The 111,577-nt window shown below is 67.2% G+C and carries 109 protein-coding genes (1 of these 109 cut by a window edge); 60 read left to right on the plus strand and 49 right to left on the minus strand.

Annotated elements, in window-relative coordinates; all coding sequences use genetic code 11:
• Positions 1-275: 275 nt before the first annotated feature.
• Both gyrA and BMZ69_RS12250 read right to left on the minus strand, forming a co-directional pair.
• Entirely contained in the window at positions 276-3,062 is a 2,787-nt protein-coding gene (gene gyrA, locus BMZ69_RS12245; protein ID WP_280142087.1) for a DNA gyrase subunit A, read from the minus strand.
• Between the two features lie 234 nt (positions 3,063-3,296).
• Complete coding sequence (locus BMZ69_RS12250; RefSeq protein ID WP_092156923.1) at positions 3,297-4,280, minus strand: Bug family tripartite tricarboxylate transporter substrate binding protein; 984 nt, start codon at positions 4,278-4,280, stop codon at positions 3,297-3,299.
• 260 nt (positions 4,281-4,540) lie between these two features.
• On the opposite strand from BMZ69_RS12250, the gene BMZ69_RS12255 reads away from it, so the two are divergent.
• Complete coding sequence (locus BMZ69_RS12255) at positions 4,541-5,173, plus strand: MarC family protein (RefSeq protein WP_092156924.1); 633 nt, start codon at positions 4,541-4,543, stop codon at positions 5,171-5,173.
• 23 nt (positions 5,174-5,196) lie between these two features.
• Here the strand turns inward: BMZ69_RS12255 and BMZ69_RS12260 are convergent, their stop codons facing one another.
• From BMZ69_RS12260 to BMZ69_RS12275, 4 genes are all read right to left on the minus strand, one after another.
• Positions 5,197-6,582 (minus strand): PepSY-associated TM helix domain-containing protein, encoded by a 1,386-nt coding sequence (locus BMZ69_RS12260; RefSeq protein ID WP_092156925.1) that lies wholly within the window; start codon positions 6,580-6,582, stop codon positions 5,197-5,199.
• 102 nt (positions 6,583-6,684) lie between these two features.
• The gene (locus tag BMZ69_RS12265) at positions 6,685-7,074 is read right to left on the minus strand and encodes a hypothetical protein (protein WP_092156926.1); all 390 of its coding nucleotides are present in this window, start codon (positions 7,072-7,074) and stop codon (positions 6,685-6,687) included.
• A 72-nt stretch (positions 7,075-7,146) separates the two neighbouring features.
• On the minus strand, positions 7,147-7,494 hold the full coding sequence (locus BMZ69_RS12270; protein WP_092156927.1) for a gamma-glutamylcyclotransferase family protein: 348 nt from the start codon (positions 7,492-7,494) through the stop codon (positions 7,147-7,149).
• Between the two features lie 22 nt (positions 7,495-7,516).
• Positions 7,517-8,182: a DJ-1/PfpI family protein gene (locus BMZ69_RS12275; RefSeq protein WP_092156928.1), complete on the minus strand. Its 666-nt coding sequence runs from the start codon at positions 8,180-8,182 to the stop codon at positions 7,517-7,519.
• An 84-nt stretch (positions 8,183-8,266) separates the two neighbouring features.
• On the opposite strand from BMZ69_RS12275, the gene BMZ69_RS12280 reads away from it, so the two are divergent.
• Positions 8,267-9,220 carry a GlxA family transcriptional regulator gene (locus BMZ69_RS12280; protein ID WP_092156929.1) on the plus strand — a complete coding sequence of 318 codons (954 nt, stop codon included), beginning with the start codon at positions 8,267-8,269 and terminating at the stop codon, positions 9,218-9,220.
• A gap of 14 nt (positions 9,221-9,234) precedes the next feature.
• Here BMZ69_RS12280 and BMZ69_RS12285 read toward each other — a convergent pair whose 3' ends face one another.
• From BMZ69_RS12285 to BMZ69_RS12295, 3 genes are all read right to left on the minus strand, one after another.
• Complete coding sequence (locus BMZ69_RS12285; RefSeq protein WP_092156930.1) at positions 9,235-9,681, minus strand: GNAT family N-acetyltransferase; 447 nt, start codon at positions 9,679-9,681, stop codon at positions 9,235-9,237.
• 10 nt (positions 9,682-9,691) lie between these two features.
• Complete coding sequence (locus BMZ69_RS12290) at positions 9,692-10,870, minus strand: E22 family MetX-like putative esterase (protein WP_092156931.1); 1,179 nt, start codon at positions 10,868-10,870, stop codon at positions 9,692-9,694.
• Between the two features lie 184 nt (positions 10,871-11,054).
• Entirely contained in the window at positions 11,055-12,170 is a 1,116-nt protein-coding gene (locus tag BMZ69_RS12295) for a M20 family metallopeptidase (RefSeq protein WP_092157117.1), read from the minus strand.
• A 180-nt stretch (positions 12,171-12,350) separates the two neighbouring features.
• On the opposite strand from BMZ69_RS12295, the gene BMZ69_RS12300 reads away from it, so the two are divergent.
• Positions 12,351-12,614 carry a hypothetical protein gene (locus BMZ69_RS12300; RefSeq protein ID WP_139219043.1) on the plus strand — a complete coding sequence of 88 codons (264 nt, stop codon included), beginning with the start codon at positions 12,351-12,353 and terminating at the stop codon, positions 12,612-12,614.
• On the opposite strand, the gene BMZ69_RS12305 is transcribed toward BMZ69_RS12300, so the two are convergent.
• The 3 genes from BMZ69_RS12305 to BMZ69_RS12315 form a co-directional block, all read right to left on the minus strand.
• Complete coding sequence (locus BMZ69_RS12305) at positions 12,601-14,187, minus strand: ABC transporter substrate-binding protein (protein WP_092156933.1); 1,587 nt, start codon at positions 14,185-14,187, stop codon at positions 12,601-12,603. The genes BMZ69_RS12300 and BMZ69_RS12305 overlap by 14 nt on opposite strands.
• A 119-nt stretch (positions 14,188-14,306) precedes the next feature.
• Entirely contained in the window at positions 14,307-15,518 is a 1,212-nt protein-coding gene (locus BMZ69_RS12310; RefSeq protein ID WP_092156934.1) for a DUF2336 domain-containing protein, read from the minus strand.
• On the minus strand, positions 15,515-16,657 hold the full coding sequence (locus tag BMZ69_RS12315) for a transglycosylase SLT domain-containing protein (RefSeq protein ID WP_092156935.1): 1,143 nt from the start codon (positions 16,655-16,657) through the stop codon (positions 15,515-15,517). Before BMZ69_RS12315 ends, BMZ69_RS12310 begins: the two co-directional genes overlap by 4 nt.
• A 137-nt stretch (positions 16,658-16,794) precedes the next feature.
• Between BMZ69_RS12315 and BMZ69_RS12320 the strand changes: the two genes are divergently transcribed.
• Complete coding sequence (locus tag BMZ69_RS12320) at positions 16,795-17,286, plus strand: MaoC family dehydratase (RefSeq protein ID WP_092156936.1); 492 nt, start codon at positions 16,795-16,797, stop codon at positions 17,284-17,286.
• Positions 17,286-18,161, plus strand: coding sequence for an HpcH/HpaI aldolase/citrate lyase family protein (locus tag BMZ69_RS12325; RefSeq protein WP_092156937.1), 876 nt, complete (start codon positions 17,286-17,288; stop codon positions 18,159-18,161). The genes BMZ69_RS12320 and BMZ69_RS12325 overlap by 1 nt, the downstream gene beginning before the upstream one ends.
• 8 nt (positions 18,162-18,169) lie before the next feature.
• On the opposite strand, the gene BMZ69_RS12330 is transcribed toward BMZ69_RS12325, so the two are convergent.
• On the minus strand, positions 18,170-19,729 hold the full coding sequence (locus tag BMZ69_RS12330) for an MFS transporter (RefSeq protein WP_092156938.1): 1,560 nt from the start codon (positions 19,727-19,729) through the stop codon (positions 18,170-18,172).
• A 129-nt stretch (positions 19,730-19,858) separates the two neighbouring features.
• Here BMZ69_RS12330 and BMZ69_RS12335 point away from each other — a divergent pair, with 129 nt between their 5' ends.
• On the plus strand, positions 19,859-20,827 hold the full coding sequence (locus BMZ69_RS12335; RefSeq protein ID WP_092156939.1) for a LysR family transcriptional regulator: 969 nt from the start codon (positions 19,859-19,861) through the stop codon (positions 20,825-20,827).
• Positions 20,828-20,849: 22 nt separating this feature from the next.
• Here the strand turns inward: BMZ69_RS12335 and BMZ69_RS12340 are convergent, their stop codons facing one another.
• From BMZ69_RS12340 to BMZ69_RS12350, 3 genes are read right to left on the minus strand one after another with little or no spacing between them, the layout of a single operon-like run.
• The gene (locus BMZ69_RS12340) at positions 20,850-21,035 is read right to left on the minus strand and encodes a hypothetical protein (RefSeq protein WP_092156940.1); all 186 of its coding nucleotides are present in this window, start codon (positions 21,033-21,035) and stop codon (positions 20,850-20,852) included.
• A 5-nt stretch (positions 21,036-21,040) separates the two neighbouring features.
• Positions 21,041-21,646, minus strand: coding sequence for a flavin reductase family protein (locus BMZ69_RS12345; RefSeq protein ID WP_092156941.1), 606 nt, complete (start codon positions 21,644-21,646; stop codon positions 21,041-21,043).
• Positions 21,647-21,651: 5 nt separating this feature from the next.
• Positions 21,652-22,221 (minus strand): nitroreductase family protein, encoded by a 570-nt coding sequence (locus BMZ69_RS12350; RefSeq protein WP_092156942.1) that lies wholly within the window; start codon positions 22,219-22,221, stop codon positions 21,652-21,654.
• A gap of 176 nt (positions 22,222-22,397) precedes the next feature.
• Between BMZ69_RS12350 and BMZ69_RS12355 the strand changes: the two genes are divergently transcribed.
• On the plus strand, positions 22,398-23,279 hold the full coding sequence (locus BMZ69_RS12355) for a hypothetical protein (protein ID WP_244543351.1): 882 nt from the start codon (positions 22,398-22,400) through the stop codon (positions 23,277-23,279).
• A 97-nt stretch (positions 23,280-23,376) separates the two neighbouring features.
• On the opposite strand, the gene BMZ69_RS12360 is transcribed toward BMZ69_RS12355, so the two are convergent.
• The 13 genes from BMZ69_RS12360 to gatB all read right to left on the minus strand — a co-directional run bounded on the left by BMZ69_RS12360 (position 23,377) and on the right by gatB (position 34,558).
• Positions 23,377-24,078, minus strand: a complete 702-nt coding sequence (locus BMZ69_RS12360) for an SGNH/GDSL hydrolase family protein (protein WP_092156943.1) — start codon at positions 24,076-24,078, stop codon at positions 23,377-23,379.
• Between the two features lie 65 nt (positions 24,079-24,143).
• On the minus strand, positions 24,144-25,328 hold the full coding sequence (locus BMZ69_RS12365; RefSeq protein ID WP_175506776.1) for an OpgC family protein: 1,185 nt from the start codon (positions 25,326-25,328) through the stop codon (positions 24,144-24,146).
• 258 nt (positions 25,329-25,586) lie between these two features.
• Positions 25,587-26,414 (minus strand): twin-arginine translocase subunit TatC, encoded by an 828-nt coding sequence (tatC, locus tag BMZ69_RS12370; protein WP_092156945.1) that lies wholly within the window; start codon positions 26,412-26,414, stop codon positions 25,587-25,589.
• Positions 26,411-26,965: a Sec-independent protein translocase protein TatB gene (tatB, locus tag BMZ69_RS12375; RefSeq protein ID WP_092156946.1), complete on the minus strand. Its 555-nt coding sequence runs from the start codon at positions 26,963-26,965 to the stop codon at positions 26,411-26,413. Before tatB ends, tatC begins: the two co-directional genes overlap by 4 nt.
• Before the next feature lie 99 nt (positions 26,966-27,064).
• Positions 27,065-27,307, minus strand: a complete 243-nt coding sequence (locus tag BMZ69_RS12380) for a twin-arginine translocase TatA/TatE family subunit (protein ID WP_092156947.1) — start codon at positions 27,305-27,307, stop codon at positions 27,065-27,067.
• Positions 27,308-27,376: 69 nt separating this feature from the next.
• A complete protein-coding gene (locus tag BMZ69_RS12385) occupies positions 27,377-28,417 on the minus strand; it encodes an ABC transporter ATP-binding protein (protein ID WP_092157119.1) in 1,041 nt (346 codons plus the stop codon).
• A gap of 117 nt (positions 28,418-28,534) precedes the next feature.
• A complete protein-coding gene (gene scpB, locus BMZ69_RS12390; protein ID WP_092157120.1) occupies positions 28,535-29,221 on the minus strand; it encodes an SMC-Scp complex subunit ScpB in 687 nt (228 codons plus the stop codon).
• Positions 29,222-29,228: 7 nt separating this feature from the next.
• Positions 29,229-30,047 carry a segregation and condensation protein A gene (locus tag BMZ69_RS12395; RefSeq protein WP_092156948.1) on the minus strand — a complete coding sequence of 273 codons (819 nt, stop codon included), beginning with the start codon at positions 30,045-30,047 and terminating at the stop codon, positions 29,229-29,231.
• A 68-nt stretch (positions 30,048-30,115) separates the two neighbouring features.
• Complete coding sequence (gene nagZ / locus BMZ69_RS12400) at positions 30,116-31,129, minus strand: beta-N-acetylhexosaminidase (protein WP_092156949.1); 1,014 nt, start codon at positions 31,127-31,129, stop codon at positions 30,116-30,118.
• Positions 31,130-31,245: 116 nt separating this feature from the next.
• On the minus strand, positions 31,246-31,953 hold the full coding sequence (locus BMZ69_RS12405) for a glutathione S-transferase N-terminal domain-containing protein (RefSeq protein ID WP_092156950.1): 708 nt from the start codon (positions 31,951-31,953) through the stop codon (positions 31,246-31,248).
• Positions 31,954-32,067: 114 nt separating this feature from the next.
• Complete coding sequence (locus BMZ69_RS12410; protein ID WP_175506777.1) at positions 32,068-32,553, minus strand: GNAT family N-acetyltransferase; 486 nt, start codon at positions 32,551-32,553, stop codon at positions 32,068-32,070.
• A 20-nt stretch (positions 32,554-32,573) separates the two neighbouring features.
• The gene (locus tag BMZ69_RS12415; protein WP_175506778.1) at positions 32,574-33,080 is read right to left on the minus strand and encodes a GNAT family N-acetyltransferase; all 507 of its coding nucleotides are present in this window, start codon (positions 33,078-33,080) and stop codon (positions 32,574-32,576) included.
• Positions 33,077-34,558 carry an Asp-tRNA(Asn)/Glu-tRNA(Gln) amidotransferase subunit GatB gene (gene gatB / locus BMZ69_RS12420; RefSeq protein ID WP_092156953.1) on the minus strand — a complete coding sequence of 494 codons (1,482 nt, stop codon included), beginning with the start codon at positions 34,556-34,558 and terminating at the stop codon, positions 33,077-33,079. The genes BMZ69_RS12415 and gatB overlap by 4 nt, the downstream gene beginning before the upstream one ends.
• 251 nt (positions 34,559-34,809) lie before the next feature.
• On the opposite strand from gatB, the gene BMZ69_RS12425 reads away from it, so the two are divergent.
• The 3 genes from BMZ69_RS12425 (at position 34,810) to BMZ69_RS12435 (ending at position 39,974) form a co-directional block, all read left to right on the plus strand.
• On the plus strand, positions 34,810-35,943 hold the full coding sequence (locus BMZ69_RS12425) for an efflux RND transporter periplasmic adaptor subunit (protein ID WP_092156954.1): 1,134 nt from the start codon (positions 34,810-34,812) through the stop codon (positions 35,941-35,943).
• A 128-nt stretch (positions 35,944-36,071) separates the two neighbouring features.
• Positions 36,072-39,257 (plus strand): efflux RND transporter permease subunit, encoded by a 3,186-nt coding sequence (locus BMZ69_RS12430; RefSeq protein WP_092156955.1) that lies wholly within the window; start codon positions 36,072-36,074, stop codon positions 39,255-39,257.
• 12 nt (positions 39,258-39,269) lie between these two features.
• Entirely contained in the window at positions 39,270-39,974 is a 705-nt protein-coding gene (locus BMZ69_RS12435; protein WP_244543339.1) for a glycine-rich domain-containing protein, read from the plus strand.
• A gap of 8 nt (positions 39,975-39,982) precedes the next feature.
• Here the strand turns inward: BMZ69_RS12435 and BMZ69_RS12440 are convergent, their stop codons facing one another.
• Positions 39,983-40,573, minus strand: coding sequence for a DUF2345 domain-containing protein (locus BMZ69_RS12440; RefSeq protein WP_092156956.1), 591 nt, complete (start codon positions 40,571-40,573; stop codon positions 39,983-39,985).
• 143 nt (positions 40,574-40,716) lie between these two features.
• Between BMZ69_RS12440 and BMZ69_RS12445 the strand changes: the two genes are divergently transcribed.
• Positions 40,717-42,174: a cryptochrome/photolyase family protein gene (locus BMZ69_RS12445; RefSeq protein ID WP_092156957.1), complete on the plus strand. Its 1,458-nt coding sequence runs from the start codon at positions 40,717-40,719 to the stop codon at positions 42,172-42,174.
• A 9-nt stretch (positions 42,175-42,183) separates the two neighbouring features.
• Positions 42,184-43,008 carry an aminoglycoside 3-N-acetyltransferase gene (gene aac(3), locus BMZ69_RS12450; RefSeq protein ID WP_092156958.1) on the plus strand — a complete coding sequence of 275 codons (825 nt, stop codon included), beginning with the start codon at positions 42,184-42,186 and terminating at the stop codon, positions 43,006-43,008.
• A 45-nt stretch (positions 43,009-43,053) separates the two neighbouring features.
• On the opposite strand, the gene BMZ69_RS12455 is transcribed toward aac(3), so the two are convergent.
• Positions 43,054-43,863, minus strand: coding sequence for an SDR family NAD(P)-dependent oxidoreductase (locus BMZ69_RS12455; RefSeq protein ID WP_092156959.1), 810 nt, complete (start codon positions 43,861-43,863; stop codon positions 43,054-43,056).
• Positions 43,864-44,021: 158 nt separating this feature from the next.
• Between BMZ69_RS12455 and BMZ69_RS12460 the strand changes: the two genes are divergently transcribed.
• From BMZ69_RS12460 to BMZ69_RS12470, 3 genes are all read left to right on the plus strand, one after another.
• Positions 44,022-44,738 carry an alanyl-tRNA editing protein gene (locus tag BMZ69_RS12460; protein WP_092157133.1) on the plus strand — a complete coding sequence of 239 codons (717 nt, stop codon included), beginning with the start codon at positions 44,022-44,024 and terminating at the stop codon, positions 44,736-44,738.
• 48 nt (positions 44,739-44,786) lie between these two features.
• Complete coding sequence (gene sseA / locus BMZ69_RS12465) at positions 44,787-45,647, plus strand: 3-mercaptopyruvate sulfurtransferase (RefSeq protein WP_092156960.1); 861 nt, start codon at positions 44,787-44,789, stop codon at positions 45,645-45,647.
• A 209-nt stretch (positions 45,648-45,856) separates the two neighbouring features.
• Positions 45,857-46,606, plus strand: a complete 750-nt coding sequence (locus BMZ69_RS12470) for a proteasome-type protease (RefSeq protein WP_092156961.1) — start codon at positions 45,857-45,859, stop codon at positions 46,604-46,606.
• Here the strand turns inward: BMZ69_RS12470 and BMZ69_RS12475 are convergent, their stop codons facing one another.
• Entirely contained in the window at positions 46,607-47,254 is a 648-nt protein-coding gene (locus BMZ69_RS12475; protein WP_244543340.1) for an ankyrin repeat domain-containing protein, read from the minus strand.
• 304 nt (positions 47,255-47,558) lie between these two features.
• Positions 47,559-47,765, minus strand: coding sequence for a TOBE domain-containing protein (locus tag BMZ69_RS12480; RefSeq protein WP_092156963.1), 207 nt, complete (start codon positions 47,763-47,765; stop codon positions 47,559-47,561).
• Positions 47,766-47,881: 116 nt separating this feature from the next.
• On the opposite strand from BMZ69_RS12480, the gene modA reads away from it, so the two are divergent.
• The 3 genes from modA (at position 47,882) to modC (ending at position 50,707) form a co-directional block, all read left to right on the plus strand.
• Positions 47,882-48,688, plus strand: coding sequence for a molybdate ABC transporter substrate-binding protein (gene modA, locus BMZ69_RS12485; RefSeq protein ID WP_092156964.1), 807 nt, complete (start codon positions 47,882-47,884; stop codon positions 48,686-48,688).
• Between the two features lie 226 nt (positions 48,689-48,914).
• Positions 48,915-49,619 carry a molybdate ABC transporter permease subunit gene (gene modB / locus BMZ69_RS12490; protein ID WP_092156965.1) on the plus strand — a complete coding sequence of 235 codons (705 nt, stop codon included), beginning with the start codon at positions 48,915-48,917 and terminating at the stop codon, positions 49,617-49,619.
• Positions 49,616-50,707, plus strand: a complete 1,092-nt coding sequence (gene modC / locus BMZ69_RS12495) for a molybdenum ABC transporter ATP-binding protein (RefSeq protein WP_092156966.1) — start codon at positions 49,616-49,618, stop codon at positions 50,705-50,707. Before modB ends, modC begins: the two co-directional genes overlap by 4 nt.
• A gap of 4 nt (positions 50,708-50,711) precedes the next feature.
• Here the strand turns inward: modC and BMZ69_RS12500 are convergent, their stop codons facing one another.
• The 3 genes from BMZ69_RS12500 to BMZ69_RS12510 form a co-directional block, all read right to left on the minus strand.
• A complete protein-coding gene (locus BMZ69_RS12500) occupies positions 50,712-51,110 on the minus strand; it encodes a winged helix-turn-helix domain-containing protein (RefSeq protein WP_175506779.1) in 399 nt (132 codons plus the stop codon).
• A gap of 27 nt (positions 51,111-51,137) precedes the next feature.
• Positions 51,138-51,770, minus strand: a complete 633-nt coding sequence (locus BMZ69_RS12505) for a pyridoxamine 5'-phosphate oxidase family protein (protein ID WP_092156968.1) — start codon at positions 51,768-51,770, stop codon at positions 51,138-51,140.
• A gap of 196 nt (positions 51,771-51,966) precedes the next feature.
• Positions 51,967-52,794 carry a phosphogluconate dehydrogenase C-terminal domain-containing protein gene (locus tag BMZ69_RS12510; protein ID WP_092156969.1) on the minus strand — a complete coding sequence of 276 codons (828 nt, stop codon included), beginning with the start codon at positions 52,792-52,794 and terminating at the stop codon, positions 51,967-51,969.
• A 221-nt stretch (positions 52,795-53,015) separates the two neighbouring features.
• Here BMZ69_RS12510 and BMZ69_RS12515 point away from each other — a divergent pair, with 221 nt between their 5' ends.
• From BMZ69_RS12515 to BMZ69_RS12525, 3 genes are read left to right on the plus strand one after another with little or no spacing between them, the layout of a single operon-like run.
• Positions 53,016-54,209, plus strand: a complete 1,194-nt coding sequence (locus BMZ69_RS12515; RefSeq protein WP_092156970.1) for a CaiB/BaiF CoA transferase family protein — start codon at positions 53,016-53,018, stop codon at positions 54,207-54,209.
• A gap of 10 nt (positions 54,210-54,219) precedes the next feature.
• Positions 54,220-55,002, plus strand: a complete 783-nt coding sequence (locus BMZ69_RS12520) for an enoyl-CoA hydratase/isomerase family protein (protein ID WP_092156971.1) — start codon at positions 54,220-54,222, stop codon at positions 55,000-55,002.
• On the plus strand, positions 54,999-55,883 hold the full coding sequence (locus tag BMZ69_RS12525; RefSeq protein ID WP_092156972.1) for an NAD(P)-dependent oxidoreductase: 885 nt from the start codon (positions 54,999-55,001) through the stop codon (positions 55,881-55,883). The genes BMZ69_RS12520 and BMZ69_RS12525 overlap by 4 nt, the downstream gene beginning before the upstream one ends.
• 7 nt (positions 55,884-55,890) lie before the next feature.
• Here the strand turns inward: BMZ69_RS12525 and BMZ69_RS12530 are convergent, their stop codons facing one another.
• Positions 55,891-56,625: a GntR family transcriptional regulator gene (locus BMZ69_RS12530; RefSeq protein ID WP_092156973.1), complete on the minus strand. Its 735-nt coding sequence runs from the start codon at positions 56,623-56,625 to the stop codon at positions 55,891-55,893.
• A 119-nt stretch (positions 56,626-56,744) separates the two neighbouring features.
• On the opposite strand from BMZ69_RS12530, the gene BMZ69_RS12535 reads away from it, so the two are divergent.
• The 8 genes from BMZ69_RS12535 to BMZ69_RS12570 all read left to right on the plus strand — a co-directional run bounded on the left by BMZ69_RS12535 (position 56,745) and on the right by BMZ69_RS12570 (position 65,323).
• Positions 56,745-57,416, plus strand: a complete 672-nt coding sequence (locus BMZ69_RS12535; protein WP_092156974.1) for a cyclase family protein — start codon at positions 56,745-56,747, stop codon at positions 57,414-57,416.
• A gap of 39 nt (positions 57,417-57,455) precedes the next feature.
• Positions 57,456-58,853 (plus strand): flagellar biosynthesis protein FlgA, encoded by a 1,398-nt coding sequence (locus BMZ69_RS12540; protein ID WP_244543341.1) that lies wholly within the window; start codon positions 57,456-57,458, stop codon positions 58,851-58,853.
• A gap of 165 nt (positions 58,854-59,018) precedes the next feature.
• The gene (locus tag BMZ69_RS12545; RefSeq protein ID WP_092156975.1) at positions 59,019-59,987 is read left to right on the plus strand and encodes an amidohydrolase family protein; all 969 of its coding nucleotides are present in this window, start codon (positions 59,019-59,021) and stop codon (positions 59,985-59,987) included.
• A complete protein-coding gene (locus BMZ69_RS12550; RefSeq protein ID WP_092156976.1) occupies positions 59,984-60,529 on the plus strand; it encodes a TRAP transporter small permease in 546 nt (181 codons plus the stop codon). Before BMZ69_RS12545 ends, BMZ69_RS12550 begins: the two co-directional genes overlap by 4 nt.
• The gene (locus BMZ69_RS12555) at positions 60,526-61,809 is read left to right on the plus strand and encodes a TRAP transporter large permease subunit (RefSeq protein ID WP_092156977.1); all 1,284 of its coding nucleotides are present in this window, start codon (positions 60,526-60,528) and stop codon (positions 61,807-61,809) included. Before BMZ69_RS12550 ends, BMZ69_RS12555 begins: the two co-directional genes overlap by 4 nt.
• A 38-nt stretch (positions 61,810-61,847) precedes the next feature.
• Complete coding sequence (locus BMZ69_RS12560; RefSeq protein WP_092156978.1) at positions 61,848-62,843, plus strand: TRAP transporter substrate-binding protein; 996 nt, start codon at positions 61,848-61,850, stop codon at positions 62,841-62,843.
• Positions 62,844-63,130: 287 nt separating this feature from the next.
• Positions 63,131-64,456 (plus strand): LLM class flavin-dependent oxidoreductase, encoded by a 1,326-nt coding sequence (locus BMZ69_RS12565; RefSeq protein WP_092156979.1) that lies wholly within the window; start codon positions 63,131-63,133, stop codon positions 64,454-64,456.
• Between the two features lie 375 nt (positions 64,457-64,831).
• Positions 64,832-65,323, plus strand: a complete 492-nt coding sequence (locus BMZ69_RS12570) for a GAF domain-containing protein (protein WP_092157142.1) — start codon at positions 64,832-64,834, stop codon at positions 65,321-65,323.
• A gap of 4 nt (positions 65,324-65,327) precedes the next feature.
• Here the strand turns inward: BMZ69_RS12570 and BMZ69_RS12575 are convergent, their stop codons facing one another.
• Together BMZ69_RS12575 and BMZ69_RS12580 are read right to left on the minus strand one after the other, a co-directional pair.
• Complete coding sequence (locus BMZ69_RS12575; RefSeq protein ID WP_092156980.1) at positions 65,328-66,374, minus strand: aldo/keto reductase; 1,047 nt, start codon at positions 66,372-66,374, stop codon at positions 65,328-65,330.
• A 140-nt stretch (positions 66,375-66,514) separates the two neighbouring features.
• The gene (locus BMZ69_RS12580; RefSeq protein WP_092156981.1) at positions 66,515-67,285 is read right to left on the minus strand and encodes a DeoR/GlpR family DNA-binding transcription regulator; all 771 of its coding nucleotides are present in this window, start codon (positions 67,283-67,285) and stop codon (positions 66,515-66,517) included.
• A 486-nt stretch (positions 67,286-67,771) separates the two neighbouring features.
• Here BMZ69_RS12580 and BMZ69_RS12585 point away from each other — a divergent pair, with 486 nt between their 5' ends.
• From BMZ69_RS12585 to BMZ69_RS12605, 5 genes are all read left to right on the plus strand, one after another.
• Positions 67,772-68,686 carry a PfkB family carbohydrate kinase gene (locus tag BMZ69_RS12585; RefSeq protein WP_092156982.1) on the plus strand — a complete coding sequence of 305 codons (915 nt, stop codon included), beginning with the start codon at positions 67,772-67,774 and terminating at the stop codon, positions 68,684-68,686.
• Between the two features lie 190 nt (positions 68,687-68,876).
• Entirely contained in the window at positions 68,877-70,283 is a 1,407-nt protein-coding gene (locus BMZ69_RS12590; RefSeq protein ID WP_092156983.1) for a beta/alpha barrel domain-containing protein, read from the plus strand.
• An 89-nt stretch (positions 70,284-70,372) separates the two neighbouring features.
• Positions 70,373-71,653, plus strand: a complete 1,281-nt coding sequence (locus BMZ69_RS12595) for an ABC transporter substrate-binding protein (protein ID WP_092156984.1) — start codon at positions 70,373-70,375, stop codon at positions 71,651-71,653.
• Between the two features lie 113 nt (positions 71,654-71,766).
• The gene (locus BMZ69_RS12600) at positions 71,767-72,660 is read left to right on the plus strand and encodes a carbohydrate ABC transporter permease (protein ID WP_092156985.1); all 894 of its coding nucleotides are present in this window, start codon (positions 71,767-71,769) and stop codon (positions 72,658-72,660) included.
• Positions 72,657-73,550: a carbohydrate ABC transporter permease gene (locus BMZ69_RS12605; protein ID WP_092156986.1), complete on the plus strand. Its 894-nt coding sequence runs from the start codon at positions 72,657-72,659 to the stop codon at positions 73,548-73,550. The genes BMZ69_RS12600 and BMZ69_RS12605 overlap by 4 nt, the downstream gene beginning before the upstream one ends.
• 131 nt (positions 73,551-73,681) lie before the next feature.
• On the opposite strand, the gene BMZ69_RS12610 is transcribed toward BMZ69_RS12605, so the two are convergent.
• Positions 73,682-74,161, minus strand: coding sequence for an Lrp/AsnC family transcriptional regulator (locus BMZ69_RS12610; RefSeq protein WP_244543342.1), 480 nt, complete (start codon positions 74,159-74,161; stop codon positions 73,682-73,684).
• A 104-nt stretch (positions 74,162-74,265) separates the two neighbouring features.
• Between BMZ69_RS12610 and BMZ69_RS12615 the strand changes: the two genes are divergently transcribed.
• From BMZ69_RS12615 to BMZ69_RS32455, 3 genes are read left to right on the plus strand one after another with little or no spacing between them, the layout of a single operon-like run.
• The gene (locus BMZ69_RS12615) at positions 74,266-75,462 is read left to right on the plus strand and encodes a diaminopropionate ammonia-lyase (protein ID WP_092156988.1); all 1,197 of its coding nucleotides are present in this window, start codon (positions 74,266-74,268) and stop codon (positions 75,460-75,462) included.
• Positions 75,462-75,896, plus strand: a complete 435-nt coding sequence (locus BMZ69_RS12620) for a glutathione S-transferase N-terminal domain-containing protein (protein ID WP_348272465.1) — start codon at positions 75,462-75,464, stop codon at positions 75,894-75,896. Before BMZ69_RS12615 ends, BMZ69_RS12620 begins: the two co-directional genes overlap by 1 nt.
• Before the next feature lie 30 nt (positions 75,897-75,926).
• Complete coding sequence (locus tag BMZ69_RS32455; RefSeq protein WP_348272466.1) at positions 75,927-76,091, plus strand: glutathione S-transferase family protein; 165 nt, start codon at positions 75,927-75,929, stop codon at positions 76,089-76,091.
• A 3-nt stretch (positions 76,092-76,094) separates the two neighbouring features.
• Here the strand turns inward: BMZ69_RS32455 and BMZ69_RS12625 are convergent, their stop codons facing one another.
• Positions 76,095-76,724 carry an FMN-binding negative transcriptional regulator gene (locus BMZ69_RS12625; protein ID WP_092156989.1) on the minus strand — a complete coding sequence of 210 codons (630 nt, stop codon included), beginning with the start codon at positions 76,722-76,724 and terminating at the stop codon, positions 76,095-76,097.
• Between the two features lie 50 nt (positions 76,725-76,774).
• Between BMZ69_RS12625 and BMZ69_RS12630 the strand changes: the two genes are divergently transcribed.
• On the plus strand, positions 76,775-78,241 hold the full coding sequence (locus BMZ69_RS12630) for a MocR-like pyridoxine biosynthesis transcription factor PdxR (protein ID WP_092156990.1): 1,467 nt from the start codon (positions 76,775-76,777) through the stop codon (positions 78,239-78,241).
• A 3-nt stretch (positions 78,242-78,244) separates the two neighbouring features.
• Here the strand turns inward: BMZ69_RS12630 and BMZ69_RS12635 are convergent, their stop codons facing one another.
• Positions 78,245-79,045 carry an aldolase gene (locus BMZ69_RS12635; protein WP_092156991.1) on the minus strand — a complete coding sequence of 267 codons (801 nt, stop codon included), beginning with the start codon at positions 79,043-79,045 and terminating at the stop codon, positions 78,245-78,247.
• 122 nt (positions 79,046-79,167) lie between these two features.
• A complete protein-coding gene (locus BMZ69_RS12640) occupies positions 79,168-80,211 on the minus strand; it encodes a LacI family DNA-binding transcriptional regulator (protein WP_175506780.1) in 1,044 nt (347 codons plus the stop codon).
• Between the two features lie 127 nt (positions 80,212-80,338).
• On the opposite strand from BMZ69_RS12640, the gene BMZ69_RS12645 reads away from it, so the two are divergent.
• The 6 genes from BMZ69_RS12645 to BMZ69_RS12670 are packed head-to-tail and all read left to right on the plus strand — an operon-like array spanning position 80,339 to position 87,058.
• On the plus strand, positions 80,339-81,622 hold the full coding sequence (locus tag BMZ69_RS12645) for a M20/M25/M40 family metallo-hydrolase (RefSeq protein WP_092156993.1): 1,284 nt from the start codon (positions 80,339-80,341) through the stop codon (positions 81,620-81,622).
• The gene (locus tag BMZ69_RS12650; protein WP_175506781.1) at positions 81,622-83,211 is read left to right on the plus strand and encodes an ABC transporter substrate-binding protein; all 1,590 of its coding nucleotides are present in this window, start codon (positions 81,622-81,624) and stop codon (positions 83,209-83,211) included. Before BMZ69_RS12645 ends, BMZ69_RS12650 begins: the two co-directional genes overlap by 1 nt.
• The gene (locus BMZ69_RS12655; RefSeq protein WP_175506782.1) at positions 83,208-84,515 is read left to right on the plus strand and encodes an NAD(P)/FAD-dependent oxidoreductase; all 1,308 of its coding nucleotides are present in this window, start codon (positions 83,208-83,210) and stop codon (positions 84,513-84,515) included. Before BMZ69_RS12650 ends, BMZ69_RS12655 begins: the two co-directional genes overlap by 4 nt.
• Positions 84,516-84,547: 32 nt before the next feature.
• Entirely contained in the window at positions 84,548-85,228 is a 681-nt protein-coding gene (locus tag BMZ69_RS12660; RefSeq protein WP_092156996.1) for a DUF1028 domain-containing protein, read from the plus strand.
• Positions 85,229-85,253: 25 nt separating this feature from the next.
• Entirely contained in the window at positions 85,254-86,195 is a 942-nt protein-coding gene (locus BMZ69_RS12665) for an ABC transporter permease (protein ID WP_092156997.1), read from the plus strand.
• Positions 86,192-87,058, plus strand: a complete 867-nt coding sequence (locus tag BMZ69_RS12670) for an ABC transporter permease (RefSeq protein WP_092156998.1) — start codon at positions 86,192-86,194, stop codon at positions 87,056-87,058. The genes BMZ69_RS12665 and BMZ69_RS12670 overlap by 4 nt, the downstream gene beginning before the upstream one ends.
• Positions 87,059-87,068: 10 nt before the next feature.
• Here BMZ69_RS12670 and BMZ69_RS12675 read toward each other — a convergent pair whose 3' ends face one another.
• Positions 87,069-88,088, minus strand: a complete 1,020-nt coding sequence (locus tag BMZ69_RS12675) for a LacI family DNA-binding transcriptional regulator (protein ID WP_244543343.1) — start codon at positions 88,086-88,088, stop codon at positions 87,069-87,071.
• Positions 88,089-88,293: 205 nt separating this feature from the next.
• Here BMZ69_RS12675 and BMZ69_RS12680 point away from each other — a divergent pair, with 205 nt between their 5' ends.
• From BMZ69_RS12680 to BMZ69_RS12715, 8 genes are all read left to right on the plus strand, one after another.
• Positions 88,294-89,394 (plus strand): ABC transporter ATP-binding protein, encoded by a 1,101-nt coding sequence (locus BMZ69_RS12680; RefSeq protein ID WP_092157000.1) that lies wholly within the window; start codon positions 88,294-88,296, stop codon positions 89,392-89,394.
• Between the two features lie 6 nt (positions 89,395-89,400).
• Complete coding sequence (locus tag BMZ69_RS12685; RefSeq protein WP_092157001.1) at positions 89,401-91,467, plus strand: hydantoinase/oxoprolinase family protein; 2,067 nt, start codon at positions 89,401-89,403, stop codon at positions 91,465-91,467.
• A complete protein-coding gene (locus BMZ69_RS12690) occupies positions 91,464-93,434 on the plus strand; it encodes a hydantoinase B/oxoprolinase family protein (RefSeq protein WP_092157002.1) in 1,971 nt (656 codons plus the stop codon). Before BMZ69_RS12685 ends, BMZ69_RS12690 begins: the two co-directional genes overlap by 4 nt.
• 42 nt (positions 93,435-93,476) lie before the next feature.
• Positions 93,477-94,520, plus strand: a complete 1,044-nt coding sequence (locus tag BMZ69_RS12695) for an extracellular solute-binding protein (protein WP_092157003.1) — start codon at positions 93,477-93,479, stop codon at positions 94,518-94,520.
• Positions 94,521-94,629: 109 nt separating this feature from the next.
• Positions 94,630-95,439: an ABC transporter permease gene (locus BMZ69_RS12700; protein WP_244543344.1), complete on the plus strand. Its 810-nt coding sequence runs from the start codon at positions 94,630-94,632 to the stop codon at positions 95,437-95,439.
• Positions 95,440-95,442: 3 nt separating this feature from the next.
• A complete protein-coding gene (locus BMZ69_RS12705; RefSeq protein ID WP_092157004.1) occupies positions 95,443-96,249 on the plus strand; it encodes an ABC transporter permease in 807 nt (268 codons plus the stop codon).
• Positions 96,246-96,896, plus strand: coding sequence for a VOC family protein (locus tag BMZ69_RS12710; RefSeq protein ID WP_092157005.1), 651 nt, complete (start codon positions 96,246-96,248; stop codon positions 96,894-96,896). The genes BMZ69_RS12705 and BMZ69_RS12710 overlap by 4 nt, the downstream gene beginning before the upstream one ends.
• On the plus strand, positions 96,893-98,182 hold the full coding sequence (locus tag BMZ69_RS12715; RefSeq protein ID WP_092157006.1) for an NAD(P)/FAD-dependent oxidoreductase: 1,290 nt from the start codon (positions 96,893-96,895) through the stop codon (positions 98,180-98,182). Before BMZ69_RS12710 ends, BMZ69_RS12715 begins: the two co-directional genes overlap by 4 nt.
• 39 nt (positions 98,183-98,221) lie before the next feature.
• On the opposite strand, the gene BMZ69_RS12720 is transcribed toward BMZ69_RS12715, so the two are convergent.
• Positions 98,222-99,547, minus strand: a complete 1,326-nt coding sequence (locus BMZ69_RS12720) for an MFS transporter (protein ID WP_092157007.1) — start codon at positions 99,545-99,547, stop codon at positions 98,222-98,224.
• Positions 99,548-99,731: 184 nt separating this feature from the next.
• Between BMZ69_RS12720 and cyoA the strand changes: the two genes are divergently transcribed.
• The 5 genes from cyoA to BMZ69_RS12745 are packed head-to-tail and all read left to right on the plus strand — an operon-like array spanning position 99,732 to position 104,614.
• Entirely contained in the window at positions 99,732-100,814 is a 1,083-nt protein-coding gene (cyoA, locus tag BMZ69_RS12725) for a ubiquinol oxidase subunit II (protein WP_092157008.1), read from the plus strand.
• A gap of 19 nt (positions 100,815-100,833) precedes the next feature.
• Positions 100,834-102,834 (plus strand): cytochrome o ubiquinol oxidase subunit I, encoded by a 2,001-nt coding sequence (cyoB, locus tag BMZ69_RS12730; protein ID WP_092157009.1) that lies wholly within the window; start codon positions 100,834-100,836, stop codon positions 102,832-102,834.
• A gap of 10 nt (positions 102,835-102,844) precedes the next feature.
• Positions 102,845-103,474, plus strand: coding sequence for a cytochrome o ubiquinol oxidase subunit III (gene cyoC, locus BMZ69_RS12735; RefSeq protein WP_092157144.1), 630 nt, complete (start codon positions 102,845-102,847; stop codon positions 103,472-103,474).
• Positions 103,471-103,860 carry a cytochrome o ubiquinol oxidase subunit IV gene (gene cyoD / locus BMZ69_RS12740; protein WP_092157010.1) on the plus strand — a complete coding sequence of 130 codons (390 nt, stop codon included), beginning with the start codon at positions 103,471-103,473 and terminating at the stop codon, positions 103,858-103,860. The genes cyoC and cyoD overlap by 4 nt, the downstream gene beginning before the upstream one ends.
• A 52-nt stretch (positions 103,861-103,912) precedes the next feature.
• On the plus strand, positions 103,913-104,614 hold the full coding sequence (locus tag BMZ69_RS12745; protein WP_280142093.1) for an SURF1 family protein: 702 nt from the start codon (positions 103,913-103,915) through the stop codon (positions 104,612-104,614).
• A gap of 25 nt (positions 104,615-104,639) precedes the next feature.
• On the opposite strand, the gene BMZ69_RS12750 is transcribed toward BMZ69_RS12745, so the two are convergent.
• Positions 104,640-104,834 carry a hypothetical protein gene (locus BMZ69_RS12750; RefSeq protein WP_139219044.1) on the minus strand — a complete coding sequence of 65 codons (195 nt, stop codon included), beginning with the start codon at positions 104,832-104,834 and terminating at the stop codon, positions 104,640-104,642.
• A gap of 295 nt (positions 104,835-105,129) precedes the next feature.
• Between BMZ69_RS12750 and BMZ69_RS12755 the strand changes: the two genes are divergently transcribed.
• Positions 105,130-105,300 (plus strand): hemin uptake protein HemP, encoded by a 171-nt coding sequence (locus BMZ69_RS12755; RefSeq protein WP_244543345.1) that lies wholly within the window; start codon positions 105,130-105,132, stop codon positions 105,298-105,300.
• Positions 105,301-105,442: 142 nt separating this feature from the next.
• Here the strand turns inward: BMZ69_RS12755 and BMZ69_RS12760 are convergent, their stop codons facing one another.
• Positions 105,443-107,524, minus strand: a complete 2,082-nt coding sequence (locus tag BMZ69_RS12760) for a TonB-dependent receptor (protein WP_092157013.1) — start codon at positions 107,522-107,524, stop codon at positions 105,443-105,445.
• 285 nt (positions 107,525-107,809) lie between these two features.
• On the opposite strand from BMZ69_RS12760, the gene BMZ69_RS12765 reads away from it, so the two are divergent.
• Positions 107,810-108,565 carry an IclR family transcriptional regulator gene (locus BMZ69_RS12765; protein WP_244543346.1) on the plus strand — a complete coding sequence of 252 codons (756 nt, stop codon included), beginning with the start codon at positions 107,810-107,812 and terminating at the stop codon, positions 108,563-108,565.
• Positions 108,566-108,570: 5 nt separating this feature from the next.
• Here the strand turns inward: BMZ69_RS12765 and BMZ69_RS12770 are convergent, their stop codons facing one another.
• Positions 108,571-109,848 (minus strand): NtaA/DmoA family FMN-dependent monooxygenase, encoded by a 1,278-nt coding sequence (locus tag BMZ69_RS12770; RefSeq protein ID WP_092157015.1) that lies wholly within the window; start codon positions 109,846-109,848, stop codon positions 108,571-108,573.
• Entirely contained in the window at positions 109,841-110,635 is a 795-nt protein-coding gene (locus tag BMZ69_RS12775; RefSeq protein ID WP_092157016.1) for an ABC transporter ATP-binding protein, read from the minus strand. The genes BMZ69_RS12770 and BMZ69_RS12775 overlap by 8 nt, the downstream gene beginning before the upstream one ends.
• Positions 110,636-110,893: 258 nt before the next feature.
• On the opposite strand from BMZ69_RS12775, the gene fepB reads away from it, so the two are divergent.
• A protein-coding gene (fepB, locus tag BMZ69_RS12780) for a Fe2+-enterobactin ABC transporter substrate-binding protein (protein WP_092157017.1) crosses the window boundary here: on the plus strand, positions 110,894-111,577 show its 5' portion. Its footprint extends 282 nt past the window's final position; the window shows 684 of its 966 coding nt (coding positions 1-684); it begins with the start codon at positions 110,894-110,896; the stop codon falls past the right edge of the window.

Consider the following 111,577-nt stretch of genomic DNA (forward strand, 5'->3'; position numbering starts at 1 on the left):
TCGTCATTCAACCAAAACAAGCGGCTCATGGAACTTACCTCTCCCATGACCTGCTTGAATCACAAACTGGCCGTTGAGTTTAGACCCTAGAGCATGTCCGCGTTTCTCCGAGTCGCGAAAATGCTCCAGCTTCTTGTTTTATCGCATTTTCTTCACGCGAACCGGTGCCCACTTCGCTCGAAAATGCTCGAGCCGGAGCCTCCGCCAGCCTGAGATGCTCGGGTCAAGCCCGAGCCTGACGCCGGCTGCCGAGCTGGAGCCAACAGCGGCGAGGCTCACGCCTCCCCGGCCGTTTCCTCGCCCTCGCCGGCCTCGCCCTCGTCCTCGGACTCCTCGCCGATCCGCTCGACCGAGACGACCTTCTCGCCATCGGCCGTATTGAACACGGTGACGCCCTGGGTCGAGCGCCCGGCGATGCGGATGCGGTTGTTCGGGCCGGCATCGACCGGCACGCGGATCACCTGCCCGCCATCGGTGACGAGCATGATCTGCTCCTTCTCCTCGGCCGGGAAGGAGGCGACGAGCTTGCCGTTGCGCTCGTTGACGACCATGGCGACGATGCCCTTGCCGCCGCGCCCGGTGACCCGGTACTCGAAGGACGACGAGCGCTTGCCGTAGCCGTTCTCCGAGATCGTCAGGATGAACTGCTCGGCAGCGCCCATCTCGGCGTATTTCTCCTGACCGAGCTCGATGTCGCTGCCGGCCTCCTCGGCATCGCCGTTCGCGGGCATCTCCCCGGCCTCCTCGCCCTCGCCGGTCAGTGCCTTGCGGGCGGCGGCGGCGCGCTTGAGATAGGCGGCGCGCTCATCCGGCGTCGCGTCGAGATGGTGCAGGATCGCGAGCGAGATCACCTCGTCGCCCTCGGCGAGGTTGATGCCGCGCACGCCGGTCGAGTCGCGGCCCTTAAAGACGCGCACCTCCGGCACGGCGAAACGGATGCACTGGCCGCCGGCGGTGGTCAGCAGCACGTCGTCATGCTCGGAGCAGATCTGCACGTCGACGATGGAATCACCCTCGTCGAGCTTCATCGCGATCTTGCCGTTGCGATTGACCTGGACGAAGTCGGAGAGCTTGTTGCGCCGGACATTGCCACTCTTGGTGGCGAACATCACGTCGAGCCGGCTCCAGCTCTCCTCGTCCTCCGGCAGCGGCATCACGGTGGTGATGCGCTCGTCCTTGTCCAGCGGCAGCATGTTGTTGAGGAACTTGCCGCGCGCATTCGGCGCCGAGAGCGGCAGCCGCCAGACCTTCTCCTTGTAGGCCTGGCCCAGCGAGGAGAAGAAAATGATCGGCGTATGCGTGTCGGCGACGAAGAGCCGGGTGACGAAATCCTCGTCGCGGGTCGACATGCCCGAGCGACCCTTGCCGCCGCGCTTCTGCGAGCGATAGGTCGAGAGCGGCACGCGCTTGATGTAGCCGGCATGGGAGACGGTGACGACCATGTCCTCGCGGGCGATCAGGTCCTCGTCGTCTAGATCAGAGCCCCAATCGTGGATCTCGGTGCGGCGCGGCGTGGCGAAGGCGGTCTTCACCTCCAGGAGCTCGGTCTTGACGATCTCCTGGATGCGCACGCGCGAACGCAGGATGTCGAGATAGTTGGCGATCTCCTTGGCAAGCTTTTCCAGCTCGTCGCCGATCTCGTCGCGGCCGAGAGCTGTGAGGCGCGACAGGCGCAACTCAAGGATCGCCTTGGCCTGGGCATCGGAGAGCCGATAGGTGCCGTCGGCGTTCATCGGATGGCGCGGATCGTCGACCAGCGCGATCAGCGGCGCGATGTCCTCGGCCGGCCAGTCGCGCGCCATCAAGGCTTCATGCGCGGCCGACGGCGTCGGCGCGGTGCGGATCAGCCGGATGACCTCGTCGATATTGGCGACGGCGGTGGCAAGGCCGCACAGGACATGGGCGCGCTCGCGCGCCTTGTTGAGCAGATAGCGCGTGCGCCGCGAGACCACTTCCTCACGGAACTCGACGAAGGCCGAGATGAAGTCCTTGAGGTTCAGCACCTCCGGGCGCCCGCCGGTCAGCGCCACCATGTTGGCGCCGAACGAGGTCTGCAGCGGGGTAAAGCGGTAGAGCTGGTTCAGCACCACATCGGCGACGGCGTCGCGCTTGATCTCGATGACGACGCGCACACCTTCGCGGTTCGATTCGTCGCGCAGGTCGGAGATGCCCTCGATCCGCTTCTCGCGGACGAGATCGGCGATCTTTTCGACCATGGTGGCCTTGTTCACCTGATAGGGAACCTCGGTGACGATGATCGCCTCGCGCTCCTTGCGCAGCTCCTCGATATGCGTCTTGGCCCGCATCACGATCGAGCCGCGGCCGGTGTGATAGGCCGAATGGATGCCGCTGCGGCCCATGATCTGGGCGCCGGTCGGGAAATCCGGGCCGGGCACGATCGCGATCAGGTCGTCGATCGAAAGCTCGGGATCGTCGATCAGCGCGATACAGGCGTCGATCACCTCGCCGAGATTGTGCGGCGGGATATTGGTCGCCATGCCGACCGCGATGCCGCCGGCGCCGTTGACCAGAAGATTTGGATAACGCGCCGGCAGGACCGTCGGCTCGTGTTCCTTGCCGTCATAGTTCGGCTGGAAGTTGACCGTGTCGAGGTCGAGATCCTCGAGCAGCGGCATCGCCGCCTTGTCGAGGCGCGCCTCGGTGTAGCGATCGGCCGCCGGGCTGTCGCCGTCCATCGAGCCGAAATTGCCCTGGCCGTCGATCAAAGGCAGACGCAGCGAGAAGTCCTGCGCCATGCGCACCAGCGCGTCATAGACCGCGAGATTGCCGTGCGGGTGGTATTTACCCATCGTGTCGCCGACGATGCGGGCGCATTTCGTATAAGGCCGGTCGGGCAGGTTCTTGTTCTCGTGCATCGAGAACAGGATGCGCCGGTGCACGGGCTTGAGGCCGTCGCGGACGTCAGGCAGAGCGCGGCTCACGATCACGCTCATGGCGTAGTCGAGATAGCTCTTCTTCATCTCGTCGGTGATCGCGATCGGCTTGATGTCGCCGCCCGGCTGCGGGCCGTCGTCGCGCTTGTCGTCGTTGTCTTCGCTCAAGGGAAAAAGTCCCGTTTACCGCTGGTTTTTCAACGCTCTGGCTACCCGATTCCGGCGAGCGAAGCCAGCGAAACGCGATTCTATTCAGAGAAAATAAAACCGTTTCATTGCAGCGGGTTAAAGGACGTTTTTGATTCGCTTTCGCGCCTCTTCCGCAATCTCGCCACGTTTGACACTGGAAGGACGCACAGCGCCCTCCCAACATCACCCTTCCCGCGCCGCCAAGTCGCCAGGCTATTCGATCGTGATCTTGGCCTCGCGCGCGATCTTGCCGAACTTCTCGTACTCGGATGCCGTCAGCGCCGCGAGCTCTGCCGCACTCGATGCCTTCGGGTTGAAGCCGGCCTGGGACAGCTTGTCCTTGACCTCCGGCGCTCCCAAGGCCTCGACGAAGGCCGCGTTGAGCGCCTCGACGATCGCCGGCGGCAGGCCGCCCGGCCCGTAGACGCCGAACCAGGGCTCGACCGCATAGCCCGGCAAGCCGGCCTCCGCGATCGTCGGCACATCTGGCAGCGCCGGCGAGCGCGTCGCGCTCGCGACCGCCAGAGCGGTGAGCTTGCCGGCCTGGATATGCGGCAGCGAGGCCGGGAGATTGTCGAACATTGCGCCGAGATGCCCGCCGAGGAGATCGTTGATGCCGGGCGCGCTGCCGCGATAGGCGACATGGGTCAGTTGCGTGCCGGTCATCTGCCCGAACAGCACCGCCGCCAGATGCATCGAGGTGCCGTTGCCGGCCGTGCCGTACTGCAAGCCGGGCTCGGCCTTCGCTCGGGCAATGAATTCGGCGACGGTCTTCACCGGCAGCTTCGGCCCGACCTCGAGCACGATCGTCGAGGTGCCGAGCAGGCTGATCGCGGTGAAATCCTTGCGCGGGTCGAACGGGACGCTCTTGTAGATGTGCGGATTGAGCGCATTGGTCGAGATCGCACCGAAGCCGATGGTGTAGCCGTCGGGCGCCGCCTTCGCGACCGCGTCCATGCCGATATTGCCGCCGGCGCCGGGCCGGCTCTCGATCACGACCGGCTGGCCGAGGCGCGCGCCTACCTTCTCGCCGACGACACGGGCGACCAGATCGGTGGTACCACCGGCGACATAGGGCACGATGAAGCGGATCGGCTTGCCGGGATAGGCCTGCGCCTGCGCCCGGCCGGCAATGGCGATCAGCGGAGCCGCTGCAAGGGCGGCGGCGAGCTGGCGGCGGGACAAGGCATGGTCCATCTCGATACTCCGGCTTGGCGGCCCGCGGCCGCGCGGGTCGGATGCTGGCGAATCCCGGTGCGTAGCGCAACTGACAGCTGGGAGGCTGGACGAGGAACGGGCTGCCTCAGCGACCATTCGCTCTTATCGGGCTGGACAACCCCCGCCAGCGGTGCAAACCCGGGTTTCCATCGCGACGCGTTGGGCTCTACGATGGAATCAGGCGCCCGCCGACACGGCAAGGGCGCGGCAAGAGCAGCGCAATAAGCTCGGAGCGAGACATGTTCGCCGAATATCTCTCCTCCGCCCTCGTCACGCTGCTGGTGACCCTCGACCCGCCCGGGCTGGCGCCGATCTTCCTGTCGCTGACGCGCGGCATGTCGGCGAGCGAGCGGCGGCAGGTCGCGGTCCGCGCCTGCATCATCGCCTTCTGCATCATGGCCTTCTTCGGCCTCGCGGGAGACATCGTGCTGAAGGCGCTCGGCGTCTCGCTGCCGGCCTTCCGCATCGCCGGCGGCTTGCTGCTGTTCTGGATCTCGTTCGAAATGGTGTTCGAGCGCCGCAACGACCGCAAGCAGGCGACGGCCGACACCGCCATCACCAAGGACCATATCCGCAACGTCGCCGCCTTCCCGCTGGCGATCCCGCTGATGGCCGGCCCCGGCGCCCTGACCGCGATGATGCTGCTCGCCGGCCGCGCCAACGGCGACATCGCCATGCTGTCCTCGCTCGCGGCGATCTGCGGGCTGGTGATCCTCTCCTGCCTCGTCGTTTTCTTCCTGGCGGTGCCGATCGCGCGCCTGCTCGGCGTCACCGGCAATGTCGTGCTGACCCGCCTGCTCGGCGTCATCCTCGCCGCGCTGGCGGTGCAGTTCGTCATCGACGGCATCAGGGCGGTGATCCGGAGCGGCTGAGCCGCCCCGGATCGAGCCTGGGCTCAGGCCGTTCGCGCCAGCCGCCAGCGGGCGATATCGACGAGCAGGAAGGCCACGAGGCTCATGCCGACCAGCGGCAGCGCCCAGCCCAAGCCCGCGGCAACGACGGCCGCAATTGCCCCGCCCGCCCAGCCAAGCCGCAGCCAAGCCTGGACCAGCGTGCGCGGTAGCGAGCCCGGGGCCGGCCGCTGGCGCCACCAGATCCGGTAGCCGAGCAATGTCGTCACGACGAGCGCGAGGCCGAGCCCCGCCATCAGCAATTGGTTCGGCCAGCCGAACAGGATGCCCATATGGGCGTCGATGCCCCAGCGGATCAGCTTGGCGATCAGCGGGAAGGTCTCGAAATCGGCGCGGCTGACCACCGAGAGGTTGCGCGGATCGAGCGCGATCGTGTCGACCTGCGTCGGCCAGCTCCGGTCGTATTCCCGCACCAGCCAGCCCTGGCCCTCAGCCCGGGGCGGGCGTATCTCGACATGCGGGGAATCGATCCCGGCCGACTTCGCAGCGCCGAGCACGGCGTCGAGCTGCTGGACGCTACCAGGGGCCGCTGCTCCCACCGTCTGACCATGGTCGCCATGATGGGCATGCTCATTCACGGCAGGCGCGGCGCCGAGCTTGAGCGAGACCGAGGGCGTGACCCAGCCGAGATTGGCCCGCAACGCATCGATCCGGTCGCCGGCGTATTTCGACCAGGTCAGTCCGGTGACCGACAGGAAGACGAGGCCGAGCGAAAGCGTCAGCCCGATCAGCCCGTGCCAACGCCGGTCCCGCAACGCCGGATTGGCGCGCGCCCGCTCGGCGGCCTTGGGGTTGCGTCGCCAGAACCACATCAGCACCCCGCCGAGCACTACCGCCCAGAGCCAGGACGCAGCAAGCTCACTGTAATTGCGGCCGAACTCGCCGAGCAGCAGATTGCGGTGAAGATAATCGAGCTGCGTCCGGAACGGCAGGATCCCGCTGGTGCCATAGACGACGAGATCGCCCTTGATCGCCAGCGAGACCGAATCGACGAAGATCGCCCGGCTCTCGGACTCGCCGAGGCCAGCTTGAGCGAACATCACGCGCGTGGTCCGGCCTGCGGCTGGCGCGGGGCGGATGGCGAAGAAGCGCGGCCCGTCGCCGATATGCTTGCGGGCAGCCTCGGCCTGGGCGGCGAGCGAGGCGGGCTCGCCCGTCGTCGTTGCCGTCAATTGCTCGCGATAGATCAGGCTCTCGATCTGCGGCGTCAGCACATAGAGCGTGCCGGTCAGCGCCGCGATCAGGATGAACGGGCCGACGAACAGCCCGGCATAGAAGTGCAGCCTTGCGATGAAGGCCTTGAGTTCGGACGATACGAAAAAGGCGCGGCCGGCATCGGCGCGCGTAGTTATATCCGCGTGAGCGGTCATGGCTGGATTTCCCGAAATGGACCTGCCGAGATGCCGCCGGCGCGCTGAGCTGGCGGGACATTCGGTCATTGCACGGAAAGCGGCCCGAAGGCCGCTGCGGCGTCAGGTCCGGACGGGAGGCCCTCTCGGGCGGGCGGCGAGCCGTTCCTGTCCCGGTAGCGGTCGCCCGGTCAGGTCGTCGAAGCCGACGATCGTGGCGCCGGGCTCGACATCTTCGAGGAGTGCGAGCCGGTCGGGTGGGGCATAGGCGGCGCCGATCCAGGCGCAGCCGAGCAGGCAGCAGGCCGGCAGATGCGGGGCAGGCTCCTCGCCCGGCAGCGGGACGCTCTCGGAGCCGGGCGCGCACAGTGTGAGATGCGTAGCGCGATCGAGCAGCGCCGGTGCAAGGCTCTGCCCGGAGACGACCGCGCCGAACAGTCCCTGCAGCACGAGCACATAGGCCGCGATGATCGCGACCCAGGATCTCGCTCTGATAGACTTGGCTGCGTTCAAGGACAGGCTCCCCCGCACCGTCGATAACGACGTGCCTGGTCCCTGTCCATCAGCCGAAGCGCCGCAGCGGCTTCACGCCTTGACGTAGACCCACGCCTCCTTGCCGGAGGCGAGCTTGACGCTGATCCGCTTGTAGTCGGCGACCTCGTAGCGGTCAGCGGCCGCGAGCTCCTCGGCGCTGATGCTGAACACCTTGCCGGGCACGCTGTCGCTGGGATCATCGCTCGGCGCCACCACTGGGTGGAAGCGCTTTCCACTGGTCCGGATCACCTCGGGATCGGTGATCTCCAGCATGGTCTGGGAAAAGCCCGGCATGGCGTCGTCATGGCCGTCGAGCAGACGTCCGAACGACGACAGCTGGACATTCTCCTGCTGCAGCGTGCCGTAGGAGAACAGGAGAATGCTGCGTTCCTCGGCCATGCTGCGGCTCCTGCCCTGGCGGCTAGAGCGCCGCCAGCAGCTTTTCGCGCGCCGCGCGCGAGCCGGCAAGGCGCTGCCTTGCCGCAGCCAGTATCGCCTCCGGCGCCTCCTGCGGCGTGCCCGCCCGGAAGGGCGGCTGCGGCGCATATTCGAGCGAGAGCTGGATCAGTTGCGCCTCCTCCTCGCCGAGCAGTTCGGCGATCACCGTCAGCCCGAAATCGATGCCGGAGGTGACGCCGCCGGCGGTGATCAGATTGCCGTCGCGCACGACGCGTCCTTCCGTCGGAATCGCGCCGAACCGCGCCAGCAGGTCATGCGCGTTCCAGTGGCTGGTCGCGCGCTTGCCCTTCAGCAGACCGGCCATCCCCAGCACCAGTGATCCCGTGCAGACCGAGGTGAGATAGCGCACCTGCCCCGCCCGCTCGCGCAGGAAAGCGAGGACCCCCTCGTCCTGCAGCAACGGGTTGACCCCGGCCCCGCCCGGCACACAGAGCACATCGAGCGGCGGGCACTCGGCGAAGGTCGTGGTCGGCGTCAGCGTCAGCCCGGTCGCGGCTTTCAGCGGCGCCGTATCCTTCCAGATCAGATGCACCTGCGCATCCCTCGCCGAGGCGAAGACCTCATAGGGGCCGGTGAGGTCGAGCTGCTGGACCTGCGGAAAGACAAGAATGCCGAAGCTGAGGGACATGGCGCGGTTCTCCTGATTGACGATCCAAGCCTAGCGCGCAAAGCTCTGGCCGAACTGCCAAGCACCCCTCGCTTCATGCCAAACATGCGCCGCATCGAGATCCTGACCTTCGCCGGCGGACAGTTGCTCGACATCGCCGGGCCCTTGCAGGTCTTCGCCACCGCAAACGATCTGGCTCATCTTGCCGGCCGGCCCCTGCCCTATCAGACCGCGGTCGTCGCCGCGGAAGACCGCGTCGTCACCAGCGCAAGGCTCGAACTCGGCACGGTGCCGCTTCCTGAGCCGGCCACGCCGCTCCACACGCTGGTCGTCGCCGGCGGCTACGGCGTCAACGCCGCCTGTCGCGATGGGGCGCTGGTCGACTGGGTCCGGCAGCGCGCCGCGGCGGCGCAGCGTGTTGCTTCCGTATGCAGCGGTGCCTTCCTGCTGGCGTCGGCGGGGCTCCTCGACGGCAAGCGCGCGGTGACGCATTGGGGCCGCTGCGCCGAATTCCGCGCGATGTTCCCGGCGGTGCGGCTCGAGCCCGACCCGATCTATGTCCGCGACGGCGAGGTCTGGACCTCGGCCGGCGTCACCGCCGGGATCGATCTTGCCCTCGCTTTGGTCGAGACCGATCTCGGCCGCGAGCCGGCCCTCGCCATCGCCCGCCAGCTCGTCGTCTTCCTCAAGCGCCCCGGCGGCCAGGCCCAGTTCAGCGCCGCGCTCACCCTGCAGGAGAAGGACGAGCGCTTCGACCGGCTGCATGGCTGGATCGTCGAGAACCTGCGCGGCGATCTCTCGCTGGAGCGGCTGGCCGGAGAGGCCAATATGAGCCTGCGCAGCTTCGCCCGGCATTATCGCCAGGCGACCGGCCGCACGCCGGCCCGCGCCGTCGAGGAGATCAGGATCGAGACGGCGCGCCGCCTGCTCGAACAAGGCCTCTCCGTCGCCCAGGCCGGCCGCCGCTGCGGATTCGGCTCGGAGGAAACACTGCGCCGCGCCTTCCTGCGCCGGCTCGGCGCCAGCCCGCAGGCCTATCGCGACAGGTTCGCGGGGTAGCGGACTGTCTGCCTCTACAGCAGCCGCTCCATGACCCGCTCGCTATTGGCACGCTGTTCGCCCGTATCCTTGAACCCTTGCGCCCGATAGAAGCTATGCGGCCCGGCCGCGCCGGGCACATAGCTCAGCCTGGCGATCCTGTACCCAAGCGCGGGCAGGCCCTTCAGCCAGAGCGCGATCGCTTCGCGCCCATAGCCTTTGCCCTGGTGGCGACGATCGATCATGAAGCGCCAGAGGAAGCAGTTCGCGCCGTCGTCCTCGGGCCGCCACATGATGAAGCCGACCGGCTCCTCGTCGGCATAGATCGCCCGAAACACTGCAGCCGGATTGAAATGGGCCTGCGCAATCGAGACCGCATTGGGCGCGACGAAGCCGCTCTGCGCCTGATGCGGCTCGAGCTCGCAGATCGCCCGCACGGTCTCGGCCGTGATCTCGCGCAGTGTGACGACAGGCCCGGTCAAGCGGTCGGCCTCACTTCTCCAAGAAAGCCTTCACAGTTCCTTCCGCCTGCTTCATCGAGATCACGCCGTCGAGATGGCCCCGCGTGCCCTGGATGGTGGCATGGCTGACGCCGCGCCCGGCCTTCTTCGCCTCGGCGACGGTGCGCTGGATCATCTCGTCCGGGAAGACCAGGTCCTTCGGCTGGCTGATGATCAGCAGCGGCGCCTTGATCCGGCTCATCGCATCGGCGAGCGACTTGCCGCCGGCGGCGTAGAGCTGGTTGGCCTTGACCAGGTAGAGGAAGTGGTTGGCGTCCGAGACCTTGGCGCGCGCCTCGCCGGCATTGTCCAGAATGCTCTGGACCTGGAACTTGTTGGCGAGCGCCTTGGCCGGGTCCTCGCCCTCCTTGGCCGGGCGGCGGCCGAAGGTGCCGTTGGTCCAGTCGCCATGATTGGCCTGCAGGGTGACGACTGTCAGCGCCTTGGCGAGGCCGGCATTGGGCGGCGTCTTGCCGTAATAGTCGCCCTTGTTCCAGTTCGGATCGATCAGGATCGGCGCCGCCCAAACGTCGAGCCAGGCGATCAGCTGCGCATCGGCCTCGGCTGCGCCGATCACGGCCATCGCCTTGCCGACCATGTCGGGATAGCTCGCCGCCCATTCATAGGTCTGCAGCGCGCCCATCGAGGGACCGGCGACCATGACGAGTTTCCTGATGCCGAGGCTCTCGACCAGAGCCTTCTGGACATTGACGAAATCGCCGATGGTCACGACCGGGAAATCGAGCGCGTAGGGCTTGCCGGTATCGGGATCGATCGAGGCCGGTCCGGTGGTGGTGGTCTTGGGGTCGCCGGTGTTGAGGTTCACCAGCGTGTCGGAGGCGATGACGAAATACTTGTTGGTGTCGATCGCCTTGCCCGGGCCGATGATCGCGTCCCAGTAGCCGGGCGCCGCATCGGCGGCCGCATATTTGCCGGCGGCGTGCGAATTGCCCGAGAAGAAATGGCAGATCAGGATCGCGTTGGATTTGTCGGCGTTGAGCGTGCCGTAGCTCTCCCAGCCGACCTTGACGTTCTTCAGCGTGCGCCCGCCTTGCGTGGTGTAGCTCGGCAGCTCGAAGACCTTCTTCTCGACGATCAGACCCTGCGCCTGCGCCATTCCCGTCACCATCATGCCTGCAACAGCGAGCGCACCCGCGATCCAGCCCTTCATGCCGCACTCCTCCGCTCCGGCCGGGTTCTCGGCCTTGAGGGAGATCAGAGCGGATTTGTCCGGCTAACGGAAGGGGGTTGCACTCCGTCATGCTCACCCTTGTGGCGAGCATCCACGTCTTGAACTCCGTCCTCGACGAACGAAGACGTGGATGGTCGGGACAAGCCCGACCATGACGAGAAACTCACAGCGTCTCGAGCAGCCCCTTGATCAGCGCCCGGCGGGGCGCGATCGAGGAGATCAGAGCGTATTCCTGCAAGGTATGGGCGCCGTCACCGTCGATGCCGAGCCCGTCCAGCGTCGGGATGCCGAGCGCTGCGGTGAAATTGCCGTCAGAGCCACCGCCAGTCATCGGGCAGTCCTGAAGGTCGAAGCCGACCTTCGCCGCCACCGCCCGCGCCTGTTCGTAGAGCGCCGCGACCTCCGCCGACTTCTCATAGGGCGGCCGGTTCATGCCGCCGGTGATGCTGAGCTTCACGTCCGGGTCATGCGCCTTCAGCCCGAGGATGCGCTCTTCCATGACTTTGCCGTCAGCCACCGTGGTGACGCGGCAATCGACGCTGAACCAGGCGTGCTGCGGGATGACGTTCGCCGCCGTGCCGCCACCGACCAGCGCCACCGTCGTGGTGATGCCGCGCGAATAGTCCGTCATGCCTTCGATCGCGAGAATCTGGTGGGCCGCCTCGCGGATGGCGTTGCGGCCATCGGCATGGCGCGAACCGGAATGGGCCGGGCGCCCTTCCAGCTTGACCTCGAAACGGCCGACGCCCTTGCGCGCCGTGACGATCTTGCCGCCCTCGCGTGCCGGCTCGGTCACCAGCACCGCCATCGCCTCGCGGCCGACCGCCTCGATCAGCTCCCGCGAGGTCGGCGAGCCGATCTCCTCGTCCGGCGTGAACAGGAAGACCAGCGGGCGCTGCACCGAGCCGGATTTCGCGGCGTCCTTGAAGGCCTGCAGCGCCAGCCAGGCGCCGCCCTTCATGTCGTAGACGCCAGGACCGTAGAGCCGGTCGCCCTCCACGCGCACCGGCAGGTCCTTGGCGCTGGTGCCGACAGGGTGGACCGTGTCGAGATGCGACATCAGTGCGATCGCCTTCTCGCCGTTCCGGACGCCGGCGCGCAGGATCAGGTTGTCGCCGAGCCCGTCGCGGCCGGGGATGCGCTCGACGGCGATCGGCAGGCCTTCGACCTCCTTGGCGACGAGATCCATCATGCCGTTGACGCCGGGCACGTGATGGGTGGGGCTCTCCAGCGCAACCCAGACGGAGAGCGCGGGGACGGCGGGATCGTGAATGGTCATGATGGGGAGGTTTTTCGCAGGAAAGCGTGGCGATAACAGGACATTGGCCAATTCGCCGGCATTGTCCATGTCGAAACGCGCCTAGCTGCCCTGCGGAGAGCGCTTTAGAAAATTTTCGAAGCGATGTCGGCAACGCCGATCCTCGCCCGTCCTCGCAGCAGACCCGCCGAGGACCAGACGATGCGCCCGCCCGCCGCCCCCACCATTGCCATAGTGCCGGCCTTGTATCGGCTGCGCAGCCTCATGGCAGCGCTGGCCGGCTTCGTCGCGGTCCTCGCGCTCGCCCTCCTCGCCGACCAGCTCCTGCGCTCGCTCGGCCTGCCGCCGCCGGCGGCCCAGCTCACACCGGAACTCGGCCGCCAGGCGCTGGCCGCCTGGCTGAGGGCAGGTTGCCTGCTGCTCGGCGGCCTCGTCGCGAGGGCCGCGATCGCTAGACGCGCTTGACGTTCCAGAAGGTCGGGAAGCTCGGCAGCACGCCTTCCAGCTTGCGGCTGAACGCCGTCGGCTGAAAATACTGGCCGAGCGGCGCGTAGGGCACGTCCTCGAAGGCCTGCTTCTGGAGTTCGGCCGCGATTTTCTGCTTCCCAGCAAGGTCTGTCGCCTCCATCCAGGCCTCGCGCAGCGCTTCGATCTTCGGCGCCACCGGCCAGCCCGGCCAGGCGGCCATGCCATTGCCGCGCAGTGAGATGTGGCCGACCGGATCGAGGATGTCGATGCCGTTCCAGCCGGTGAAGAAGCAGTTCCAGCCGCCATTGCCGGGCGGCTCCTTGTTGGCCCGGCGCGTCACGACCGCACCCCAGTCCATCACCTGATAGTCGACATTCATACCGATGCGCTTCAGCATCTCGGCGCCAACCTCGCATTCGGCCTTGAGATTGGCGAGATCGGTGACGCCGAGCAGCACGACCTTCTCGCCCTTGTAGCCGGCCGCCGCCAGCGCCTGCTTGACCTTGGCGATGTCGCGCGGCCCGTTCAGCACCTCCATGCCGGCATCGTTCGCCATCGGGGTGCCCGGCGGGAACAGGCCGACGCCGGTGCGCCACAGCGTCTTGTCGGGGCCGCCCACCGCCTCCATGAACTCGGCCTGGTCGATCGCCATCAGCACGGCGCGGCGGATCGCCGGATTGTCGAAGGGCGGATGCAGATGGTTCATCCGCATGATCGCGATCGAGCCGGTCGTCTCCTTGATCGCGACCTCGAGCTTCGGGTCCTTGGCCAGTAGCGGCAGGATGTCCGGCAAGGGCTGCTCGACCCAGTCGATCTCGCCGCTCTGCAGCGCCGCCGCCGCGGTCGCCGGGTCCGGCAGGGTGTGCCATTCGATCCGCTCGACATGGACGATCTTCGGCCCGGCGGTACGACCCGGCTTGCCGTCGCTGCGCGGGACATAGCCCGCGAACTTCTCATAAACCGACCGGTTGCCGGGCTGGCGCTCGCTCGCAACGAAGCGGAACGGCCCGCTGCCGATCACCTCGGTGATCTGCGTCGTCGCCTCGGTCCTGGCCAGGCGCTCCGGCATGATCACCGGCACCGAGGCCGTCATCTTGGCGAGCGCGTCGGGCAGCAGCGGAAACGGCTTCTTCAGGCGGAAGCGCAGGGTCCTGTCGTCGACAGCGGCGAGCTCATCGGTCTGCGCCATCAGCGTCTGCCCGAACGCATCGCGCTTGCCCCAGCGGTTCAGGCTGGCGACGCAATCCCTGGCCAGCACCGGCGTGCCGTCATGGAATGTGAGGCCTTCGCGCAGCTTGATCGTCCAGCTCTTGCCATCGGCCTCGGCGAGCGCGCCCTCAGCCATCTGCGGCTGCGCCTTGTAGCTCTCGTCCTGCCCGAACAGCGTGTCATAGGCGAGGAAGGCGTGATTGCGGGTGACGGTCGCCGTCGTCCAGATCGGATCGACGACGGCAAGATCGCCCTGCGGCACGAACTTGATCACGTTCTTGTCGGCCCCGCGGCCGATATTGGGTTTGCTGACCGCAAAGGCGGCAGCCGTGCCTGCGATGAAAGCGCGACGTGTCGGCATTTCAAGCTCCCTGGCAACAGGGCGTCGATCCGGGATGGTGAGGCCCTGGCGATACGGCGGCGTCAGGCAACCAGCATGCCAGCAGCCGGTCAAGCCGGCTGCCTGCTCTCCCGGATCGTTCAGGCCGCGTCGCGCAGATCGCCGAGATCGAGCTCGATCAGGAAGTTCGGATCGGCCTCGACCAGCAGCGCCAGGGCTGCATCGTCGGCGAGCGAATCCGCCAGCAGCCGCGCCTCGTCGCGGGCCGCCTCCGCGTCGAGCCGGCGTAGCAGAGCCATCAACGCATTGGCCTGCGGTCCTTCCAGGCCCTCGCAAGCGATCAGCACTTCCGCCAGCAGCGTCCGGTCGATGCCGCCTCCCCGCTTTTCGCTGGGGCCCGCCTGCTTCAGCGCCTCCACGGCTGCGGCGAAGGCCGGCAGCAGGGCCTCGGGCATCGCTGCCTTGCGATAGAGCGCCTTGAGGCCGGCACCGCGCCGGTCCCAGAGCAAGGCGTGCACACGCTTCAGCGGCAAGCCGGCAAGCGCCGCGAAGGCAGCCTCGGCCAAAGCCGGTTCACCGCTCAGCAGCGAACGCAGGATCACGCCCGGCGTCAGTCGGCCGTTCTCGCGCAGGCAATCGACGATCGCCGGGGCATCGCTCACTTCGCCGCCGGCCGCGAGCGCGACCGCCACCCGCTCTGTCGATTCGCGGGCAAGCCGGGCGCTTCGTTCCTCGGTGAGCCAGCCGCAGCCGGAGACGAAGGCGGCAAGCGCGTCGGAAACCTTGGCCGCGATCGCCTGGCGCAAGCCCGCCGGCAGATCGTCGCGCGCCAGCATCGCCTCGCGCACGGCGCCGGAGCGGCCTTCGCGCTCGAAGATGCGCTCCAGCGAGAAATCCGGAATCTCCGCCGTCGGATTGGCGAGCAAGGCGACCAGCGCCTCCTCGACGCCGACCTCGGCGAGCGCGGCGCAGATGCCGGGCGACAGCCAGGGCCGCTGCGCGATCGCGCGCTGGGCGAGGTCATCGCCGATCGCCGCGGCATCGACCAGATCGGCCTCGGTCAGCACCGGCGACTGCGCCAGCAGCAGCGCCGCAATATCGCTCTGCTCGGCGATCAGCCCAAGCACGAGATTGCGCGGCGCCTGCGGCGCGGCCGCGAGCTCTTCGGCGAGCGCCCGGCGCACCAGGGGCGAAGGATCCTCCACCAGTGCGATCAGCGCCGTCTCGGCTTCTCGCCTGTCCTCCGGCGACATCGCCGAGCGCAGATAGGCCCCCGCCAGCGCGGCGGCGCCTTGCGCCCGCGCCTCGGCCGGGGCGGTGCGGGCCCAGAGCAGGAAGCGTCGTACGATCATCCGCGCCTCCCATGGGTCATGAACTGGCTGAGATCGAGTGGTCCGCGCCGCGCCTTGCGCGTGGCGACCGTCTCGCCGGAGGCCGTCTGCGTATCCGTGATCGAAAGATCGCGCGGCCGCGACGGCGGCAGCGGCGCGTTGACGGTCGCAGCGGCGGCGCTGGTCGAGCCGCCCGTGCTTTCGGTCTTGGCGGTCTTGCCGGAGGACGACGCCTCGCTTTCGCTCGCCGACGAGCCGACACGCGGGAAATAGCGTGTCGCCGGGTCATCGTCCGCATTGCGGGAGGCACCGCCGCTGCGCGGCGTGGTCCAGAGATTGGCGACTGCCTTCGAGACCGGCGCGCGCGGCCCTTCGGTCGAGAACAGGCCGATCAGCCCCTTGGCCCGGCCTGGCGCCAGCGCGGCGGCGATCGGCACGGCCGCCGGCTCTGCCGCATAGGCCGCAGCGGTCGTCGTCGCCCCGGTTGGCCGGGCCTGCGCCAGCATGGCGCCGGTCGTTGCGGCCACCTGCGTATTGGCGTGGCTCGCGGCGAGCAGGTCATAGACCTCCTGGGCGCTGCGGGCCCGGCCGGCCTTGTCGTAGAAGATCGAGCGGTTCGCGGCGGCGGCATCCGGGAAATCGCGGGCGGCAGCGCGGGTCGGATCGTTCGCGGCGGTGCGGATCAGGTCGGACGCACCACGCGCGCCCAGCACATGCGCCATATAGAGCTCGCCGGCCTGCGGCTGGCGCCCGAGCGCCTGGCCGAGCTGCTCGGCATTCTTCTGCGTCAGCGCGCCGGCCATCACAGTCGCGACATGTGGATCGGTCCGCAATTGCAGGATCTTCTCGCGCAGCGCCGGGTCAGCCACCGTGAGTCGCCCGCTACCGTCCTCGCTGATGGCGCCGGCATAGTTCGCCAGACCCTGTTTCGGCCCCTCCTGGCGCATCATCGACAACCAGGTCTGCTCGATGAACTGGAACAGCCCGGTCGCGCTGGAGGTGCGCGCCTTCGCATCCGGTTCGAGCGCGGATTCGCGTTGCGCCGTCTTGAGGAGATAGTCGAAGCCGATGCCGGTCTTGTCCGCGCCTTCCTTGATCGCGCTGACGACAGGATTGGCGGGCGTTGTCTCACGGGTGCTCGGCGTGCTGAAAAGAAACATTGGGTCACTCGGGCCGCTGCCGTTCCAGGCGGACCGGAGCACCCGCAGAGACTGGACCGGTTATGGTAAGCGAACCGTTAAAACGGCCGTTTGCCGGACCCGACCCGAAACCGAAAAAGAGCCACAGGAGCAAGACGATGGCGGAAGCGGCGCGGCATAAGCGGGGCGGGCTCTACTTCGAGGATTTCGAGATCGGCTCCTCGATCGAACATCGGCTGACCCGCACGGTGACGCAGATGGACAACATGCTGTTCTCCAACATGACGCTGAATCCGCAGCCCCTGCACATCGACGCGCATTTCTGCGCGACCGAGACCGAATGGGGCAAGCCGCTGATGAACTCGCTGTTCACGCTCGGGCTGATGATCGGCATCTCCGTCAACGACACCACGGTCGGCACCACCATCGGCAATCTCGGCATGACCGACGTTACCTTCCCCGCCCCCCTCTTCGAGGGCGACACGGTGAACTGCGTCACCGAGATCGTCGCCAAGCGCGAATCGAAGTCGCGGCCGGATGCCGGCATCGTCGACTTCCATCACCGCGCCTTTAAGCAGGACGGCACCTTGGTGGCGCAGTGCCGCCGCCAGGCCTTCATGAAGAAGCGCCCGGTCGGAGGGCAGGCCTGATGCGCTCGCTCCTCTTCGTTCCCGGCGACAACCAGAAGAAGCTGCAGAAGGGCCTGGAGAGCGGCGCCGACGCGCTGATCCTCGACCTCGAGGACTCCGTCGCGCTCGACGCCAAGCCGGCGGCGCGCGAGCTCGCCCGCGATTTCCTCACGGACGTCACCGCCCGCGCAAAGCGCCCGCGCCTGATCGTGCGCGTCAACGCGCTGACCACCGGCATGACCGAGGCTGACCTCGACGTCGTCATGCAGGGCGGTCCCGACGCGATCATGCTGCCGAAATCCGAAGGCGGCCCGGATCTCAGCCATCTCGCCGCCCATATCGCCGTGCGAGAAGCTGAATGCGATCTGCCCGACGGCGCGACCAAGATCATCGCCATCGCCACCGAGACCGGCAAGGGCATCTTCGGCCTCGGGAGCTATGCCGGTGCCAGCCACCGCCTCTCCGGTCTCACCTGGGGGGCGGAGGACCTCTCGGCCGATCTCGGCGCCGAGACCAACCGGCTGGAGAGCGGCAGCTACACCGATCCCTACAGGATAGCCCGCTCGCTCCTGCTTTTTGCAGCTTCAGCCGCGCAGGTCGACGCGATCGACACCGTCTTCACCGCCTTCCGCGACGAATCGGCCTTGCGCGCCGAATGCCTCGCCGCGCGCCGCGACGGCTTCACCGGCAAGATGGCGATCCACCCGGCGCAGGTGCCTGTCATCAACGAGGTCTTCTCGCCCTCGCCCGAATCGCTCGCCCGGGCCGAGGCGATCATCAAGCTCTTCGACGAGAACCCCGGCCTCGGCGTGATCGGACTCGACGGCGAAATGCTCGACCGCCCGCATCTGATGCGCGCCCGCCGCTTGAAGGCACGCGCGCAGAAGCCTGGCTGACCTCGGCCTCAGGCATCGGACTCGGCGCAGGCGGCCACGGTGCCGGCCTGCGCCGGGCGCTTGATGCCCCCGAAGATCAGGAAACTGATCGCGGCTAGGATACCGGCGCTGATGCCGCCATAGAGCATCACCCAGCCGAAGCCCTGCACCAGCGCCGCATGCACGCCAGCACCGGACGGATCGTGCTGCGCCAGCGCCGGATAGGTCTCGCGCAGCGAACCGAGATTCCCCGCGGCGATCGAGGAGGCCAGTGCTTGAAGCTGCAGTCGATCGAAGGCGGTCGCAATGTCGCCCGGCAACGACCATATGATGCCTTCGACCAAAATCAGCCCCATCACCGCGATGTTGATCGCAAGCGCGATCAGCCGCGCACTGATGTCGATGCCTGAGGCCATGCCCGCGCGATCGCTCGGAACCGATCCCGTGGTCGTATTGGTCACGGCCGGATTGGTCAGGCCAAGGCCGATCCCGGACAGCAACGCGCCGGGCAGCAGCGTCATCCAGCTCGCCTCGGCAAGGCTGCTGCCGAACCACATCGCGATGAAGCCGGCGCCCATTGCAAGCATGCCCATGGGAATGGCGACCTGCGGGCCATGACGCCGCAGCAAATGGTCGGACACGGGCGGCATCAACATGAACGGCACTGTGTAGGCCAGCAGCAGCAGCCCGGCTGCCTCGCTCCCAAGGCCGAGCCCGCTCTGAAAGTAGATCGGCAGATAGATGATGAACGGCCAGTAGCTGAAATTCATGCCGATGCAGCCGATGATCGCGCCGCTGAAGCGGCGGATCCGGAACACCGAGAAGTCGAACATCGGCTGCGCCGCGCGCTTCTCCACTATGAGGAAGGCAACGAAGCTGGCGAAAGCCAGGCCGGCAAGGCCGAGCGCCCTGGCAGCGCCGAGCTCGGCCCCCTGCGTGATCACATAGGCAAAGCCGAAGACCGCCAGGGTCAGGGTGACGATGCCGGCGACGTCGAGCGTCTTGGCCTGCGGATCCCGCGATTCGCAGATACCGATCGCAGCCGGCGCCAGTGCCAGGACGGTCAGCGGGACATGGACCAGGAAGACCCATTGCCAGCCTGCCAGGCTCGCGATCAGGCCGCCGATCACCGGGCCGAAGCCGAGCCCGACCCCGGTGACGACGCCCCAGATGGTGAAGGCCCTGCCCCGCTCGCGCCCCTCCGGGAACTGATGAGAGATGATGGCGACGGCGCAGGTGAGCATGGCGCCGCCGGCCATGCCCTGCAGGAACCGGCCGGCGATCAGGATCGCGGCGTTCGGCGCCAGCCCGCAGATCAGCGACGTCACGCCGAAGGACGCGGTCGTCGCGACGAAGAGGCGCTTGCGGCCATAGCGGTCCGCCAGCGTTCCCGTCGCCATCAGCACCGCCGTGCAGGCGATGGTGTAGGCGTTCATGATCCATTGCAGTGCCTTGAAATCGGCCGGCAGCACCGCTTCCAGCGTTGGCAGGATGACCGGCACGCTGGAGATTTCGAGGCCGAACATCAACGTCGCCAGACAGGCGCCGGCCAAAGCCAAGGCATTTCGTGAGGATGGAGAGATCGCCATGACGAGACCTTTCGGGTTCGATCCGCATCGCTCGGGATCGAGGAAGGCCTCTCGTCTAGGGAGAGCTTCGGCATGATAGAAATGATTTAATTTCGCAGTTTTCAGTTCCTATGATAATAAATCTGGATCATGGATTTTGCTCCCGAGCTGTTGCGCGCGCTCGTCGCCGTCGCCGAGGCCGGCGGGTTCACCCGCGCGGCGGAGCGCTTGCACCTGACGCAATCGGCGGTCAGCCATCAAATCCGCCGGCTGGAGGACCAGATCGGTACGCCGCTCTTCGTCCGGACTACGCGCAAGCTGGCGCTGACCGAGGACGGCGAGGAGTTCCTGCACCATGCCAGGCAGATCTTGCAGGCCCATGCCGCCCTGAGCCGGCGCTTCCAGGCGTCCTCGCTCGCAGGCTCGGTTCGTTTCGGCGTGCCGGAGAACTTCCTCGGCGATGAGCTCCCGCATTTGCTGAGCCGCTTCGCCCGCACCTTCTCGGCCGTGCGCCTGGAGGCCTCGGTCAGCGTCTGCCAGGATTTCAGCGCCAGGATCGAGAGCGGCGAGCTCGACCTCGCCGTGGCGATGCGCCGGGCCGGCGAAACCGGCGGGGCCGTGCTGCGCCGATCGCGCTATGTCTGGGCCGCGGCCGAGGACTTTGCGGTTCCGCCGGGCTCGTCGCTGCCGCTGGCGCTGTCAAACCCGCCCTGCCTCTGCCGTACGGTCGCCGTCGAGGCGCTGGCCGGCTCCAACGTCGAATGGCATATCGGCTTCACCTCGGCCAATCTGCACGGGCTGCGGGCGGCGATGCTAGCAGGGCTCGGCGCCTCGATCATCGCCGATGACGAGGTCGAGCCGGGCATGAAGGTTCTTGCGCCGAGCTATGGCATGCCGCCGCTGCCCGATCTGGAGTTCGCGCTGATCTGGTCCGCCGGCGGCAAGACGCCATGCGCGCGCGAGCTCGGCCGGCTGATCGCCGACGCGGCGAGGAGCTTTGGCGGGCCCGTGATCCATAGGTCGACACGGCTCAAGGCGATCACTGACAATCCGGTTCAGCCGAAGGGGCACTCACCGATTCTGCCGATTCAGTTTTTCCCGCCCCTTGATGGGACGTGACGAGCGACCTCAGGAACAGCCCTCACCTGATCTGCCGGCAGTGATGCCGCGCCGCGCTCGCCAGGCACTCCTGCGCCTTCCTGGCGGCGTCGAGTTCGCGCAGCAGCCAGAACCCTGCCCCGACCATCACCAGCACGGCGATGATCGCGAGCAGGTTCACGGTCATGCGCCATTGCTCGTCCGGCTCCTCGTCCCGGGGCCGGACCATGGCCTTCAGCCTCCGGCCGGACGGGTGATCGAGAACAACTCCGTGACCTCGGCGTAATCGCTATAGCCGCAACGTGCGATCGGGTTGGCCTTGGCCGTATCGAACCTACCGTCATGGACGAAGGTTTCGTCGATATAAGTCGCGACGACCTGACCGATGACCATCCAGCGCGGCACGTCGTTGCCGTCGAGGTCCCGAAGCTGCTGGATCGAGAGCAGCTTGCATTCGAGTGCGGCGGGACTTGCTGCCACCCGCGGCGGCTTGACGATGCGGGACGGCGCCATCTCCAGCCCGGCATGAGCGTATTCGCTTGTCCCCCGCGGCAGCGGCGCCGAGGTCAGGTTCATCTGCTGGTCGAGCGCCTTGGTGACCAGGCTGCAGGTGAACTCGCCGGTCTCCTCGATGAAGGCGACGGCATCCTTCTTGTTCTCGGAGGAAAACATCACGATGTTCGGCCGCGACGAGATCGCGTTGAAGAAGCTGTAGGGCGAGAGATTGACCTCGCCCTTGGCGTTGACCGCGCTGATCCAGCCGATCGGCCGGGGCGTCACGATCGCCTTGAACGGATCGTGCCGGAAGTCGAGATCGCGCCCCTCATCGGTGTAATACATCGCGCTCACCCCTCGAACCGGCTGACGATGGCGGAAAGGTCGGGCCGCTCGCGGTCGGCCGGGCGGCCATCGGCCTTGCCGAGATGGACGAAGCCGGCGATGCGCTCGTCCGGCGCCAGCCCGAAGGCATCGAGCACCTTGCGATCGAAGGCGAACCAGTTGGTCAGCCAGGAGCCGTTGAAGCCGAGCGCCTCGGCCGCGATCAGCATGTTCATGCAGACCGCACCGGCCGAGAGCTCCTGCTCCCATTCCGGGATCTTCTCGTGCTTGCGGGCGCGCGAGACGACGGCGATCACCAGCGGAGCGTGGAGCAGACGCTTGCGCTCGAACGCGACCTTCTCCTCGTCGGCCTGCGGGTTGCGCTCCTTGAAGACGGCTTCGACGATCTGCGCCGCCCTCTCCTTGGCCGCCCCGGAGAAGACGACGAAGCGCCAGGGTGCGAGCTTGCCATGATCAGGGACGCGCGCCGCCACGGTCAGAATCTCGCGCAGTTGCGCGTCGTCAGGGCCAGGGGCGGAGAGAAATTGCGGTGGTACCGAGCGACGGAGCTTGAGCAGGGAGAGCGTGTCGGTCATGAACGATCCGGAAGATGGCGCGGCCGCGGGATGATGTTCCCCAGTTAAGGTTTCGCCATGATGAGGACAAGCGAACCTGCTCCTTCCCCGGTGCAAGGACGATGACGGCGCAGCGCATGTTTCAACGCGACGAGTTCAAGGTTTCGATGGCGCTTCCCGTCACGGCAGCGCGCGCGATGGTGGCAGCACTGTTTATGTCCTTGTCGGTCTCGGGCCTCGCCATCGCCCAGACACCCGGTGCGGCGCCGTCGTCGACGACGCCCGGCCCCCTCCTGCCACCCCTCGCAGCGCCGACGGCACGCCCCGGCCAAGCCATGCTCTCGCTGAGCGCCCAGTTTTCTGGCAACCGCAAGCCGATTCGCTCCGGACTGGTCTGGCGCGTGCTGACCGAATCCGCCGACGGCTCGCCGCCCAAGATCGTCGCGCGCTCGAACGAGGCCGAGCCCAGCTTCGTGCTCGATCCCGGCGTCTACCTGCTGCACGCCGCCTATGGCTTCGCCAGCGCGACCAAGCGCGTCACGCTCGGCGCGCAGGGGCTGAGCGACCGGCTCAGCGTCAGCGCCGGCGCACTCTCGCTCGCCGGCTCGATCGGCGAGACGCCGATCGCACCGGCCCAGCTCAACTTCTCGATCTTCGTGCCGCTGCAGGGCAATTCGGAGGGGCGCCTCGTCGCCTCCAACGTCAAGTCCGGCGAGTTGATCCGGTTGCCCGAGGGAACCTATCACATCGTCTCGACCTATGGTGATTCGAACGCCATCCAGCGCTCCGACGTCCGGGTCGAATCCGGCCAGGTCACCCAGGCGACGCTGCATCACCGCGCCGCGCAGGTGACCTTGAAGCTGGTCGCCGGACCGGGCGGCGAGGCTTTCGCCGGCACCGCCTTCAGCGTGCTCACACCGGGCGGCGACGTCATCCGCGAGGCGATCGGCGCCTTCCCGCAAGTGATCCTGGCAGAGGGCGACTATGTGTTGATCGCCCGACAGGAAGGCCAGGTCTTCTCGCGCGACTTCAAGGTCGAAGCCGGACGCGACCGCGACATCGAAGTGATCGCGCGCTGAGACGATCGTCGTCGCGAGCGCAGCGAAGCGATCCAGAAGGGCTCGCTCGAGGTCCCTCTGGATTTCGCCGCTACGCTCCTTGCAATGTCGGCAAGTCTCAATTCGTCGGCTTGCCGGGCTCGCGCCCCTCGCCGAGCTCCGCGACGATGCCGTCGGCAAGACGAATGCCGAGGCAGCGATAGCCGGCTTCGACCACCTGGAGCCCGTCCATGCCGACGATCTCCTCCTCGCTGAACTGCTTCGAGCCCGACCAGCTCTTCATCATGCCATAGCGCGGGAAGATCGGAACTCCGCTCTCGCTCGCCGTCTTCGCCAGCACCGCGCGGTAATCGTCGTATTTGGGGTAGCGCCCTTCGCGCGGCAGCCAGGGCATGTCCATCAAGACGAGATCGATCCCGGCCTCGTGCAGCTTGTGGGTGCCCTTGCGCAGGATCTTCGCCAGCTTCTCTTCGCCGATGTCGCGAATGGCGTCGTTCACCCCCGTCTGCCAAATCACCAGAGACGGCTTCTCGGGGATGACCTCGGCCTCGAGCCGCAGATACATCTCATAGGCCGATTGGCCGCCGACGCCGAGATTGAGCACCTTGATCTCACGCCCAGGCAGGCGCCGGCGCAATTCGGCTTCGAGAACGGCAGGGTAGCTGCGGTCGGGATCGCTCGCACCGGTTCCGGCAGTGCTCGATGAACCGAGCGCGACAATGGTGAGCCGGTTGGTTTCGGTCAGGGCACGTTTCGATGCCGGCAGCGGCGGCTTGAAGGGATGCTGGGCCGAGCTGACGCGGCAGCGTCCCTCGTTCATCGGCGCAAGCGATCGTGGCCCCGCCTCAGCCGGCAAGGCCGACGCCAGAAGCAAGAGAGCAGCGCTCAGACCGTAGCGGCCTGCTCGCGCGGGGCGCTGGCGGCGCGTGCCGTGAGCGTCTTGTACCACGAGAGAAATGTTCCTAGCCCGAGCAGGATGGTAATCCCGCCCAACGTCACGAGCAACTGGACCCAAAGGGTGAAGGAGGTCTCCGCAAGGATGATCTGCCCGGCGATCGCCAGGACGATACCCGCGCAGAACACTTCGAGCGAATGCCGCCCTAGCGCAGCGAGCCGCCGGCCGGCCAGTCCGCTCAGCATGGCCGCATCGGACCGCACGAAGCGCAGCACCAGCCAGGCCAGCGCCGCCAGATGCGCGACGCGCGGCCAGGCAAGATTGGTCTTGTCGGTGCCGATCTGCAGGCTGTCGATCCAGTCGTTCATAAAGGCGATGCCGAACGGATTGCCCGAGGACAGCTTCACCATCGCGGCGAACAGCAAGACGGCCCCCGCCGCGATATCGAGCAGGCGCAGCTTCGGCATGCTCGCCCCGACGAGACCGAGGCGGCCGATGACGACGCCGAGCGTGAACAGCAACTGCCAGGCGAAGGGGTTGAAGAACCAGCCCCCCTCGCCCGGATGGTTGGGCAGGTTAAGGCCGAGATGGGTCGCGCCCTGCCAGATCGCGACCGAGATCGCGAGCGCCGCGAGCGGGCTCGTCCGGGCGGTGACGTAGATCAGTGGAAAGGCCGCCAACAGCACGATGTAGAGCGGCAGGACGTCGAGATAATAGGGCTGGTAGATCAGTCCCAGCGCATTGACGATCGCCGCCGGCGTGTCGCTGAAGAAGGGCTGGATGTTGATCGCCTCGACATAGAGCGCGTTCTGGGTGCGCACCACCGCCGTCGCGACGATGCCGCAGACCAACACGAACAGCGCCAGATGCGCGATGTAGAGCGTCCAGATCCGAGCGCCGACCTTGAGCGAGCCGACGAAGAGCCCGCGCTGGTCGATCAGCCTGCCATAGGCGAAGGCGGCCGAGATGCCGGCCAGCAGCACGAAGACGTCGGCGGCGTCGGAGAAGCCGTAATTGTGCGGCATCGCGGCCGAGACGATGTTGCCCGGCATGTGGTTGACGAAGATGACGAGCAGGATCAGGCCGCGGATCACGTCGATGCGCAGGTCGCGGCCGGGCGAAGCCGCTTCGCGGGGCCCCTTTCCGAACAGCATCAGGCGCCAGAATCCGCTCACGTCACCACCGCATCCACCTGCACGGCCTGTGAGGCGGCCGCACATTCGTTCATCTACCGTTCATCTTAACATTGTGTTGCGAGCAAGGCTCCGCAGCAGCGGATCACAAGCCTGTGCGCCAACGTGAAGGACGAGCTTGGGTTCGGCGGTAGCGGGCGCCCGCAGCGCCGCGATCCGTCATTGGCTTCAACGGCCTTTAGCGGATCGCATCACTATTGAACGGGCGATGGCATGTCCTGGGCGAGCGGCGGAGCTGCGCTAGGCGCTTGCATCCTCGGCCGCCTTCGCGGCGTCGCGCTTCTTCTCGACCCGGCGCACTGAGAACACCGAAAGCTCGTAGAGCAGCAGCATCGGGATCGCGAGCATGAGCTGCGAGATCACGTCGGGCGGGGTCAGCACCGCAGCGACGACGAAGACGAAGACGATGGCGTAGCGGCGCTTGTCCCTCAGGAACTGGGCATCGATGATTCCCGCCTGGCCGAGCAGGGTCAGGATCACCGGCAGCTGGAAGGAGATGCCGAAGGCGAAGATCAGCGTCATGATCAGCGAGAGATACTCGCTGACCTTGGGCAGGAGGGCGATGCCGGCCTGCCCGTCCGTCGCCGCCTGCTGCATGCCGATCGAGAACTTCATCAGCACCGGCATGGCGAAAAAGAACACCATCGCCGCACCGAGCAGGAAGAAGATCGGCGTCGCCGCCAAATACGGCGCGAAGGCCTGGCGCTCGTTCTTATAGAGACCGGGCGCGACGAATTTGTAGATCTGCGTCGCGATCACCGGGAAGGCAAAGAAGCCGGCGCCGAAAGCCGCGATCTTGATCTGGGTGAAGAGGTACTCCAGCGGCGCGGTGTAGATGAGCTGAACGTTTGCGCCCGGGCCCGCGGCCCAGATATAGGGCTGGACCAAGATGTTGTAGATCTGCGTCGCGAAAGCAAAGCAGATGAAGAACATGATCAGGAAGGCGATGAGCGACTTGATCAGCCGCGAACGCAATTCGATCAGGTGGTCGATCAGCGGCGCGCGTGAGGCCTCGATCTCGTCCTCGCCATCGCGCTTCGGCTCGGTGTTCGCTTCGACGACGCTCATGCCGTCTCTCCGCCCTCGACCTCGGCCGCCTTGGCCTTGCGCTTGCGGACGGGCTTGGCCGGCGGCTCCTCGGCGGGAACAGCCTCAGCGGCCACGACAGGCTCTTCGGTCGCGACGGTCTTGCGGCGACGCTTCGGCTTTGTGTCCGCATCAGGCTCGGCGACAGGCGCCGGCTCGATGCTGACGGGGGCCGGCAACTCGGGTGCCGGCAGCGCAGCGAGCGTCGCCTCGACGTCCCTGATCGCCTTGTCGTCGGCCGCGGCCGGCTTCGAGGCGTCGGCGGCGCCGAAATCCTTCATCGGCTCGATCGGATCGAAATTGGTCGAGGCCTGGATCGAGTTACCGATGTCGTCGACCTGCTTCTTCAGGTCGGTGAGTTCGGCCTCGCGCATCGCGTCGTTGAACTGGCCCTGGAACTCGGAGGCCATGCGGCGAATCTTGCCGATCGCCTGCCCAGCCGTGCGCAGCGCCCCGGGCAAGTCCTTGGGGCCGATCACGATGAGCGCGACGCCCCCGATCAGCAGCATTTCGCTCCAGGCGATGTCGAACATCGACGGCCGGTCCTTTAGGAAATCCTGTGCGGCGCCCGGAAGGCGCCGGAAACGGAGCCGATCAGGCTTCTCCCGATCAGCAAATCCGCTCCTGTGAGATCAGGCCTTGGTCTCGGCCTTGGCCGGCTGCGGGTTCGCGGTCTGGGCCACCCCGTCGATCACTTTGGGATCAGCCGGCTGCTGGGCGGCCGGCGGCGGGGTCTCGTCCTCGGCCATGCCCTTCTTGAACGACTTGATGCCCTTGGCGACGTCGCCCATCAGTTCGGACACCTTGCCGCGGCCGAACAGCAGCATGACGATGACGCCGACGACGATCCAGTGCCAGATGCTGACGCCACCCATGGCGGTACTCCTCCGAAATTGAACGCGCGGCCCGACTTGTCCCGAGGGGCCAGATGCTTGTGCCGGAAACTAGGTGTCCCCTACAGGGAACACAAGGACTTCGTCCATCGTAATATCGATACCGACATCCTCGCCCTCGGCGACGAAATCCCGCCGCGTCGGCAAGCGCGCCATCAGCGGCTTGTCGATGCCATCGACCGCGAGCTCGATATGGTCGACCTCGCCGAGGAAACGCCGCGTCACCACCCGCGCCGGCAGGCAGAACCCTTTCGGAACCAGCCTGATCGCCTGGGGGCGGATAGCGAGCACCGCGGCTCCGTCCGGCAGGCCCGGCGCCGGAAAGCGGCCAAGCGGCGTATCGACCTCGCCGTTGCGCACGACCGTCTCGATCTCGGTAAGATCGCAAAAAAATCGGGCGGCAAAGAGGCTGGCGGGCTTGCGGTAGAGCTCCTCGCCCGTTCCGGCCTGGACGATCCGTCCCTGCCGCATCAGCACGATCCGGTCGGCGACGCGCATCGCATCCTCAGGATCATGCGTCACGATGATCGAAGTCGCGCCGATCTCCTGCAGCAGCGCCATCGTCTCGTCGCGCACTGCGTCGCGCAGGCGGCGATCGAGATTGGAGAAGGGCTCGTCCATCAGGAGCACGCCTGGACGCGGCGCCACTGCGCGCGCCAGGGCCACACGCTGCTGCTCGCCGCCGGAAAGCATGTGCGGATAGGCCTCGGCGAGGTCGGCGAGGCCGACGCGGGCGATGGCGCGCAGCGCCGTCGCGTCGGCTTCGGCATTGCCATAGCCGCGCAGGCCAAAGCGGACATTCTCGCGCACCGAAAGATGCGGGAAGAGCGCGTAATCCTGGAAGACGAGGCCGACCCCCCTCGCCTCCGGCTCGACGAAGTGAGCCGGCGAGGAGACGTCGCGCCCTTCGAGCAGGACATGCCCGGAACTCGGCCGCTCAACCCCGGCGGCAAGGCGTAGCAGCGTCGTCTTGCCGCAGCCGGAATGGCCGAGCAAAGCGACGATCTCGCCCGGCGCGACGCTGAGCGAGACATTGTCGAGTGCCGTCACCGCACCGAATCGCTGGGTGACGCCGTCGAAGCCGAGCGCCATCGGGATCGCGGCGCCGGCTGTGCCGCGCCGTCCCCACCCCAGCCAGCGCATCCTGCTTTCGGTCCGAGCCAAGTCGTTCTCCTGCCGGCCCGCCGGGCTCAATCTCCCTGCGCTGTGCTAGCTGGCGTCGCCGTCGTCAAGCGGCGTGAACAGGTCGCCGAGCGGGTCCTCGTCGTCCCGCAGGCCCGGATCGTCGTCGGGCACCGGCACGGTGAGGTCCTTGGCGAGGCGCCCCTCGATGAAACCGGCGCCCTTCAATTCCTCCAGCCCCGGCAGATCGTCGATGCGGTCGAGCCCGAAATGGTCGAGGAAGGCCGGCGTCGTGCCGAAGGTCACCGGCCGCCCCGGCGAGCGTCGCCGGCCGCGCAAGCGCACCCAGCCCGCTTCGAGCAGGATGTCGAGCGTGCCCTTGGCAGTGGCGACGCCGCGGATCTCCTCGATCTCGGCCCGCGTCACCGGCTGGTGATAGGCGATGATGGCGAGCGTCTCCAGCGCGGCGCGCGAGAGCTTGCGCGGCGGCTCGGCTTCGGGCGCGAGCAAATAGGCCAGATCAGGCGCGGTGCGGAAGGCATAGCCGCCGGCGACGCGCTGCAGCGTCACCCCGCGCAGGGCGTAGGTCTGCTGCAATTCGGCGATGACCCGCTCGATCGGCACATTCGCGGGGACCGATTTCGCGAGGTCCTCGGCCAAAAGCGGCTGCACCGAGGCAAACAGCAACGCCTCGACGATGCGGCAGGCGCGCGCCAGCGCCTCGTCGGTATCCCAATCCTCCTCGTCCTCGCGTTCGGCTTCAGCGACGGCCATCAGCGCCTCACAGGCCGAGCGTCGGCGGCCGCGCCGAGCGGCGCCGGACATAAAGCGGCGAGAAGGCACCATCCTGGCGCAGGTCGAGCAGGCCCTCGCGCACCATCTCCAGCATGGCCGAGAGCGAGGAGGCCCGGACCGTTGCGCTCATCGTCTCGACGGGCAGGCCATGGCTGCTCATATAGCGGGTGAGATAGCCGTCGATCGCGGTCCATTCGCCGGCCTCCCCGACCAGCCGCGCCAAAGCCTCGCGCGCCTCGGCCAGCGACAGCACCTGGCGCTGGCCGACGCTCATCGGCTGGCGGATGCGCTTCTGGCGCTGCTGCGCATAGGCGGCCAGGAGGTCATAGAGTTCGGCCTCCCAGACCGGCCGCGCCTCGGAAGCGATCACCTCCGGTTCGCCGCGGGCGAAGACGTCGCGGCCGAGCCGTTCACGGGTGGCGAGCCTCTGTGCCGCCGCGCGGATCGTCTCCAGCCGCTTCAGGCGCAGCGCCAGCGCGGTGGCGAGATCGGCCGCACTCGGCTCCTCGCCCTTGGGCGGCTCCGGCAGCAGCATGCGCGACTTGAGGTAGGCAAGCCACGCCGCCATCACCAGATAGTCGGCGGCGAGTTCGAGCCGCAGCGCCCGCGCCGTTTCGATGAAGGAGAGATATTGCTCGGCCAGCGCCAGGATCGAGATGCGGGCGAGATCGACCTTCTGGCGCCGCGCGAGATCGAGCAGCAGATCGAGCGGCCCTTCATAACCGTCGACGTCGATCACGAGCGAGGGTTCGCCGGACGCGCGTTCCGGCGTGCCGTCCTCCTGGAATGGCAGCTCAGCGGCCATCGATGGCCAATTCCCCATGACGTGCCCCGCCGGATCGGCGGAGCCACAACCCCGGGCAGAGAATCAGCCTAACCGCCGCCCAAAGCAAGGGCGCTGGCAAGCTGCGCGCGGGTGCTGTCCACATCGAGCGGCTCGGGCTCATGCCGGATCCGCGCCAGCGCCATCGCGGCGCGGCGGGCGCGCTGGCCGGTCATCTCCGGAACGGTGCCGGCGATCGCGACCATCTCCTCCATGACGCCATGGCAGTGCAGCACCACGTCGACGCCGGCGCGGACCGCCGCCTTGGCCTTCTCCTCGAACGAACCTGAGAGCGCCTTCATGGAGATGTCGTCGGTCATGATCAGCCCGTCATAGCCGAGCTCGCCACGCATGATCTCTCTGACAATCTTCCGCGAGATCGTCGCCGGCCGGCGCTTGTCGAGCGCGGTGAAGACGACATGCGCCGTCATCGCCAGCGGCATGTCGGCGAGATGCCGGAACGGACGGAAATCATGGGCGCGCAACTCGTCGAGGCTGGCTTCGACCACCGGCAGGTCGTGATGGCTGTCGGCCTTGGCGCGCCCATGACCAGGCATGTGCTTGATCACCGGCAGCACACCGCCGGCCAAGAGCCCCTCGGCCGCCGCGCGGCCGAGCGTCGCCACCATGGCGGGATCGCGGGCATAGGCGCGGTTGCCGATCACGTCATGGCTGCCGGCGACGGGAACGTCGAGCACCGGCAGGCAGTCGACATCGATGCCGACGCTTTTGAGATCATGCGCCATCAGGCGCGCCGAGAGCCGGACGATCTCGCGCTGCTGCACGGGGTCGTTGATGGCGAGGAAGGCGAGCGCCGGCGGATAGGGCGGCCAGTGCGGCGGGCCCATGCGCTGCACCCGCCCGCCCTCCTGGTCGATCAGGATCGGCGCCTGCCAGCCGACACAATCGCGCATCTGCGCCGTCAGCGCAGCCACTTGCGCCGGATCCTGCGTATTCCGCTTGAACAGGATGAAGCCCCAGGGCCGCGCGTCGCGGAAGAAGGCCCGCTCGTCGGGGGAGAGGCTCGTGCCGAGGCAACCGGCGATGAAGGCGCGCGAGATCATGCGGTGGTTATCGCCGATTCGGCGGCGATGAGCATTGCTTACCCGTCATTGCGGGCTCGCCCTCTCCGCCATGCAAGCCCTTGTGAGGAGAATGACCGCAGCGCTCGTTCAGCCGCTCAACGCGCCTTCTGGCCGAACAGGACTGCCTTTTCCTCCGGCGTCGAGATGCCGGCCGGGTTGCGCAGCTCCTCGGCAACCTTGAGGCCGCGCTGCACGGCGGGCCGCGCCAGCATCGTCTCGAGCCAGCGCCCGACATTGGGAAACTGCTTGATGTCCTGGCCCTGGCGCTCCCAGCCGCGGGCCCAGCCGACGCAGGCCATGTCGGCGATCGAATAGTCGTCGCAGATATAGTCGCGGCCTTCGAGGCGCCGGTTCAGCACGCCGTAGAGGCGGTTCGCCTCGTTGGTGTAGCGGTCGATCGCGTAGGGCACCTTCTCGGGCGCATAGATGCGGAAGTGATGGGTCTGGCCGAGCATCGGGCCGAAGCCGCCCATCTGCCAGAACAGCCATTCATCGACGGCGACACGGCCGCGCTCGTCCTTCGGGTAGAACTTTCCGGTCTTGCGGCCGAGGTATTGCAGGATCGCGCCGGATTCGAAGACCGAGATCGGCTTGCCGTCCGGCCCCTCGGGATCGACGATCGCCGGCATGCGGTTGTTCGGCGAGATCGCCAGGAACTCCGGCTTGAACTGGTCGCCCTTGCCGATGTTCACGGGAATCACATTGTAGGGCAGCCCGGTTTCCTCGAGCATGATGGTGATCTTCCAGCCGTTCGGCGTCGGCCAGTAATGGAGATCGATCGGCTTGCCCTGCACTGCTGCCATTGTCCCAGTCCTCGCGGGTTGTTGCGGGTCGCCCGGACATCTAGGTCTCGACCGGCGCTCCTGTAAGAACCTGGCCTGCGCGCCCGGCGCGGGCGCGGCATGCGGGCCGCGCCGTCACAGCTCGAGCTTGAAGCCCTCATGGCTCTGGTCGAAGCCGAGGCGGCGATAGAAGCGATGCGCCGCCTCGCGCGCCTTGTTCGAGGTGAGCTCGACCAGACCGGCGCCGTTCTTTCGGGCGAAGTCGACCGCATGGGCGACCATTGCTTCGCCAATGCGCCGGCCGCGCAGGGCCGGATCGACATGGACGCTTTCGAGCTTGGCACGCTTGCGGCCGCGATTGATCAGGCCAGGGATCAACGTGACCTGCAGCGTGCCGACCACCTCACCGTCGAGCTCGGCGACAAAGAGCGTGTTGTATGGGCTGGCAGCGACCTCGTCGAAGGCATCGAGATAGGACGGATGAGCTGCCTCCTGCGCGATCTCGGCATCGCTGCGGGTCTGCGTGGCGGATCCCTGCATGATCAGCCAGGCGATGCGTGCGGCATCGTCGCGGCGAGCCTCGCGCATGGTGACGCCGGAAAGAGCGGCGGTCTTGGTCATCGTCATCTCCGTGGAAGCTGTCAGATCATCACCAGGCGCTTGGCCATGATCAGCGTATTAGGCGTGTCCTCGCGCCCGTCGAAGCGGGCCTGGCGCTGCAGGAAGAAGCCCATGCGCTCGTAGAAGGCGATCGCGAGCTCGTTCTGACTCTCGACCTCCAGCCGCGCCACCGGAGCGTCCGGAAAGCAGGCGAGCGCGACCTGCAGGAGCGTGCGCCCGATGCCCGCGCCCTGCCGGGCCGGCGAGACATAGAGCCGCGTCAGCATCGCTGCCCGGTCGGGCTCGCGGCGGGCCGAGGCGGTGCCGACGATCTCCTCGCCCAACAGAGCGATCAGAAACACGCCGCTGTCGCGGCCGAGCTGGGCATTCAGCGCGTCGAGCGAATGCCAGGCATTGGTGATCTCGGCGACGCGGCGCCAGCCATAGATGCCGTCATAGGTGTCGTGCCAGGTCTCGACCAAAAGCGAGCGGACCGCCGGCAAATCGGCGGCGAGCGCATCGCGGATAATCAAGTCCTTCTGCGTCACTCGATGCCTAATTTCTTCTTCAGGATCTCGTTCAGCGCCTGCGGGTTGGCCTTGCCGCCCGAGGCCTTCATCGCCTGGCCGACGAACCAGCCCAGCATGGTCGGCTTCGCCTTGACCTGCTCGACCTTGTCCGGGTTGGCGGCGATGATCTCGTCGACCGCCTTCTCGATCGCGCCGGTGTCGGTGACCTGCTTCATGCCGCGGGCCTCGACGATCTCGCGCGGATCGCCACCCTCGGACCAGAGGATCTCGAACAGGTCCTTGGCGATCTTGCCGGAGATCACGCCCTCGCCGATCAGGTCGACGAGGCCACCGAGCTGCGCCGCCGAGACCGGCGAGGCCGAGACGTCCTTGCCTTCCTTGTTCAGGCGGCCGAAGAGCTCGTTGATCACCCAGTTGGCAGCAGCCTTGCCGTCGCGGCCTTTCGCCACGGCCTCGAAGTAGTCGGCCTGGTCGCGCTCGGCGACGAGCACCGAGGCGTCATAGGGCGAGAGCCCGTATTCGGCGATGAAGCGAGCCTTCTTGGCGTCGGGCAGCTCGGGCAGATGCGCCTTCAGCTCGGCGATGAAGGCGTCGTCGAATTCGAGCGGCAGCAGGTCCGGATCGGGGAAATAGCGATAGTCGTGCGCTTCTTCCTTGGAGCGCAGCGATCGGGTCTCGCCCTTGCCGGGATCGTAGAGCCGGGTTTCCTGGTCGATCGTGCCGCCATCCTCGAGGATGCCGATCTGGCGGCGGGCCTCGACCTCGATCGCCTGGCCGATGAAGCGGATCGAGTTGACGTTCTTGATCTCGCAGCGCGTACCGAAGGGCGCGCCCGGCTTGCGCACGGAGACGTTGACGTCGGCGCGCAGATTGCCCTTCTCCATGTCGCCGTCGCAGGAGCCGATATAGCGCAGGATGGTGCGCAGCTTGGAGACATAGGCCTTGGCCTCGTCGGCCGAGCGCAGATCCGGCTTGGAGACGATCTCCATCAGCGCCACACCAGAGCGGTTGAGGTCGACGAAGCTCATGGTCGGATGCTGGTCGTGCATCGACTTGCCCGCATCCTGCTCCAGATGCAGACGCTCGATGCCGACGGTGATCTGCTCGGTCGGCGACAGGTCGACCGCGATCTCGCCCTCGCCGACGACGGGGTGCTTGTACTGGCTGATCTGGTAGCCCTGCGGCAGGTCGGGATAGAAATAGTTCTTGCGGTCGAAGACCGAGCGCTTGTTGATCTGGGCGTTGAGGCCGAGCCCGGTGCGGACCGCCTGGCGAACGCATTCCTCGTTGATCACCGGCAGCATGCCCGGCATCGCCGCGTCGACAAGGCTGACATGGGCGTTCGGCTCGCCGCCGAAAGCGGTCGATGAGCCCGAGAACAGCTTGGCGTTCGAGGTGACCTGCGCATGGATCTCGAGGCCGATCACGATTTCCCAGTCGCCGGTCGCACCCTTGATCAACTTCTTCGGGTCGGCGGGACGGACATGCGCATTCATGAGACGACTTCCATGCGGTGTTGGCTGCTGACGCTTGCGCGCGCGTCCCTCAGGTAGAGCTTCGGCCCGCCGCCAGCAAGCACCTGTTCACGGTCGGCTCACGTGGTCTTGCGGCGACAATGAGCCGCCAGCGTGAAAATTACGCCGAAATGTCGAGTGAAGAAACTTGACAATCGTCAGTCTGATGGAGTTGTTGCGCTTTGGCCGGAAACCGTGAAGGTTGCGCCGCGCCCGCTTTTTCGGAGTTTCACATGATCCGCCGCTCCAGCCGGGCCCTCGCAGCCCTGGCGGTCCTGCTTCCGGCCCTGTCCGCCGAGGCTCTTGCGCAAGGTGCGCCGCCGGCCCCGCCGGTCACCGTCGCGACCCCGCTCGCCAAGCGCGTCACCAACTGGGACGAGTTCACCGGCCGCTTCGAGGCCAGCGACCAGGTCGAGGTCCGCGCCCGCGTCTCCGGCTTCCTCGATTCGGTGCATTTCCGCGACGGCGACCTGGTCAAGTCGGGCGACTTGCTGTTCACCATCGACCAGCGGCCCTACAAGCTCGCCGTCGATGCCGCGCGGGCCGAGGTGGCGCGCGCCAAGGCGCAGGTCGACCTCAACCAGAACGAGGTCGAGCGCGCCGAGGCGCTGACGCAGAACCGCACCATCACCGCCCGCGACATCGACCAGCGCCGCGCCAACCTCAACGGTGCGATCGCCAGCCAGCAGGCGGCCGAGGCCAATCTGAAGACAGCCGAGCTCAACCTCGAATGGACGCAGGTACGCGCGCCGCTGGCCGGCCGCGTCTCGAACCGACGCGTCGACCAGGGCAACCTGATCGCCGGCGGCCAGTCTGGCGCGACGCTGCTGACCACCATCGTGGCGGTCGATCCGATCAAGTTCGTCTTCGACGCTTCCGAGGCCGACTATCTTCGCTATTCGCAGTCGCAGGATCTGCGCAAGCCCGGCACGCCGGTTCGCGTGCGGCTTTCGAGCGAAACCAAATGGGACCGCGAAGGCAAGATCGACTTCGTCGACAACGCGCTGAACGCCCGCTCGGCAACGATCCGCACTCGCGCCGTCTTCCCGAATCCGGACGGCCTGTTGACGCCTGGCACCTTCGGGCGGCTGCGGCTGTTCGCCGGCGAAGCCGATGCCCTGCTGGTGCCGGACTCGGTGATCGTCTCCGACCAGGCCAACAAGATCGTGCTCACGGTCGGCGCTGAGAACAAGGTCGTGCCGAAGCCGGTTCAGCTCGGCGCGATCAGCGACGGGCTGCGTGTCATCACCAAGGGGCTCGAGCCGGGCGACAAGGTGATCGTGACGGGCATCGCCAACCCGATGGTGCGCCCGGGCGTCGCGGTGACGCCGCAGCCGACCGAGATCAAGGCCGCCGCCGCCAACTGACGGCCTGACGGCCGCATCGAGAGCGGACGGCATCCTCTGTCCGCCCTGCCCAGCCTTCGTGTTCGCCGCAACTCCAGGAAAACGGGTCCTCCACTTTTCCTGGAATTGCTTACGGCCAGGACCATCGCATGTTCCGCTTCGCCCATTTCTTCATCGACCGGCCGATCTTCGCGACCGTGCTCTCGGTGCTGCTGACGATCGCCGGCGCCATCACGCTGCGCACGCTGCCGATCGCTGAGTATCCCGAGATCGCCCCGCCGACCGTCACGATCACCGCGAACTATCCGGGCGCCTCGGCCGAGGTCGTCGCCTCGACGGTGGCGGCGCCGATCGAGCAGGAGGTCAACGGCGTCGACGACATGCTCTACATCTCGTCGCAGTCGACCGGCGACGGGCGCGTGACGATCAACGTGGTCTTCAAGGCCGGCACCGATGTCGACCAGGCCCAGGTGCTGGTGCAGAACCGCGTCTCGGCCGCCGAGCCGCGCCTGCCGCAGGAGGTGCGCGCGCTCGGCCTGCAGGTCCGCAAGGCCTCGCCGGACTTCCTGATGGTCATCCACATGCTGTCGCCGGACGGCTCGCGCGACCAGCAATACGTCTCGAACTACACGACACTCAACGTCAAGGACGTGCTGACCCGCGTCGAGGGCGTCGGCGACGTGCAGGTCTTCGGCGCGCGCGACTATTCGATGCGTGTCTGGCTCGATCCGGCCAAGGTCGCGGCCCGCAACCTGACCGCCGGCGACGTCGTCGCTGCGATCCGCGCCGCCAACATCCAGGTCGCAGCGGGCGCGATCAACCAGCCGCCGGCGACGTCGGACGGCGCCTTCCAGCTCTCGGTCAACACGCTCGGCCGCCTGACCAGCATCGACGAATTCTACAACATCGTCGTCCGCTCCGACGCCGATGGCGGCACGATCCGCGTGCGTGACATCGCCCGCGTCGAGCTCGGCGCGCAGGACTATCTCTCGAACTCCTATCTCGACAACAAGGAAGCCGTCGCGATCGGCGTGTTCCAGCGCCCCGGCACGAATGCGCTCGCGGCCTCCGACGCACTCATCCGGACGATGAAGACGCTGTCGGCAAACTTCCCGGCCGGCGTCGAATACACCATCGTCTACAACCCGACCGAGTTCATCCGGGAATCGGTCTCGGCCGTGGTGACGACGCTGTTCGAGGCGGTGGTGCTCGTCGTGATCGTCGTGATCCTGTTCCTGCAGACCTGGCGCGCCGCGATCATCCCGATCATCGCGATCCCGGTCTCGCTGGTCGGCACCTTCCTGGTGATGAGCGCGGTCGGCATCTCCTTCAACACGATCTCGCTGCTGGCGCTGGTGCTGGCGATCGGCATCGTCGTCGACGACGCGATCGTCGTTGTCGAGAACGTCGAGCGCTATCTGGCGCAAGGCATGAGCGCCGTGGACGCGGCCCACAAGACCATGGACGAGGTCGGCGGCGCCCTGCTCGCGATCGCGCTGGTCCTCTGCGCCGTGTTCATCCCGACCGCCTTCATCACCGGCCTGCAAGGCACGTTCTACCAGCAGTTCGCGGTGACGATCGCAGCCTCCACGGCGATCTCCTGCTTCGTCTCGCTGACGCTGTCGCCGGCCCTTGCCGCGATCCTGCTGAAGCCGCATAGCCATGATGAGCCGAAAGGCTTTCTTGCGGTTCTGAGCGCGCCGCTGCGCTGGTTCTTCAAGTATTTCAACAAGGGCTTCGACTGGCTCTCGCGCGCCTACGGCGCTGTGACCTCGCGCCTGATCCGCTTCGGCGTCATCATGCTGCTGGTCTATGCCGCGCTGATCGCCGTTGCTGGCCAGCGCCTCGCCGCCATCCCGACCGGCCTCGTCCCGCAGCTCGACCGCGGCTACTTCATCGCCGTGTTCCAGCTGCCGCCGGGCTCGTCGCTGCCGCGAACCGACGCGGTCATCCGCAAGGCGACCGATATCCTGCTGTCGCGGCCGGGCGTCGCCCATGCCGTCGCCTTCGCCGGCCTCGACGGCGCGACCTTCACGCTCGCGCCCAATGCCGGCGTCGCCTTCGTCACGCTCTCCGACTTCCGGGAGCGCGCCAAGGCCGGTCTCACCACCCAGGCCATCCTGAACGATCTGCGCACCCAGCTGTTCGGGATCGGCGAGGCGTTCGCGCTGATCATCGAGCCGCCAGCGGTTCCGGGCATCGGCAGCGGCGGCGGTCTCAAGGGCTATGTCCAGGATCGTGGCGGACGCGGGCTGCCCGCACTGGAAGCCGCGACCTGGGCGGTGGCCGGAACGGCCGGCCAGACAGCGGGCATCCAGCAGCCCTTCACGCTGTTCTCGACCAGGACGCCGCAGGTCTACGCCGATATCGACCGGACCAAGGCCGAAATGCTCGGTGTGCCCGTGACCCGCATTTTCGAGACGCTGTCGGTCTATATGGGCTCGGCCTATGTCAACGACTTCAACATCCTCGGCCGCACCTTCCGCGTCACGGCCCAGGCCGACAACCCCAACCGGCTCGACATCCGCGACGTCGCCGATCTGAAGACGCGCAATGCCGACGGCGAGATGGTGCCGATCGGCTCGGTCGCGACCTTCTCCGACACGACCGGCGCCTATCGCGTGCCGCGCTACAATCTCTATCCGGCGGCCGAAGTGCAGCTGTCGATGGCGCGCGGCTACTCGACCGGCCAGGGCATCGCGGCGGTGGAGAAGATCGCGAGCCAGGTCCTGCCGGCCGGGTTCGGCTTCGAATGGACCGAGATCGCGCTGCAGGAAAAGCTCGCCGGCAATACCGCGATCATCGCCTTCGGCCTCGCCGTCGTCTTCGTCTTCCTGCTGCTGGCGGCGCTGTACGAAAGCTGGACCCTGCCGCTGGCGGTCATCCTGATCGTGCCGATGTGTATCCTCGCGGCCATGGTCGGCGTCGACTACCAGAACTTCGACCGCAACGTGCTGGTCGACATCGGCCTGGTCGTGCTCGTCGGCCTCGCAGCGAAGAACGCGATCCTGATCGTCGAATTCGCCAAGCAGGCCGAGGACGAGGGTATGAGCCGGCGCGATGCGGCGATCGCCGCGGCCAGGACCCGGCTGCGGCCGATCCTGATGACCTCGCTCGCCTTCATCCTCGGCGTGCTGCCGCTGACGATCTCGATCGGCGCCGGCGCCGAGATGCGCCAGGTGCTCGGCGTTGCGGTGTTCTCCGGCATGATCGGCGTGACCTTGTTCGGCTTGCTGTTCACACCGGTGTTCTACGTCGTGGTGCGCTGGCTCGCCTCGCTCGGCAGCAAGAAGAAGCCGGCCGAGCCGAAGCAGGCGACGCCGCAGGCACACTGACGGGGCAGAGCAATGAGCGCCGCCGCCATCATCATCCGCATGATGGTGGCGGTCGTTCTCCTGCTCGTCGCGGGCAATGCGCTCGCCTCTTACAAGCGTTTGCGCCGGGCCGAGTTCATCCGCCGCTACCCCTGGCCAAGCGGACTGCTCGACAAGCTGGGCGCCCACCATCCCGGCTTCACCCGCAAGGAGACGGCGCTGGTCTCCGAAGGCCTGCGGCAGTTCTTCCTGGCCTATCTCAACTCCGGGCGACGCGAGGTCGCGATGCCCTCGCAGGTCGCGGACGATCTCTGGCACGAGTTCATCCTCTACACCCGCGACTATGGCCGCTTCTGCAACCAGGCCTTCGGACGCTTCCTGCACCACACGCCGGCGGTCGCCTTGCGAGAGGGCGCGCCCAGCGACAATTCTGCGCTGCGCCGCGTCTGGTGGCATTGCTGCCGCGACGAAAACATCGACCCGATCCGCCCGACGCGCCTTCCGCTGCTGTTTGCGCTCGACACCAAGCTCAAGATCGCGAACGGCTTCGTCTACACGCCCGATTGCGAGGCGCTCAGGCGCAATGGCGACCGCGGCACGCAATGCGGCGGCGACTTCTCCAGCTCGTCATTCGACGGCGGCACCAGCGGCTTCGGCGACAGCGGCAGCTCCGATGGTGGAGGCGGCGATAGCGGCGGAGGCGATGGTGGCGGCTGCGGCGGTGGCGGCGGCGACTGAGCCGAGCCTCAGTTCTGCTTGATCTTCGAGCCTTTGATCACGACGTCAGAGCTCGCCGTGACGTTGATCTTGCCGCTCGCCCGGATGCTCACGTCCTTGCCCTTGAGATCGACAGAACCGTCCTTCTTCAGGTCGAGCTCGGCCGAGCCTGCGTCGAGCAGAATGGCGTCGGCAGCCTTGACCGCGAGCGACTTGCCGCTGGCGATCTCGAAATCCTTGCTGCTGTCGAGATCGATGCTGACGGCGGCTGCGACCTCGAAGGCCCGCGTCGCCAGGCTGATCTCGCGATTGGCGTTCATGGTCAGCGCAGTGCCGGCGAAAACGCCGATGCTGGTTCCCGCGGTAGTCCGCATGGCGGCGCCGACATTGACGACATAGGCCGAGCCGACCGCCGTGCGAAAATTGCTGCCGACCGTGAGCGCCAGCTCGGCACCGACATTGATGGTGCAGGTGCCGCCGACCGTGATCGAGAGCCCGGCCGGGGCGGTGATCGCGACAGTGCCGCCACGCCCGACATTGACCGCCTGCATCAGGGCTGCGAGTTGCGCTTCGAGCACGGCGATCCGCCGGCTCAACGCCTCGATTTCCGGCGTCGCCATGAGCCCGCTCCCCTTCTTTTGCGCGCGACCGATCCAATCTATCACGAACCGGCGCGGCCCGCGGCGGCCCTATCCCTTTGCGCCACGCAACCAAACCGCCTCCTTCGGCGTATCAGAGCACCGCAGCGAGAAGGCCCGATCGAGTGACAGCACGCCCTGCCCTGCTCTGGTTCCGCGACGATCTGCGCCTGTCCGACAATCCAGCCCTGAGAGCGGCGATCGAGCGCGGTCCGCTGATCTGCCTCTACATGGTCGACACATCGCCCGATCGCCGGCCGCTCGGCGGGGCAGCGCGCTGGTGGCTGTCGCGCTCGCTGACTGCGCTGTCGGAGGCCATCGCGGCGAAGGGTGGCGAGCTGCTCATCCTGCGCGGCGATCCGGCGGAGCTGTTGCCGCGCGTCGCTCGCGAGACGGGTGCCGGCTACGTCGCCTGGAATCGGCGGTACGACGAAGCTGCGATCGAGCTCGATAAATCGCTGAAGGCCACGCTCATCGAGAGCAGCATCGAGGTCGAGAGCTTCAACGCCAATCTGCTCAACGAGCCTTGGCAGGTCACGACCAAGGCGGATGGGCCGTTCAAGGTGTTCACACCCTATTGGCGCGCCGTGCGCGAACGCGGCGAACCATCGGCGCCGCTTCCGACACCACGCCAGCTCAGCAAGGCCGGACTGCCGGCCGCGCTACGCCAGCAGGCTCTCGCGGTCTCGGATCTTGCCCTCGAACCGACGGCGCCCGACTGGGCCGGTGGGCTGCGTGAAGCCTGGACGCCCGGAGAAGATGGAGCCCGGCAGCGTCTCGACACTTTCCTGGGCGAGGCGATCGCCGGATATCGCGAAGGGCGAGATCGGCCGGACAAACTCTCGACTTCCCGGCTGTCGCCACATCTGCGCTTCGGCGAGATCAGCCCGCGCCAGATCTGGCATGCGACCAGGGCGGCACGGGAGTCAGGCGATACGCCGGGTTCGGCTGGCGACATCGAAAAATTCTTCAGCGAGATCGGCTGGCGCGAGTTCTCCTACCATCTGCTCTTCCACAATCCGGGCCTCGCCAGCGTCAACTATGACCGCCGCTTCGACGCGATGTCCTGGGAGACGGACGAAGCCGGGCTGAGAGCCTGGCAGAAGGGCCTGACCGGCTATCCGATCGTCGATGCCGGCTTGCGCGAGCTCTGGCAGACCGGATGGATGCATAATCGCGTCCGGATGATCACCGCGTCCTTCCTGATCAAGCATCTGCTGACCGATTGGCGCGCCGGCGAAGCCTGGTTCTGGGATACGCTGGTCGATGCCGATCCCGCCAACAATCCGGCGAGCTGGCAATGGGTCGCCGGCTCCGGCGCCGATGCCGCCCCCTATTTCCGTGTCTTCAATCCGGTGACACAGGGCGAGAAATTCGATCCGAAGGGCGCCTATGTCCGGCGCTTCATTCCGGAGCTGGCGGAACTCGACGACAAGTTCATCCACCGCCCCTGGGAAGCGCCGGCGGGCGAACTGAACAAGGCGGGGATCGTTCTCGGCCAGGACTATCCAAAGCCGATCATCGCGCTGGACTTCGGCCGCCAACGCGCCCTCGACGCCTTTGCGGCCCTTCGTTCGGAATAGCCCACCACCATGACGCCGCCTCCCGCCTCCTTCGTTACGCGCGCTTCGCTGGCCGTTGATCTCACCAAGCTCGGCCTTGCTCCTGGCGATGCCGTGATGGTCCACGCGGCCGTGAGCAAGGTCGGCCGCCTGCTCGACGGCCCTGACACCATCATCGCCGCGCTCTGCGATGTCGTTGGCCAGGAGGGCACCGTCCTCGCCTATGCCGATTGGGAAGCGCGCTATGAAGATCTGTGCGACGAGGACGGCCGCGTGCCGCCGGAATGGCGCGACCACATCCCACCCTTCGATCCGCAGCGCTCACGCGCGATCCGCGACAACGGCGTGCTGCCGGAGTTCCTGCGGACGACGCCCGGGGCATTGCGCAGTAGCAATCCTGGCGCCTCCATCGTCGCGCTCGGAGCGAAGGCGGAATGGTTCACCGCCGATCATCCGCTCGACTACGGCTATGGCGAGGGCTCGCCGCTCGCCAAGCTCGTCGCCGCCGGCGGCAAGGTGCTGATGCTCGGCGCTCCGCTCGACACGCTGACGCTGCTGCACCATGCCGAGCATCTGGCCGACATCCCCGGCAAGCGCATCAAGCGGGTCGAGGTGCCGCTGGCGACGCCGGCCGGCAGGCAATGGCGCATGATCGAGGAATTCGATACCGGCGATCCGATCGTCGACGGGCTGGCCGAGGACTATTTCGCGGAGATCGTGACCCAATTTCTCGCCAGCGGCCAAGGCCGACAGGGTTTGATCGGTAGCGCTTCTTCCGTGCTGGTCGGTGCGGCGGCGATCACCGCCTTTGGCGTGAGCTGGCTCGAAACGCGGTTCGGCTCAGGCTCGCCCTGATTCTGAACGCCACCGCCCAAGCAGTTGGGCACAGAATCTTCTCCGCTACACCGCCCCGTCGCGCCTGCCGCCGCGATGCTCGCCGGCCAGTTTTCGGATCGCCCAGAAATAGGCCGGGTAAGGCAGCAACCGCATCCCCTTCATCAGCCAGGCGAGACGACGGGGGAAGACGATCTCGAAGCCGCCTCGGGCAAAGCCCTCGACGATGCGCGCGGCCGCCGCCTCCAGCGACACCATGAACGGCATCGGAAAGCTGTTGCGCTTGGTCATCGGAGTTTCGACGAAACCCGGATTGACCAATTGCAGCCGGATGCCGTGCCGTTCGCAATCGAACCGCAGCGCCTCGCAGAGATGGATCGCAGCCGCCTTGGAGGCTCCGTAGGCGGCCGCGCCCGGCAGGCCGCGATAGCCCGCCAGCGAGGCGTTGACCGCGATCTGGCCCTTGCCGCGCGAGGCCATGCGCTCGGCGACGGCGGCGGCGCCTCGCACGACACCGATGAGATTGACCGCGAAGACCTGCTCAAAGGCGGCGACGTCGATCAGGCCCGGTCCGTTGCGCGGGGCGATGCCGGCATTGAGGAAGGCGAGCGCGATCGGCCCGTGCACGCTCTCGATGCCCTCGACCACTGCGGCCATGGCGGCGGGATCGGCGACGTCGCCGACATGGGCGACGATCCGCCCCGGCAGCCCCCCGGCGCTGAGCGCCAGCGCCTCGAGCTTGTCGAGCCGGCGCGCCGTCGCGGCGACCGTCCAGCCGCGCCGCGCCAGTTCCAACGCCACAGCCGCGCCGATGCCGGAGCTCGCCCCGGTCACCCAGGCGACGCCATCCTGCGGTTCGATGCGCGGCGGGGTCATGTCTCGATCGGGCCTCCATGCCGCGGCAGTCTTGTGCCGGACCCTAGTGATGACAGGCCCGCAGCGGAAGCCCTGCCGATGACGTGGCCACTTGGCCTCCACCGGCTTTTCCAGCCCGGCCTCGCCTGCGATAAACCGAGCGACCCATGGAGATCGCGATGCCGACCGAATTGCTGTTCCGAGACGATGCCTACCTGACCGAAACGCAAGCGACCGTCGTCGCGATCAATGAGCGCGGCGGCATCGAGCTCGATCGGACCGTATTCTACGCCACCGGCGGCGGCCAGCCGGGCGATGCCGGCGTGCTCGTCCGCGGCGACGGCTCCGAAATCGCGATCGGCACCGCGATCTACAATCCCGAGGACAAGAGCCGCGTCCTGCATGTCCCGCTCGAAGGCCAGGCGGCGCCCGCCATCGGCGATATCTTGACGGCGAAGCTCGACTGGGAACGCCGGCTGAAGCGCATGCGCATCCATACAGCCTTGCACCTGCTCAGCGTCGTCCTGCCCTATCCGGTCACCGGCGGCGCGATCGGCGACGGCGACGGAAGGCTCGACTTCGACATCCCCGAAGGCGGGCTCGACAAGGCCGATCTGACCGAGAAGCTCAACGCCCTGGTGGCGAAGAACGCAGCGATCAGCGAGCGCTGGATCACCGACGAAGAGCTCGATGCCAATCCCGGCCTGGTCAAGACGATGTCGGTCAAGCCGCCACGCGGCTCAGGCCGGGTCCGGCTGGTCTCGATCGAGGGCATCGACCTGCAGCCCTGCGGCGGCACGCATGTGCGCAACACCTCGGAGATCGGTGCGGTCGCAGTCACCGATGTCGAGAAGAAGGGCAAGCAGAATCGGCGCGTGCGCATCGCACTCGCGTGAAGTTTCCATCATAACATCCTGAGAACAGACTCTTTCAAGGAACCGCGCATGGCCCGCAACGACATCTTCGTTTCCACGCAATGGCTGGCAGAGCGGCTCGACGCGCCGGATATCGTCATCGTCGATGGCTCCTTCTACCTCCCTGCCCAGAACCGCGATGCCGATGCCGAATATTTGCAGCAGCGCATTCCCGGCGCGGTGCGTTTCGACATCGACGCGATCAAGGACGAGAATTCCAGCCTGCCGCACATGCTGCCGCGGCCGGACGCGTTTGCCGCCGCGGTCGGTGCCATGGGCATCGGCGACGGCATGCGCATCGTCGTCTATGACGGGCTTGGCCTGTTCTCGGCGCCGCGCGTGCGCTGGACCTTCCAGACTTTCGGCGCCAAGGACGTGGTCATCCTCGAAGGCGGTCTGCCGCAATGGCTGGCCGAAGGCCGGCCCGTGAGGGAAGGCGCGCCACGTATCCGTGCGCCGCGCACGTTCACCGCCAGGCTCGACCATTCCGCCGTCGCCGACATCGACGACGTGGCGCGGGCGCTTGAGAGCGGCGCGATCCAGGTGGTCGATGCCCGCCCGGCCGATCGCTTCCACGGCGAAGCGCCGGAGCCGCGCCCGGGCCTGCGCTCCGGCCATATGCCCGGCGCGCTCAACCTGCCCTCCTCGACGCTGGTGGCCGATGGCAAGCTCAAGGAACCGGAAGCCCTCGCCGCTGCCTTCCGCGAGGCCGGCGTCGACATCGACAAGCCGCTGCTGACCAGCTGCGGCTCGGGTGTCTCGGCGGTGATCCTGTCGACGGCTCTGGAGCTGCTCGGCAAGCCGGCGCGCGCAGTCTATGACGGCTCCTGGGCCGAATGGGGCGCGAGCGAGCGCCCGGTCGCGACCGGGCCGGCGAAACAGAAGGACTGAAGCGCACGATCTCGTCATGGCGAGGAGCGCAGCGAGGAAGCATGTCGAGCGAGCCCTGCTGGATTGCTTCGCGGAGCTGTCCTCGGGCTTGCCGAAGGCAAGACCCCGGGAGTTCGCAATGATGGAGAGATCAGCGCCAAAATTGCATGAGCCTCCCTTGGCAGAGGCGGCAACCCTGCGCATGCTGCATCCGTTCTGGGGAGCCGCTCATGACCTATTGCCTCGGGATCCTGCTGCCGTCGGGGCTGATCCTCGCCTCAGATTCCCGCTCCAGCGCCGGTGTCGACCAGATCGCCGTGGTCAAGAAGCTTGCTCTGTTCGAGGTACCGGGCGAGCGGGTGATCGCGATCCTCTCCGCCGGGAACCTCGCGACGACTCAGGCCGTGATCACCATGATCCGCCAGTACACCAAGCATAAGCAGGACAGCGCCGCCGGCGGCGAGAACCGCGACATCCTGGCGGCGCGCACCATGTTCGACGTGGCGCAGATCGTCGGCGGCGTGCTGCGCGAGGTGCTGCGGCTCAACCGCAGCTTCGTCGAGCCCTATGGCGACCCCAATGGCTCCTTTATCATCGCCGGCCAGATCGCCGGCGAGCCGCATCGGCTCTTCCAGGTCTATTCGGCCGGCAACTTCGTCGAGGCCTCCGGGCGGACCCAGTTCCTTCAGCTCGGCGAGACCAAATACGGCAAGCCGATCCTCGACCGGGCCCTGCAGGAAGCGAGCGGCCTCGACGAGGCAGCCAAGCTGGCGCTGCTCTCCTTCGATGCGACGGTGCGCTCGAATCTCTCGGTCGCGCCACCGATCGACCTCTTGCGCTACGAAGCCGACAGCTTCTCGACCCGGCATCTCGCCAAATACGACAGCAACCACCCCTATTGGGCCGATCTGCGCCAGCGCTACAGCGACGGGCTCTCGGCGCTGGTGGCGAGCCTGCCGGCGCCCGACTTCCAGAGCTGATTACTGCAGCAGCGTGATCATCGCCGCATAGCCACGGCGACGGGCATGCTCGAGCGGCGTGGTGCCCTCGCGATCGGCGAGGTCGCGGCGCGCGCCGGCGGCGACCAGCGCCTTCACCGTCTCGACATGGCGCGGGCCGCCATTGCCGAGGATCACGGCCTCGATCAAGGCGGTCCAGCCGAGATTGTTGACATGGTCGAGCGGCGCGCCAGCGGCGATCAGGTCGCGGACCACGCCATCATGGCCGAGATGGGCGGCCGCAATCAACGCCGTGCCGAGATAGGGGCTGGTGATGGCGCGCGGATCGCCGCCGATGGCGAGCGCGGTGCGCATGGTCTCGAGATCATCGGCGACGGCCGCGATGGTGATCGCGTCATAGGCGCGGCCGTCGAGCGCACGCGGATCAGCGCCCGCCGTGGCGAGCTCGCGCATCGCCTCGCGCTGGCGGGCATGGGCAGCAGTCAGCAATGCGGTGCGGCCCTCGCCGTCGCGGGTTTCGAGGTTGCGGCCGGCCGCTATCGCTTGCCGCAGCGCCGAAAGATCCCCGCGATAGGCTGCCAGATGCAGCCCCTCATAGGCCGACACCTCGGCTGGAGACGGAGGAAGCTGGGCGCCGGCCGTCCCGCCCAAGCCCAAGATCGCCACCATGAGCAGTGCCGAAAATCCATTTCGGCAAACGTTCGCCCCGCGTCGTTTCGTCTCAGGCATCTGCTTGCGCCCCCCATTTTCGCGCGATTGGTGCGAAAAATCGCATTTTGCACAAATTAAGGTCAGCCTTGCTGTCCCTTCCCTCTTGCGGGCTGAGCCGGAGCACCCTATTTCCGGTGCACCGCAGCAGAGATGTTGCGGCGCCCTCCTTGGGCGTTTCCTCCCTAGACTTGGGCCTGCGCTCCGGCGTGGGCCTTTTTCTTTGCTGAGAAGGCTAGCGCGGCCAGGATCAGCCGCGCAACGATCAGTCGATCGCGATCATCATGTCGGAGGCCTTGACCACGGCGTAGGCCTGCTGCCCGACCGGGAGCTTAAGCTCGACGTCGGCGGCATTGGTGATCGCCGAGGTGACGATGGCGCCGCCGACGTCGAGCTTAACATGAGCGGTGGTCGCGCCCTTCACGATTTCCACGATGGCTCCCTTGAGCTGGTTGCTGGCGGAAATCTTCATGCTGGCCTTCTTGATCTGACAAGCTCGCGAGCCCGCACCGAGCGGACTCGACCTTTGGTCACTCGCCGTTATATTCGGCTGCACATAGCGACAGCGACCGCAGCGAGGACCGCCTCATGCCATCCACCCGCCGAACCGTCCTGGGTTTTACCGCTGCGCTGCTGATCGGCGCCGCTTCCTTCACCGGCCCTGCCTTCGCCCAGAGCAAGGAACTGGTGATCTTCGCTGCCGCGAGCCTGAAGAACGCGCTCGACGAGGCCGCGGCCAACTGGGTCAAGGAAAGCGGCAAGCCGGCGCCGAAGATCTCCTATGCGGCGAGCAACGCGCTGGCGAAGCAGCTCGAACAGGGCGCGCCGGCCGACCTCTTCCTTTCGGCCGATCTCGACTGGATGGACTACGCCCAGCAGAAGAACCTGATCGTTAGGGAGAGCCGGGTCAGCCTGCTCGCCAACCGGATCGCGCTGATCGCCCCCGCCGACGCCAAGGCCATGGCGACGCTCGCGCCGGGCGTCGACCTCTCCGCCGCGCTCGGCCAGGGCCGGCTCGCCATGGGCAATGTCGATTCGGTGCCGGCCGGCAAATACGGCAAGGCGGCGCTGGAGAAGCTCGGCGGCTGGGACAAGATCAAGGACAAGATCGCGCAGAGCGACAATGTCCGCGCCGCGCTGCTCCTGGTCTCGCGCGGGGAGGCGCCGCTCGGCATCGTCTACACCACCGACGCGGCCGCCGATCCGAAGGTCAAGGTAATCGCGACCTTCCCGGAGGATACGCACCCGCCAATTATCTACCCGGTCGCCATCACCAAGGCATCGGCCAATCCCGACGCACAGGCCTTTCTGACCTGGCTGCGCGGCAACGGCGCCAAGGCCAGCTTCGAGAAGCAGGGCTTCACGGTGCTGAACAAGCCCGCTTCCTCATCGTGAAGCTTTCTCTGCGAAAGGCCGATCGCCTGCGCTCCTCCCTTCCCCCTTGTGGGGAAGGGTTGGGGATGGGGGGCGAACGACCGGGTGAGCGGTTGATTGTAGAGGCCGCTCGGCCCGATATCCGGCGAAGTCATTCCAACTTTGCGCCCCCCACCCCTACCCCTCCCCGCAAGGGGGAGGGGTTTCCCGCGCCTTCGTTCAGGTTCGCAGAGCAATCCGAAAGGGATTGCTCGTGAGCGACTGGCTGTCCCCGGAGGAGTGGACGGCTGTCCGCCTCAGCCTGATCGTCGCCACCACAGCCATGCTGGCGAGCCTGCCCCTGGGGCTCGCCGTCGCCTGGCTGCTGGCGCGTGGACGTTTCTGGGGCAAGTCGCTGCTCGACGCCGTCATCCATCTGCCGCTGATCCTGCCGCCGGTGGTCACCGGCTATCTCCTCTTGATCGGCTTCGGCCGGCGCGGGCCGATCGGCCAGTTCCTGCATGACTGGTTCGGCATCGTCCTCTCCTTCCGCTGGACCGGGGCGGCCCTCGCCTGCGCGGTGATGGGCTTTCCGCTGATGGTCCGGGCGATCCGGCTCTCGATCGAGGCGATCGACCGCAAGCTCGAAGATGCCGCGGGCACGCTCGGCGCCGGGCCGTTCTGGGTGTTCCTGACGGTGACGCTGCCGCTCGCTCTGCCCGGCATCCTCGCCGGCATGATCCTGTGCTTCGCCAAGGCGATGGGCGAGTTCGGCGCGACCATCACCTTCGTCTCCAATATCCCCGGCGAGACGCAGACCCTGCCCTCGGCAATCTACACCTTCACCCAGGTGCCCAATGGCGATGCCGGCGCGATGCGACTGACCCTGATCTCGATCGCGATCTCGGTTGCCGCGCTGTTCGCCTCGGAATTCCTGGCGCGGATGGTCGGCCGGCGGATCGCCGTCGAATGAGCGCGGTCATCGAGGTTTCCGTGGCGCATCGGCTGGGCGCCTTTTCGCTCGATGCAGGTTTTGCCTCCGACGGGCGCCTGACGGCGCTGTTCGGCCGCTCCGGCTCGGGCAAGACCTCGCTGGTCAATGTGATCTCCGGCCTGATCCGGCCGCAGGCAGGACGCGTCGTCATCGACGGTCGGGTGATGGTCGACAGCGCCGCCGGCGTCTTCGTGCCCAAGCACAGGCGCCGCATCGGCTATGTCTTCCAGGAGGCGCGGCTCTTCCCGCATCTCTCCGTCAAGCAGAACCTGCTCTATGGCCGCTGGTTTGCGCCGAAGGCCGAGGATGGCGGCAGCAGGCTGGACGACGTGCTCGACCTGCTCGGCATCGGCCATCTGCTGCAGCGGCAGCCAGGCGCGCTCTCCGGCGGCGAGAAGCAGCGCGTCGCGATCGGCCGCGCCTTGCTGGCCAAGCCGCGGCTGCTGCTGATGGACGAGCCGCTCGCTTCGCTGGACGAGCAGCGCAAGGCCGAGATCCTTCCTTACATCGAGCGCCTGCGCGACGGCTTCGGCATCCCGATCGTCTATGTCTCGCATTCGATCGCCGAGGTGGCGCGGCTCGCCACCCATCTCGTCATCCTCGACCAGGGCAAGGTCTCGATGAGCGGGCCGACCGCCGAGTTGATGTCCCGGCCCGACGTGCCGATCCTCTCCGCCGCCGCGGAAGCCGGCGCGATCCTCGAAGCGCGCGTGCTGCGGCATGAGCCGGAACACGGCCTGACGATCCTGGAGACTGCGGCCGGGCCGTTGCAGATTGCCCGGCGCAAGGTGTCGGAGGGGACCGCCCTGCGCGTGCGCATCCTCGCCAGCGACGTAATGCTCAGCCTGAAGCCGCTCGGCGGGATCAGCGCCCTCAACGTCCTACCGGGACAGATCTCGGCGATCGGGGCTCCTCACGGCGATGGTGGCGCGCTGGAGGTCAGGCTCGACTGCAGCGGCGCCGGCCTGCTCGCCCGCCTCACCGTGAAATCGGCCGAGCAGTTGCGGCTCAAGCCCGGCAGCAAGGTCTATGCTGTGATCAAGAGCGTCTCGATCGACACGCCGTGAATTTTCAGACCTTCTTGCCGGGGTCACGCACCGGTGCAGTCGGCGAGACCGCCGCGCACAGCGCCGCGATCTCCGCCGCTCCCGCTTCCAGCGTCTTCGCCTCGATCGCGCGATAATTCGCGACGATCTCGCGGCCGAGCGCGGTCAGGTGAGCACCGCCGCCCCTGGCACCACCGGGCTGCGCCTCGACCAAGGGCGCGCGGAAGATGCGATTGAGATCGTCGACCAGCAGCCAGGCCCGGCGGTAGGACATCTTCATCGAGCGGCCGGCGGCGGAGATCGAGCCGGTCTGCCCGATCGCCTCCAGCAATTGCACCTTGCCGGGGCCTAGACGCCCGCCCGGCGTGAAGTCGAGCCGGAAGCTGAAGCGCACTTGGGGCAAGGACTGGTCAGCCTTCGACAAAGCCCGGCCCTCCGCGGCCGCGCGCGCTCAATAGAGCCGCGAGCGGTAGGCCTCTTCGAGATTGGCATCGGCCTCGGCGGCATCGACCGCCCTGGTCTGCTCGGCGACGATGCGGCCGAGCGTCGGGAAGCTCGAACGCGCGACCTGCGATTCCTGAGCCCAGAGCTTCGAGCGGAGCAGCGCCTTGCCGCAATGGAAATAGGCCTCGTCGACCTCGACGATTAGGCCGAGCTTCGGCGCTTTTTCCTGCATGGCCATGGGCTCCAGCAGCGCCGCATCCGTGGTCATTCGTCCCCTGCCGTTGACGCGCAGGGTCTCGGTGATCCCCGGCACGAAAAAGACCAGGCCGACGCCCGGCGAGCTCAGCACATTGCGGAAGGAATCGACCCGGTTATTGCCGCGCCGATCCGGGATCAGCAGCGTCCGCTCGTCGAGGACCTCGACAAAGCCCGGCCCGTCGCCGCGCGGGCTGGCATCCACACCGCCCTCCCGGTCGGCGGTGGCCAGCACCAGAAAAGGCGAGAGCGCGATGAAGTCACGGCAGAACTTGTCGAGCCGGTCGAGCACCTTCTTCTGCACGACCTCCGATTCTTCGCCGACGAGCGCGCGCAGCTGGGCTGCATCGTCGATCGTCGTGCCGGGCTTCTCGGCAAGCGTCATCACAATCTCCTTCCGACTCCGGTGCTCGCATCCGGACGTTCCTGATTAACCGCTTTCATCAATCCAAGTCATCCCGGACGGAGCGCAGCGGAGATCCGGGATCCATGCCTGAGCCTCGATCGGAAAGGTTCAGGCATGGATCCCGGGTCTCCCTATGGTCGCCCGGGACGACCAGAATGGAAATGCGCGACAGTCCTCACGTGATGCGCCGCACGCTGTCGGCGATCTCGTCCGGCTCGAACAGGCGCTTCCAGTCCGGTTTCAGGATCGTTTCCTTGCCGAAGACGATCGCCTTGTTGCAGGCGTCCGAGAACACGCCCTGGACCTCGCCGAAGGTGACCGCCGCCAAGATGTTCATATGCCCGAGCAGGAAGTCGCGCGCCGCCTCGCGCGGCACGCCACGGGCGATCGCCTCCTCCATCGCCTCGCGCATCGCGTCGAGCAGCGTGGCGCAGACGGTTTCGGACAGGCCGGGCTCGAGGATCGCCATCTGCTCGACGGTGACGCGATGCGAGCGCATCACCGGCGCCCAGATCGCCCGCGCTACCTCCTCGCCGACAGCGTAATGCGCCTCCGGCCCCTGCATCAGCGCGTTGACGATGTGCTGCTTCGCCGCGATACCGCCGAAATGGTCGGCTCGCGCCGCCTGCTCGGTCTCGTCGTTGAAGATCGGCGGATGGCAGGGATGGGTGACGAAATAGGTGATGTCGGCCCGCTCGGGCAGATGGCCGGCATGGGGCGCGGCGGCGTCGAGGATGACGACAATGGTCCCAGCCGCGAGCTTCGGCACGAGATCACGGGAAACCGCACCGACGGCGGTGTCCGGCACCGCGAGGATCACGACGTCCGCGCCGTCGATCGCCGTATCCGGCTCGATGCAGTCCGCGCCGAAGGCCTCGCGGATGCGCTCCTGCCCGGCCGGACTGATTTCGACATGGCGGGTCTCGAAGCGCGAGCGGGCGAGATTGCGGCCGAGCCGCATGCCCATCTTGCCGCCGGCACCGAACAGTGCGACCACCGTCATCGTTGTCCTCCTGCGTCCGCGCGTCCGTTGCCGACGCTGCCTGACAAGCTGGCAAGGCTTTCCGCCGGACGTCAACGCCCGTGTTCAGCGACTCGCCAGCTCCCGTTGTCCGGCTGGCGCATAGGGTGCCCGCCGATCTTGCATGCAAGATGGCGTCAAAGATTGACGCCTCGCGGTGATGACGGGATAGTCGGCGCCCTCTGTCACGCATCCGGATCATCATGCCCCGCCCGACGCCGTCCACCGCCCTCGAACGCCTGCGCGTGCTCGACCTGACGCGCGTGCGCGCCGGGCCGACCTGCACCCGCATCTTCGCCGATTTCGGTGCCGACGTGATCAAGGTCGAAAGCCCGCCGGGGCTCGATCCGAACGAGAACATGAGCGGACCGCGGCACGGCTACGACATGCAGAACCTGCACCGGAACAAGCGCTCGCTGACGCTCAATCTGAAGACCGAATCCGGCAAAGCTGTCCTGCGCAGGCTGGTCGCCGACGCCGACCTCCTGGTCGAGAACTTCCGGCCGGATGTGAAGGAGCGGCTCGGCCTCGATTTCGAGACGCTGCATGCGCTCAATCCGCGCCTGATCCTGGTCTCGATCTCGGGCTTCGGCCAGAGCGGACCCTATCGCCTGCGCGCCGGCTTCGACCAGATCGCCCAGGGCATGGGCGGGATGATGTCGGTCACCGGCCTGCCCGGCCAGGGGCCGGTGCGCGCCGGCATCGCTGTTGCCGATTCCGCCGCCGGGCTCTATGGCGCCATCGGCGCGCTGGTGGCGCTGCAGGAACGCGCCGTCTCGGGCAAAGGCCAGTGGGTGCAGACCTCGCTGCTCGAAGCGCAGATCGGCATGATGGACTTCCAGGTCGCGCGCTATCTCGTCGAGGGCAAGGTGCCGCCGCAGGCCGGCAACGACCATCCCTATGCGACGCCGATGGGCGTCTATGCGACGCGCGACGGCCATATCAATCTCGGCGTCGGCGCCGAGGGGCACTGGCGCTCCTTCTGCGGCGCGATCGGCCGGCCCGAGCTCGCGACCGATCCGCGCTATGACAGCATGGAGAAGCGCTTCGCGGCGCGTCCGGAACTGCGCGTGCTGCTCGAGGAGATCATGTCCAAGCAGGACAGCGCCTACTGGCTCGACGCCTGCGAGAAGGCCTCCGTGCCGGCCGGGCCGATCTATGCGGTCGACGCCGTCTTCGACGATCCGCAGGTGCAGCACCTCGGCATCGCGCAGCCGATCAATCACCCCGCGATCGGCGACATTCGCGTCGTCGGCCAGCCGGTCAGCCTGTCGCGGACACCGTCCAGCATCGCGACGCCGACGCCGGACGCAGGCGACCACAACCTCGAAATCCTCACCGAGCTCGGCTTCGACGAGGCGGCCATCGCCGGCCTCAAGGCCGAAGGCGCGATCTGAAAGGCATCCGATGAACGACGAGATCCTCTACGACGTCGCCGATGGCGTCGGCACCGTCACGCTCAACCGGCCGCAGGCGCGCAACGCCCTGACCTTCGCCATGTATGAGGGGCTGGCCGAGATTTTGGGCAACCCCGACAAGCACGGCGCGCCGAAGGTGTTCGTGGTGACGGGCGCCGGCGAAAAGGCCTTCGCCGCCGGCACCGACATCTCGCAGTTCCGCGAGTTTAAGACGGCGCAGGACGCCCTCGCCTATGAGAACCGGATCGAGCGGGTCATCACCACGATCGAAAGCTGCCCGGTGCCGACCATCGCCGCGATCGCCGGCGCAGTCACCGGCGGCGGCGCGGCGATCGCCTGCGCCTGCGATCTGCGGATCGCGACGCAGTCGGCCCGCTTCGGCTTCCCGGTCGCGCGCACGCTCGGCAACTGCCTGTCGATGGCGAATTATGCCCGGCTCGCCAGCCTGCTCGGCCCGGCCCGCGTCAAGGACATCATCTTCACCGCCAGGCTGGTCGAGGCCGAGGAGGGCCACCGCGTCGGCCTCTACAACGAGCTCGTCGCCGACCATGCCGCGCTGATGGCGCGGGTGAAGGAACTGGCGCAGACGATCCGTGGCCACGCACCTCTGACGATGCGCGCCACCAAGGAGGCGCTGCGCCGTCTGACCCAGGCGGCGAGCGCCGATATCGACGGCGATGACCTCGTCACCCTCTGCTACACCAGCGCCGATTTCCGCGAGGGCATGGAAGCCTTCCTCGGCAAGCGCACGCCGAACTGGCAGGGCAAATGAGCGAGACGATCGGCTTCATCGGCCTCGGGCTGATGGGCGCGGGCTTCTGCAAGCGCCTGATCGCGACCGGCCGCAGCGTCGTCGGCTACGATCTCGACCCGGCCCGGCGGGCTGAAGCCGAGGTCCTCGGCGTCGCCCTCGCCGCCTCTCCGGCGGAAGTGGCCGAGCGCGCCAATCCCGTCTGCATCGCCGTGACCACCACCAAGGCGGTGCAGGCGGTCGTCAGCGGCGTCGGCGGCATCCTCTCCGCGAAGCCGCGGCCGGGCGCGATCGTCATCGACTTCTCGACGACCGAGATCGGCGTGACCAAGGAGCTCGCGGCGGCTCTGGCGGAGGCCGGCATCGGGTTCATCGACGCTCCCGTCTCGGGCGGGCCGCCGGCGGCGGAAGCCGGCAAGCTCGCGATCATGGCCGGCGGTACGCCGGAAGCGATCGAGGCGGTGCGGCAATTGGCCGAGAGCCTCGGCCTCTTCACCCATATGGGCGCGGTCGGCGCCGGCCAGGCGACCAAGCTGGTCAACCAGGCGCTCTGCCTGACCAACTATGTGGTGGTGGCGGAATCCCTGCGACTGGCGGAGGCCTATGGCGTCGATGCCGACAAGATCCCGGCGGCGCTGGCGCCCGGCCTCGGCAATTCGGCGGTGCTGCAGGCGATGATGCCGCGCATGGTCGCGCGCGATTTCGCGCCGAAGGGCTATGCCCGGCAGGTACTGAAGGACCTCGAAATGCTGATGGAGGCCGGGCGCGAGCAGCATTTGGCCATGCCCATGGTCGCCCAGGCGACGACGCTGTACCGGATGCTGGTCGCGCAGGGCGATAGCGAGCTCGACGCGATCGCGGTGCTGAAGATGCTGCCGGAGGTCGGGCAGCCCCCGCATTGACCTGCGATCAGGCGCCGTCCGGCTTGGCAATCCTATCCTTCAGCGCCGCGACGAGCCCCGACAATCCGTTGCGGACGTGCTCGCGCAGACGCTGGCTTGCCAGCGCGGCGTCGCCAGCGGAGAGCGCCGCCAGGATCTGCTCGTGTTCCTGGATCGCCATCTTCCAGCGCTTCGGCCAGAGGTTCGACGAGTAGCGGGCCCGGTCGACCCGGAGCGCCAGCAACTCCCAGATCCAGAGCAGGACGGGGTTGCCGGAGAGCTCGACGATGCGACGATGGAAGGCCTTGTTGGCCTCGAAATAACCCGGCAGCTCGTCGCGAGTGTGATGCAGCATCATCCGGTAGTGCAGCATGCCGATCTCGGCGACGGCCTCATCGGTGGCGCGCGCTGCGGCGAGCTCGCCGGCCAAGCCCTCGATCGTCGAGACGACATCGATCAGCGCCTCAATCTCGCCGACATCGAGCTCGGCGACGACGGACGACTTGTTCGGCAGCGCGCGCAGCAGACCGTCCTGCGTCAATGTCTTGATCGCCTCGCGCACCGGCGTGCGCGATACGCCGAGCTGGAGGCAGAGCTCGCGCTCGTTCAGCTTCGCCCCCGGCGCGAGCGCGCCCGTGACGATCAGATTACGCAATTGCGCAACCGTGCTGCCATGCAGGGCGCCCTTGCGCCGGCCCGGCTCGGGCTGCGGAACCTTGGCGAGAAGCGCTGCGAGCGGGGTCGTGTCGGCCGGACTATCCATGACGCTCTGTATATCGCGTGGCCGCTCCGCTGTCGAAAAATTCTTGCATACAAGAATTTCGGCCTCTAGAACGGAGCCGCCGGGTTGCCGGCGTCCCTTTCCGCAATCCGGACAGCGCCATGCACATCGTCGACCTTTCCATGCCGATCGCGCCGCATTTCCGCTGGCCGGTGGAGCTTTCGATCAAGGGCGACATCGCGGCGGGCGACCAGTTCCGGGTCTCGAAGATCAACGGTCCCTGCCATGGCTTCTCGCATGTCGACGCCGCCGCGCATTTCGTCGCCGGAGCGCCGACGATCGAGGCGACGCCGCTCAGCCAGGTGGTCGGGCCCTGCCGAGTGCTCGATCTGAGCGCGCGCCCGGCCAATCAGCCGATCGGCGCCGAGCATCTCGCCGCCGCCGATCCCGGCGGGGCCGATGGCGAGATCCTGCTGCTGGCGACGCAGTGGAACGATCGGCGCGATTACAACGACAAGAGCTTCTGGACTGAAGCACCCTGGCTGACGCTTGAGGCGGCGCAGTGGCTGGCGCAGCGCAAGCCGAGCGCCGTCGCTTTCGACTTCCCGCAGGACTACCCGATCCGGCTCCTGCTCGAAGGCAAGGAGGTGCCCAAGCCCGAGCATGTCACCCACCACGTCCTGCTCAGCCATGGCGTCACGCTGATCGAATACGTCGTCAACACCGGCAAGCTTAAGGCGCCGCGCAACCTGTTCTCGGCGGCGCCGCTGCTGATCCCGAACGCCGACGGCGCCCCTGCCCGCATCTACGCCATCGAGGGCCTGGCCGTCTGACGGCCGCCGCCCTGCCCAGCTCGAACGAAAGCGACACCAGTGAACATCGAGAACCTGTTCGCGCTGAAGCCCAGCGCGCCCGATCGCGTCATCTCCGCTGCTTTGGTCGGCGCCGGCGAGTTCGGCGCGAGCTTCATCGGCCAGGCCCGCCGCGCGCCGCATATCGAGCCGCGCGTCGTCTGCGACCTCGACATCGGCCGCGCCCGCAAGGCCGCGCTCGCCGGCGGGCTCGACGAAAGCGAGATCGTCGACTGCCATAGCGCCGCCGAGGCCAAGGCGGCGCTCGATCGCGGGCTGGTCGCGCTGATCGGCGATGCCGCCCATCTCGAAGGCCTGCCCGTCGACGTCGTCGTCGAGGCGACCGGAGACCCGGAAGGTGCGGCGATGACCGCGCTCGCCGCGATCGAGGCCGGCCGCCATCTCGTCATGGTGACCAAGGAAGCCGAATGCATCATCGGCCCGGTCCTGGCGCATCGCGCCAGGCTGAAGGGCGTCGTGCATACTCCGGTCGACGGCGACCAGCCGAGCCTGCTGATCGGCCTGATCGGCTGGGCCCGCATGCTCGGGCTGCCGATCGTCGCCGCCGGCAAGTCGTCTGAATCCGATTTCGTCTGGGATTCTGAGGCCGGCACGGTCACGGCCTGGGAAAAGGCGGTTCCGGCCGCCGATTTCGCCGCGGCGTTCGGCAAGCTCGGCAACGATCCGCTCAGCCTGCTCGACGCCCGCGCCAAGCTGCCCTTCCCGCGCGCCACGGTGCCCGATCTCTGCGAGATGGGCATCGTCGCCAACCATACCGGGCTGATGCCGGACGTGGCCGCGATGCATGCACCGATCGCTCGCACCACCGAGCTGCCGAGCCTGTTCCGCCCGGCGGCCGAGGGCGGCCTGCTCGCCGGCACGGGCCGGGTCGACATGTTCAACTGTCTGAGACGGCCCGACGAACTCTCCTTCGCCGGCGGCGTCTTCGTCATCGCCGAAACGCCTGACCTCGCTACCGGCAAGCTCTTCGCCGGCAAGGGCATCCCCTGCTCGCCGGATGGCCGCTACGTCCTACTGCACAATCCGGTGCACCTGCTCGGGGCGGAGGCGCCGATGTCGGCGCTCTCGGCCGCCCTGCTCGGCCAGTCGACAGGCGGTGCCGAGGTCCTTCCGCGCGTCGACCTGACCGCGCGGGCGAGCCGCGACCTCAAGCCCGGCGAGACGCTGACCATGGGCTATCGCCATGTCATCGAGGGGCTGGAGCCGCAACTGACGCCGGCCCGTCCGCTCGGGCCAACCGAGCCAGTTCCCTACTACCTCACCGCCGGCCGACCGGTGGTGCGCAAGGTAGCCCGCGGCGCGGTCGTCACCTGCGCCGACATCGCGCTCGACGAAAGCACGACCCTGGTTCGCCTGCGCCGCGAGCAGGATGCGCTGTTCAACCCCGGCGCGCTTTGACTCTGCGTCAACATTCTGTATGCAGCATACAACACTCAGATAGAACTAATCGCGGCGGGCGACCGCTGAGGAAACGATCGGGAGGCAGGGATGACGGGCGCAAGCACCGGACCGGCCGGGCTCAGCCCGAACTACACCTGCCTTCCGCCGCAGCGGAGCTGAGCCATGGCGGCCAGCTCCGACCAGCGCGCCCGCTTCCTCGCCTCCGGCGCCGATGACGACCTGCCGATCATCGACGCCCACCACCATTTCTTCGACCTCGCCCGCAACTATCACCCTTGGCTGAGCGACCATCCTGTCGCCTTCCGCTATGGCGACTACAGTGCGATCAAGCGCGACTTCATGCCGGCCGATTATCGCCGCGCCACCAGTGGGCATCTCGTCGTCGGCAGCGTGCTGATGGAAGGCGAATGGGACCCGCGCGATCCGATCGGCGAGATGCGCTGGGCCTCGGAGGTCGCGCGTGAGCACGGCCTGCCGAGCGCTGCGATCGGCCAGATCTGGCTCGACCGCGAGGATGTCGGCGAGGTCGTGGCGGCCTATCGCGAGATGCCGCTGGTCCGCAGCGTCCGGCACAAGCCCAAGGCCCTAGCCCGCGCGGATTATCGGCCGGATTTCGCCGCGCCGGGCTCGATGCGTGATCAAAAGTGGCGCAACGGCTACGGTCTGCTGGCCGGTGCCGGGCTCAGCTTCGACCTGCAGACGCCCTGGTGGCATCTGGGTGAGGCAGCCGAGCTCGCTCGCGATTTCCCGGATACCACCATCATCCTCAACCATGCCGGCTTGCCAGCCGATCGCGGCCCCGAGGGCCTTTCAGCCTGGCAGGCTGCGCTGGAACGGCTGGCGCGCGAGCCCAATGTCGTCGCCAAGATCTCCGGCATCGGCGTGCCCGGGCAGGCCTGGACGCTTGAGCTGCAGGCACCGGTGATCGAGGGCGTAATCTCGGCCTTCAGCGCCGAACGCTGCGCTTTTGCGAGCAATTTCCCGGTCGACAGCCTCTGCGCCTCGTTCGGCACGATCTTCGACGTGTTCAAGGCGGCGGTCAGCGAGCGGCCGGCGATCGAACGCCTCGCACTGTTCCACGACAACGCCGCGCGCTGGTACGGGCTCGCCGCCGAGGGAGCCGTCTCATGAAGTTCCGCGCCCTGCTCCTGCGCCTGACCGAGGACGTGCTGATCGCCGGCTTTGTCGTGATGATCGCGATGGTCTTCGGCAATGTCGTGCTGCGCTATGCCTTCAGCTCCGGCATCATCTCCTCGGAGGAATTGTCGCGTCTGATCTTCGTCTGGCTGACCTTCGGCGGTGCCTTCCTGGTGGCGAAGGACGGCCAGCATCTCGGCATGACCACCGTCGTCACCATGCTCGGCCGCAATGGCCGCTGGTGGTGCCGGCTCGCAGTCGAGGCGCTGTCGCTGCTCTGCATGGGCATGCTCGTCGTCGGCTGCTGGCAGCAGGGCGTGATCAATATCGAGAACCACCAGCCGGTCACCGGGGTGCCCGTCGCGGTGACCTATCTCGCCGGGCTCGTCGGCGGCATCGGCATCGGCGCGCTCAACCTGATCGCGCTGGCGCGGCTCCTGACCGGCCGCATGCCGGATGACGAACTCGTCGTCGGGGCGGAATCGGAAGAGCTCACCGCCTTCGAGAACCAGCAGGCGGCGGAGAAGCGCTCGTGACCGTCTTCATCTTCCTGGGCTCGCTGATCGGGGCGATGGCGCTCGGCATGCCGATCGCGATGGCGCTGCTGGTCTGCGGCGTCGCGCTGATGCTGCAGCTCGGCACCTTCGACTCGCAGATTCTGGCGCAGAACCTGATCGGCGGCGCCGATTCCTTCCCGCTGATGGCGGTGCCCTTCTTCATGCTCGCCGGCGAGCTGATGAATGCCGGCGGCCTGTCGCGCCGGATCATCGCGCTGGCGGTGACGCTGGTCGGCCATGTCCGCGGCGGGCTCGGCTATGTCGCGGTGCTGGCGGCGCTGGTGATGGCGAGCATTTCCGGCTCGGCCGTCGCCGACACCGCCGCGCTCGCCGCGATCCTGCTGCCGATGATGAAGCAGGCCGGCTACAACCTGCCGCGCGCCGCCGGGCTGATCTCAGCTGGCGGCATCATCGCCCCGGTGATCCCGCCCTCGATCGGCTTCGTCGTCTTCGGCGTCGCCGCCGGCGTCTCGATCACGCGGCTGTTCATCGCCGGCATCGTGCCCGGCATCCTGATGGGCCTCGCCCTGCTGATCACCTGGTACATCGTCGCCCGCGACGAGCCGGCCGCCCGCGTCAAGCGCGCCTCCTTTAGCGAGATCGGCCAGTCCGTCCTCGATGGGCTCTGGGCGCTCGGCCTGCCGGTGCTGATCATCGGCGGCATGAAGGCCGGCGCCTTCACGCCGACCGAGGCGGCGGTGGTCGCCGCGGTCTATGCCGCCTTTGTCGGCGGCTTCATCTATCGCGAGCTGAAATTCGAGCATCTGCGCCCTGCCCTGCTGGCCGCGCTGAAGACCTCGGCGGCGGTGATGTTCCTGGTCGCGGCGGCGATGGTTTCGGCCTGGCTGATCACCATCGCCGACATTCCGGCGCAGGTCTCCAGCCTGCTCGGCCCGTTGATCGACAACAAGACGTTGCTGATGCTGGCGATGATGTTCCTCGTCGTCGTCGTCGGCACGGCGCTCGACTTCATCCCGACCGTGCTGATCCTGACGCCGGTGCTGATGCCGATCGTCAAGCAGGCCGGCATCGACCCGGTCTATTTCGGCGTGATGTTCATCATCAACAACGCGATCGGCCTGCTCACCCCGCCGGTCGGCACGGTGCTCAACGTCGTCTGCGCCGTCGGCCGCATCCCGATGGACCGCGTCATCAAGGGGGTAATGCCCTTCCTGCTGGCGCAGATCGCGGTGCTGCTGCTGCTGATCTTCGTGCCCGAGATCGTCACGGTCCCGGCGCGCTGGCTCTACGGGCGCTGATGCGCCCGCCCGAACGACAACACAGGGAGGAGACGCTCATGACCATCACCCGCAGGACTGCCATCACCGGCGCTGGCGCCGGCATCGCCCTCTTCGCCATCGGCCGCCCGGCCCTTGCGCAGGCGACGAAATTGCGCTTCGCCCATCCGCATCCGGAAGCCGATAGCTGGCACAAGGCGGCGCTGCTCTTCGCCGAGCAGGTCAAGGCCAAGAGCCAGGGCCGCTACGAGGTCCAGGTCTTCCCGAACGGCGCGCTCGGCTCGGACGCGCAGACGATCAGCGCGGTGCGCGGCGGTTCGCTCGACATCTGCCTGACCGGCAACCCGTTCTTCACCGGTCTCGCGCCCAAGCTCAACGTGCTCGACCTGCCCTTCCTGATCCAGAGCCGCAAGCATGCGGCGGCCGTGATGGACGGCCCGATCGGCGACGGCCTGCGCAAGGAACTCGAAGGCTCGAACCTGAAGGCGCTCGCCACCTGGGAGATCGGCTGGCGCAACCTCACCAACAACCGCCGGCCGGTCGCGACCGCCAACGACATCAAGGGCCTGAAGATCCGCACCACGCCGAACCCGGCCCATATCAAGGCCTTTCAGCTGCTCGGCGCCATCCCGACGCCGATGGCCTTCACCGAGCTCTTCACCGCGCTGGAGACCGGCACGGTCGACGGCCAGGAGAATCCGGTGACGCTGATCCTCAACGCCAAGTTCAACGAGGTGCAGAAGCATCTCTCGCTGACGCGCCACGCCTTCACCACCGGCCCGCTGGTGATGAACAAGACCAAGTTCGACGCGATGCCGGCCGACATCCAGCAGCTGCTGGCGTCCATCGCGATCGAATGCGCCGGCATCCAGCGCAAGATGAACGAGGATACGGAAGGATCGAGCCTCGACGCGCTGAAAAAGGCCGGAATGCAGGCGGTCGAGACCCCCGATCGCGACTCCTTCGCCAAGATCGTCACCGCCGAGGTCGAGAAGGAATTCGTCGGCAAGTACGGCAGCGACGTGCTGGACGCGATCAAGAAGGCGGCGGTCTGAGGGCTGCAGCTCCCGAACCGTCATGCTCGGCCTTGTGGCGAGCATCCGCGTCTTGAACACCGCCTTGGATAAAGGAAGACGTGGATGGTCGGGACAAGCCCGACGATGACGCGGAGCACTCGGGCGGAGGGAGAGCAACTCTCCCCATCACGCGGCATGGGGAGACAATTTTGGCGTAGCCACCGACCTCAAGAGACGATTCTTGGCTTTTTGCGCGGAACCATGGCGCGCCGGCCACGGCAGGCATAGCTCAGCCTCCACTGAGCAACCGCATGCCGAGGCCAGCCATGACGACCGCGCGCCAGCTTCATTTGGGGGCCTTCATGCGCCCCGTCAGCATCCATACCGGCGCCTGGCGCTATCCCGGCGCCTATCCCGATGCGAACTTCAATTTCGGCCACCTCAAGCGCTTCGCGCAAAAGCTGGAGGCCGGCAAGTTCGACGCCTTCTTCATGGCCGACCATCTCGCCGTGCTGAACATGCCGGTCGAGGCGCTGAAGCGCAGCCATACGGTGACCTCGTTCGAGCCGTTCACCCTGCTCTCGGCGCTGGCCGGCGCGACCGAGCGCATCGGCCTCGTCGCCACCGCCTCGACCACCTTCGACGCGCCCTATCACATCGCCCGGCGCTTCGCCTCGCTCGACCATATCAGCGGCGGCCGCGCCGGCTGGAACATCGTCACAACCTCGAACCCGGACGCGGCGCTGAACTTCGGCCTCGATGCCCAGGTCGACCATGGCGAGCGCTATGACCGGGCACGCGAATTCTACGATGTCGTCACCGGCCTGTGGGATTCCTTCGCCGACGACGCCTTCATCCGCGATCGCGAAAGCGGGTTCTATTTCGACCCGGGTAAAATGCGGCGCATCGATCACAAGGGCGAGCATCTCTCGGTGCGCGGGCCGCTCAACATCGCAAGACCACCGCAAGGCTGGCCGGTGATCGTCCAGGCCGGCGCCTCCGAGCCCGGCCGCCAGCTCGCTGCCGAGACCGCCGAGGTCGTCTTCGCTGCGCATGGCACGCTCGCAGCCGGCCAGACCTTCTACGCCGATGTGAAGGGCCGCATGGAGGCGATCGGCCGCAATCCCGACCATCTCAAGATCCTGCCGGGCGTGCTGACCGTGGTCGGCGACAGTGCCGAGGAGGCCCGCGAGAAGCGGGCACTGCTCGATTCCTTCGTCCACTATGACAGCGCCATCGCCTCTCTCTCGATCGCGCTCGGTCATGACGCCACGGGCTTCGACCCGGACGGCCCGCTGCCAGACATCCCCGAGACCAACCATAGCAAGAGCGGGCGCGAGCGGACGATCGCGCTCGCCCGCAGAGAGAACCTGACCGTGCGCCAGCTCGCCCAGCGGCTCGGCGGCTATGGCGGGCTCGCCTTCGTCGGTACGCCGAAGACGATCGCCGACGAGATGGAGCAATGGCTCACAGAGCGCGGCAGCGACGGCTTCAACGTGATGTTCCCCTATTTGCCGGAGGGGCTCGACGATTTCGTCGACAAGGTCGTGCCCGAGCTGCAGCGACGCGGCCTGTTCCGCCGGGAGTATCAGGGGCCGACGCTGCGCGACCATCTCGGCCTGCCGCGACCGGTCAACCGGCATTTCGCTTGAATAGTTCCCGGCGAGCCGTCGCCGGGGACAATTTCGCCTGCTGTCATCAGATCTTTGAAAAGCCGTTTCATTGACCCGCCGGCGGCGATTGCGAATGATCTGAACATCGAACCGCAGCGATGCGGGCCGATCGCGGGATTTGCCGGAGCAGCTTGCACCGCGTCACCAAAGCTAAAAGCGCCACGAGACTGTCGTGGGCTCCCGATCTGGAGACGCATGATGGTCTACGTGCTCTATTTCGCCAGGCGGCAATTGCGCCGGCTCTCCGCCTTCCTGCTCTGGACGCGCAGCTGCCCCCCGCCCTCCGGCCGGCAATAGCCCTCGCAAAATCCGCTTGCGCAGCGCATATCGAGCCTCGACTTTACGGAGGCGATGATGTTCCAGGCGGCAACGATCTCGGCCAGCGACAAGCCGGGCTTATACAGGGAGCTCGTCCAGCAACTCGGAGGCTTGCTGCATGGCGAGCGCGACGCGATCGCCAACGCCGCCAACCTCTCGGCCCTGCTCTTTGACGCGATGCCACGGCTGAACTGGGCCGGGTTCTACCTGATGCGCGGCGGCGAGCTGGTGCTCGGCCCGTTCCAGGGCAAGCCGGCCTGCGTGCGCATCCCGGTCGGGCGCGGCGTCTGCGGCACGGCTGTCGCCCGGCGCGAAACGATGCTGGTCGAGGACGTGCATGCCTTCCCCGGCCATATCGCCTGCGACGCGGCCTCGCGTTCCGAGCTGGTCGTGCCGCTGATCCGCGGTGGCGAGGTCATCGGCGTGATCGACCTCGACAGCCCGGAGCCCGGCCGCTTCGACGCTGACGACCAGGCAGGCATCGAAGCGATCGCCAGCCTCTATCTCGAAGCCAGCGACCGCTTCTGAGAGCTCAGCCGCCCCGGCGCGGGTCGGGCTTGCTTCGGTTGGCGCCCTGGCGCTCCAGCATCCAGCCCGGATATTCCTTCGGCAGGGCACTGACGGCATCGAGCGCCGCTAGCTCATCGGCTGTGAACGTGATCTCGCTAGCGGCGATGTTCTCGTTGAGCTGCTCGATCCGCTTGGCACCGACGATCACGCTGGTCACAGCCGGCTGGTGCAGCAGCCAGGCGAGCGCCACCTGCGCGACCGAAGCCTTGTGCGCCTCGGCGATCGGCCGCATCGCATCTATGACGTCATAGCCACGGTCGCGATCGACCGGCGGGAAGTCGAAGCTCGCCCGCCTGCCCTCGCCGCCCTGCTCGTTGCGGCGGTCGTACTTGCCGGAGAGCAAGCCGCCGGCGAGCGGGCTCCAGACCATGAGCCCGACCCGTTCGGAGAGCAGCATCGGCGCGATCTCGCGTTCGAGGTCGCGGCCGGCGATGGTGTAATAGGCCTGCAGCGAGGCGATGCGGGCAAGGTGCCGCCGCTCGGAAATGCCGAGCGCCTTGGCGACCTGCCAGGCCGCCCAATTGGAGACGCCGACATAGCGCACCAGCCCCTGCCGGACGAGCGCATCGAGCGCCTCCAGCGTCTCTTCCATCGGCGTGACGCTGTCGAAGGCATGGATCTGGTAGAGGTCGACATGGTCGAGCTGGAGCCGCTTCAGGCTGGCCTTGGCCTGTTCGAGGATGTGGTAGCGGCTGGCGCCGGAGCCGTTCGGCCCCTGCCCCATCCGGCCGTAGACCTTGGTGGCGATGACGACCTCGTCCCGCGCGATGCCGAGATTGCGCAGGGCCTGGCCGGTGATCAGCTCGGAATTGCCCTCGGCATAGACATTGGCGGTGTCGATGAAGTTGATGCCGGCATCGAGCGCGGTCTTCACCAGCCCATCGGCCTCCTGCTGGTCGAGCCGGCCGATATTGCCCCAGATGCCGGCATCGCCGCCCCCGAAGGTCATGGTGCCCAGGCACAGTTCGGAGACGAGCAGGCCGGTCTGGCCAAGCGTTTGATAGCGCATGACGTGTCTCTTTCGACGATTGGATTTTTTCGACTGACGAGGCCGCGGCGGGAAACGCCCATAAGGTGCGGGGCGGCCTCTTCATAGAATAGGAGCCCGACCCGTTGCCACGCAACGCGCCGGCACTCACCGTTGCGTGATCAGCCGGCTACGATCAGTTCGCAGCGGGCATCGCGGATCATCTGCGCCGTCGCGGCCGGCGGTTGGCGATCGGTCACCAGCGTCGAGATCTCGCTGAGATGGGCAAGCCGCGCCATGGCGACGCGGCTGAACTTGGTGTGGTCGGCGAGCAGGACCGAGCGGCGGGCATTGCGCAGCATGGTGCGCCCGACCACCGCTTCGTCGTCGCGATATTCGAGCAGGTTCCCGGCCGCGTCGATGCCGCCGATGCTGGTCATATGCAGGTCGCAGCGATAATTCTCGATGAAGGCGGCGGCGTGCATGCCGCCGCAGGCGCGGTTCGGCCCCAGCCAGTGCCCGCCGGTGATCAGGATCGAGATCTCCGGGCATTTGTCGAGGATCGCCGCGGCCGCAGTGCTGTTGGTGACGACGCGCAGGCCGCGCGGGCGGCGCTCGGCGATCGCCTTGGCGAGCGCGTCCATGGTCGTGCCCGGCGTCATGAACAGCGAGGTGCCCGGCGTCACCAGCTCGGCGGCGGCACGCGCCATCGCGGCTTTCTCGCCCGCCGTCTCGACCACACGCAGACCGTAATCCGTATTCGCCGTCGAGAGATTGGCGCTCGCGCCGCCATGATGGCGGCGCAGCAGGCCACGATCGGCGAGATCCTGCAGGTCACGCCGCACCGTCTGCGGCGTGACGTTGAAGGCCGAGACGATCTCTTCGATCGCGACATAGCCGCGCTTGGCGAGAATCTCGAGGATGTCGGCGTGGCGTTTGCTCAGCGGTTCCATGGCAGGCCTGCTTCAGAGCCGAACTCGGATGGGTTGCATCAACCTATCGGTGAAACCGTCTCTACGACCACTCGCGCCCTTCACGCAATGCGCGTTTGCGAAAATGGTGTTGCGAAAGTGAAAGCGTCGGGCATCATCGCTGTCGCCGCGCAACCGGATCCTGCCGGCAGACACAGAACAAGATCCGGCAGGACGGGACATGCTCACGACACGGCCAGGGAGCCAGCGGGTAGGCCGCCATGTGTGCCTTCTCAAGTTGATTGTCTGCACCGACGGAAATCCTCGGCCAGACGCTGCTCGCCCGGGCGCCTCCCTTCCCCCTTGTGGGGAAGGGTATGGGGATGGGGGGCGAACGACTGGGCGAGGGAAGAATTGTAGAAACCGATCGACCCGGTTCCCAGCGAGTTCGCTCCGACTTTGCGCCCCCCACCCCTCCCCACAAGGGGGAGGGGTTTCCCGCGCTACGGCGGTCAGGACATCCCGGGCATGAGCCGCCGCCGGATCGTCTGTGTCGGCAATCTCGTCCAGGACGAGGTCTTCGAGGTCGAAGCCCTGCCCTCGGCCGGGATCAAGACCGGCGTGCTCGGCTATACCGAGCGCTTCGGCGGGCCGGCCGCGACGGCCGCGGTGGCGATCTGCCATCTCGGCGGCAAGGCGGCCTATTGGGGCCGGGTCGGCGCCGATGCCGCCGGCGAGACCGGCCTGCGCCTGCTGCGCGGCCATGGCGTTGACTGCAGTGGCGTCGCCATTCTGCCCGAGGGGCGCACGCTGCGGGCGATTGTCCTGGTCGACAGGCGCGGCGAGCGCAGCATCGTCTCGAACCGGCGCAGCCTGTCGCAGGATGCGAGCGTGCTGCCGCAAGGCGGGCTCGACGGAGCGGGCGCCGTGCTGGCCGATACGCGCTGGCCGGGCGGCGCGGGAAAAGTCCTCGATCGCGCCCATGCCGCCGGCATCCCGAGCGTGCTCGACGTCGATGGCGGCATGCCGGAGGATAATCGCCGCCTGATCGCCAAGGCCGATCACATCGTCTTCTCGGCCGAGGGCCTGCGCGATTTCGCCGGCGACGGCCCGGCCGACAAATTGCTGCGGCGCTGCGCCGATGGTTCCGGCAAGGTCTTCGCCGTGACGCGCGGCAGCTCGGGGAGCCTCTGGCTGATCGGTGGCGAGCTCGTCAGCGTCCCCGCCTTCAAGGTCGCGGCGAAGGACACCACCGGCTGCGGCGACGTCTTCCACGGCGCCTATGCGCTTGGCCTCTGCGAGGGCCAGAGGCCTCTTGAGGCCGCGCGCCTGGCGGCGGCCGTCGCGGCCCTCAAGGCCGAGCGCGCCAATGGCTGGGACGGCATGCCTGATCGCGCTGCAGTCCAGGCCTTGCTGGCAACCGGCGAGACATATCCGAACTGAGGTTCGGAGGGATTTCGCATTGCAACATGGCTTATGTTGCAATGCGCGAAAACGATAATATGACTTGCGATAACGAAAACGCCATGCATTGATTGCGAACGTGATAAGGCGGGCTTGCAAGCCCGCCCGCCGGAAGCCCGGAAACCCGCCGGCGCTGTCCGTTTCGAAGCCGTTTTCGAAGGTATGACCCATGGCATGCGCCTCGCTCGCTGAGCTGACCGACGACCTCATGACGATCGGTGTCGATCTCGCCGGCTCTTCGCCGGACTTCAGCAAGAGCAAGCGGCCGCCGGAGGCCATGATCGACCGCTGGGCCGAGACGGCGGCGCTGGCCGAACCGGAGACGCGCGCGGTGGCGATCTGGGCGATCCGCGAGGCGGCCCATGCCGCCGGCATCGTGCCGGCCTCGATCCAGGAGCTCTATCTCGCCTGCGCCGCCGGCAAATGGTCAGGCAAGACCGTGCCGGCGATGAACCTGCGCGGCTGGAGCTATCACACCTGCCGTGCCGTCTTCCGCGCCGGACAGGAGCTCGATTCCAAGCTATTCATCTTCGAGCAGGCGGTGGGCGAAGCGCTCTACGCCCAGCAGCCGCCGCTCGAATATGCCGCGGCGGTGCTCGCGGCGGCACTGCGCGAGGGCCATGTCGGCCCCGTCTTCCTGCAGGCCGACCACGACCAGATCAACGCCAAGGCCTATTTGGCCGACCCGAAGGCGGAAGTCCGCAAGCTCGAAAACATCATGCGCGAGCAGATCGCGGCCGGCATGTACAGCATCGACATCGACGCCTCGACGGTGGTCGACCTGTCGCTGGCAACGGTCGAGGACCAGCAGCGCGTCAATGCCGAGCTGACCGCGCATTTCACCGAATTCGTCCGCGGCATCGAGCCCGAGGGCGTCTCGATCTCGCTCGGCGCCGAAATCGGCGAGGTCGGCCATGAGAACACCACGCCGGAAGAGCTGCGGGCCTTCATGAAGGTCTATCTCGAGGAGATGGCCAAACGCGGCGCCAAATTGCCGATCGTCAGCAAGATCTCGATCAATTCCGGCACCTATCACGGCGGCAAGGTGCTGCCGGACGGCACGCTTGCCGAGGTCAATGTCGACTACGATCTCTTGAAGACGATCTCGACGATCTGCCGCAAGCAGTACAACATGGCGGGCGCGGTCCAGCACGGCGCCTCGACCCTGCCGGGCACGCAGCTCGCCAAGCTCCCGAAGGCGGAGGCGGTCGAGGTCCATCTCGCGCTCGGCTTCAACAACCTGATCTTCGACCACCCTGCCCTGCCGCAGGCGCTGAGGGACCAGATCCGCGAGTACACCTTCGCCAATCACCTCTCTGAGAAGGGGGCGGGCGAGACCGACGCGCAGTTCTTCTACAACACCCGCAAGAAGTCCTGGAAGGTGATGAAGAAGCCGTTCTGGGAGATGCCGAAGGAGGCCGAGACCGCGATCATGGCCTCGCTCCAGGAGATGTTCCGCAACATGTTCACCTGGATGAATGTCGGCGGGACGAGCAGACTGGTCGACGACAACACCACGCTGGTCAAGGTCGCCCCACCGGTGCCCGAGGCCCTGCGCAAGGCGCGTGCGGCCTAGCGACCACTGCCATTCCGGCGCCCGCAACGACGGATGCGCCGCAGATCAAGAAGACTGCCAAAGGGACAATCAACCGGGAGGAAACGCATATGGATCAGCATCGCAGGTCTTCCTTGCTGACGCTCGCGGCGATGGCGTTCGCCTCGGCGATCAGCCTGCCGACGCTCGCGCTTGCCCAGCAGAAAGAGGTGCGCTGGGGCCAGTGGAAGGGCACCGAGGTCGGCGAGAAGTTCATGGGCGAGCTCAAGGCCGCCTTCGAGAAGGACCATCCCGACATCAAGCTGACGCCGGTCGACTCGCCGTTCACCGGCTTCCATGACCGTGCCATCGTGCTGCACCAGGCCAAGAAGCTGCCGGATGTGCTGCTGGTCCAGGTCGACTGGGTGGCCGAGTTCGCCGATCTCGGCATGATCGAGCCGATCGACGCGCGCATCGCCAAGGAACCGAAGGAGTTCTTTTCCAACATCCCGGAGACCTTCCACGCCAAGTGGAAGGGCAAGCAGTACTACCTGCCGATCGAGAGCGGCGCGGTCGCGCTGTTCTGGAACACCGACCGGTTCAAGGAAGCCGGCCTCTCCGGCCCGCCCAAGACCTGGGACGAGTTCGCCGAGTACGCGCGCAAGCTGACCAATCCGGACAAGCGCCAGTTCGCGGTCACCGGTACGCTGCAGGCCGAGCCGCCGACCAACATGACCTACGACATCTACCCACTGCTGCTGCAGGGCGGCGCGACGATCATGGATCCAGCAACCAACAAGGCCGTGTTCAACAGCCCCGAAGGAGTCGCCGCGATCGAGTGGTACATCGAGCGGATGAACAAGGACAAGGTCTCGGTGCCGGGCGTGCTGAGCAATGGCGAGAAGGAGAAGCGCGCCAACTTCGCCTCCGGCAATGTCGCGATGATGTTCGAAGGGCCGTGGGGCGTCGCCATCCAGAAGCAGCTCAATCCGAACCTCAACTACGACATCGCCCCGCTGCCTAAGGGCAAGAGCACCGGCACCATGGTGCGCGGCTCGCTCAACACCATCAGCAGCCAGGCGCAGGACAAGGACGCCGCCTGGACCTTCATGAAGTGGCTTTCGGGCCCGAAGGGCATCGAGATGTGGGCGAAGGGCACCGGCGGTTTCCCGGCTCGCACCGACGTCGCCAACCAGGACTGGTTCAAGGAGCGCAAGCTCTTCCAGGCCTTCGTGACACAGATGGCGCAGCCGAACGCGCAGTCGCCGTTCCTGTCGATGCCGAACGCCGTGCAAATGAACAAGGTGATGACCACCGAGATCCAGAACGCGGTGCAGGGCAAAAAGACCGCCAAGCAGGCGCTCGATGACGCTGCGGCCGAGTGGAACAAGGTCCTGGCCGCGGCGAAGTGATCGCCTGACATTATCATTCCCGGCCGGAGCTCTGTTCCGGCCGGTCCCTCTCCCCTCGCTCAGAGTCTGATGCCTGCAAACAAGGCGTCCGGTTCCGCAACGATCGGCGAGTCATGCTGCTGACGCTCAAACGCAAATACCGCGAGGAAGTCCTGGCCGCGTCCTTCCTGTGGCCATCCCTGCTGATCCTCGTCGCGCTCCTGATCTATCCGCTGATCGACGTGGTCCGCCTGAGCTTCCACGACAGCAACCTCCAGCGCGAGGTCTGGGTCGGCTTCGGCAACTACATCGCGCTCGCCAATGACCCGCTCTTCTGGCGCGCCTTCTGGCAGACCGTCGTCTTCACCGTCTTCAGCGTCGCGCTGCATCTGGTGATCGGGCTCGGTCTCGCGCTGCTGCTCAACATGAATCTCGACCCGGCCTTCCGCACCGTCGCGCGCGGCCTCCTGATCGTGCCGTGGCTGCTGGCGCCGACCGTCGCCGGCATGATCTGGGTGCTGATGCTGCAGCCTTTCGGCGTGCTCAACGGCCTGCTCGCCTCGCTCGGCATCATCGACGCCAACTTCACCATCTCTTGGCTCGGCGATCCCGCGACGGCGCTCGGCTCGGTGACGGCGATGAACGTCTGGCGCGCCTTCCCCTTCTTCATGGTGATGCTGCTCGCCGGCCTGCAGGCGATCCCGAAGCAACTCTACGAAGCCGCCGAAATCGACGGCGCCTCGCTGTTCCGGCAGTTCTGGCACATCACCTTGCCGCAGCTGCGCGGCGTCATCACCACGATCGTCCTGCTCGACTCGATCTGGACCTTCCGCGCCTTCGACCCGGTCTATGTGATGACCGGCGGCGGGCCGGCGCATGCCTCGGAAGTGCTGGCGACGGCGATCTATTTCGACGGCTTCCAGAAGCTGAAATTCGGCTACGCCTCGGCCGAGGCCGTGGTGATGTTCATCGTGCTGTTCATCGTCAGCGCCATCTATGTCCGCCGCACCATGAGCAATCAGCAATGACCGTCGCCCAGCTTGGCGCTGCAGCGCACACACGGCCCTATCTCGGCAAGATCGGCATTCGCGGCCGCGAGCGCCTGATCAATGCCGCGTCCTATCTCCTGCTGCTGATCGCGATCGCGATCGTGTTCTTTCCGCTTGCCTGGATGCTGACGGTCTCGGTGCGTCCCAACATCGAGGTGATGCGGATGCCGCCGACATGGCTGCCGGAGATCTTCACGCTAGAGGGCTACCGCAAGATCTTCGCGAGCCCGCGCTATCTCCTCGTCTTCGCCAACACGATGGTGATCTCACTGCTGGTGACCGTGCTTTCGCTGATCCTTGGGGCGATGGCGGCCTATGCGCTGGCGCGCTTCAAATTCGCCGGCCAGCGGGCGGTGCTGATGTTCCTGATCACCACGCAGATGTTCCCGCTGGTGCTGCTCTGCATCCCCTATTTCCGGATCTTCATCACGCTCGGGCTCTACGACACCCGCACCTCGCTGATCGTGGTCTACCTGACCTTCACCCTGCCCTTCTGCATCCTGATGCTGCGCAGCTATTTCATCAACATACCCAGAGACATAGAGGAGGCCGCGATGGTCGACGGCTGCTCGCGGCTGGGCGCGATCTTCCGGACGCTGGTGCCGATGTCCTATCCCGCCTTCATCGGGGCCGGGCTCTACACCTTCCTGCTCGCCTGGAACGAGTTCCTGTTCGCGGTGGTGCTGATCGAATCCTGGGAGAACCGGGTGCTGACCATGGCGATCTACAGCCTGATGGCCGAATTCGTCACCGACTGGAACACGATGATGGCCTTCTCGGTGCTGGCGAGCCTGCCTCTGGTGATGGCCTTCATCTTCCTGCAGAAGTTCATGGTCCAGGGCATGACGGCGGGCGCGCTGACGTCTTAGCGGAGGCTCGCCGCCATTCCAGCTCGTCATTCTCGCCCTTGTGGCGAGCATCCACGTCCTGAACACCGCGCTCGCCGACAGTAGACGTGGATGGTCGGGACAAGCCCGACCATGACGGGAGAGGCTGCGTTTTACCCCACCGGGACGCTGAGTCCGGCCTTGACCCGGTCCATCGCGACAAAGGTGCGGAACTTGCGGATGTTGGCGTCGGCGAAGAAGAGGCGACGCGTCAGCGCCTCATAGGCCGTCATGCTCGGCACCAGCACGACCAGCATGAAATCGACCTCGCCGGTGACATAGTAGCATTGCTGCACCTCGGGCGCGGCGAGGAAGGCGCGCTTGGCGGCGTCGATATCCCTGGCCGTCTCGCTGACGAGTTCGATCTCGACGAAGAGCGTGATCGGATGGCCTAGCGCCGCCGGCTCGACGACCGCGACATTGGCCCGGATGACGCCGTCCTTCTCCATCCGGCGGATGCGGCGCTGCACGGCTGGTGCCGACAGGTTGACCTTCTCGCCGATCACCCGCTGCGGCGTGGTGTTGTCCTGCTGCAGGATGGCGAGGATCGCCCGGTCGAATGCGTCGAGGGCGGCAGCGGATGGTTCGTTCAAGCGCGGCTCCATGAAACAAACTTGCAGCGGTAGCGGATGATTGCAGCGCCTTTTTCACAGCGCTTGCAATATCTCTTCACTTGGACATCTCAATGAGGCAAGTCGTGCTCCTGCTGAACCAGCTCCCGGACTTCCGCCAGCCCCTTCATCCGACCGATGCGGAGACGCTCGGCCCCGCCGGAGCCGATGCGATCGAGCGGCATCTCGCCGGGCGGGCCGCGCATGTGCCGACGCCACTGAAAGCTTTGCCCGATCTCGCCGCATCGCTCGGCATCGGCGCGCTGTACCTCAAGGACGAAGGCCAGCGCCTCGGCCTCGGCAGCTTCAAGGCACTCGGCGGTGCCTATGCCGTGACCCGCCTCGTGCTCGAGGCGGCGAGCGAACGGCTCGGCCGGACGCTCGACGAGGCAGACCTGACCTCGCCCGAGGTCCGCGCCATCGCATCCGAAATGACTTTCGCCTGCGCTACCGACGGCAATCACGGTCGCTCGGTCGCGCAAGGAGCGCAGCTCGTCGGGGCGCGCTCGGTGATCTTCATGCATGGCGGCGTCAGCGAGCCGCGCGCCGCGGCGATCGCCCGCGTCGGTGCGCAGATCGTTCGCGTGCCCGGCACCTATGACGATTCCATCGTCGAAGCCGCCCGCGTCGCCAATGAGAAGGGCTGGACAACCGTCTCCGACACCTCCTGGGACGGCTATGAGCGCATCCCGGGCCTCGTCATGCAGGGCTATACCGCGATCATTCGCGAGGCCTTGCGGCAATTGCCGGAGCCGCCGACCCATGTCTTCGTCCAGGCCGGCGTCGGTGGCATCGCCGCGGCAATCGCGGCGCAGCTGTCACTGGTTCTCGGCAACGGCCGACCCGTCTTCACTGTGGTCGACCCGGCTCGCGCCGCCTGCCTGTTCGAGAGCGCCCGCGCCGGACGGCCAACCAAGATCGCCCATGGCGCGCCGACGGTGATGGCGATGCTGGAATGCTATGATCCCTCGCCGCTCGCCTGGCGCGTGCTGTCGCGCACGGCCGATGCCTTCATGACGGTCGAGGATGCGGTCGCGGTCGAGGCGATGAACCGGCTGGCGCGCCCGGCCGGCAGCGATCCGGCGATCGTCGCCGGCGAGAGCGGCGCGGCCGGCTTCGCCGGTCTGCTGGCGGCGCTGCGCGATCCTGTGGCGCGGGCAGCATTGAAGCTCGACGCCTCCTCGCGCGTATTCGCCGTCGTCACCGAAGGCGCGACCGATCCGGAGCGCTATGCCGAGCTGGTCGGGCTGACGCCGGCCGAGGTGGCCGGGGCGGCGGCGTGATGTCCGGCAAGCTCACCCTGCTCTATCAGAGCCATTCGCCCTATGCCCGCAAGGTGCTGGTCTGCGCCCATGAACTCGGGCTGGCGGACCGTCTCGACGTGATCCATCACGAGACCAGCCCGACCAATCGCAACGATGCCGTCTTCGCCCAGAACCCGCTCGGCAAGGTGCCGGTACTGCTGACGCCCGATGCCGGCGCGCTCTTCGATTCCGTGGTGATCTGCGACTATCTCGACCGGCTCGCCGGCCAAGGCACTCTGATCCCGCGCGAGGGGCCGGCACGCTACCAAGCGCTGCGCCTGCAGGCGCTGGCGCAGGGCCTGTGCGATGCCGGCATCGCCGTGCGCTGGGAAACCGAGCGCCGACCTGAAGTGCTGCGCTATCCGCCGCTCGCCGAAGGGCAGACGACCAAGCTGCTCGAAGCCTATGACTAGCTCGAAGCGCAGGCCGACCTCGACGGGCCGGTGACCGTCGGCCGGATCGGGCTCGCAACCGCCCTCGCCTGGCTGAGCTTCCGCCGCCTGCCGGATTTCCGCGCGCGGGCGCCGAAGCTCGCCGGCTGGTACGACCGCTTCAACCAGCGCCCGTCGATGCGCGCCACGCCCTATGAAGGCGAGACGCAGGACTGAGCTTCAGCCTTCGACCGGCACCATCGCGGCGACGGCGAGATCGCTCGCCCGCTCGCTCGCGGCCAGTCCCTCGGCGACGCCGACGCGATCGGCGAGCGGGCGGTTCTGGCTCATCTTGCGCTTGCCTTCGAGCCGGGTGATCGCGATGCGCAGGCCGACGATACCGCGCAGCTGGGCCCGCACGAACTCGGGCGGCGCGTCATCGACCGCCCAGGGCTGCGCCCGCGTGCTCTCGTGCAGGTTGGTCAGGCGCGTGACGGCCTCGAGCAGGCGCTCGGGATCGTCGAAGAACTCGGCCTGGCCATAGGCGTGGACCGCCTGGTAGTTCCAGGTCGGCACCACCTTGCCGGTCTCGCGCTTGGTTTCGTACCAGGACGGCGTGACATAGGCGTCGGGGCCATTGAACAGGACCATGGCCTCGCCGATAGCCGCCGCCTTCCATTGCGGGTTGGCGCGGGCGAGATGGCCATGGAGCACGCCCAACTCGCCCTCCTCCGCCGCCAGGATCAGCGGCAGCGGCGTCGCGAGCAGGCCGTCAGCGGTGGCGGTGACGAGCGTGGCGAGCCGGCAGGCGCGCATCATCGCGTGGATCTCGGCGCGGTCGTCGACGCGGAAGGCCGGCGGCGTGTACATGAAACAGGTCTCCTTGCGGTCGCCGTCGTCATGCCGCTAATCTGGCCTGCATGAAACGACCAGTTTCGAGCATTCCGGCTGGGCCAGTTGAAAGCGAGAGCGGCGCCCAGCGCCGGGTCGTTGCGGCGATCAAGCGCGAGATCGCGGCCGGTGTCCACACACCCGGCTCGCGCCTGCCATCGACGCGGGCACTCGCCGGCGAATGGGGGCTGTCGCGCACCACCGTCACAGCCGCCTTCGAGCAATTGGCCGCCGAAGGCTTTCTCGAAACCCGGCCGGGCGCGCGGGCCCGGGTCGCAGTCGGGTTGGCGCGGCCGGAGTCGATCCAAGGGAATAAGCCGGCGCCACGGTCCACCGAGCTCTCCGCCTATGGACGGCGGCTAGCATCCGCCGCGCCCATTCCCTGGACCCCGCAGCCCTTCGCGCTCGATTTCCGCTATGGCGAGCTCGCCGGCGGCGACTTCCCCACTCTGGCCTGGCGGCGGGCGCTGGCGGAGGCGGTAGCGAAGCGGCCGACGCGCCTGCGCTATGGCGATCCGCGCGGCCTGCCGGAGTTGCGGACAGCCTTGCAGGGTTATCTCTGGCGCGCCCGGGGCCTGCGCTGCGAGGCTGACGATATCCTCGTCGTCAACGGCTCGCAGCAGGGCTTCGATCTCTGCACTCGGCTACTGCTTGACCCCGGTGACCGCGTCGTCATCGAGGATCCCGGCTACAATCTTGCGCGCCAGGCCTTCCTCACGGCGGGCGCCGAGCTTTCGCCGCAACCGGTCGATCGCGAGGGCATGCAAACCGCAAAGCTTCCGCCAGCTCGGCTCGCCTTCGTGACGCCCTCGCATCAATTGCCGCTCGGCAGCATCCTGTCGGCACCGCGCCGGCTGGGGCTGCTGGCCTGGGCCGCGCGCCATGGCGCATTCGTCATCGAGGACGATTACGATGCCGAGTACCGCCATGGCGTCGGCCCGGTGCCGCCTTTGCGCTCGCTCGACCAGGCCGGCAGCGTGATCTATCTCGGCACCGTCTCGAAGACGCTCTCGCCAACCTTGCGGCTCGGCTATCTCGTGCTGCCGCCGGCGCTGCGCGAGGTGTTCGCGCGGGCCAAGCGCATGGTTGATCGCCATACGCCTGAGCTGGAACAGGCCGCGCTGGCTGAACTGATCGAAGGCGGCGCCTATGAACGACACGTCCGCCGCATCCGGCGCCGCAATGGCGAGCGGCGAGCCGCCCTGCTGAAGGCCCTGCGCGAGCGGCTTGGCGAGCGCGTGACGACCGCCGGCACCGATGCCGGCCTGCATGTCCTCGCCTGGATCAACGGGCTGCCGCAAGCGCGCGAGAGCGAGCTGACGGAGCGGGCAGCGAGCGCCTCGCTCGGCCTCTACGGCGTCAGCGGGCTCTATGACCGGCCGGACGATCCCGAGCGCCGCGCCGGCCTCGTCATCGGCTATGCCGCACTCGACGAGAACCAGATCGCCGCTGGCATCGCGCGGCTGGACGGGTTGCTGCGGGAGTTCGGCGCGTAGGTCTCAATCCCGATAGACCGGCTCCTCGGCGTCGAGCTGGCGGCGGATCGAGGCCAGGTGCAGGCGCGCCGATTCCGGATCGCCCTCGCGCATCTGCTGGTAGGCCGCCTCGGCGATCTCCGGCTTCACCGGCAGCACCTGGCGCCCAGTCGAGAGCGCCAGCGCCTGCACCTCGCAGGCGCGCTCGAGATAATAGAGATCGTCCCAGGCCTCGGCGATGGTCGGGCCGAGCACCATGACGCCATGGTGCTTCATGAAGACGATGTCGGCATCGCCGACCGCGCCGGCAATGCGGTCGCCCTCGCGCTCATCGAGGGCAAGGCCGTTATAGTCGCGATCGATCGCGGTGCGGCCGTAGAACTTCAGCGCGGTCTGCCCGGCGAAGATCAGGGGATCGCCCTCGGTCATCGAGAGCGCCGTCGCATAGGGCATGTGGGTGTGGAAGGCGACGCGGGCGCGCGGCAGGTTCTTGTGGATGCGGGCATGGATGTAGAAGGCGGTCGCCTCGGGCTGGCCCTCGCCGGCGACGACATTGCCGTGGAAATCGCAGATCAGCAGTTTTGATGCGGTGAGCTCGCGGAAGGCCCAGCCATAGGGATTGACGATGAAGAGGTCGTCATAGCCCGGCACCAGCGCCGAGAAATGGTTGCAGATGCCCTCCTCGAAGCCATAGCGCGCCGCCATGCGGAAGCAGGCGGCGAGATCGCGTCGGGCCTCCCAGACCGCATCTGAGTCGAGGTTCGGCTGGTTCGGGCCGGCGGAGACGGCTGCCGGCGTCGCACCGGGCTTGAGGGAATGTGCCATGACGCCAGTCTAGGGCTGCTCCGAAGCGAGGCAAGCCGGCAGCCCTGCATCGCAGGAACAGGTCGGCGCTGATCGCCGCATACCGGCTGGCTGCTCCGCCCGCCCTGCCCCGATGACCTCAATCACGCGCTGCCGCGCGAGACGAGCGAATAGCCGACATCCCGCACCGGAGCGTCCAGCGGCCTGCCCTCGATCCTCGCGATCAGCATGTCGGCGGCGGCCCAGCCCATTTGATAGCCATGCGTCCTGATCGTGGTGAGACCGGGCGGAATCTCGGCCGCGATCTCGAAATCCCCGAAACCGGCGACGGCGAGGTCGTCCGGGACCCCCAATCCGCGGCGCTGCGCCTCGAAGATGACGCCGATCGCCAGCAGATCCGAAGCGCACAGCACCGCCCGGACATCGCCCTTCTCCAGCAATTGCGCGAGCCCACGCGCGCCGCCACGGAAACTGGCCGAATCCTCCGCCGCGTCGGCGGCATGCTGGGGCGAGACGACGAGATCGGCCGGAAGTCCGGCCTCGCGCAGCGCCGCGAGCGCCCCTTCACGCCGGGCGTCGTAGCGCCGCAAGCCGGGCACGGGATAGTCGATATAGCCGATCCGGTCATAGCCCCTGGCGATCAGATGGCGCGCGATGTCGCCGCCGGCATCGTGGTTCCTGAAGCCGGCCGCCATGTCGATCAGGGGCCCTTCGGTCTCCCAGACCTCGACGACGGGCAGCCCGGAGCCGCGCAGCAGCCCATAGGTCTCCTCGCTATGGCGGGTGCCCGTCAGCACGAGGCCGTCCGGCCGCCGCCTGATGAAGGCCTCGACCGCCGCCGCCTCCTCCTCGAGCGAATAGCCGACATTGGTGATCATGAACTGGTAGGCGGACTGCCGCAGGCAGTCCGCCATGCCCTGGATGCTGCTGGCATTGTTGGAATTGCGCAGCGAGGGGACGACGATCCCGATCATCGCACTGCGGCCGGAGGCCAGATTGCCGGCGAGCAGGTTCGGAACGAAGCCGAGGCGCTCGCCTTCGGCCAAGACACGCTCTCGCGTCGCAGCGCTGACTGCGGACGAGTTCTTGTACACGCGCGAGACCGTCATCAACGAGACGCCTGCCGCCTGCGCCACGTCGGACATCGTGGCCCAGCCCGAGGGCCGCTTCATGGGGTCGAGGCTCATCGATCGGCTCTGCTGCATACCATCCGGGCATTCCCGACCCACTTGGCCGCAACACCCTACTTGACAGGAAGGAAAACATAAACCTGGATGTTAGCGGTAACGTTAGCGCTAACAAGCAGGCTTTCATATGGCCGACGCCGTTTTGTTGAAGGAGCGCGTGCTCGGCTGGATCGAGCGGGACCGCGAGGAGATCATCGCGTTCCTGTCAGGCTTCCTCCAGGCGAAATCGCCCAATCCGCCGGGCGACACCCGGCTCGCCAGCGGCCATGTCGAGAGCTTCCTGACGGCGAACTGCTTGCCCTTCCGGGTGATCAGCGCCCAGGATCACCTGCCCAACATCGTCGGCTCCGTCACGGCAGGCCGTCCGGGGCGGCACCTCGTCCTGAACGGGCACATTGACGTGTTCCCGGCGATCGAGGAGATCCCCGGCCAGCGCAGCCAGTGGAGCGGCGACGTCGTCGACGGCCGGATCTATGGCCGCGGCGCCGCCGACATGAAGTGCGGCACCACGGCCTCGATCTTCACCTATCGCTATCTGGCGGAGCTGATGGGAGAGCTCTCCGGCCGGCTGACGCTGACGGTGGTCTCCGACGAGGAGACAGGCGGCCGCTTCGGCACCCGCCATTTGTTCGAGACCATTCCCGACGAGGTGAGCGGCGATTGCTGCCTCAACGGCGAGCCGAGCGGGCTCGCCACCTTGCGCTTCGGCGAAAAGGGCGCGTTGCGCATGGCGCTGACGGTGCGCACCCGCGGCGCTCACGGCGCCTATCCGCATCTCAGCGACAGCGCGATCAAGATCGCCTGCAGGCTGGCCGCCGATCTGGAGGCACTGGCCGAGTTGCGTCCCGAACTGCCCGCGACGGTCGCCGCCGCGATCGCTTCGCCGGAGGCGCGCCGGGCGACGAATCTCAGCCTGGGCGACGGCGCCGCCGAAATCGTCGACCGGGCGACGGTCAATATCGGCGTGATCAGGGGCGGGCTGAAGGTCAACATGCTGCCCGACGAATGCCTTCTCGAAGTCGAGGTGCGGATGCCGCCCGGCCTCGGCATCGAGCGGGTCGAGGCCGAGCTCGCCGCCATCCTCGCGCGCTATCCGATGGTGACGCGGGAGACGCGGCCCGACCACAGCTACCCGTCGAGCTGGTGCGATCCCGCCGGCGAGATGGTGGAGATCCTGCGTGACAACACGCGGCAGGTGACGGGCCAGGAAGCCGTGCCGATCGTCAGCCTCGGCGGGTCGGATGCGCGCTATTGGCGCTGGCGCGGCATCCCCGCCTATCTCTACGGCCCCTCCCCCAAGACGATGGGCCACCGTGAGGAGCATGTCACGGTCGACGAGCTGTTCGCCGTGCTGCGCGTCCATGCCCTCTCGGCGATCGACTATCTCGCAAGCAAGAACGGAGGGGAATGATGGCTATGGCTCGCGCAATCATGGTCGCGGCGGCGCTGCTCGCCGGCTGCGTTTCGGCAGCGGCGGCGAACCCGCCGGCCAAGGACAGGACCGTGACGATCCTGGTCCGGAACGATTCTGTCGGATTCGATCCGCACAAGGTCACCGGGCGCGGCGCGGCCGAGATCCTGTTCATGCTGGCGGATACGCTGGTCGCGGTCGAGGACGACCAGAAGACGCTGCGTCCGCTCCTGGCGAAATCCTGGTCGCTGTCCGATGACGGGCTGACCTACACGTTCAGCCTGCGCGATGACGTGAAATTCTGCGACGGCAAGCCGATGACGGCCGCCGATGTCGTCTATTCGCTGAAGCGCCTGATCGCGCCCGAGACGCGCTCCCCCGCCGCCTGGCGCCTGGGCAAGGTCGCCGACATCGTCGCCAAGGACGACGTCACCGTCGTCTACACGCTCAAGGAGCCGCACAACGAGCTGCTGCTGCATCTGGCGCAGAGCTTTGGCTCGATCGTCGACCGCGCCAATGTCGAGAAGCTCGGCGCCGATTTCGGCGTCAAGGGCCTGAACGGGACCGGCCCGTTCTGCTGGGGCGAATGGCGGCCGCGCGACCAGTTCACCGTGCTGCGCCACGACGCCTACAAATGGGGCCCGGCGATCTACGCCAACAAGGGGCCGGCCAAGGTCGACGCGATCGTCTGGCGCGTGATCCCGGAGGAGAGCGCGATCCTGGCGGCGATGCAGACCGGCGCCGGCGACATCTCCTATGTGCTGCCCGAATGGTCGGTGGATCAGCTCAGCAAGCTGCCGATGCTGACCAAGGCGGAGCCGCGCGTCTCGAACTACTCGGCCTATCTCGGGCTGCGGCCCAATCGCAAGATGACCAGCGATCTCAAGGTGCGCCAGGCGATGAACCTGGCGGTCGATCGCGAGGCGCTGGCGAAGAGCATGTGGTTCGGACAGGCGCGGCCGGCCAAGACGCTCGTCAGCCCCGGCACGCTCGACTATTCCGGCGCGAGCCAAGCGAGCTACGATCCGGCGAAGGCCAAGGCGCTGCTCGATGAAGCCGGCTGGAAGCCGGGCGCCGACGGCTTCCGCTACAAGGACGGCGAGCGGCTGGCGCCCGCGATCCTGGCGGCAGGAACCGCGGGCTGGCGCTCCAGGCTCGAGGCGATCCAGGGCTATATGAAGCAGGTCGGCATCGACCTGAAGCTGCTGCTGGTCGAGCCGGCGGCCGCGATGGCCCAGATCAACACCTCCCCGGACTTCGACGGCTACGCGCTGTTCTCGCCCTATGCCACGGCCGGCGAGGTGCTGATGATGTTCCACTCGGCCAATGTGCCGGCGCCGAACCGCTTCAACTGGAAGGACAAGGCCACCGACGACCTGCTCGCCACCGGCCAGACCAGCCTCGACGCCGGCAAGAAGGCGCAGGCCTACGCCGGCGTCCAAAAGATCGTCGCCGACCAGGCCCTGCTCATCCCGCTGGTGCACGAGCGCCTGTTCCTGTTCTCGACCAAGCGGGTGAAGGGCGTCGCCGTCCACGGCATCTACAACAGCGCCGTCTACAAGGGTCTCGACATCGAGATCGCCAAGTGAGCCCAGCCTTGCTGTCCGACGACTTCAAGGCCGAGCCCTATTGGTGGGAGGCCGTGCCGCAGGGCACGGCCGAGCCCGGCCCGCTTCCGGAGACAGCCGAGGTCGTGGTCGTCGGCTCCGGCTATGCCGGCCTGTCAGCGGCGATCGCCCTGGCGCGCGCCGGCCGTTCCGTGGTCGTCATCGAAGCCAAGAGTGCCGGGCATGGTGCGAGCACGCGCAGCGTCGGCATGATCGGCGGACGCCTGCGCCAGAGTCTTGCGGCGCTCGCCAGGGCTTTCGGCGCAGAGCGGGCCGATGCGCTGCTCCGCGAGACCTGGGATGCTTATGGCTGGTTTCGCAATTTCATCCGCGACGAGCGGATCGATTGCGACCTCGCACTGACCGGCCGGCTGATCTGCGCCTGGACGCCAGGCGATATGGCGGCCCTCGACAAGCAGGCGGACTTGCTGGCGACCCGCTTCGGCATTCCTGCCCAGATGATCGACAAGGCCGGCCTGCGCGCCGAGCTCGCCACCGACCTCTATCACGGCGCCATGGTGCTGCCGCAGGATGGCGGCCTCGATCCGGCTAAATATCATCACGGCCTGCTGCAGCTCGCGAAAGCCGCGGGCGTCACCGTGATCGAGCATACCGCCGTGACCGGGATCACGGAAAGCGGTGCGGCGACGAGGGTCATCACCGAGCGCGGCGCGTTGACCGCCCCGGAGGTCATCCTGGCGACGAACGCCTATACCGGGCGCGAATTGCCCTGGTATCGCCGCCGCGTCATCGCGGTCGGCAGCCACATGATCGCGACATCGCCGCTACCGGCCGGCACGGTGGACCGCCTGCTGCCCGCGGGCCGGCTGATCAACGACACGCGCAAGCTCGCCTATGCCTTCCGCGCCAGCCCCGACCGGCGGCGGCTACTGGTCGGCGGCCGTGCCCTACAGGTCGACCGCGTCGATCCGATCGCCATTGCCCGCCGCCTGAAGGAGGTGATGGTCCAGGCCTTCCCGACACTGGCCGACGCCGGCGTCAGCCATGCCTGGGAGGGTCGCGTCGGCTTCACCTTCGACCGAGTTCCCCACATCGGCCGGAGGGGCAAGCTGCACTACGTGCTCGGCTGCAACGGCTCAGGGATCGTGATGAGCAGCTATCTCGGCCACAGGATCGCCGAGATGGTCATGACCGGCAGCACGACCAGTTTCTTTGCCGGCAATGAATTGCCGAGCCGACCCTATTACCACGGCATTCCCTGGTTCATGCCGCCGATGACCTTCGCCCTGTCCCTGCAGGACCGGGCGCGGTCCTGGCTCGGCTGAGCGCAACCGACCATCTGACGCAGGAGACCAAGATGACCTTTTCCCTGATCGCCCGCGACGAAGCGACCGGCATGTTCGGCATCGGCATCGCCACCTCCAGCATCGCGGTCGGCAATCGCTGCCCCTGGGCGCGCGCCAGGATCGGCGCCGTGACCTCCCAGCATCGCAGCGACATCCGGCTCGGGCCCAAGGGCCTCGACTTCCTGGCCGCCGGCCTCAGCGCCGAGGAGACGGTGCGCCGCCTGATCGAGGAGAGTGAGTTCCCCGACCAGCGCCAGGTCGCAGCGATCGACCGCGAGGGCCGGACCGCCTTTTTCAGCGGGCCGAAGATTCCCTCGATCAATGCCGGCCACCAGGGCCGCAACTGCGTCTCGACCGGCAATGTCATCGCCAATCCCGATGTACCCAAAGCGATGGTCGACTATTTCGAAGGCGCGACGGACGTGCCCTTCGTCGAGAAGCTGCTCGGCGCGATCGATGCCGGGCTGACAGCGGGCGGCGAAACCCAGCCGATCATGTCGGCCGCGCTCCTCGTCGTCGACGAGCAGGATTGGCCGCTCGTCGACCTGCGCGTCGATCTGGAACCCGAGCCGCAGGCCAAGCTGCGCGAGCTCTGGAAAGCCTATGAGCCGCAGGTCGAGCACTTCGTCGTCCAGGTCCTCCGGCCGAATGAAGTGAAGCCGCGCAAGGCGCCGGAACAGGCCCTCGCCTGAGCGCTCGAAGACCGGGAGGCCGCCCATGCTGAAATACACGGTGCAGCGCCTGCTGCTGGCGATCCCGGTGGTCTTCGGCGTCCTGCTGATCGGCTTTGCGCTGCTGAACCTCGTCCCGTCCGACCCGGCCACGATCCGGGCCGGGCCGACCGCGAGTGCAGACGTCATCGCGCAAATCCGCAGCGAAATGGGGCTGGACCGCCCGCTCTGGGAGCAGTTCCTGCGCTATGTCGGCAGCGTCCTTCGCGGCGATCTCGGCACTTCGCTGGTCAACAACATGTCGGTGGCGGAGGAGCTGTCGCGCTCGTTCCTGGCGACGCTGGAATTGATCGCGCTATGCCTGATCTGGGCCGTTCCGATGGCGATCCTGCTCGGCGTCGTCGCCGCCATCTCGCGCGGCGGCATCCTCGATCGGCTGATCATCAGCGGGGCGGTGGCGGGCATCTCGCTGCCGGCCTTCCTGATCGGTATGGCGCTGCTCTGGGTCTTCGGCTTCAAGCTGCAATGGCTGCCGTTTACCGGGCGCGGCGGACCGCTCTGGACCGTCGACGGCCTGCGCCACGCCATCCTGCCCTCGATCTGCCTGGGACTGATCTTCATCGGGCCGGTGGCCCGCATCACCCGCACCTCGATGCTCGAGGTGCTCGGCGCCGACCATATCCGCACCGCGCGGGCCAAGGGCCTGGCGGAGAGCGTCATCGTCGGCCGCCATGCTCTGCGCAACGCGCTGATCCCGGTGACCACGCTGATCGGGCTGCAGATCGGTTATCTGCTCGGAGGCGCGATCGTGACCGAGACGATCTTCTCCTGGCCCGGCGTCGGCCGTCTTGCCGTCGGCGCGATCGTCGCCAACGACCTGCCGGTCGCGCAGGGCGCAATCATCGCGCTCGCGCTCGGCTTCATCGCCATCAACATCATCGTCGATCTGCTTTATGCCGTGCTCGATCCGAGGATTCAGGCCCGATGACGCTCGCTCCAGGCCCGGCCTCGCCCCGGCGCGCGCTGTCGCGCTTCCGACGCCACTTCGGGACGGACTACCCGGCCATGCTGGCCCTGGCCGTCCTCGCATTGATGGCCTTCGGCGCGATCTTCGCCCCGTGGCTGGCGCCCTATGATCCGCTTCACATCGAGTTGACGCGGATCATGCAGCCGCCGGGCAGCATGCACTGGTTCGGCACCGACGGCCAGGGACGCGACATCTTCAGCCGCGTCCTGTTCGGCCTCAGGCTGACGAGCCTGATCGGCTTCGCGGCCATCGCGATCGGCGGCGCCATCGGCACGGCGGCAGGGTCGATCGCAGCGTTCTATCCCCGGCTCGACGGGCTGATCATGCGCGTCATGGACGTGCTGCTCTCCTTCCCCGCGATCCTGTTCGGCCTGGCGGTCGCCGCGATCATCGGCGCGGGCACGCTCTCGGTCGTCATCGCCCTGGCGATCTCGACCATTCCCCTCGCCGCGCGGATCGCGCGAGGAGCCGCGCTGACGGTGATCGCGCAGGACTACATCGCCGCCGGGCGCGTCGTCGGATTGACCGATGCCGGCTTGCTGCTGCGCTATGTCCTGCCGAATTGCCTGTCGACGATCGTGGTGTTCCTGACCTTGCGCCTGGGCCAGGCAATCCTGCTGGCCGCGTCACTGGGTTTTCTCGGCCTGGGAACCCAGCCGCCGACGCCGGAGCTCGGCACAATGGCGGCGCAAGGCGTCAATTTCTTCTTCTTCGCGCCGCACGTCACGATCATTCCGAGCCTGGTGATCTTCGCTCTCGTGCTCGCAACCAACATCCTCGGCGATTTCCTCCGCGACGTCCTCGATCCGCGGCTGGCCGCGTGATCATCCCAGTCTACGCAGCGTCGGAGCCTGCATTGTCCGTGCTCGCCCGCGCGACCACTTCAAAACCGGTATTCCTGACACTGTCCTCCGGCTCGAGGCCAGATGCGCGCGCGATCACCATCTCGATCGCGCCGCGCCCCATCTCATAGGCGTTGGGCTGGACAGTCGTGAGCTGCGGCGAGATCTCCGACGCGATCTCGTAGTCGCCCCAGCCGGCGACGGCGAGACGCTCGGGCACCTTCCAGCCGCGCCGACCACACTCGAAAAGCACCCCGGCGGCGACGATGTCGGTCGGACAGAGCAGGGCGTCGATCGACATATCCATCCGGCAAAGGGCTTCGAGCGCCTTCGGGCCGGCGCCGAAGCCGTCGGCCTCGTCGGCGAGATGGCATAGATCCGGGGCGAGCCCATGTTCGCTCATGCGCTGCTCGAACGCCGGCAATCGCTCCGTGTAGCGGCCTGCGACATCGCCCGCATATCCGACGAAACCGATGCGCCGGCAGCCGACGGCGACGAGATGGTCGACCATGGCCCGCGTCGCGGCCGCGGAGGAATAACCGACGGCCATGTCGAGCGGATCGCCATGGACCCAGGTCTCGACCACCGGCACGCCGGTCTTCCGCAGCAGATCGACGGCCTGGTCCTCATGCTCCTTGCCGACCAGCGTCAGCCCCGCCACGCGCAGGCCGATGAAGGTCCGGATCGCCGCGGTCTCATGCCGTTTCGTATCGGCGAGTTTGAGTACGAGTTCGTAGCCGTCTTCGGCGGCCGCATCCTGCATGCCGCGGACATATTTGTAGAAGCTGGAGTTCTTGATCGAGGGGATGACCGCGCCGATGACGCGGCTTTGGCCCGAGGCGAGGTTGCCGGCCGCATGATTGGGGATATAGCCCAGTTCGGCGGCGACTTCGCGAACGCGCCGGCGCGTCTCCTCCTGCACGCGCTCCGGATACTTGAACGTGTTCGACACTGTCATCGGCGAGACGCCGGCCGCCTTCGCGACGGATTGCATGGTGACGGGTCCCGTCATGTCCCCGCATTTCGTCATCGCGCTCCCCCCCGGCCGGCAAGGCTGACCTTCGCTCCTGAACCGGTCAGTTCGCCCCGTGCACGAGAACATGGAACGGTGCTTGACTCACCTGATCGCTCTGCCATTGTAGCGCTACAAAATCAAAAGGGAACGGTTTTCCCATGCCGTCGCCAAAGACGATATTGCCCCGTGCCGGGGTGCCTCGATGACGACTGCCGGGCGGGGTTCGGCAGAGACGTTGACGCTCAGCGGCGTCCGCAAATCCTATGACTCCGTCCTCGCTGTCCGCGATCTCGATCTCGATGTCTCGGCGGGCGAGCTCGTCGCGCTGCTCGGCCCCTCCGGCTGCGGCAAGACCACGACCCTGCGCATGGTCGCGGGTTTCGAATATCCCGATTCAGGGGCCATCCTGATCGGCGGAGCGGACGTGTCGCGCCTGCCGCCACATCGGCGCAAGCTCGGCATGGTTTTCCAGAACTACAGCCTGTTCCCGCATCGCACCGTTGCCGAGAACATTGGCTTCGGCCTGCGCATGGCCGATGTCGGCCGGGCCGAGCGCGACCGGCGTGTGGCGGAGATGCTGGAGCTGATCCGGCTGCCGGACCGCGCCGACATGTACCCGTCGCAGCTTTCGGGCGGCCAGCAGCAGCGCGTCGCGCTCGCCCGCTCGCTCATCGTCAATCCGAAGGTGCTGCTGCTCGACGAGCCGCTGGGCGCGCTCGACAAGTCGCTGCGCGAGAGCATGCAGTTCGAGATCAGGAGCATGCAGCAGCGCCTCGGCATCACGACGCTGCTGGTCACCCATGATCAGGAAGAGGCCCTGTCGATGTCGGACAGGGTCGCGGTGATGCAGGGCGGGCGCATCCTCCAGATCGGCACGCCGACGGACATCTACGACAGGCCGCAGAGCCGCTTCGTCGCCGAATTCCTCGGGGCCTCGAACATCTTCGCAGGCAAGGTCGCGCCCGATGGCCGCACCCTCATCCTGCCCGGGCCGGGCGGCGAGGTGCCGGTGCCGCTGGCCGAGCCGGCGACGCCGGGCGCCGCGCTGACGCTCTCGGTCAGGCCGGAGCGGATGCGGCTCGCAGCTGAGCCCGGCGACGGCGCCAACTTCGCAGGCAGAGTCGTCGGCGCCGTGTTTCGCGGCAACTATGCCGCCTATCAGGTCGAGGCCGCGCAGCTCGGGCGCGAATTGATCGTCTATCGGCAGGCGGACGGGCCGCTCGGCACCGTCTCCTTCCGCCTCGGCGATGGTTTGACGCTCGGCTGGGCGCCGCAGGACGCGGTGCCGATCGATGCGGAGTGAGGTTGCATGACGAGTTCACAGGGACAGGGCGCGCGGATCGGCATCGATGTCGGCGGCACCTTCACGGATTTCGTGCTGGCCGATCCGCAGGGCGGCGGGCTGGTCTACTACAAGGAGCCGTCGACTCCGGACGAGCCGTCGCGCGCTTTGATCGAGGGGCTTAAGTCGCTGCTCGGCAAGGCCGGCCTGACCGCGGCCGACGTCTCTTTGCTGATGCACGGCACGACGATCGGCCTCAACGCGATCATCCAGCGGCGCGGCGCCACCATCGCGCTCGTGGTCAGCAAGGGCTTCCGCGACATCCTGGAGATCGCCCGCAGCCGCATGCCCTCCTCCTTCGATTTCCATTCGAGCAAGGAGGAGCCGCTGGTCCCGCGCTGCGCCATCGTCGAGATCGATGCGCGCCTGTCGGCGGCCGGCGAGGTCACGCATGCTCCGGACGAGGCCGAGATCGCGCGCGTCGCCGCCGAGCTCAAGGCCCTGGGAGCCGATGCCGCCGCCCTCGTCCTGATCAACGGCTATGCCAGGCCGGAGGTCGAGATCGCGCTGGCCGAGAAGCTCTCGGCCGGCGCAGGCGGCCTCGCCATCACCTCGGCCGCAGCGATCTGGCCGGAGATCCGCGAATACGAACGAACCCTGGTCGCTTGCCTCAACGCCTATATCCAGCCCCTGATGCAGCGCTATTTCGCCGGGCTGAGGCAGGGCCTCGCCCGCGACGGCGTCGAGGCGCCGATCCTGGTGACCGCCTCCAATGGCGGCTCGCTCAGCCTGGCCTCCGCCATCGACCGACCGGTCGAGACGATCCTGTCCGGCCCCGCCTCGGGCGTGATGGCGGCGGCCCGGCTGGCGGAAGCGGCTGGCGTCAGCGCGATCATTTCCTTCGACATGGGCGGCACGTCCTCGGACATCGCCGTCGCTCATGCCGGCTCGGCGGAACTGGCGACGCGCACCGACATTGGCGGGCTGCCGCTTGTCCTGCCGGTCGTCGATGTCTCGGCGATCGGCGCCGGCGGCGGCTCGATCGTCTGGGTGGACGGGCACGGCGTCCTCAAGGTCGGGCCACGGAGCGCCGGCGCCATGCCCGGCCCGGTCTCCTATGGCCGCGGCGGCAAAGAGCCAGCGGTCACCGACTGCTATCTGGCGCTCGGCTATATCGACCCCGGCGGCTTCCTCGGGGGGCGCATGCGGCTGGACAAGGGCGCCGCCGAGCAGGCCCTGGCGGCGGTCGCGGAGCGCATCGGGCTCGCCGGGCCGGATGGTGCGGCGCGTGCGGCCGAAGGAGCGCTCGCCGTCACCACGGCCGGCATGGCGACCGAGCTCTACAAGACCCTCGCCGCGCGCGGGCTCGATCCCGCGGGCTTCGCGCTCGTGCCCTTCGGCGGGGCTGGACCGACCCATGCCAACCTCCTGGCCGAGGAGGTCGGCATCGGCAGCGTCGTCATCCCGCCTGCTGCCGGGACCTTCTGCGCGCTCGGCGCGGTGGCGGCCGATCTGCGCCGCGACTTCGTGCGCAGCCTGCGCCGCCCTCTCGATGCGGCGAGCGCCGCGCTGCTGCAAACCGTCTTCGCCGAGCTTGCGGCCGAAGGCACCGCCTGGCTCGACCACGAAGGCGAGCAGGCGACCGGCCGGCGGATCGAGCGCGGGGTCGACATGCGCTATGCCGGCCAGGCCTATGAATTGCGCGTGCGGCTGAACGAGGATTGCCGCACGCAGGACGCGGTGGCCGAGGCCTTCCACCGCGAACATGAGCGCATCTACGGCTTCCGCGACGGCGACAGCCCGGTCGAGCTCGGCACGGCGCGGCTCGCCATGGTCGGCGAGACCCCGAAGCTGACCCAGCCCCGGATTCCCGCAGGCAGCGGCCAGCCGCAGGCCAACGGCCGTCGTCCGCTGTTCCGCCGCGGCGCCTGGCTCGATGCGGCGGTCTACGGCCGCGCTGCCTTCGGCGCCGGCGACACGGTGAGCGGGCCGGCGATCATCGAGCAGGAGGACACGACCACGATCCTGCTGCCCGGCTGGAGCGCGCGGGCGGACGAGGCCGGCAATCTGCATCTCGAAAGACAGCCGTCATGAAGCTCGATTCGGTCACGCTCGCGATCCTCGGCAACAAGCTCGCAGCGGTCAGCGAGGAGATGTGCCTGACGCTGCAGCGCACCGGCCGCACGCTCTACGTCAAGGAAACCGCCGATTTCGCCTGCGCCCTGGCCGGGCTCGACGGGCGCTTCTTCGCCTATCCGCGCTCGATCGGCGTCTCCGGCTTCGTCGGGCTCGAATGCCTGCCGACGATTGCGGCCGTGGGGCCGCTCGAGCCGGGCGACGTCATCCTGACCAACGATCCCTATCGCTCGGAGGGCCTCTCCACCCATCTGCCCGATCTGCACATGATCGAGCCCTATTTCCACGAGGGCCGGATCGTCGCCTATGGCTGGTGCTTCGTGCACTGCTCGGATGTCGGCGGGCGCGTGCCGTCGAGCATCTCGCCGGTCAATACGGAGATCTTCCAGGAAGGTCTGCGCATCCCGCCGGTCAAGCTGATGCGGCGCGGCGAGATGGTGCCGGAGGTGCGCCTCTTCCTCGACGCCAACAGCCGCACGCCCGAGGCGAACATGGGCGATATCCGCGCCATGCTGGCCGCGCTGGCGGCCGGCCGGCGCCGCTTGGAGCAGACCATCGGCCAGCACGGGGCGGAGGCGGTCTGCGTCGCCGCGACCGATCTGATGAGCTATGCCGCGCAGAAGGCGCGCGCCGTGCTGAGGCGCGTACCGGACGGCACCTATCGCTTCAGCGACTATCTCGACGACGACGCCGCGACGCAGCTGCCCGTGCGCATCGCGCTCGCGGCGACCTTCGCCGACGGGACGGTCCATCTCGACTTCACCGGCACCGACCCGCAGGTCGCGACCGCGATGAACATCCCCTCGCGCGGACGCCCGCATGCCTGGCTGACCCTGCGCGTGCTGGCGCTGGTCAACACGCTCGATCCGACGACGCCGCTCAATGCCGGCCTGCTCGAGCCGGTCAGGATCACCGCGCCCGAAGGCAGCCTCGTCAACCCGCAGGAGCCGGCGGCGACCGGCGTGCGCCATGCCGCGGCGATCCGCGTCAACGACGTGCTCAACGGCGCCTTCGGCCTGGCGCTGCCGCAGGTGATGCCGGCGGCCTCCTCCGGCACCGTGATCCCGGTGGTCATGGCCGAGCCCGACGGCCGCGGCGGCCGGCGCGTCCAGGTGATCGAGCCGATGATCGGCGGCACCGGCGCCCGTTCCGGCCGGGACGGCGTCGACGGCCGCGACAGCGGCATCTCGAACCTCGCCAACAATCCGGTCGAGACCGTCGAGGCCGAGCTCGGCGTCGAGATCATCAGCTATGCCCTGCGGCCCGATTCCGGCGGCGCCGGGCGCTGGCGCGGCGGCTGCGGCATGGAACTCACCTTCCGCGCCCTCACCGACGACACCAATGTGCTCGGTCGCGGCATGGAGCGCCTGCTGTTCAGGCCGTGGGGATCGAACGGCGGCCGGCCGGGCGCGCCGGGCGAGCTGATCGTCAATCGCGGCCTCTCCGGCGAGCGCCGGCTCGGCAAGATCGACGTCCTGACCATCAATGCCGGCGACACCGTCTCCTTCCTGACGCCCGGCGCGGGCGGCTGGGGCGATCCGGCCGAGCGCGATACCGGGGCCGTGCTGCACGATGTGCGCAACGGCTTCGTCAGCGCGGAGGCGGCCGTCCGCGACTATGGCGTGGTGATCCATGGCGGCACGGTGGACGAAGCCGAGACCAGGCTGCGCCGCGCCACCATGCAGCCCGCCGGCGGCCACGGGCCGGAGCGCGAGCGCTGGGATTCGGTCTTCACACCCGAGCTAATGGACCGGCTGAATGCGCGGCTCGTCGCCCTGCCCGGCTCGGCGCGGCAGCGCCGCCGCCGTGATATCCTCGCGCAGGCGCTCTGCGCCCTGCCGGACGGCTTCCCGCGCAGCGGGGCCGACGACGATGCCCTGCGCAGCGCGCGAGACCGGCTCGCAGCCGCGGCCGCCGCGCTTTGACACCAGCCCGATGCAAACGCCCTCGAACCATGGAGCACTGCGATGACGAAGCTGGACAGGCGTAGATTTATCGGCGGCGCCACCGCCCTCGCCGCCGGCCTTGGCGGGATGCCGCACCTCGCGCGGGCGCAGGCCAAATCGATCACGGTCACCGCCTTCGGCGGCGTCTGGGAGGAGGCGGTGCGCAAATGCTTCGTCGCCCCGTTCGAGGCCAAGACCAAGGCGAAGGCCAATGTCTCGCTCGGCGGGCCGCCGCAATGGCTCGCGCAGGTCGAGGCCAGCCCGAAGAAGCCGCCGGTCGACGTGCTGATCATGACGCCCGACCTCGCGCTGACCGCAGCGAAGGCCGGCCTCGTCGACGACTTCACGGTGGAGAAGCTGCCCAATCTGGCGAAGATCCCGAAGGAGCTGACCGACTCCGTCATGGGCAAGGGCACGCTGTTCGACTACGGCGTCGGCGGCATCACCTTCAACAAGAACCGGGTGAAGAATCCGCCGAAATCCTTCGCCGAATTCGTCGACCGCGTCGCCAAGGGCGAGTTCGTCGCCTCGGTCCCGTCGATCAGCTATGCGGTGACGCCGATCATGCTGATCTGGGCCATGGCCAAGGCCTTCGGCGGCGGCACTGAGAACGTCGACCCGTTCTTCAAGGCCATGGAGAAGATGAAGAAGAACCTCGTCTTCTGGGCCGGCCCGAACGACTTCTTCAACCACCTCTCGTCCGGCGAAGCCGAGCTCGGCATCTATTTCGACGGCCGGACCTGGAACCATTTCGATTCCGGCGCGACCTGGATCGACTTCATCAACCCGTTGGAAGGCGGCTCGCTCAACGGCGTCGCCGTGCAGAAGCCAGTCAATGCCGACCCGCTGGCCTGGGACTACATCAACGAGGTGCTGGACGCGAAGAACCAGACCCTCTTCGCCGAGATCATGAACTACGGCGTGACCAATACCGACGTGGTCTACAGCGACAAGCTCAAGCCGCGGATCACGCCGTGGCAGCAGACCCAGTTCCCGCCCTATGAGGAGATCGCCAAGGTGCGCAACGACTGGGTCAACCGCTGGAACCGCGAGATCGGACGCTGACCGGCGGGCTGCTGCCGCCCGTTTGGGCGGCAGCAGCGACTTCCGGACGAAGGTCGTGACGATGCAAGCTCCCGCGCCAGCACTGGACGGACGCAAGAAGCCGCGAGGGATGTCGTGGCTGCTGGCGCTGCCGGCCGCGCTCTTCCTCTTCGTCTTCTTCGTGCTGCCTTTGCTCGACAACGGCATGCGCAGCCTCGTCGGCGGCGACGGCCAGCTGACGCTGACGCGCTATTCGGCATTGCTGACCGACAGCTTCTATCTGCGCGTCACGGCGGAGACGATCCTGCTCTCGGCCGGCGTCACGGCGATCTGCATCGTGATCGGCTACCCCGTCGCCTATGTGCTGGTGCGCAAGTCCGGCCGCTGGGCGGGCCTGATCATCTTCCTGCTGATCGCCCCGCTGCTGACCTCGATCATCATGCGCACCTTCGGCTGGCAGGTGCTGTTCGCGCGGCGCGGCCTCGTCAACAACCTGCTGCTCGACCAGCTCGGGCTGATCGAGGCCCCGTTGCGCCTGACCAATTCGCCGGGCATCGCCATCGCCGCGCTCGTGCACGTGCTCGTGCCCTATATGGTCCTCTCGATCGCGACGGTGCTGCAATCGGTCGACAGGCGGCTGGAGGAATCGGCCAAGATCCTCGGCGCCGGACGCCTGCGCGCCTTCCGCGAGATCACGCTGCCGCTCTCGCTCGACGGCATCGGCACCGGCGCGATCCTGGTCTTCATGATCGCCAATGGCAGCTTCGTCACGCTGGTCCTGCTCGGCGGCGGCCTCCAGACCCTGCCGCTCCTGATCTACCAGCAGTTCAACACCACCCGCGATTTCGGCATGGCGAGCGCGATGAGCACGCTGCTGCTCGTGGTCGCGCTCTCCTGCCTCTTCCTGCAATTGCGCCTCGTGCGCCGTCGCGGAGCCTGAGCGATGCGCGCGCGCAAGCGGGACTGGATCGATATCGGCCTCGTCGCCTTCACGGTGCTGTTCTTCACCTTCATGCTGGCGCCGATCATCGTGGTCGTCGTCGTCTCCTTCACCTCGGCCGGCTATGTCGCCTTCCCGATCCCCGGCTGGTCGCTGAAGTGGTTCGCCAACATCTTCGCCTATCAGCCTTTCGTCGGCGCGCTGAAGGTCAGCATCGGCGTCGCGATCGCCGCGACGCTGCTCTCCTGCCTGATCGGCGTGCCGGCCTGCCTCTATCTGGCGCGCTCGCGGAGAGCCTGGGCCAGCGCGGTGATGACCTTCCTGCTCTCGCCGCTCTCGATGCCGATGATCGTCATCGGCTTCGCCTCGCTGTTCTTCCTGTCCTGGCTCGGGATCGGCATCACCTTCACCGCCTTGCTGATCACCCATACGGTCGTCTGCCTGCCCTATGTCATCAGGACCGTCGCGGGCGTCTATGCCGGCCTGCCTTCCGCCTATGAGGAGGCGGCGGCGATCCTCGGCGCCGATCCGGCGCGCGTCTTCTGGCACGTCACGCTGCCGCTGATCCGGCCGGGAATCATGGCAGGCGCGCTGTTCTCCTTCCTGACTTCCTTCGACAATCTGCCGATCAGCTATTTCTTCGCCAGCGCAAGCACCGGCACGCTGCCGGTGGTGATGCTGAGCTATCTGGAAAACCAGTTCGACCCGACGATCGCGGCGCTGAGCTCGCTGCAATTGCTGATGGCGGTGGTCGCACTGCTGATCGTCGACCGGGTCTACGGCATCGACAAGATGACGGTGGCGGCATGACGCTCGCCTTGCCGATCGACCATGTTGTGGTCCTGGTGGACGATCTCGCCGCTGCGGGCGCCGCCTTCGCGCAGGCCGGCTTCCAGGTGACGCCCGAGACGCGGCACAGCGCGGCGATGGGGACCGCGAACCGCTGCGTCATGCTGGATGGCAGCTATATCGAGCTCATGGGCATCGTCGCGGAAACCGAGGCCAATCTCACCTGGCGCCGCCTCCTTGCCGAAGGTCCCGGCCTGCGCGGGATCGCCTTTGCGAGCGAGGACATCAATGCAGCTGCCGGCGGGCTCGCGCGGAGCGGCATTGCGGCTGGGCCCGTGCGCCATTTCTCGCGCGCGACCGAAGCCGCCGAACTACGCTTCTCAGTGGTCCGTATCGAGCCGGACGAAACGCCCGGCCTGCAATGCCTGGTCTGCCAGCATCACAGCCGCGATGTCCTCTGGCAGCCCGCGCTGATGCGGCATCCCAACGGCGCCACCGGTCTCACCGGCATCACGGTGCCGCAGGCCGATGCCCTCACACGCTTTGCGGTCGAATCCGGTGTCACAACGAGCACGGGCACCGCCAATCTGACCATCACCGCGACCACGGCCGCTCGATACGACCTGCGCGACACATGCGGCCTGACGATCGAGATGGTGACGGCGTGAGCGGCTGGCCGGTCGACGCCCCTTCCCCGCTCTGGATGACCCTGTCCCGCGAGCACTTCACCGCGCCGGCCCTGAACGGCGAGATCGCTGCGGATGTGGTGGTGGTCGGTGGCGGCATTGCCGGCCTCGCCGCCGCGATCGAGCTGCGCCGGCGCGGTCGCGATGTCGTATTGCTCGAAGCCGCCCGGATCGGCTGGGGCGCCTCCGGGCGCGCCAACGGACAGGTGATCTCCGCCCTGACGCGCCATGGCCCGGAGGCGATCCGCAAGCACTGGCCGGGCGCGCGCGGCGAACGCTTCATCGAACTCGTCCGCGGCTCCGCGGATCACCTCTACGCCCTGATCGAACGCTACGGCATCGACTGCGACGCGCGCCGCGTCGGCTGGCTGCAGCCCGCTCATACGCCCGGACGCGCCCGACGCGTGGCGGGTCTGGCCCGGCAATGGGCGCAGGCCGGAGCAGCCGCCGCGCCGGTCGAAGCCGCCGAGATGGCCCGCCGGCTCGGCACGGATTCCTATCGAGGCGGCTGGGAGCATCGTGGCGGCGGACATATCAACCCCTACGCCTTCACGGTCGGCCTCGCGCGAGCGGCCGCCTCGGACGGCGTGCGCATCTTCGAGAACACCCCGGCGACGCGGCTGCGGCAACATGGGACCGGCTGGGTCGTCGAGACGCCGTCGGGCCAGATCACCGCCGGCAAGGTCGCGCTCGCCACCGCCGCTCATACCGGGACGCTCTGGCCGGCGCTGCGTCGCTCCATCGTGCCGGTGACCTCCTATCAGGCTGCGACCCATCCGCTCGGCCCACTCGCCGACACGATCCTGCCGAATGACGAGGCCTCGTCCGATACGCGGATGGATCTGCGCTATTTCCGCAAGGACCGTGACGGGCGGCTGGTCTCGGGCGGCGCGCTCGCCATCCAGATTGGAGCAGCCAGACGCCTGCCGGCACTGGTCGCCGAGCGCCTCGCGGAAATGTTCCCGCTGCTGCCGGCCGCTCCCATGCAGCACTTCTGGGGCGGCCGGATCGCGATGACGACCGACCGGCTGCCGCATCTCCATCGCCGGGAGGACGGGCTATGCGCCTGGATCGGCTGCAACGGCCGCGGCCTGGCGCTGGCCTGCGCGATGGGGCCGGTGCTCGCCGACGCCGTCGAGGGCGTTCCGGACGACGAGCTCGCACTGCGGCCGACCAAGCCCGCGACGATCCCGTTTCACGCGATCGTGGCGCGTTTCGCTCGCCTGATCCTCGTCTGGTACCGCATCAAGGACGGCCGGGAGATCTGAGGCACGATCGAGTCCCGACGATCCTGGCGACAACGCATATCAGCCGTAGCGCGCTTCCGAGCGCCGATCGATCGCCAACGCCGCCAGCGTGCAGAGCGCGCCGGAGAGCAGGTAGATGCCGACCCAGGCAAGACCGAAGGTGCTCGACACCGTCAGCGCCACCAATGGCGCAAAGCCGGCGCCGATAAGCCAGGCGAGGTCGGAGGTGAGGGCCGCGCCGGTGTAGCGGTATTGCTGGCCGAAGCTCGAGGCGACCGCGCCGGCCGTCTGGCCATAAGAGAGGCCGAGCAGCCCGAAGCCGATGATCACATAGATCGTCTGCCCCGCCTGGCTGTCGCCGAAGAGCAGCGGCGCGATGATGCTGGACAGGCTGAACAGGCCGATCATCGCGCCGGACAGCAGCAGCGTGTTGCGGCGCCCGATCTGGTCGGCGACCAGGCCGGAGGTGACGATCGCTCCGGCGCCGACGACGCCGCCGGCGGCCTGGACCAGCAGGAATTCCGAGACCGAGCGATTGGTGAAGAGGTTGATCCAGCTCACCGGGAAGATGGTGACGAGGTGGAAGAGCGCGAAGCTCGCCAATGGCACGAAGGCGCCAAGGATGAGCGTGCTGCCATGGGCGCGAACAAGCTCGGAGACTCGCATCGGCACCAGCTCGCGCGTGGTCATCAGCTCCGCGAATTCATGGGTCGCGACCATGCGCAGCCGCGCGAACAATGCGACGACGTTGATGGTGAGCGCGACGAAGAAGGGATAACGCCAGCCCCAGCCGAGGAAATCCTCCTTCGACAGCGCGCCCTCGAAATAAGCGAAGAGCCCGGCGGCAAGGATGAAGCCGAAGGGCGCGCCGAGCTGCGGCAGCATCGCGTACCAGCCACGCCGGTTGGCCGGGGCGTTGAGGGCCAGCAGCGAGGACAGGCCGTCCCAGGCGCCGCCGAGCGCGATGCCCTGCAGCAGGCGGAAGGCAGCGAGGATGACGCAGGACCAGATGCCGATCGTCTGGTAGCCCGGCAGGAAGGCGATGGCCGCGGTCGAGCCGCCGAGCAGGAAGAGCGCGGCGGTGAGCTTGGTCGTCCGGCCGTAATTGCGGTCGATCGCGAAGAACAGCACCGAGCCGAGCGGGCGCGTCACGAAGGCGAGCGCGAAGATGCCGAACGCGTAGAGCGTGCCGGTGAGTCGGTCGACGAAGGGAAAGACCAGCTCGGGGAAGACCAGCACGCAGCCGAGGCCGAAGACGAAAAAGTCGAAATATTCGGACGTCCGCCCGATGATGACGCCGAGCGCGATATCGGCCGGGCTGACATGGTCCTTTCCGTGATCTTCCGCCGGCAGGGCCGATGTCTGGATCGTCGCGTCAGCGCTCATGACCGCGAATTCCTAAGCTGGCGGCCGTCCGGAGAGACCGGACTTGCCCGCACCTCTGACAAATGGATACGGTGGATAGAAGCAACACGTCAAACTGCCGCAATGGGACAGATTGTCTTATGTGCGGCGCGAAAGAATGGACCTAGAGAACGTCAGTTCCCGGAACGGGGAGGCCTCGACTCTCTTGCGGATCTTTCGAATCATCGCGGTTCTGCCGCTTTTCGCGCTGCTCGGCGGCTGCCAATGGGTGCTGCTGGCGCCGTCAGGCGATGTTGCATTGCAACAACGAAACCTGCTTCTGGCCTCCACCGCGCTGATGCTGCTCGTCATCGTTCCGGTGATGGCGCTGACGATCTTCTTCGCCTGGCGCTACCGCGCCTCCGCCAAGGCGAGCTACGATCCCGACTGGAACCATTCGCTGCCGCTCGAGGTGGTGATCTGGTCGGTGCCGCTGCTGATCATCATCGTCATCGGCGCGATGACCTGGATGGGCACGCATCTGCTCGATCCCTATCGCCCGCTCAACCGTATCGCGGCCGGCAAGCCGATCGTCGAGGCGCGCGCGGGCAGCAGCGCGGTCAGGAAGCAGCCGCTGGTGATCCAGGTCGTGGCGCTCGACTGGAAATGGCTCTTCCTCTACCCGGCGCAGGGCATCGCCTCGCTCAACGAGGTGGTCGCGCCGGTCGACCAGCCGATCGAGTTCCGCATCACCTCCTCCGCGGTGATGAACTCGCTGTTTATTCCCGCGCTGGCCGGCCAGATCTATGCGATGCCCGGCATGCAGACCAAGCTCAACGCCGTGATCAACCATGCCGGCGAGTTCGAGGGCTTCTCGGCCAATTACAGCGGCGCCGGCTTCTCCGACATGCGCTTCCGCTTCCGCGGCGTCGATGATGCGGCCTTCGGCGAGTGGGTTCAGGGTGCGATCCGCAGCGGCAGCACGCTCGGGCGCGACGAATATCTCGTGCTCGAGCGACCGAGCGAGCGCGAGCCGGTGCGCTATTTCCGCGACGTCCCCTCCGATCTCTTTACCGCGATCCTCAACATGTGCGTCGACCGCGCCAAGATGTGCACGCGCGACATGATGGCGATGGACGCCAAGGGCGGCGGCGGCAAGGAGGGCATTCATACCGTCGCGGCGCTCGAATACGACAAGAGCGTGCGCCGCGGGGGACAGCCGCTGCCGCCGCGCCCGTTCGTGATGGCGATCTGCACGCCGACCGATGTCTACGGCGCCGCGGGCGTGACCGCCCGCGCCGTCAACTGAGCCGCGAGGCGAGGCGAACATGACCTCCTATCCCGACTGGTGGAAGTTCCTCTTCGGACGCCTCACCCTCGAATCGTTCCCCTATCACGAGCCGATCCTGGTCGTGACCTTCGCCGTCGTCCTGCTCGGCGGTCTCGCCCTCGTCGCGCTGATCACGAAGTACAAGCTCTGGGGCTATCTCTGGCATGAGTGGTTCACCAGCGTGGACCACAAGAAGATCGGGATCATGTACATGATCCTCGGCGTCATCATGCTGCTGCGCGGCTTCGCCGACGCGCTGATGATGCGCGGCCAGCAGGCGATCGCCTTCGCCGGCAACGAGGGCTACCTGCCGCCGCACCATTACGACCAGATCTTCACCGCCCATGGCGTGATCATGATCTTCTTCGTGGCGATGCCGTTCGTCACCGGGCTGATGAACTATGTCGTGCCGCTGCAGATCGGCGCGCGTGACGTCGCCTTCCCCTTCCTCAACAATTTCAGCTTCTGGATGACGGTCGGCGGCGCCGTGCTGATCATGGCCTCGCTCTTCATCGGCGAGTTCGCCAAGGTCGGCTGGCTCGCCTATCCGCCGCTCTCGGGTGCCGCCTACTCGCCCGGGGTGGGCATGGACTACTATCTCTGGGGCCTGCAGATCGCAGGCATCGGCACGACCTTGTCCGGCGTCAACCTGATCGCGACCATCGTCAAGATGCGCGCGCCCGGCATGGACATGATGAAGATGCCGGTCTTCACCTGGACGTCGCTGTGCACCAACGTGCTGATCGTCGCGACCTTCCCGATCCTGGCGGCGACGCTCGCGCTGCTGACGCTCGACCGCTATGTCGGCACCAACTTCTTCACGAACGATCTCGGCGGCAACCCGATGATGTACGTGAACCTGATCTGGATCTGGGGCCACCCGGAGGTCTACATCCTGATCCTGCCGATCTTCGGCGTCTATTCCGAAGTCGCCTCGACCTTCTGCGGCAAGCGCCTCTTCGGCTACGCCTCGATGGTCTATGCCACGGTGGTCATCACCATCCTGTCCTACCTGGTCTGGCTGCACCATTTCTTCACGATGGGCTCGGGCGCCAGCGTGAACTCCTTCTTCGGCATCACCACGATGATCATCTCGATCCCGACGGGCGCGAAGATCTTCAACTGGCTGTTCACGATGTATCGCGGCCGCATCCGCTTCGAGCTGCCGATGATGTGGCTGCTCGCCTTCATGATCACCTTCGTCATCGGCGGCATGACCGGCGTCATGCTCGCGGTGCCGCCGGCCGATTTCGTGCTGCACAACAGCCTGTTCCTGATCGCCCATTTCCACAACGTCATCATTGGCGGCGTGGTCTTCGGTGTCTTCGCCGGCATCGCCTACTGGTTCCCCAAGGCCTTCGGCTTCAAGCTCGACCGGTTCTGGGGCGTCCTCTCCTTCTGGTTCTGGGTGATCGGCTTCTATGTCGCCTTCATGCCGCTCTACATCCTCGGCCTGATGGGCGTGACGCGGCGCCTCAGCCGCTTCGAGGATCCCTCGCTGCAGATCTGGTTCGTGATCGCGGCCATGGGTGCCGTGCTGATCGCGCTCGGCATCGCCTGCTTCCTGATCCAGATCGGCGTCAGCATCCTGCGCCGCGAGCAGTTGCGCGACACGACCGGCGATCCCTGGGACGGGCGCACGCTGGAATGGTCGACCTCCTCGCCGCCACCGGCCTACAACTTCGCCTTCACGCCGATCGTGCATGACCTCGACGCCTGGGCGGACATGAAGAAGCGCGGCTATACCCGCCCGCTCGCCGGTTTCCGGCCGATCCACATGCCGAGGAACACGGGCGCCGGCGTGATCATCGCAGGCCTCGCGACGCTCTGCGGCTTCGCCCTGATCTGGTACATCTGGTGGCTGGCGGCGCTGTCCTTCGTCAGCGTGCTCGCCGCCGTGATCATCCACACCTTCAACTACGACCGCGATTTCCACATCGCCGCCGACGAGGTGGTGCAGGCGGAAGATGCGCGCACCCAGCTTCTGGCCCGGGCCTGAGGGGCGGATGATGGCTCAAGCGACAGCAAAGGCCGCAGGCACCGCCCCGGCATTCTACGTCACCGAGGAAGAGCACGCGCATCCGGGCGGCTCGACCATGCTCGGCTTCTGGCTCTATCTGATGAGCGACTGCCTGGTCTTCGCAGTCCTCTTCGCGACTTATGGCGTGCTCGGGCGTAATTACGCCGCTGGCCCCTCCGGCGCCGATCTGTTCGACCTGAAGCTGGTGGCGGTCAACACCGCCATGCTGTTGTTCTCCTCGATCACCTATGGCTTCGCCATGCTGGCGATGGACAAGGGCCGCCAAGCGGCGATGCAGGGCTGGCTCGTGGTCACCGCGCTGTTCGGTCTCGCCTTCCTCGGGATCGAGCTCTACGAGTTCGCGCACCTGATTCATGAGGGCGCGACGCCGATGCGCAGCGCCTTCCTGTCGTCGTTCTTCACCCTGGTTGGCACGCATGGCTTGCACGTCACCTTCGGCCTGATCTGGCTCACGGTCCTGATGGTGCAGGTCTCGCAGCATGGGCTGATCGAAGCCAACCGGCGCCGGCTGATGTGCCTTTCCATGTTCTGGCACTTCCTCGACGTCGTCTGGATCGGCGTCTTCACCTTCGTCTATCTGATGGGCGTGCTGAAATGAGCCAGAACCAGGCAGAGGCGCAGGGCGGCCACCACGACGCCCATCATGACGGGCACGATGCCCATGGCGCGGCGCATGGCAGCATGCGCGGCTACGTCACCGGCTTCCTGCTTTCCGTCGTCCTGACCGCGATCCCGTTCTGGCTCGTCATGAACGACGTGCTGAGCAATTCGACGCTGACGGCGATCGTGATCATGCTCTTCGCCGCCGTGCAGATCGTCGTCCACATGGTCTATTTCCTGCACATGAACGGCCGCTCGGAGGGTGGCTGGACGATGCTGGCGCTGATTTTCACGATCTTGATCGTGGCGATCGCGCTCGCCGGCTCGCTCTGGGTGATGTACCACCTCAACACCAACATGATGCCGGACATGCACCGGATGTGAGGCCAAGCCCGTGTCCTCCGACACGGCTGGCCGGCGCGGCGGCGCCGCCCGGATCGTCTTCATCGCCGGCTTTTGCGTCGTCGCACTGGTCTGTGCCGGCCTCGGCATCTGGCAGCTCCAGCGGCTGAACTGGAAGCTCGACCTGATCGCCCGTGTCGAGGCTCGTCTTCGGGCCCCGCCCGTCCCTGCCCCGGGCCCCGCGACATGGGATGCGATTACCGGCACTGCCGACGAGTATCGTCGCGTCGTTCTACAAGGGCGCTATATCGAGGCGCCGGAAACGCTGACGATGGCAGTGACCGAGCGGGGCGCCGGCTTCTGGGTGCTGGCGCCGTTCCGGGCCGATGCCGGCTTCACCGTCCTCGTCAATCGCGGCTTCGTGCCGGAGGGCAAGCGTGCCCCGGGCGACAGGAGAAAAACCGCAAACGACGAAACCAGGGTCGTCGGCCTGCTACGGCCGAGCGAGCCCGGCGGCGGTTTCCTGCGCGCCAACGATCCCAGGGCCGGCCGCTGGTATTCGCGCGACGTGGCCGCGATCGCGCAGGCGCAGGGATTGGGGCAGGTCGCGCCCTATTTCGTCGATGCGGATGCGGCTGCCGAACCCGGCCCCCTGCCCCGGGGCGGGATGACGCAAGTCAGCTTCCGCAACACGCATCTGGTCTATGCGCTGACCTGGTTCTGCCTGGCGCTGATGAGCGCCGGCGCGGCGGCGTTCCTGATCACCCGCCGGGCCGACGACCCGTCCATGTCCTGAAGGACAAGGCGGAGCGCCCGGCCGGTCAGCAGGCCCGGCATTCGAACGGCTGGATCTGCGCCCGCCCCTGCAGGACGACGATCCGTTCGGCCGCACCGTCGGGCTTCACGCGGATCACGCCCTCATCTGCGCATTCGTCGATGAAATACGCGGGAAGACCGGCACGAAGGGCCTTCTCGATCGACTGCTTGCGAAATTGCTTCAGCTTCTCATGGTCCAAGGCGAGCTCCATTGCGCATGAGCCGGTGGCACCCTTCGAGTGCGATTTGGGGTGGTGTCGGAGATTTTCAAGCGCCGGCCCCGAGCGCAGCACCCCAGCTTGCACTGCTCGGTCATGCGTGCAGCGGCCGTTTAGGAACCGACGGCATCCGTATTGGCAATTTTGAATGATTATACGTATAAACTATTGTAATTGCTATATTTTTTGAACGATGGCAAGTTAATCTGGCCTCTCGGGGCACCGTTTTGACCAGAGCGCCATGGACACTCGACCCCCCCTGCGATCGCCCAACCCCATGCCGAGGTGTGATCACGGCCAGCGTTTCGCCAGCCGATCTGGCAGGATCGTGAAGGTGATCGCCAGCTCTGCCATCTTCGGCAGCGCGACCGAAATCGGGATCGAGCATCATGGCGAGCTCTACCGGCTCAAGATCACGCGTCAGGGGAAGCTGATCCTGACCAAGTGACCGGCGCCGAGGCGCCGCCTGCCCTGCCCGCTTGCCAAGTCTCAGGCGCGTGACGCCTTCCAGTGCGTCAACGATATTAACGGGTGCGGCGTGGTGGCAGGGCGCACGCCCCGCCCGCACGCCGATTCTGTCGCTCCCCTGCTCAGAACGTGCCCTTGAGGCCGGCGCCGAACATGCGCGGCTCGGTCATGCTCGCCTCGGTGCCGCCGATGCCGCGGTTCTGTTGCATATAGGTCGGCTTGCGCTCGTCGAAGATGTTCTTGACGTAGCCATAGACCTGCAGGTTGTCGGTGATCTGATAGCTCGCCCGCATGTCGGCGATCGTATACGGCTTGATCAGATAGAGGCGCGTATTGGCGACGTCGGAATAATAGCCGTCGGTGTGCCGAAGCTGGGCGGTGAGGTTGAGCTTGCTGGTGACGTCCCAGCTCACGCCGAAGCTCAGCATGTAGCCCGGCGACTTGGCGAACTCGTTGCCCTTGTAGCCGGCATTGGCTGAGATCCTGTCGATCTCGGTGCGCAGCAGGCCGGCGCCGGCCTTGAGCGTCAGATTGTCGAGCAGGCGGTAGTCGGCGTTGACCTCGAGCCCGTAGGCGTGCGCCTTCTCGGCGTTGATCGCATAGGACTGGACGACGCCCGTCGTCAGTACGACCGGGATGAAATACTGGGCGTTTTCGAAGTCGGTGTAGAACAGGTTGCCGCTGACGTTCAGCCGGTTGTTCAGGAGGCTGGCGCGGGTGAACAGCTCATAGTTCCACAGCGTCTCCTCCTTGAACGGCTGCCAGCGGCCGGCGGTGAGGTTGAGCGAGACGCCGCCGGGATTGTAGCCGCGATTGACCAGCGCGCCGACGGTCCAGTCCGGCGTCACCGCATAGGCGATCGAGGCCTTCGGCAGCACTGCCTGGAAGGTCTTGTCGAAATCGACGCCCTGCCGCGCGAAGACGGTCCTGCCCTCGCGCTCGATCTGGTCCTGCTGGAAGCGCAGCGAGCCGTTGAGGGTCCAGCGATCGGTCAGGCGATAGCTGACCTCGCCGAAGACGCCGAGATTGCGCTTGGTGTCGTCGAAGGTGGATTGGCCGCTGAGATAGAGGATCTCGTCGGTCTTGGTGTGGGCGTAATAGACGCCGGCGACGCCGCTGAGGACGTCGCTCTGCTCGCCATAGGTCAGACGTAGCTCGTTCGAGATGTTGGTCTGGTCGATATGGGCGTCGCCATTGCCGAGCAGGCCCGTCTTCCGGCTCACCGAGAGGTCGGTGTATTGGGTCTGGTTGAACAGCTTGAAGCGGTTGCCGAAATCGTAGCTGAGGTCGAGGATGCCGGTGTTGCTGATCTGCTTGAAGCTCGGCATCGTCGTGGTGACGTGCTTCAGCCGGCTGAACGGGAACGAGGCCGCCTCCTGGCTCGGCCGATTGCTCTCATTGCGCGAATAGGTCAGCTTCGCCTCGAAGCCGGGCAGCTCGGTCGGGCGCCAGAGCAGCTTGGCGCGCAGGTTCAGGTTCCGGAAATCCTGGTCGGCATAGCGCCGCTGGAAGTTCGGGCTGATGTAGTCGATGAAGGTGTCGCGGCCGGAATAGTCGAGCGTGATCCGCCCGGCGAGCTGCTCCTTGATGATCGGGCCGGACAGCATCAGCGCCGTGCGCCGGGTCGCATAGCTGCCGTATTCCGCGAGGAAGCCTGCTTCCGGCGTGAAGGTCGGGTCCTTGGTATTGACGATGATCGCGCCGGCGATGGCGTTCGCTCCTTGCGAAGTCGTCTGCGGCCCGCGGAAGACCTCGATGCTCTTCACGTCCCAGGGCGAGACCGCGCCGAAATAGAACTCATTGTAGCTGAGATAGTGACCGTCGACGTTGATCGTCGCGCGCGGCACCGTGCCACCCCAGAACGAGTTCTGGCCGGTGAGCGGACCTTGCGTGTCCTGGCCGCGGATGATCGGAGCGCTGACCGTGTCGGTGTAGGTCACGTTGGGCGTGCCGACGAGGATTTCGGACACGGTCGCGTTGCCGGTGTTCTCGCGGGCGATGTCCTTGTCGGTTTTGACCGAGACCGACGTGGCCGTGTTCTTCAGGTCGCGTTCGACCTTCTCGCCGGTGACCGTGATCGCGTCGAGCTCGATCGTTCCCGCGGATGCAGACGGATTGCTTTGCGCGAAAGCCGGCACTGCTGCAGCGACCGCGACGAGCGATGCGAGGCTGACGCCGCGCATCAGGACAAGCTTGGACGACATGATGTTCCCCACCACCCGAATCTCGCTGGCTGGGGACAGGGCCGTGGCTTGCGAGGATCACATTGGATGATCCTACAGTGCGGGATGCGTTCCGCATGTCAACATGAGCCAGGCCAGTCGCGCCGTATTGCCCCAGGCTGTGCTTTTCCGGTCGCAGTAATCGGGCCCGATCACTGCCGGGCGTTTGGAAGTGCTCGAATGAGAGCGCTGCTTGTCCCGGTACGGCTCCCGGTGCCACAAAGCGCAGGCCGGCTTCCGGCGCGCCCTTCCGCCGCGATTCGCATGATGACGAGCCCCGACACCACAAAACGCTCCGCGACGATCCAGTCCGTCTCGATCGCCGCCCGCTTCCTCGACATCCTGGCCAAGGCGGACGGACCTCTGGTCCTGGGCGAGATCGCCCGGCGGGCGCGCACCGGCTCGTCCACCGCGCATCGCTACATGCAGAGCCTGGTCCGGGAGGGGCTGGCGGCGCAGGACGACGTCACCGGCCATTACGATCTCGGCCCGGCGGCGCTGAGCATCGGGGTTCGCGCCATCAGGCGGATCGACGCCGTCGAGGTGGCGGCGCGCGCGATGAAGGCGCTGGCCTCGCGCATCGCCGCGAGTTGCGGCGTCGCGATCTGGACGGAGCGCGGCCCGACCATCGTGCGCTGGTATCGCAGCACGGATTTCGCAATCAGCACGGTGACGCTGGGCGATGTCCTGCCGGTCGACAACACCGCCTGCGGCTTCGTCTTCCAGAGCTATCTGCCGAAGGACGCCATCGCCGCCGCCCGCAAGGAGCAGCCGGCTTCCTTTCGCGGTGGCAGTCGCCCGCCGGCCGAGATGCTCGACGCCATCAGGCGCGACGGCGGCGCGGAACTGAACGAGCATCTGTTCTCGCTGCTGACCGGCAAGGCCGCACCGGTGTTCAACGCGCTGGGCGAGATCGCCTGCGTCGTCACCACCGTCTCCTTCGTCAAGACGGCCGAGGCCCAGGGCCATCGTGCCGCGCTGTTCGCGGCGGCGCAGGCGGCGACTCGGGAATCGGGCGGTTAGCCAGCTCATTTCTCCTCGGCGAGACGCAGATGCTCGCGCAACGTCGCGCCTTCATAGTCGCGGCGGAACAGGCCACGCCTTGCCAGTTTCGGCACCAGCTCGTCCAGAAACAGCTGCAGCGATTGCGCGGAGCCCCCGGGTATCGCGATGACGCCGTCGATCGCGCCCGCCTCGAACCAGTCGACGATCTCGGCCAGGACCTCGTCGACAGTTCCGACGCAGACCCAATGGGCCGAGCCGACGATCTCGGGCCGGGCCAGCACCTGCTCCACCGTCGGACGATTCGCCAGGATGAAGCGTCGCAGCAACTCGGCATGGGTGCGGCTGCGCACCGGCGCATCCGCCGGCGGCAGCATCTGCGGCGTCACCTGCGCTTCGGCCGGCAGATCGCCGAGGTCGAGCCCAAGGACCGATTTCACCGCGTTGCGCCGCTGCTCCGAGGTGATATGGGCATGTGCCCGCGCATGCAGCGCCCAGGCCTCTTCGCGCGTCTCGGCGAGGAAGAAGTGGAGCCCCGGCAGTACACGCACCGAATCCGGGCTGCGGCCATGCTCCTGCGCCCGGCGGCGCAGATCGCCACGCAGATCGATGCCAGCCTCGCGATCGGGCGTGGCGGCGAAGGTGGCGTCGGCGATCGAGGCGGCGAAGTCGCGCCCGATATCGGAGGCGCCGGCCTGGAACAGCGGCGGCGGCCCGGCGGCGTGGCCGGGCACGTTGAGCGGCCCTTTCACGCTGAAGAATTCGCCGCGATGGTCGATCGCCGCGCTCGGTGCTGCGCCCGTCAGCGCCACGTGTGGATAGCTCCGCCAGAGCCGGCGCATGACATCGATGAATTCGGCCGCCTTGCGGTAGCGGACTTCCGGCGGCGGCATCGGTGCATCGCCGAAATTCTCCGCGCCCTCGATCGAGGTGACGATGTTCAGCCCGGCGCGCCCGCGGCTGATCCAGTGCAGCGACTGGATCTGGCGGGCGACGACATAGGGCGGATTGAAGCTGGTCGAGACGGTGGTGACGAGCCCGATTCTGTCGGTCTCGCGGGCGATCGCGGTCATCAGGAGCGTCGGGTCGATGCCGACGAACCCGCCGCCCGCCATGGCCGGATGCAGCATGAGGTAGTCGGGCTTGAAGACGAAATCGAGCTTCGCCCGCTCGGCCATCCGGGTCAGCTCCAAATTGAACGCGACAGGATCGCGGGCGGGCTGGGCCTGATCGTCGGTTCGCTGCCCCTTCAGCCAGGTCGGCGTGAGGCTCAGCCCGATGTGAAGCTGACTGGCCTCAGCCATGGCTCCGCCCCTTCGGCACGATGAGCGGCGTCCCTGCGACCGGATCTGGAATGACGATGCAAGACAGGCCGAAGACCTCCTCGACCAGCTCGGCCGTGACGATGCCGGCCGGGCTGCCTTCGGCGATGATCGCCCCGTCCTTCATCGCCACGAGATGGGTGGCGTAGCGGCAGGCCTGATTGAGATCGTGCAGCACCGCGACGACGGTGCGGCCCTGCGCGTTGAGCTCGCCGAGCAGGTCGAGCAGCTCGATCTGGTGGGCGATGTCGAGAAAGGTCGTCGGCTCGTCGAGCAGCAGGATCGGCGTCTCCTGCGCCAGCACCATCGCGATCCAGACCCGCTGGCGCTGTCCGCCGGAAAGCTCGTCGACCGGGCGTGCCGCCAGCCCATCGACGCGCGTCGCGTCCATGGCCGAGGCGACGGCGGCCTCATCGGCCTTCGACCATTGCCGCAGGAAGGATTGGTGTGGATAGCGGCCGCGGGCGACGAGGTCGGCGACGGTGATGCCGTCGGGAGCGATCGCGGTCTGCGGCAGTAGGCCGAGCCGCCTGGCGACCTCCTTGGCCGGGAACGCACCGATCTGCCGTCCGTCGAGTATGACCTGGCCGGCGGCGGGCGTGAGCAAGTGCGACAAGGCGCGCAGCAAGGTCGACTTGCCGCAGGCATTGGGGCCGACGATCACGGTGAAGGAACCGTCGGCGATCGCCAGCGAGAGGCCGGTCGAGATCGTACGCGCCTCATAGCGGAGCGTGACGCCGTCAGCGCGGAGGCGAGAAACGGGCGGCATAGTACTTTTCAATTCTTCCAATCTACGATTGACGTCGTCGGACTTGTAGCCTTTCGACGCCATACTTTCCTGCTCTTGTTGTGGCAAAGCAGTCACCGTCAGCCGTTTTACGTTCGATAACTGACTTCGTATGCCGCGTCCATATTGCATGGCGGGATACGATCCGTCATGAGGAATGACATGCGTGTACCGACACGCGCAGTCGTGGTCGGAGCTCGGCTTCTGACCCGCAGGACACACCGGCCAGACAAATCGACGATGCCCTTCATCAAGCTCTTCATCGCGATCATCGCTGTCGCAGCCGCCTTGGGTTGGAACAGCCAGGGGGCCTATGGCCAGGACGCCGGCTGGCCGCGCACCATCCGGCACGCCGCCGGCGAGTTGACGCTGGCCAGCAAGCCGCAGCGCATCGTCTCGACCACACCGAGCGTCACCGGCATCCTGCTGGCGATGGAGGCGCCCCTGCTCGCAAGCACGGCGACGACGCCGAGCCCGCTCACCGACGCCAAGGGCTTCTTCTCGCAATGGGCTGGCGATGCCGACAGGCGCGGCGTCAAGGTGCTCTATCCCAATCTGAAATTCGACATCGAGGCGGTGCTCGGCTGGAAGCCGGATCTGGTGATCGCCTCGACCACCGGCGCCGACAGCATCCTCCCGCACCGGGCCGAGCTGGAGGCGCTGGGCGTCCCGACCCTGGTGGTCGATTATTCGAGCAGGAGCTGGCAAGAGCTGGCGAGCGAGCTCGGCAGGGCGACCGGCCTCGAGAGCGAAGCGGCCGCCGCGATAAGCCGCTTCGACGCCGATCTCGCCGCCGCAGCGCGCGTGATCGCCGCGAAAGGCAGCAAGGCCAGCATCGTCGGCTACAAAATCGCCGGCAGCTATTCGGTGGCGCGGACTTCCAGCCCTGTCGCCAAGCTCATGTCCGGGCTGGGTTTCGAGATC

It is taken from the genome of Allobosea sp. CRIB-10 (assembly GCF_900112185.1).
Taxonomy (GTDB): Bacteria; Pseudomonadota; Alphaproteobacteria; order Rhizobiales; family Beijerinckiaceae; genus Allobosea.

Coding starts and splice junctions, on each gene's coding strand:
- BMZ69_RS12480 (WP_092156963.1), bottom strand. CDS start 47,765: ATGAAGATTTCCGCCAGCAACCAGCTCAAGGGAGCCATCGTGGAAATC.
- BMZ69_RS12665 (WP_092156997.1), top strand. CDS start 85,254: ATGCTGAAATACACGGTGCAGCGCCTGCTGCTGGCGATCCCGGTGGTC.
- BMZ69_RS12305 (WP_092156933.1), bottom strand. CDS start 14,187: ATGCCGACACGTCGCGCTTTCATCGCAGGCACGGCTGCCGCCTTTGCG.
- BMZ69_RS12295 (WP_092157117.1), bottom strand. CDS start 12,170: ATGACCATTCACGATCCCGCCGTCCCCGCGCTCTCCGTCTGGGTTGCG.
- BMZ69_RS12755 (WP_244543345.1), top strand. CDS start 105,130: ATGCCGAGGTGTGATCACGGCCAGCGTTTCGCCAGCCGATCTGGCAGG.
- BMZ69_RS12335 (WP_092156939.1), top strand. CDS start 19,859: ATGGATTTTGCTCCCGAGCTGTTGCGCGCGCTCGTCGCCGTCGCCGAG.
- BMZ69_RS12720 (WP_092157007.1), bottom strand. CDS start 99,547: ATGAGCGCTGACGCGACGATCCAGACATCGGCCCTGCCGGCGGAAGAT.
- tatC (WP_092156945.1), bottom strand. CDS start 26,414: ATGAGCGTCGTCGAAGCGAACACCGAGCCGAAGCGCGATGGCGAGGAC.
- BMZ69_RS12275 (WP_092156928.1), bottom strand. CDS start 8,182: ATGTCCCTCAGCTTCGGCATTCTTGTCTTTCCGCAGGTCCAGCAGCTC.
- BMZ69_RS12270 (WP_092156927.1), bottom strand. CDS start 7,494: ATGGCCGAGGAACGCAGCATTCTCCTGTTCTCCTACGGCACGCTGCAG.
- BMZ69_RS12630 (WP_092156990.1), top strand. CDS start 76,775: ATGAAACGACCAGTTTCGAGCATTCCGGCTGGGCCAGTTGAAAGCGAG.
- BMZ69_RS12545 (WP_092156975.1), top strand. CDS start 59,019: ATGGCGGCCAGCTCCGACCAGCGCGCCCGCTTCCTCGCCTCCGGCGCC.
- BMZ69_RS12520 (WP_092156971.1), top strand. CDS start 54,220: ATGAACGACGAGATCCTCTACGACGTCGCCGATGGCGTCGGCACCGTC.
- BMZ69_RS12325 (WP_092156937.1), top strand. CDS start 17,286: ATGCGCTCGCTCCTCTTCGTTCCCGGCGACAACCAGAAGAAGCTGCAG.
- BMZ69_RS12440 (WP_092156956.1), bottom strand. CDS start 40,573: ATGGCGACGCCGGAAATCGAGGCGTTGAGCCGGCGGATCGCCGTGCTC.
- BMZ69_RS12360 (WP_092156943.1), bottom strand. CDS start 24,078: ATGAACGAGGGACGCTGCCGCGTCAGCTCGGCCCAGCATCCCTTCAAG.
- BMZ69_RS12300 (WP_139219043.1), top strand. CDS start 12,351: ATGCGCCCGCCCGCCGCCCCCACCATTGCCATAGTGCCGGCCTTGTAT.
- modC (WP_092156966.1), top strand. CDS start 49,616: ATGAGCGCGGTCATCGAGGTTTCCGTGGCGCATCGGCTGGGCGCCTTT.
- BMZ69_RS12310 (WP_092156934.1), bottom strand. CDS start 15,518: ATGATCGTACGACGCTTCCTGCTCTGGGCCCGCACCGCCCCGGCCGAG.
- BMZ69_RS12685 (WP_092157001.1), top strand. CDS start 89,401: ATGACGAGTTCACAGGGACAGGGCGCGCGGATCGGCATCGATGTCGGC.
- BMZ69_RS12695 (WP_092157003.1), top strand. CDS start 93,477: ATGACGAAGCTGGACAGGCGTAGATTTATCGGCGGCGCCACCGCCCTC.
- BMZ69_RS12620 (WP_348272465.1), top strand. CDS start 75,462: ATGTCCGGCAAGCTCACCCTGCTCTATCAGAGCCATTCGCCCTATGCC.
- BMZ69_RS12430 (WP_092156955.1), top strand. CDS start 36,072: ATGTTCCGCTTCGCCCATTTCTTCATCGACCGGCCGATCTTCGCGACC.
- BMZ69_RS12575 (WP_092156980.1), bottom strand. CDS start 66,374: ATGCGCTATCAAACGCTTGGCCAGACCGGCCTGCTCGTCTCCGAACTG.
- BMZ69_RS12315 (WP_092156935.1), bottom strand. CDS start 16,657: ATGTTTCTTTTCAGCACGCCGAGCACCCGTGAGACAACGCCCGCCAAT.
- BMZ69_RS12475 (WP_244543340.1), bottom strand. CDS start 47,254: ATGGTGGCGATCTTGGGCTTGGGCGGGACGGCCGGCGCCCAGCTTCCT.
- sseA (WP_092156960.1), top strand. CDS start 44,787: ATGGCCCGCAACGACATCTTCGTTTCCACGCAATGGCTGGCAGAGCGG.
- BMZ69_RS12385 (WP_092157119.1), bottom strand. CDS start 28,417: ATGGCGCTCGGCTTCGACGGCGTCACCCAGCGATTCGGTGCGGTGACG.
- BMZ69_RS12510 (WP_092156969.1), bottom strand. CDS start 52,794: ATGACGGTGGTCGCACTGTTCGGTGCCGGCGGCAAGATGGGCATGCGG.
- BMZ69_RS12550 (WP_092156976.1), top strand. CDS start 59,984: ATGAAGTTCCGCGCCCTGCTCCTGCGCCTGACCGAGGACGTGCTGATC.
- modA (WP_092156964.1), top strand. CDS start 47,882: ATGCCATCCACCCGCCGAACCGTCCTGGGTTTTACCGCTGCGCTGCTG.
- BMZ69_RS12680 (WP_092157000.1), top strand. CDS start 88,294: ATGACGACTGCCGGGCGGGGTTCGGCAGAGACGTTGACGCTCAGCGGC.
- BMZ69_RS12565 (WP_092156979.1), top strand. CDS start 63,131: ATGACGACCGCGCGCCAGCTTCATTTGGGGGCCTTCATGCGCCCCGTC.
- BMZ69_RS12525 (WP_092156972.1), top strand. CDS start 54,999: ATGAGCGAGACGATCGGCTTCATCGGCCTCGGGCTGATGGGCGCGGGC.
- BMZ69_RS12380 (WP_092156947.1), bottom strand. CDS start 27,307: ATGGGTGGCGTCAGCATCTGGCACTGGATCGTCGTCGGCGTCATCGTC.
- BMZ69_RS12530 (WP_092156973.1), bottom strand. CDS start 56,625: ATGGATAGTCCGGCCGACACGACCCCGCTCGCAGCGCTTCTCGCCAAG.
- BMZ69_RS12590 (WP_092156983.1), top strand. CDS start 68,877: ATGGCATGCGCCTCGCTCGCTGAGCTGACCGACGACCTCATGACGATC.
- BMZ69_RS12600 (WP_092156985.1), top strand. CDS start 71,767: ATGCTGCTGACGCTCAAACGCAAATACCGCGAGGAAGTCCTGGCCGCG.
- BMZ69_RS12645 (WP_092156993.1), top strand. CDS start 80,339: ATGGCCGACGCCGTTTTGTTGAAGGAGCGCGTGCTCGGCTGGATCGAG.
- BMZ69_RS12255 (WP_092156924.1), top strand. CDS start 4,541: ATGTTCGCCGAATATCTCTCCTCCGCCCTCGTCACGCTGCTGGTGACC.
- BMZ69_RS12455 (WP_092156959.1), bottom strand. CDS start 43,863: ATGACCCCGCCGCGCATCGAACCGCAGGATGGCGTCGCCTGGGTGACC.
- BMZ69_RS12260 (WP_092156925.1), bottom strand. CDS start 6,582: ATGACCGCTCACGCGGATATAACTACGCGCGCCGATGCCGGCCGCGCC.
- BMZ69_RS12405 (WP_092156950.1), bottom strand. CDS start 31,953: ATGGCAGCAGTGCAGGGCAAGCCGATCGATCTCCATTACTGGCCGACG.
- BMZ69_RS12690 (WP_092157002.1), top strand. CDS start 91,464: ATGAAGCTCGATTCGGTCACGCTCGCGATCCTCGGCAACAAGCTCGCA.
- gatB (WP_092156953.1), bottom strand. CDS start 34,558: ATGAATGCGCATGTCCGTCCCGCCGACCCGAAGAAGTTGATCAAGGGT.
- BMZ69_RS12650 (WP_175506781.1), top strand. CDS start 81,622: ATGGCTATGGCTCGCGCAATCATGGTCGCGGCGGCGCTGCTCGCCGGC.
- BMZ69_RS12775 (WP_092157016.1), bottom strand. CDS start 110,635: ATGCCGCCCGTTTCTCGCCTCCGCGCTGACGGCGTCACGCTCCGCTAT.
- BMZ69_RS12560 (WP_092156978.1), top strand. CDS start 61,848: ATGACCATCACCCGCAGGACTGCCATCACCGGCGCTGGCGCCGGCATC.
- cyoD (WP_092157010.1), top strand. CDS start 103,471: ATGAGCCAGAACCAGGCAGAGGCGCAGGGCGGCCACCACGACGCCCAT.
- BMZ69_RS12345 (WP_092156941.1), bottom strand. CDS start 21,646: ATGTATTACACCGATGAGGGGCGCGATCTCGACTTCCGGCACGATCCG.
- BMZ69_RS12765 (WP_244543346.1), top strand. CDS start 107,810: ATGACGAGCCCCGACACCACAAAACGCTCCGCGACGATCCAGTCCGTC.
- BMZ69_RS12350 (WP_092156942.1), bottom strand. CDS start 22,221: ATGACCGACACGCTCTCCCTGCTCAAGCTCCGTCGCTCGGTACCACCG.
- cyoC (WP_092157144.1), top strand. CDS start 102,845: ATGGCTCAAGCGACAGCAAAGGCCGCAGGCACCGCCCCGGCATTCTAC.
- BMZ69_RS12635 (WP_092156991.1), bottom strand. CDS start 79,045: ATGGCACATTCCCTCAAGCCCGGTGCGACGCCGGCAGCCGTCTCCGCC.
- BMZ69_RS12700 (WP_244543344.1), top strand. CDS start 94,630: ATGTCGTGGCTGCTGGCGCTGCCGGCCGCGCTCTTCCTCTTCGTCTTC.
- BMZ69_RS12395 (WP_092156948.1), bottom strand. CDS start 30,047: ATGGCCGCTGAGCTGCCATTCCAGGAGGACGGCACGCCGGAACGCGCG.
- BMZ69_RS12585 (WP_092156982.1), top strand. CDS start 67,772: ATGAGCCGCCGCCGGATCGTCTGTGTCGGCAATCTCGTCCAGGACGAG.
- BMZ69_RS12280 (WP_092156929.1), top strand. CDS start 8,267: ATGCGCCGCATCGAGATCCTGACCTTCGCCGGCGGACAGTTGCTCGAC.
- BMZ69_RS12505 (WP_092156968.1), bottom strand. CDS start 51,770: ATGACGCTTGCCGAGAAGCCCGGCACGACGATCGACGATGCAGCCCAG.
- BMZ69_RS12570 (WP_092157142.1), top strand. CDS start 64,832: ATGTTCCAGGCGGCAACGATCTCGGCCAGCGACAAGCCGGGCTTATAC.
- BMZ69_RS12330 (WP_092156938.1), bottom strand. CDS start 19,729: ATGGCGATCTCTCCATCCTCACGAAATGCCTTGGCTTTGGCCGGCGCC.
- cyoB (WP_092157009.1), top strand. CDS start 100,834: ATGACCTCCTATCCCGACTGGTGGAAGTTCCTCTTCGGACGCCTCACC.
- BMZ69_RS12470 (WP_092156961.1), top strand. CDS start 45,857: ATGACCTATTGCCTCGGGATCCTGCTGCCGTCGGGGCTGATCCTCGCC.
- BMZ69_RS12515 (WP_092156970.1), top strand. CDS start 53,016: ATGCCCCGCCCGACGCCGTCCACCGCCCTCGAACGCCTGCGCGTGCTC.
- BMZ69_RS12340 (WP_092156940.1), bottom strand. CDS start 21,035: ATGGTCCGGCCCCGGGACGAGGAGCCGGACGAGCAATGGCGCATGACC.
- BMZ69_RS12670 (WP_092156998.1), top strand. CDS start 86,192: ATGACGCTCGCTCCAGGCCCGGCCTCGCCCCGGCGCGCGCTGTCGCGC.
- BMZ69_RS12535 (WP_092156974.1), top strand. CDS start 56,745: ATGCACATCGTCGACCTTTCCATGCCGATCGCGCCGCATTTCCGCTGG.
- BMZ69_RS12770 (WP_092157015.1), bottom strand. CDS start 109,848: ATGGCTGAGGCCAGTCAGCTTCACATCGGGCTGAGCCTCACGCCGACC.
- BMZ69_RS12355 (WP_244543351.1), top strand. CDS start 22,398: ATGGTGGCAGCACTGTTTATGTCCTTGTCGGTCTCGGGCCTCGCCATC.
- BMZ69_RS12660 (WP_092156996.1), top strand. CDS start 84,548: ATGACCTTTTCCCTGATCGCCCGCGACGAAGCGACCGGCATGTTCGGC.
- BMZ69_RS12710 (WP_092157005.1), top strand. CDS start 96,246: ATGACGCTCGCCTTGCCGATCGACCATGTTGTGGTCCTGGTGGACGAT.
- tatB (WP_092156946.1), bottom strand. CDS start 26,965: ATGTTCGACATCGCCTGGAGCGAAATGCTGCTGATCGGGGGCGTCGCG.
- BMZ69_RS12625 (WP_092156989.1), bottom strand. CDS start 76,724: ATGTACACGCCGCCGGCCTTCCGCGTCGACGACCGCGCCGAGATCCAC.
- BMZ69_RS12250 (WP_092156923.1), bottom strand. CDS start 4,280: ATGGACCATGCCTTGTCCCGCCGCCAGCTCGCCGCCGCCCTTGCAGCG.
- BMZ69_RS12640 (WP_175506780.1), bottom strand. CDS start 80,211: ATGAGCCTCGACCCCATGAAGCGGCCCTCGGGCTGGGCCACGATGTCC.
- BMZ69_RS12595 (WP_092156984.1), top strand. CDS start 70,373: ATGGATCAGCATCGCAGGTCTTCCTTGCTGACGCTCGCGGCGATGGCG.
- scpB (WP_092157120.1), bottom strand. CDS start 29,221: ATGGCCGTCGCTGAAGCCGAACGCGAGGACGAGGAGGATTGGGATACC.
- nagZ (WP_092156949.1), bottom strand. CDS start 31,129: ATGATCTCGCGCGCCTTCATCGCCGGTTGCCTCGGCACGAGCCTCTCC.
- BMZ69_RS12675 (WP_244543343.1), bottom strand. CDS start 88,088: ATGACGGGACCCGTCACCATGCAATCCGTCGCGAAGGCGGCCGGCGTC.
- BMZ69_RS12410 (WP_175506777.1), bottom strand. CDS start 32,553: ATGACCAAGACCGCCGCTCTTTCCGGCGTCACCATGCGCGAGGCTCGC.
- BMZ69_RS12705 (WP_092157004.1), top strand. CDS start 95,443: ATGCGCGCGCGCAAGCGGGACTGGATCGATATCGGCCTCGTCGCCTTC.
- BMZ69_RS12320 (WP_092156936.1), top strand. CDS start 16,795: ATGGCGGAAGCGGCGCGGCATAAGCGGGGCGGGCTCTACTTCGAGGAT.
- BMZ69_RS12290 (WP_092156931.1), bottom strand. CDS start 10,870: ATGAAGGGCTGGATCGCGGGTGCGCTCGCTGTTGCAGGCATGATGGTG.
- BMZ69_RS12760 (WP_092157013.1), bottom strand. CDS start 107,524: ATGTCGTCCAAGCTTGTCCTGATGCGCGGCGTCAGCCTCGCATCGCTC.
- BMZ69_RS12605 (WP_092156986.1), top strand. CDS start 72,657: ATGACCGTCGCCCAGCTTGGCGCTGCAGCGCACACACGGCCCTATCTC.
- BMZ69_RS12580 (WP_092156981.1), bottom strand. CDS start 67,285: ATGGAACCGCTGAGCAAACGCCACGCCGACATCCTCGAGATTCTCGCC.
- BMZ69_RS12460 (WP_092157133.1), top strand. CDS start 44,022: ATGCCGACCGAATTGCTGTTCCGAGACGATGCCTACCTGACCGAAACG.
- BMZ69_RS12435 (WP_244543339.1), top strand. CDS start 39,270: ATGAGCGCCGCCGCCATCATCATCCGCATGATGGTGGCGGTCGTTCTC.
- BMZ69_RS12425 (WP_092156954.1), top strand. CDS start 34,810: ATGATCCGCCGCTCCAGCCGGGCCCTCGCAGCCCTGGCGGTCCTGCTT.